Annotated in this window: 109 protein-coding genes, 1 tRNA gene and 1 pseudogene (1 of these 111 running past the window's edge); 64 read left to right on the top strand and 47 right to left on the bottom strand. The window is 64.4% G+C overall.

The window, feature by feature from the left end; all coding sequences use genetic code 11:
• The 3 genes in view from ACSFDB_RS06880 to ACSFDB_RS06870 are tightly spaced (each overlapping or abutting the next) and all read left to right on the top strand, a layout consistent with a single transcriptional unit that may run on beyond the window.
• A protein-coding gene (locus ACSFDB_RS06880; protein ID WP_440770283.1) for an ABC transporter permease crosses the window boundary here: on the top strand, positions 1–661 show its 3' portion. Its footprint begins 1301 nt before the window's first position; only the last 661 of its 1962 coding nucleotides appear in the window; its start codon lies beyond the left edge, outside the window; it ends in the stop codon at positions 659–661.
• A complete protein-coding gene (locus ACSFDB_RS06875) occupies positions 661–1461 on the top strand; it encodes an ABC transporter ATP-binding protein (protein WP_440770282.1) in 801 nt (266 codons plus the stop codon). The genes ACSFDB_RS06880 and ACSFDB_RS06875 overlap by 1 nt, the downstream gene beginning before the upstream one ends.
• Positions 1458–2180, top strand: a complete 723-nt coding sequence (locus ACSFDB_RS06870) for an ABC transporter ATP-binding protein (RefSeq protein ID WP_440770281.1) — start codon at positions 1458–1460, stop codon at positions 2178–2180. Before ACSFDB_RS06875 ends, ACSFDB_RS06870 begins: the two co-directional genes overlap by 4 nt.
• A 48-nt stretch (positions 2181–2228) precedes the next feature.
• Here the strand turns inward: ACSFDB_RS06870 and ACSFDB_RS06865 are convergent, their stop codons facing one another.
• Positions 2229–2621, bottom strand: a complete 393-nt coding sequence (locus tag ACSFDB_RS06865) for a PaaI family thioesterase (protein ID WP_440770280.1) — start codon at positions 2619–2621, stop codon at positions 2229–2231.
• Positions 2622–2669: 48 nt separating this feature from the next.
• Entirely contained in the window at positions 2670–3308 is a 639-nt protein-coding gene (locus ACSFDB_RS06860) for a helix-turn-helix domain-containing protein (RefSeq protein ID WP_440770279.1), read from the bottom strand.
• Between the two features lie 100 nt (positions 3309–3408).
• Between ACSFDB_RS06860 and paaA the strand changes: the two genes are divergently transcribed.
• The 9 genes from paaA to ACSFDB_RS06815 all read left to right on the top strand — a co-directional run bounded on the left by paaA (position 3409) and on the right by ACSFDB_RS06815 (position 10750).
• Positions 3409–4350, top strand: coding sequence for a 1,2-phenylacetyl-CoA epoxidase subunit PaaA (gene paaA / locus ACSFDB_RS06855; protein ID WP_440770278.1), 942 nt, complete (start codon positions 3409–3411; stop codon positions 4348–4350).
• A gap of 2 nt (positions 4351–4352) precedes the next feature.
• Complete coding sequence (paaB, locus tag ACSFDB_RS06850; RefSeq protein WP_440770277.1) at positions 4353–4670, top strand: 1,2-phenylacetyl-CoA epoxidase subunit PaaB; 318 nt, start codon at positions 4353–4355, stop codon at positions 4668–4670.
• The gene (gene paaC, locus ACSFDB_RS06845; protein ID WP_440770276.1) at positions 4670–5536 is read left to right on the top strand and encodes a 1,2-phenylacetyl-CoA epoxidase subunit PaaC; all 867 of its coding nucleotides are present in this window, start codon (positions 4670–4672) and stop codon (positions 5534–5536) included. The genes paaB and paaC overlap by 1 nt, the downstream gene beginning before the upstream one ends.
• A gap of 5 nt (positions 5537–5541) precedes the next feature.
• Positions 5542–5958 carry a 1,2-phenylacetyl-CoA epoxidase subunit PaaD gene (paaD, locus tag ACSFDB_RS06840; RefSeq protein ID WP_440770275.1) on the top strand — a complete coding sequence of 139 codons (417 nt, stop codon included), beginning with the start codon at positions 5542–5544 and terminating at the stop codon, positions 5956–5958.
• Positions 5955–6125, top strand: a complete 171-nt coding sequence (gene paaE, locus ACSFDB_RS06835; protein WP_006090349.1) for a 1,2-phenylacetyl-CoA epoxidase subunit PaaE — start codon at positions 5955–5957, stop codon at positions 6123–6125. Before paaD ends, paaE begins: the two co-directional genes overlap by 4 nt.
• Before the next feature lie 224 nt (positions 6126–6349).
• Positions 6350–7630 carry a phenylacetate--CoA ligase PaaK gene (gene paaK, locus ACSFDB_RS06830; protein ID WP_440770274.1) on the top strand — a complete coding sequence of 427 codons (1281 nt, stop codon included), beginning with the start codon at positions 6350–6352 and terminating at the stop codon, positions 7628–7630.
• A 76-nt stretch (positions 7631–7706) separates the two neighbouring features.
• Positions 7707–8093 (top strand): PaaI family thioesterase, encoded by a 387-nt coding sequence (locus ACSFDB_RS06825; RefSeq protein WP_440770273.1) that lies wholly within the window; start codon positions 7707–7709, stop codon positions 8091–8093.
• 453 nt (positions 8094–8546) lie between these two features.
• Entirely contained in the window at positions 8547–9695 is a 1149-nt protein-coding gene (pdhA, locus tag ACSFDB_RS06820; RefSeq protein WP_440770272.1) for a pyruvate dehydrogenase (acetyl-transferring) E1 component subunit alpha, read from the top strand.
• Entirely contained in the window at positions 9692–10750 is a 1059-nt protein-coding gene (locus ACSFDB_RS06815) for an alpha-ketoacid dehydrogenase subunit beta (RefSeq protein ID WP_440770271.1), read from the top strand. Before pdhA ends, ACSFDB_RS06815 begins: the two co-directional genes overlap by 4 nt.
• 68 nt (positions 10751–10818) lie before the next feature.
• On the opposite strand, the gene ACSFDB_RS06810 is transcribed toward ACSFDB_RS06815, so the two are convergent.
• Entirely contained in the window at positions 10819–11835 is a 1017-nt protein-coding gene (locus tag ACSFDB_RS06810; protein ID WP_440770270.1) for an LLM class flavin-dependent oxidoreductase, read from the bottom strand.
• Between the two features lie 352 nt (positions 11836–12187).
• Entirely contained in the window at positions 12188–13462 is a 1275-nt protein-coding gene (locus ACSFDB_RS06805; RefSeq protein WP_440770269.1) for a M24 family metallopeptidase, read from the bottom strand.
• 105 nt (positions 13463–13567) lie between these two features.
• Between ACSFDB_RS06805 and ACSFDB_RS06800 the strand changes: the two genes are divergently transcribed.
• The gene (locus ACSFDB_RS06800) at positions 13568–13771 is read left to right on the top strand and encodes a DUF8027 family protein (RefSeq protein ID WP_440770268.1); all 204 of its coding nucleotides are present in this window, start codon (positions 13568–13570) and stop codon (positions 13769–13771) included.
• Positions 13772–13831: 60 nt separating this feature from the next.
• Here the strand turns inward: ACSFDB_RS06800 and ACSFDB_RS06795 are convergent, their stop codons facing one another.
• From ACSFDB_RS06795 to ACSFDB_RS06780, 4 genes are all read right to left on the bottom strand, one after another.
• Entirely contained in the window at positions 13832–15874 is a 2043-nt protein-coding gene (locus ACSFDB_RS06795) for a primary-amine oxidase (RefSeq protein WP_440770267.1), read from the bottom strand.
• A 130-nt stretch (positions 15875–16004) separates the two neighbouring features.
• A complete protein-coding gene (locus ACSFDB_RS06790) occupies positions 16005–16970 on the bottom strand; it encodes an NAD-dependent epimerase/dehydratase family protein (RefSeq protein ID WP_440770266.1) in 966 nt (321 codons plus the stop codon).
• A gap of 96 nt (positions 16971–17066) precedes the next feature.
• Positions 17067–18764 (bottom strand): thiamine pyrophosphate-binding protein, encoded by a 1698-nt coding sequence (locus tag ACSFDB_RS06785; protein ID WP_440770265.1) that lies wholly within the window; start codon positions 18762–18764, stop codon positions 17067–17069.
• Positions 18761–19081, bottom strand: coding sequence for an EthD family reductase (locus ACSFDB_RS06780; RefSeq protein WP_440770264.1), 321 nt, complete (start codon positions 19079–19081; stop codon positions 18761–18763). The genes ACSFDB_RS06785 and ACSFDB_RS06780 overlap by 4 nt, the downstream gene beginning before the upstream one ends.
• Before the next feature lie 118 nt (positions 19082–19199).
• Between ACSFDB_RS06780 and ACSFDB_RS06775 the strand changes: the two genes are divergently transcribed.
• From ACSFDB_RS06775 to ACSFDB_RS06760, 4 genes are all read left to right on the top strand, one after another.
• Positions 19200–19679 carry a VOC family protein gene (locus tag ACSFDB_RS06775; protein ID WP_440770263.1) on the top strand — a complete coding sequence of 160 codons (480 nt, stop codon included), beginning with the start codon at positions 19200–19202 and terminating at the stop codon, positions 19677–19679.
• A gap of 114 nt (positions 19680–19793) precedes the next feature.
• Entirely contained in the window at positions 19794–20510 is a 717-nt protein-coding gene (locus tag ACSFDB_RS06770) for an EthD domain-containing protein (RefSeq protein WP_440770262.1), read from the top strand.
• Between the two features lie 5 nt (positions 20511–20515).
• Positions 20516–21115, top strand: a complete 600-nt coding sequence (locus ACSFDB_RS06765) for an HD domain-containing protein (RefSeq protein WP_440770261.1) — start codon at positions 20516–20518, stop codon at positions 21113–21115.
• Between the two features lie 119 nt (positions 21116–21234).
• Entirely contained in the window at positions 21235–22002 is a 768-nt protein-coding gene (locus ACSFDB_RS06760) for an IclR family transcriptional regulator (RefSeq protein WP_440770260.1), read from the top strand.
• A gap of 352 nt (positions 22003–22354) precedes the next feature.
• On the opposite strand, the gene ACSFDB_RS06755 is transcribed toward ACSFDB_RS06760, so the two are convergent.
• A complete protein-coding gene (locus tag ACSFDB_RS06755; RefSeq protein WP_440770259.1) occupies positions 22355–23224 on the bottom strand; it encodes an amidohydrolase family protein in 870 nt (289 codons plus the stop codon).
• Positions 23225–23832: 608 nt separating this feature from the next.
• Positions 23833–26646 carry an ATP-dependent helicase gene (locus ACSFDB_RS06750; RefSeq protein ID WP_440770258.1) on the bottom strand — a complete coding sequence of 938 codons (2814 nt, stop codon included), beginning with the start codon at positions 26644–26646 and terminating at the stop codon, positions 23833–23835.
• A 228-nt stretch (positions 26647–26874) separates the two neighbouring features.
• On the opposite strand from ACSFDB_RS06750, the gene ACSFDB_RS06745 reads away from it, so the two are divergent.
• Positions 26875–27798, top strand: a complete 924-nt coding sequence (locus tag ACSFDB_RS06745) for a hypothetical protein (protein WP_440770257.1) — start codon at positions 26875–26877, stop codon at positions 27796–27798.
• A 6-nt stretch (positions 27799–27804) separates the two neighbouring features.
• On the opposite strand, the gene ACSFDB_RS06740 is transcribed toward ACSFDB_RS06745, so the two are convergent.
• A complete protein-coding gene (locus ACSFDB_RS06740; RefSeq protein ID WP_440770256.1) occupies positions 27805–28881 on the bottom strand; it encodes a zinc-dependent alcohol dehydrogenase family protein in 1077 nt (358 codons plus the stop codon).
• Between the two features lie 113 nt (positions 28882–28994).
• Between ACSFDB_RS06740 and ACSFDB_RS06735 the strand changes: the two genes are divergently transcribed.
• From ACSFDB_RS06735 to ACSFDB_RS06725, 3 genes are all read left to right on the top strand, one after another.
• Positions 28995–29729, top strand: coding sequence for an MBL fold metallo-hydrolase (locus ACSFDB_RS06735; protein WP_090303292.1), 735 nt, complete (start codon positions 28995–28997; stop codon positions 29727–29729).
• A gap of 222 nt (positions 29730–29951) precedes the next feature.
• Positions 29952–32873: an efflux RND transporter permease subunit gene (locus tag ACSFDB_RS06730; protein ID WP_440770255.1), complete on the top strand. Its 2922-nt coding sequence runs from the start codon at positions 29952–29954 to the stop codon at positions 32871–32873.
• A 6-nt stretch (positions 32874–32879) separates the two neighbouring features.
• A complete protein-coding gene (locus ACSFDB_RS06725) occupies positions 32880–33641 on the top strand; it encodes a TrmB family transcriptional regulator (protein WP_440770254.1) in 762 nt (253 codons plus the stop codon).
• Positions 33642–33662: 21 nt separating this feature from the next.
• Here the strand turns inward: ACSFDB_RS06725 and ACSFDB_RS06720 are convergent, their stop codons facing one another.
• A complete protein-coding gene (locus ACSFDB_RS06720; RefSeq protein ID WP_440770253.1) occupies positions 33663–34730 on the bottom strand; it encodes an mRNA surveillance protein pelota in 1068 nt (355 codons plus the stop codon).
• A 103-nt stretch (positions 34731–34833) separates the two neighbouring features.
• On the bottom strand, positions 34834–35808 hold the full coding sequence (locus ACSFDB_RS06715; RefSeq protein ID WP_440770252.1) for an N-acetylmuramoyl-L-alanine amidase: 975 nt from the start codon (positions 35806–35808) through the stop codon (positions 34834–34836).
• Between the two features lie 252 nt (positions 35809–36060).
• Between ACSFDB_RS06715 and ACSFDB_RS06710 the strand changes: the two genes are divergently transcribed.
• Positions 36061–36600, top strand: coding sequence for a hypothetical protein (locus ACSFDB_RS06710; RefSeq protein WP_440770251.1), 540 nt, complete (start codon positions 36061–36063; stop codon positions 36598–36600).
• Between the two features lie 93 nt (positions 36601–36693).
• On the opposite strand, the gene ACSFDB_RS06705 is transcribed toward ACSFDB_RS06710, so the two are convergent.
• Positions 36694–36987: a hypothetical protein gene (locus ACSFDB_RS06705; protein WP_090303297.1), complete on the bottom strand. Its 294-nt coding sequence runs from the start codon at positions 36985–36987 to the stop codon at positions 36694–36696.
• 325 nt (positions 36988–37312) lie between these two features.
• Here ACSFDB_RS06705 and ACSFDB_RS06700 point away from each other — a divergent pair, with 325 nt between their 5' ends.
• The 4 genes from ACSFDB_RS06700 (at position 37313) to ACSFDB_RS06685 (ending at position 40895) form a co-directional block, all read left to right on the top strand.
• Positions 37313–37627: a DUF8134 family protein gene (locus tag ACSFDB_RS06700; protein WP_440770250.1), complete on the top strand. Its 315-nt coding sequence runs from the start codon at positions 37313–37315 to the stop codon at positions 37625–37627.
• A 105-nt stretch (positions 37628–37732) separates the two neighbouring features.
• Positions 37733–39511 (top strand): nitrite/sulfite reductase, encoded by a 1779-nt coding sequence (locus ACSFDB_RS06695; RefSeq protein WP_440770249.1) that lies wholly within the window; start codon positions 37733–37735, stop codon positions 39509–39511.
• Between the two features lie 162 nt (positions 39512–39673).
• Positions 39674–40447 carry a 2-oxo acid dehydrogenase subunit E2 gene (locus tag ACSFDB_RS06690; RefSeq protein WP_440770248.1) on the top strand — a complete coding sequence of 258 codons (774 nt, stop codon included), beginning with the start codon at positions 39674–39676 and terminating at the stop codon, positions 40445–40447.
• Positions 40448–40601: 154 nt separating this feature from the next.
• Positions 40602–40895, top strand: coding sequence for a DUF6360 family protein (locus ACSFDB_RS06685; protein WP_440764122.1), 294 nt, complete (start codon positions 40602–40604; stop codon positions 40893–40895).
• A 353-nt stretch (positions 40896–41248) separates the two neighbouring features.
• On the opposite strand, the gene ACSFDB_RS06680 is transcribed toward ACSFDB_RS06685, so the two are convergent.
• From ACSFDB_RS06680 to rqcH, 5 genes are all read right to left on the bottom strand, one after another.
• Entirely contained in the window at positions 41249–42319 is a 1071-nt protein-coding gene (locus ACSFDB_RS06680) for a CehA/McbA family metallohydrolase domain-containing protein (protein WP_440770247.1), read from the bottom strand.
• Between the two features lie 480 nt (positions 42320–42799).
• Positions 42800–43579 carry a PHP domain-containing protein gene (locus tag ACSFDB_RS06675; RefSeq protein WP_440770246.1) on the bottom strand — a complete coding sequence of 260 codons (780 nt, stop codon included), beginning with the start codon at positions 43577–43579 and terminating at the stop codon, positions 42800–42802.
• 176 nt (positions 43580–43755) lie between these two features.
• A complete protein-coding gene (locus ACSFDB_RS06670; RefSeq protein ID WP_440770245.1) occupies positions 43756–44637 on the bottom strand; it encodes an AAA family ATPase in 882 nt (293 codons plus the stop codon).
• Complete coding sequence (locus tag ACSFDB_RS06665) at positions 44634–46079, bottom strand: cyclic 2,3-diphosphoglycerate synthetase (RefSeq protein ID WP_440770244.1); 1446 nt, start codon at positions 46077–46079, stop codon at positions 44634–44636. Before ACSFDB_RS06665 ends, ACSFDB_RS06670 begins: the two co-directional genes overlap by 4 nt.
• A 219-nt stretch (positions 46080–46298) precedes the next feature.
• A complete protein-coding gene (rqcH, locus tag ACSFDB_RS06660) occupies positions 46299–48476 on the bottom strand; it encodes a ribosome rescue protein RqcH (RefSeq protein WP_440770243.1) in 2178 nt (725 codons plus the stop codon).
• A gap of 198 nt (positions 48477–48674) precedes the next feature.
• Between rqcH and ACSFDB_RS06655 the strand changes: the two genes are divergently transcribed.
• Complete coding sequence (locus tag ACSFDB_RS06655; RefSeq protein ID WP_440770242.1) at positions 48675–49313, top strand: hypothetical protein; 639 nt, start codon at positions 48675–48677, stop codon at positions 49311–49313.
• 270 nt (positions 49314–49583) lie between these two features.
• Here ACSFDB_RS06655 and ACSFDB_RS06650 read toward each other — a convergent pair whose 3' ends face one another.
• The 4 genes from ACSFDB_RS06650 to ACSFDB_RS06635 form a co-directional block, all read right to left on the bottom strand.
• Positions 49584–49754, bottom strand: coding sequence for a hypothetical protein (locus tag ACSFDB_RS06650; protein ID WP_440770241.1), 171 nt, complete (start codon positions 49752–49754; stop codon positions 49584–49586).
• 14 nt (positions 49755–49768) lie between these two features.
• Positions 49769–50518, bottom strand: coding sequence for a TenA family protein (locus ACSFDB_RS06645; RefSeq protein WP_440770240.1), 750 nt, complete (start codon positions 50516–50518; stop codon positions 49769–49771).
• The gene (gene tenA / locus ACSFDB_RS06640) at positions 50515–51174 is read right to left on the bottom strand and encodes a thiaminase II (protein WP_440770239.1); all 660 of its coding nucleotides are present in this window, start codon (positions 51172–51174) and stop codon (positions 50515–50517) included. Before tenA ends, ACSFDB_RS06645 begins: the two co-directional genes overlap by 4 nt.
• A gap of 464 nt (positions 51175–51638) precedes the next feature.
• Positions 51639–53306 carry a tRNA uridine(34) 5-carboxymethylaminomethyl modification radical SAM/GNAT enzyme Elp3 gene (locus ACSFDB_RS06635; protein ID WP_440770238.1) on the bottom strand — a complete coding sequence of 556 codons (1668 nt, stop codon included), beginning with the start codon at positions 53304–53306 and terminating at the stop codon, positions 51639–51641.
• A 253-nt stretch (positions 53307–53559) separates the two neighbouring features.
• Here ACSFDB_RS06635 and ACSFDB_RS06630 point away from each other — a divergent pair, with 253 nt between their 5' ends.
• Positions 53560–53994, top strand: coding sequence for a hypothetical protein (locus ACSFDB_RS06630; RefSeq protein ID WP_440770237.1), 435 nt, complete (start codon positions 53560–53562; stop codon positions 53992–53994).
• A 69-nt stretch (positions 53995–54063) separates the two neighbouring features.
• Here the strand turns inward: ACSFDB_RS06630 and ACSFDB_RS06625 are convergent, their stop codons facing one another.
• Positions 54064–54558 (bottom strand): DUF411 domain-containing protein, encoded by a 495-nt coding sequence (locus tag ACSFDB_RS06625; protein ID WP_440770236.1) that lies wholly within the window; start codon positions 54556–54558, stop codon positions 54064–54066.
• Between the two features lie 174 nt (positions 54559–54732).
• On the opposite strand from ACSFDB_RS06625, the gene mbhE reads away from it, so the two are divergent.
• Genes mbhE through mnhG form a run of 7 tightly spaced genes read left to right on the top strand, consistent with a single transcriptional unit; the run spans position 54733 to position 60889 of the window.
• Positions 54733–57093: a hydrogen gas-evolving membrane-bound hydrogenase subunit E gene (mbhE, locus tag ACSFDB_RS06620; RefSeq protein WP_440770235.1), complete on the top strand. Its 2361-nt coding sequence runs from the start codon at positions 54733–54735 to the stop codon at positions 57091–57093.
• Positions 57094–57127: 34 nt separating this feature from the next.
• On the top strand, positions 57128–57592 hold the full coding sequence (locus tag ACSFDB_RS06615; protein ID WP_440770234.1) for an MnhB domain-containing protein: 465 nt from the start codon (positions 57128–57130) through the stop codon (positions 57590–57592).
• Positions 57589–57942: a sodium:proton antiporter gene (locus tag ACSFDB_RS06610; protein ID WP_440770233.1), complete on the top strand. Its 354-nt coding sequence runs from the start codon at positions 57589–57591 to the stop codon at positions 57940–57942. The genes ACSFDB_RS06615 and ACSFDB_RS06610 overlap by 4 nt, the downstream gene beginning before the upstream one ends.
• Positions 57942–59627 carry a complex I subunit 5 family protein gene (locus tag ACSFDB_RS06605; protein WP_440770232.1) on the top strand — a complete coding sequence of 562 codons (1686 nt, stop codon included), beginning with the start codon at positions 57942–57944 and terminating at the stop codon, positions 59625–59627. Before ACSFDB_RS06610 ends, ACSFDB_RS06605 begins: the two co-directional genes overlap by 1 nt.
• Positions 59624–60229: a Na+/H+ antiporter subunit E gene (locus ACSFDB_RS06600; RefSeq protein ID WP_440770231.1), complete on the top strand. Its 606-nt coding sequence runs from the start codon at positions 59624–59626 to the stop codon at positions 60227–60229. The genes ACSFDB_RS06605 and ACSFDB_RS06600 overlap by 4 nt, the downstream gene beginning before the upstream one ends.
• Positions 60222–60515, top strand: a complete 294-nt coding sequence (locus ACSFDB_RS06595) for a monovalent cation/H+ antiporter complex subunit F (RefSeq protein WP_440770230.1) — start codon at positions 60222–60224, stop codon at positions 60513–60515. Before ACSFDB_RS06600 ends, ACSFDB_RS06595 begins: the two co-directional genes overlap by 8 nt.
• Positions 60512–60889: a monovalent cation/H(+) antiporter subunit G gene (gene mnhG / locus ACSFDB_RS06590; protein ID WP_440770229.1), complete on the top strand. Its 378-nt coding sequence runs from the start codon at positions 60512–60514 to the stop codon at positions 60887–60889. The genes ACSFDB_RS06595 and mnhG overlap by 4 nt, the downstream gene beginning before the upstream one ends.
• Position 60890: 1 nt before the next feature.
• On the opposite strand, the gene ACSFDB_RS06585 is transcribed toward mnhG, so the two are convergent.
• From ACSFDB_RS06585 to ACSFDB_RS06575, 3 genes are all read right to left on the bottom strand, one after another.
• Positions 60891–61418 (bottom strand): SHOCT domain-containing protein, encoded by a 528-nt coding sequence (locus ACSFDB_RS06585; RefSeq protein WP_440770228.1) that lies wholly within the window; start codon positions 61416–61418, stop codon positions 60891–60893.
• Positions 61419–61529: 111 nt separating this feature from the next.
• Complete coding sequence (locus ACSFDB_RS06580; RefSeq protein ID WP_440770227.1) at positions 61530–63740, bottom strand: DHH family phosphoesterase; 2211 nt, start codon at positions 63738–63740, stop codon at positions 61530–61532.
• An 80-nt stretch (positions 63741–63820) separates the two neighbouring features.
• Positions 63821–64084 (bottom strand): hypothetical protein, encoded by a 264-nt coding sequence (locus ACSFDB_RS06575; protein ID WP_440770226.1) that lies wholly within the window; start codon positions 64082–64084, stop codon positions 63821–63823.
• A 172-nt stretch (positions 64085–64256) separates the two neighbouring features.
• Here ACSFDB_RS06575 and ACSFDB_RS06570 point away from each other — a divergent pair, with 172 nt between their 5' ends.
• Positions 64257–64985, top strand: coding sequence for a metal-dependent hydrolase (locus ACSFDB_RS06570; RefSeq protein ID WP_440770225.1), 729 nt, complete (start codon positions 64257–64259; stop codon positions 64983–64985).
• A gap of 216 nt (positions 64986–65201) precedes the next feature.
• On the opposite strand, the gene ACSFDB_RS06565 is transcribed toward ACSFDB_RS06570, so the two are convergent.
• A complete protein-coding gene (locus ACSFDB_RS06565) occupies positions 65202–65636 on the bottom strand; it encodes a universal stress protein (RefSeq protein WP_440770224.1) in 435 nt (144 codons plus the stop codon).
• A gap of 245 nt (positions 65637–65881) precedes the next feature.
• On the opposite strand from ACSFDB_RS06565, the gene ACSFDB_RS06560 reads away from it, so the two are divergent.
• From ACSFDB_RS06560 to ACSFDB_RS06540, 5 genes are all read left to right on the top strand, one after another.
• A complete protein-coding gene (locus tag ACSFDB_RS06560) occupies positions 65882–66277 on the top strand; it encodes an OsmC family protein (RefSeq protein ID WP_440770223.1) in 396 nt (131 codons plus the stop codon).
• A gap of 129 nt (positions 66278–66406) precedes the next feature.
• Positions 66407–67459, top strand: coding sequence for a ComEC/Rec2 family competence protein (locus ACSFDB_RS06555; RefSeq protein ID WP_440770222.1), 1053 nt, complete (start codon positions 66407–66409; stop codon positions 67457–67459).
• Positions 67456–67728 carry a DUF3006 family protein gene (locus tag ACSFDB_RS06550; protein ID WP_440770221.1) on the top strand — a complete coding sequence of 91 codons (273 nt, stop codon included), beginning with the start codon at positions 67456–67458 and terminating at the stop codon, positions 67726–67728. The genes ACSFDB_RS06555 and ACSFDB_RS06550 overlap by 4 nt, the downstream gene beginning before the upstream one ends.
• Before the next feature lie 354 nt (positions 67729–68082).
• Positions 68083–68583 carry a gamma carbonic anhydrase family protein gene (locus ACSFDB_RS06545; RefSeq protein WP_440770220.1) on the top strand — a complete coding sequence of 167 codons (501 nt, stop codon included), beginning with the start codon at positions 68083–68085 and terminating at the stop codon, positions 68581–68583.
• 72 nt (positions 68584–68655) lie between these two features.
• A complete protein-coding gene (locus tag ACSFDB_RS06540) occupies positions 68656–69120 on the top strand; it encodes a DUF5799 family protein (protein ID WP_440770219.1) in 465 nt (154 codons plus the stop codon).
• Positions 69121–69164: 44 nt separating this feature from the next.
• On the opposite strand, the gene ACSFDB_RS06535 is transcribed toward ACSFDB_RS06540, so the two are convergent.
• Positions 69165–69308, bottom strand: coding sequence for a DUF7557 family protein (locus ACSFDB_RS06535; RefSeq protein ID WP_440770218.1), 144 nt, complete (start codon positions 69306–69308; stop codon positions 69165–69167).
• Between the two features lie 110 nt (positions 69309–69418).
• On the opposite strand from ACSFDB_RS06535, the gene ACSFDB_RS06530 reads away from it, so the two are divergent.
• Complete coding sequence (locus ACSFDB_RS06530; RefSeq protein ID WP_006090295.1) at positions 69419–69709, top strand: DUF7545 family protein; 291 nt, start codon at positions 69419–69421, stop codon at positions 69707–69709.
• Positions 69710–69851: 142 nt separating this feature from the next.
• Here ACSFDB_RS06530 and ACSFDB_RS06525 read toward each other — a convergent pair whose 3' ends face one another.
• Entirely contained in the window at positions 69852–73913 is a 4062-nt protein-coding gene (locus ACSFDB_RS06525) for a DUF7282 domain-containing protein (RefSeq protein WP_440770217.1), read from the bottom strand.
• A gap of 515 nt (positions 73914–74428) precedes the next feature.
• Here ACSFDB_RS06525 and ACSFDB_RS06520 point away from each other — a divergent pair.
• From ACSFDB_RS06520 to ACSFDB_RS06510, 3 genes are read left to right on the top strand one after another with little or no spacing between them, the layout of a single operon-like run.
• Entirely contained in the window at positions 74429–75016 is a 588-nt protein-coding gene (locus ACSFDB_RS06520; protein WP_440770216.1) for a biotin transporter BioY, read from the top strand.
• Between the two features lie 13 nt (positions 75017–75029).
• On the top strand, positions 75030–75734 hold the full coding sequence (locus ACSFDB_RS06515; protein ID WP_440770215.1) for an energy-coupling factor ABC transporter ATP-binding protein: 705 nt from the start codon (positions 75030–75032) through the stop codon (positions 75732–75734).
• A gap of 36 nt (positions 75735–75770) precedes the next feature.
• Positions 75771–76475, top strand: a complete 705-nt coding sequence (locus tag ACSFDB_RS06510; RefSeq protein WP_440770214.1) for an energy-coupling factor transporter transmembrane component T family protein — start codon at positions 75771–75773, stop codon at positions 76473–76475.
• Between the two features lie 124 nt (positions 76476–76599).
• Here ACSFDB_RS06510 and ACSFDB_RS06505 read toward each other — a convergent pair whose 3' ends face one another.
• Positions 76600–78462 (bottom strand): glycoside hydrolase family 15 protein, encoded by a 1863-nt coding sequence (locus ACSFDB_RS06505; RefSeq protein WP_440770213.1) that lies wholly within the window; start codon positions 78460–78462, stop codon positions 76600–76602.
• A gap of 199 nt (positions 78463–78661) precedes the next feature.
• Between ACSFDB_RS06505 and ACSFDB_RS06500 the strand changes: the two genes are divergently transcribed.
• Positions 78662–79498: an alpha/beta fold hydrolase gene (locus ACSFDB_RS06500; RefSeq protein ID WP_440770212.1), complete on the top strand. Its 837-nt coding sequence runs from the start codon at positions 78662–78664 to the stop codon at positions 79496–79498.
• 31 nt (positions 79499–79529) lie between these two features.
• Here ACSFDB_RS06500 and ACSFDB_RS06495 read toward each other — a convergent pair whose 3' ends face one another.
• A complete protein-coding gene (locus ACSFDB_RS06495; RefSeq protein ID WP_440770211.1) occupies positions 79530–80978 on the bottom strand; it encodes an FAD-dependent oxidoreductase in 1449 nt (482 codons plus the stop codon).
• A gap of 19 nt (positions 80979–80997) precedes the next feature.
• Entirely contained in the window at positions 80998–81255 is a 258-nt protein-coding gene (locus ACSFDB_RS06490) for a winged helix DNA-binding protein (RefSeq protein WP_440770210.1), read from the bottom strand.
• A 75-nt stretch (positions 81256–81330) separates the two neighbouring features.
• Between ACSFDB_RS06490 and ACSFDB_RS06485 the strand changes: the two are divergent.
• A pseudogene (locus ACSFDB_RS06485) lies at positions 81331–81585 on the top strand (ATP-binding protein); the annotation flags it as partial.
• 64 nt (positions 81586–81649) lie between these two features.
• Here ACSFDB_RS06485 and ACSFDB_RS06480 read toward each other — a convergent pair.
• Entirely contained in the window at positions 81650–82348 is a 699-nt protein-coding gene (locus tag ACSFDB_RS06480) for a class I SAM-dependent methyltransferase (RefSeq protein ID WP_440770209.1), read from the bottom strand.
• A 187-nt stretch (positions 82349–82535) separates the two neighbouring features.
• Between ACSFDB_RS06480 and ACSFDB_RS06475 the strand changes: the two genes are divergently transcribed.
• Positions 82536–83312 carry a 4-phosphopantoate--beta-alanine ligase gene (locus ACSFDB_RS06475; RefSeq protein WP_440770208.1) on the top strand — a complete coding sequence of 259 codons (777 nt, stop codon included), beginning with the start codon at positions 82536–82538 and terminating at the stop codon, positions 83310–83312.
• Positions 83313–83351: 39 nt separating this feature from the next.
• On the opposite strand, the gene ACSFDB_RS06470 is transcribed toward ACSFDB_RS06475, so the two are convergent.
• From ACSFDB_RS06470 to ACSFDB_RS06460, 3 genes are all read right to left on the bottom strand, one after another.
• Positions 83352–84227 carry a DUF4870 domain-containing protein gene (locus ACSFDB_RS06470; RefSeq protein WP_440770207.1) on the bottom strand — a complete coding sequence of 292 codons (876 nt, stop codon included), beginning with the start codon at positions 84225–84227 and terminating at the stop codon, positions 83352–83354.
• 48 nt (positions 84228–84275) lie between these two features.
• Entirely contained in the window at positions 84276–84878 is a 603-nt protein-coding gene (locus ACSFDB_RS06465; RefSeq protein WP_440770206.1) for a hypothetical protein, read from the bottom strand.
• A gap of 131 nt (positions 84879–85009) precedes the next feature.
• Positions 85010–85663, bottom strand: a complete 654-nt coding sequence (locus ACSFDB_RS06460; RefSeq protein ID WP_440770205.1) for a hypothetical protein — start codon at positions 85661–85663, stop codon at positions 85010–85012.
• A gap of 130 nt (positions 85664–85793) precedes the next feature.
• On the opposite strand from ACSFDB_RS06460, the gene ACSFDB_RS06455 reads away from it, so the two are divergent.
• The 5 genes from ACSFDB_RS06455 to ACSFDB_RS06435 all read left to right on the top strand — a co-directional run bounded on the left by ACSFDB_RS06455 (position 85794) and on the right by ACSFDB_RS06435 (position 90084).
• On the top strand, positions 85794–86081 hold the full coding sequence (locus tag ACSFDB_RS06455) for a HalOD1 output domain-containing protein (RefSeq protein WP_440770204.1): 288 nt from the start codon (positions 85794–85796) through the stop codon (positions 86079–86081).
• Between the two features lie 89 nt (positions 86082–86170).
• Positions 86171–87151: a tyrosine--tRNA ligase gene (locus ACSFDB_RS06450; protein WP_440770203.1), complete on the top strand. Its 981-nt coding sequence runs from the start codon at positions 86171–86173 to the stop codon at positions 87149–87151.
• Between the two features lie 107 nt (positions 87152–87258).
• Positions 87259–88398: an acyl-CoA dehydrogenase family protein gene (locus ACSFDB_RS06445; RefSeq protein WP_440770202.1), complete on the top strand. Its 1140-nt coding sequence runs from the start codon at positions 87259–87261 to the stop codon at positions 88396–88398.
• Between the two features lie 167 nt (positions 88399–88565).
• Complete coding sequence (locus ACSFDB_RS06440; RefSeq protein ID WP_440770201.1) at positions 88566–88826, top strand: AN1-type zinc finger domain-containing protein; 261 nt, start codon at positions 88566–88568, stop codon at positions 88824–88826.
• 313 nt (positions 88827–89139) lie between these two features.
• Complete coding sequence (locus ACSFDB_RS06435; protein ID WP_440770200.1) at positions 89140–90084, top strand: biotin--[acetyl-CoA-carboxylase] ligase; 945 nt, start codon at positions 89140–89142, stop codon at positions 90082–90084.
• A gap of 31 nt (positions 90085–90115) precedes the next feature.
• Here the strand turns inward: ACSFDB_RS06435 and ACSFDB_RS06430 are convergent, their stop codons facing one another.
• Together ACSFDB_RS06430 and ACSFDB_RS06425 are read right to left on the bottom strand one after the other, a co-directional pair.
• Positions 90116–90592, bottom strand: coding sequence for a universal stress protein (locus tag ACSFDB_RS06430; protein WP_440770199.1), 477 nt, complete (start codon positions 90590–90592; stop codon positions 90116–90118).
• Positions 90593–90699: 107 nt separating this feature from the next.
• Positions 90700–91722, bottom strand: coding sequence for an amidohydrolase family protein (locus ACSFDB_RS06425; protein WP_440770198.1), 1023 nt, complete (start codon positions 91720–91722; stop codon positions 90700–90702).
• 143 nt (positions 91723–91865) lie between these two features.
• On the opposite strand from ACSFDB_RS06425, the gene ACSFDB_RS06420 reads away from it, so the two are divergent.
• Positions 91866–92378, top strand: coding sequence for an SRPBCC family protein (locus ACSFDB_RS06420; protein WP_440770197.1), 513 nt, complete (start codon positions 91866–91868; stop codon positions 92376–92378).
• A 3-nt stretch (positions 92379–92381) separates the two neighbouring features.
• Here the strand turns inward: ACSFDB_RS06420 and ACSFDB_RS06415 are convergent, their stop codons facing one another.
• A complete protein-coding gene (locus tag ACSFDB_RS06415) occupies positions 92382–93035 on the bottom strand; it encodes an HAD family hydrolase (protein ID WP_440770196.1) in 654 nt (217 codons plus the stop codon).
• A 155-nt stretch (positions 93036–93190) separates the two neighbouring features.
• Here ACSFDB_RS06415 and ACSFDB_RS06410 point away from each other — a divergent pair, with 155 nt between their 5' ends.
• On the top strand, positions 93191–93358 hold the full coding sequence (locus ACSFDB_RS06410) for a hypothetical protein (RefSeq protein WP_440770195.1): 168 nt from the start codon (positions 93191–93193) through the stop codon (positions 93356–93358).
• A gap of 175 nt (positions 93359–93533) precedes the next feature.
• Positions 93534–94145 (top strand): DUF6735 family protein, encoded by a 612-nt coding sequence (locus ACSFDB_RS06405; RefSeq protein ID WP_440770194.1) that lies wholly within the window; start codon positions 93534–93536, stop codon positions 94143–94145.
• Here ACSFDB_RS06405 and ACSFDB_RS06400 read toward each other — a convergent pair whose 3' ends face one another.
• On the bottom strand, positions 94146–95927 hold the full coding sequence (locus ACSFDB_RS06400; RefSeq protein ID WP_440771085.1) for a MutS-related protein: 1782 nt from the start codon (positions 95925–95927) through the stop codon (positions 94146–94148).
• 382 nt (positions 95928–96309) lie between these two features.
• On the opposite strand from ACSFDB_RS06400, the gene purF reads away from it, so the two are divergent.
• On the top strand, positions 96310–97782 hold the full coding sequence (gene purF, locus ACSFDB_RS06395; protein WP_440771084.1) for an amidophosphoribosyltransferase: 1473 nt from the start codon (positions 96310–96312) through the stop codon (positions 97780–97782).
• 144 nt (positions 97783–97926) lie between these two features.
• On the opposite strand, the gene ACSFDB_RS06390 is transcribed toward purF, so the two are convergent.
• Together ACSFDB_RS06390 and ACSFDB_RS06385 are read right to left on the bottom strand one after the other, a co-directional pair.
• Complete coding sequence (locus ACSFDB_RS06390) at positions 97927–98490, bottom strand: DUF420 domain-containing protein (protein ID WP_440770193.1); 564 nt, start codon at positions 98488–98490, stop codon at positions 97927–97929.
• A gap of 146 nt (positions 98491–98636) precedes the next feature.
• Positions 98637–99821, bottom strand: coding sequence for an outer membrane protein assembly factor BamB family protein (locus ACSFDB_RS06385; protein WP_440770192.1), 1185 nt, complete (start codon positions 99819–99821; stop codon positions 98637–98639).
• Positions 99822–100042: 221 nt separating this feature from the next.
• On the opposite strand from ACSFDB_RS06385, the gene ACSFDB_RS06380 reads away from it, so the two are divergent.
• Entirely contained in the window at positions 100043–100930 is an 888-nt protein-coding gene (locus tag ACSFDB_RS06380; protein WP_440770191.1) for a hypothetical protein, read from the top strand.
• A 565-nt stretch (positions 100931–101495) separates the two neighbouring features.
• On the opposite strand, the gene ACSFDB_RS06375 is transcribed toward ACSFDB_RS06380, so the two are convergent.
• Positions 101496–101580 (bottom strand) — tRNA-Leu (locus ACSFDB_RS06375).
• 147 nt (positions 101581–101727) lie between these two features.
• On the opposite strand from ACSFDB_RS06375, the gene ACSFDB_RS06370 reads away from it, so the two are divergent.
• The 4 genes from ACSFDB_RS06370 (at position 101728) to ACSFDB_RS06355 (ending at position 107245) form a co-directional block, all read left to right on the top strand.
• Positions 101728–102261 carry a helix-turn-helix domain-containing protein gene (locus ACSFDB_RS06370; RefSeq protein WP_440770190.1) on the top strand — a complete coding sequence of 178 codons (534 nt, stop codon included), beginning with the start codon at positions 101728–101730 and terminating at the stop codon, positions 102259–102261.
• A gap of 112 nt (positions 102262–102373) precedes the next feature.
• Positions 102374–103621 (top strand): alanyl-tRNA editing protein, encoded by a 1248-nt coding sequence (locus tag ACSFDB_RS06365; protein WP_440770189.1) that lies wholly within the window; start codon positions 102374–102376, stop codon positions 103619–103621.
• An 81-nt stretch (positions 103622–103702) separates the two neighbouring features.
• Positions 103703–104941 (top strand): mandelate racemase/muconate lactonizing enzyme family protein, encoded by a 1239-nt coding sequence (locus ACSFDB_RS06360; RefSeq protein ID WP_440770188.1) that lies wholly within the window; start codon positions 103703–103705, stop codon positions 104939–104941.
• Positions 104942–105157: 216 nt separating this feature from the next.
• Positions 105158–107245 (top strand): alpha-amylase family glycosyl hydrolase, encoded by a 2088-nt coding sequence (locus ACSFDB_RS06355; protein WP_440770187.1) that lies wholly within the window; start codon positions 105158–105160, stop codon positions 107243–107245.
• A gap of 114 nt (positions 107246–107359) precedes the next feature.
• Here the strand turns inward: ACSFDB_RS06355 and ACSFDB_RS06350 are convergent, their stop codons facing one another.
• From ACSFDB_RS06350 to ACSFDB_RS06340, 3 genes are read right to left on the bottom strand one after another with little or no spacing between them, the layout of a single operon-like run.
• Complete coding sequence (locus ACSFDB_RS06350; protein WP_440770186.1) at positions 107360–108253, bottom strand: sugar ABC transporter permease; 894 nt, start codon at positions 108251–108253, stop codon at positions 107360–107362.
• 2 nt (positions 108254–108255) lie between these two features.
• Positions 108256–109278, bottom strand: coding sequence for a carbohydrate ABC transporter permease (locus tag ACSFDB_RS06345; protein WP_440770185.1), 1023 nt, complete (start codon positions 109276–109278; stop codon positions 108256–108258).
• Between the two features lie 9 nt (positions 109279–109287).
• A complete protein-coding gene (locus ACSFDB_RS06340; RefSeq protein WP_440770184.1) occupies positions 109288–110490 on the bottom strand; it encodes a substrate-binding domain-containing protein in 1203 nt (400 codons plus the stop codon).
• A 318-nt stretch (positions 110491–110808) separates the two neighbouring features.
• On the opposite strand from ACSFDB_RS06340, the gene ACSFDB_RS06335 reads away from it, so the two are divergent.
• Both ACSFDB_RS06335 and ACSFDB_RS06330 read left to right on the top strand, forming a co-directional pair.
• Positions 110809–111948, top strand: a complete 1140-nt coding sequence (locus tag ACSFDB_RS06335; RefSeq protein WP_440770183.1) for an ABC transporter ATP-binding protein — start codon at positions 110809–110811, stop codon at positions 111946–111948.
• Between the two features lie 150 nt (positions 111949–112098).
• Positions 112099–112319: bacterio-opsin activator domain-containing protein (locus ACSFDB_RS06330; protein ID WP_440770182.1), on the top strand; the 221-nt coding region annotated here is incomplete at its 3' end.

Genomic DNA, 112319 nt, shown 5'->3' with positions numbered 1-112319 from the left:
GTACCGGCTCGACATCACCGGCGGTTCCGAGGGGCTGTTCGGCATCTCGACGTACTACGGCCTCGCCGGGATGGGGATCGAACTCCACGACATCGGGTTGTTCATCGGCCCAGTGGCGCTGACCGGCCAGTCGCTGTTCTACTACATCGCGCTGGGAGCGCTCGTCGCCTCGTTCCTGCTCACTCGACGGATGCTCAACTCACCGTTCGGTTCCGTGCTCAAATCCATCCGCGAGAACGAACAGCGAGCCACGTTCATCGGCTACGAGACGACCATCTACAAGCGACGCGCGTTCGTGATCAGCGGCGCGCTGGCCGGTCTGGCCGGCGGGCTCTTCACACTCAACTCGGGCTACGCGACGCCCTCCTTCGCCTACTGGCTTCACTCGGGTGAGGTGATCGTGATGGTCATCCTCGGCGGCATGGGAACGCTGTACGGACCGATCATCGGCGCGGGCGTCTTCTTCGGCTTAGAGGAGATCCTCACCGGCTTTACGGGCCGCTGGCGGCTGGTCCTCGGGACGATCTTCGTCTTGTTCGTGATCTTCCTCCCGCGCGGGCTGGTCTCGCTGCCGGCCCAACTCGCCCCGTACGTAACGGGTGGCTCCGGTCCCGGTCCGGAGCCAACAGTGGACGAATCGAGCGTCAGAGGTGACGACTAATGGCTATGGAAACCACCGAAACGAATCCGCGAACCGCCGGAGAGACGATCCTCGAGACGGACGACCTGGTCAAGAGATTCGGGCAGTTCACGGCGACGGACCGAATCAACCTGACGGTCGAACGCGGCGAGTTCCGGAGCATCATCGGCCCCAACGGTGCCGGGAAGACGACGCTGTTCAACCTCATCACCGGCGCGCTCCCCGCCACCGAGGGCGCGGTGTACTTCGAGGGCGAGGACATTACGACCCTCTCGCCGTCCGAACGCGTTCGCCGCGGCATCGGACGGTCGTTCCAGATCTCCAATATCTTCGGCGGGCTCACCGTCCGCGAGAACGTCAGGCTGGCCTCTCAGTCGCTCGACCGCGACCGGTACAACTTCGTCGAATCGCTGTTCAAACCGACCGATCGGTACGACAGCATGAACGACCGGACCGATCGTATTCTCGAGCGAATCGAACTCGAGGACGTCGCCGACGAGACGGCGGATGCACTCCCGTACGGCGACAAGCGACGCCTCGAGATCGGCGTCGTTCTCGCGACCGAACCCGAACTCGTCCTGTTCGACGAACCGACGGCGGGCATGAGCGTCGAGGAAACGCAGGCGACGATCGATCTGATCGAAGAGGTGCTGGTTGATCAGACGCTGTTGCTCATCGAACACGACATCGAACTCGTCATGGAGCTCTCGGACCGCATCACCGTGCTGAACCGAGGTGAAATCCTCGCGGAAGGAACACCAGACGAAATCGCCGCTGACGGGGACGTCCAGGACGCCTACCTCGGGGGGATGATGGAATGAGCGTACCGCCACTGCTCGAGATCGAAGGGATCTACTCGGGATACGGCGAGACGCAGGTCCTGCGAGATCTGTCGTTGTCGGTCGGCGAGGGCGAAATCGTCTCTCTCGTCGGCCGCAACGGGGCGGGCAAGACGACGACGCTCCGGACCATCATGGGCATTCTCACGCCGACGGGCGGCCGCGTCACCTACCGCGACGAGGATATTTCGACCCTCGAGGCCACGGAAACGGCGAAGAAGGGACTCGCACTGGTTCCGGAGGAACGCCAGATATTCCCGGAGTTGACCGTCCGCGAGAACCTCGAACTCGCCGCCTACGGCGGCGCGCCGGACGTCGACTCGCTGTCGGTTGGCGAGGCGCTCGAGATGTTCGAGAACCTGCAAGCGCGGGCGAGTAACGCCGGGTCGTCGCTGTCCGGCGGCGAACAGCAGATGCTCGCGATCGCTCGCGCCCTCGTCGGCGGCGCCGATCTCATCCTGCTCGACGAACCGACCGAAGGGCTCGCTCCCTACATCGTCCAGGACGTGATGGATATCATCACCGAGCTCAACGACCGGGGAATCACCGTCTTACTGGTCGAACAGAACGTCCACGTCTGTCTCGAGCTCGCCGATCGCAACTACGTCATCAATCAGGGCGAGGTCGTCTACGAAGGCACCTCCGAGGAGCTGCGAGCGGACGAGGAAATCCTCGACAAGTACCTCGGCGTCACCGCGTAGGGAGCGGTTCGACGAGATCGCCTGTTTTTCCGTTGTCCGTCGGAAACGCTACGGCTTGTACACCCGTCCGCGGAAGGTCGCGATCCGGTCGTCGCCCTCGTCGGTGACGACGACTTCGTACTCGGCGGTTCGCGTGCCCCCGTGGGTCTCCTCGGCGGTGGCGGTCAGCACGGTCCCCACCTCGACGGCCTCGAGATAGGAGACGTTCGTCTCGAGCGCGACCGCCGTCTTTCCATAGGAGTTCGAAGCGGCGGCGAAGGCCGCGTCGGCGAGCGAGTAGATCGCCCCGCCGTGGGGCGTCCCGTGGAAGTTCGTCAGGGCCTCGGTCACCTCGAAGCTGGTCTTCGCGGCCCCGCGCTCGAGGGAAACGAGGTCGATTCCGAGCGTCTCGCAGTAGGCGTCGCTCTCGATGCGCCGGCGAACCGTCTCGATGTCTGCCATACGATATCACACCGCGTCAGGAACCAAGTATCTAGTGACGTCGGACTCTCAGCTGAAGAGTTGCTGGAACAGCGCCGCCTCACCGCGCCGGAGCCGCTCGAGAAACGCCGATTTGCTGATCCCGAGTTCGTCGGCGACCGCCTTCGAGGTGGTCTCCCGCGGAATCGAGAAGTAGCCCAGTTCGAGGGCCGCGCGGATGCACTCCTCCTGGGCCGGCGTGAGGTCCCACCGATGGCTGGGGGATTCCTTCGCTTCGGACTGGAGGGGATAGACGCGCTCGAGTTTGACGCCGACGGTTTCGCCGGCCGCCTCCATGACGCCCTTGAGGACGTCGCGACCGACGACCGCGCCGAAGATCATCGCGGCGCCGTCGCGGTACCGCAGCGTCTCGACGATGAGGCCGCCGTCGATCAGCCGGTGGACGACGCAGGGCTCTTTAGAGAGACAGCGATACCGGTAGCGACCGTCGGTCCTCGAGACGTGCAGGTACGAGATCCGGTCGTCGTCGTCGAGGACGCGAGTGAGTTCCTCGCTCTTCGGCGACCCGAACTGGAGCAGATCGTAGCCGTCGCTTCGGTGCTGGGGTGGCTGGGCACCGACCTCCACATCGACCGCTCGAGTCGCGTCCGAAAGCGGGCAATCGTCGTTCTGAACGCGGAATTCGACCGCGAGACACTCGTCGATCATGTGGGGTGTATGGGCTCCGTTACCAGCCACCAATATATAAAACCTCGTTATATGGCGGTCAATTTCTAAGGGCGTATACAGCGTTCATTCGAATGAAACGATGGACCTGGACACAGTCAAAAACCGAGCGGGGCCGCGGGAGTTTAGCCCCGCCGACGACCTCCCCGAGGAGTACCGGAAGGCGGCGACCCGGATGATCGAATTCCACGCGAACAGCGAGATCATGGGCGCGTATCTGGAGCGTCCGTTCATCCGGCAGGCGCCGAGTATCGATCGAAAGCTGGCGTGTTCCGCGAAGGTTCAAGACGAGATCGGCCACGGGCAGTTGCTCTACCGCGCCGCGGAGTCCCTCGGCGTCAAGACCCGAGAGGAGATGCTGGACGACCTCGCGAACGGCGACGGCAAGTTCCTGAACTGCTTTCATTACGAGATGACCGACTGGGTCGAGACGCCGATGATCGCCTTCTTCGTCGACGGCGCGGCGATGCGCCGACAGGCGACGCTTCGCCGGACGAGCTGGGAGCCCTACGCCCACGCGATGGACAAGGTGTGTTTCGAGGAAGGGTTCCACGTCAAACACGGCGAGGACATCCTCCGCGAGCTCATGTCGGGCTCGAAAAAAGAGCAGGAGCTGACCCAAGCGGCCTTCGAGGAGTGGTGGCCCCGCATCATCCAGTTCTTCGGCCCGACCGACGACAAGAGCACCCACCACGACTTCGCGGCCTCGGTTGGGCTCAAACAGCAGTCCAACGACCAACTGCGCAACGCCTTCCTCGATCAGTACATCCCGAAGGCGCGGAGTTACGGCCTCGAGATCCCGGACGAACCGCGCATCCGCGAACTGGACGACGGCACCTACGAGGTCGAAGAGGGCGACCTCGACTGGGACGAGTTTTTCACGATCGCGAAGAACGATTACGAGCCCGGCGTGGGTCAGATCAACGGCCGCAAGGCCGCCCAGGAGGCCGTCCAGTGGGTCCGCGACACGATCGAGAGCGACGCCACCGCCGCCGGCGGCCACGCGCCGCAGGCGGCCGACTGATCATGATCTGGGAAGTGTTCCGCCAGGAGAAGACCGGCCAGTATCACACCCACTGCGGTAACGTCCACGCGCCGGACCGCGAGATGGCAAAGCAGTTCGCCGCCATCCAGCACGGCCGACGCAAGCCGACTAACAGCCTCTGGGTCGTGCCCAGAGACGAGGTCGGCGAGATCGACACCGAAGACGTCGCGTTCGGCGGGACGACCGACAAGGCCTACCGCTGGGCGACGACGTACAAGACGACCGGCGAGGACGCCCGCGAGGTCGTCGAATCCGAAGACGAGCAGGCGACCGCCGAGCGACAGCGAGGTGACGACTGATGGCGACGAATCTCGAGAACCCCGACGAACTCGACGAGCGCGAGCGGACGGCCCTCGAGACGCTGCTGAAGCGACTGGCCGACGACGAGTTCGTGCTGGCCGAGCGCTACACCGAGTGGCAGGTCCGCGCGCCGACGCTCGAGTCCGACCTCGCGCTGGCGAACAACGCCCAGGACGAACTCGGCCACGCCCGTCTGTGGTATGACGTCCTCGGCGACGTCGGCTTCGAGGAGCGCGAACTGGTGTACGAGCGCGATCCGGCTGACTTCCGGCACAGCACGCTCGTCGAACGCCCCTTCGAAGATGGCGACTGGGCCGACGCCATCCTCCGGTCGTACCTGTACGACGCCGCCGAGGAGATCCGGCTCGAGGCGCTCGTCGACTCCACCCACCCGAAGATCGCTGACCGCGTCGGCAAGATTCGCAGCGAGGAGGAGTACCACTTAGAGCACGCCCAGAACTGGCTCGAACGGCTCGCGGATGGCGACGAGGGCCACGAGCGCCTGCAGGACGCGCTCGACCGGCTGTTCCCGTACGCCCTTACGCTCTTCGAGCCAGTCGATCCAGCCGTCGAAGAGGATATCGTCGATCTCGGCCTTCGCGACGCGACCCTCGAGGAGATGGGCGAGGAGTGGCTCTCGATCGTCGTACCGTACCTCGAGTCGCTCGATCTCGAGCTACCGGCTGACGGCCGCGTGGGCGACGATACCGACGAGTTCGAAGTAACCGAGGAGATGCTCCCCGACGAACGCGGCCGAGACGGCTCCCACACCGACGCGTGGTTCGACCTCTACGACGAGTTCACCCACACCTACCGCGAACTCGGGCGCACCGAGACGACCAGAATCATGGACAAACCAGAGTAACTGTAATGAGTAGCAATATTCCGGACGACACCGATGCCACGCCCTGTGCGTACACCGACTACCGCGAGGGCGAGACGAGCGACGACCTTCCCGCAACCGGCGACGACGCGACCGGCCTCGCGGCCGACGTGTGGGACGCCCTCTACGGGATCGAAGACCCCGAGATGCCGATCAGTATCGTCGATCTCGGCCTGATCTACGGCGTCGACGTCGACGACGGCGTCGTAACCGTCGACATGACGCTTACCTACTCGGGCTGTCCCGCTCGAGACATGCTCACGGGAGACGTCGAAGACGCGGTCGCCGCCGTCGACGGCGTCGACGAGGCCGAGTTGCGACTCGTCTGGAGTCCGGAGTGGACCGTCGAGATGGTGACCGAACAGGGCAAAGACGACCTGCGAGCGTTCGGGCTCAGCATATGAGACGGAATCTCGATCCGAGCGTCACGACCAGCGGGGAGACGACGGGTGCCGAGTGCCCCTACTGCGAGTCGACCGACACCGTCCGCGAGCACCCGAAGGGACCGTCGCTCTGTCGGTCGATGCATTACTGCAATAGCTGCGAGCAACCGTTCGAAAAGTTCGAGTGAACCGCTCGCCGTCTCGGTCCGTTCGCTCGTCACGTTCGCGCTCCAGTTCGCTCGGCGAGCGGTCCCCCAGGTCCGTCGCCCGCTCGAGCGATAGAGAGTGTCGTCCGCACCGTTTTTCCCGAGCCACTCGACTCCGTAATGCGCCTCGACTACCGATGATGACGGCCGAACCGTCGAAAAACCAAATTCTTTGGTACTCGATACCGTGACTCGAGTACGGGCACATGGCAGACACTACCCAGTGCAGGTCTCGCGACGAACTGCGGGAGTTGCAGTCGGACCGGCTTCGTGACACCGTCGAGTACGTCTTCGAGAACGTGCCGTTCTACCGGCAGGCCCTCGACGACGCCGAGATCTCTCCCGCGGATATCGACTCGATCGAAGACGTCCAGTCCCTGCCGTTTACGACGAAAGCCGACTTCCGCGAGACGTATCCCGACGGCCTCTTCGCCGTTGAAAACGACGAACTCCGGCGGATCCACGCCTCCTCGGGGACGACCGGGAAACCGAAAATCGTCTCCTACACAGAGGGCGACCTCGAACTGTGGAACGAGGTGATGGCCCGCTCGCTGGCCGCGACGGGGCTCGACTCGAGCGACACGGTCCAGAACGCCTACGGCTACGGCCTGTTCACGGGCGGTCTCGGTTTTCACGGCGGCGCCGAGGAACTCGGCGCGACGGTGATTCCGACCGGGAGCGGCGACACGCAACGGCAGGTCGAACTCGCACGCGACCTCGAGAGCGATGCGCTCGCGTGTACGCCGTCGTACGCGCTCTACTTCGCCGAGACGGCCGCGGAGATGGGAATCGACCCGCGCGAACTGCCGCTCTCGACGGTGCTCTACGGCGCCGAACCCTGCACCGAACCGATGCGCGAGGCGATCGAGGACCGACTCGGCGTCAGGGGGTACGAGAACTACGGCCTCTCCGAACTGATCGGCCCCGGCGTCGCCGTCGAGTGCGAGGCCCAGGCCGGCATGCACATCTGGGAGGACCATTTCTACCCCGAGGTGATCGATCCGCAGACCGGCGAGCCGGTTCCCGAGGGCGAGGAGGGCGAACTTGTCTTGACGTCGCTGTCGAAGGAAGCGCTCCCCGTACTCCGGTATCGGACCGGCGATCTCACGACGCTCACGCGGGAGCCGTGCGACTGCGGCCGATTGATGGCCCGCATGGACGGCGTCACCGGCCGCGCCGACGACTTGCTGATCGTCCGCGGCGTCAATCTCTACCCGAGTCAGATCGAGGCCGTGATCCTCGAGTTCGATGCGATCGCCCCCTACTACCGCATCGACCTCGACCGCGAGGACAACTTAGACACCCTCGAGTTGACCGTGGAACTCGTCGACGATTTCGACGGCGACATCGACCGACTTCGCGACGAGGTTCTCGAACGATTACAGAGCGTCCTGTCGATTACGCCAGACGAACTCGAACTGGTCGAGCACGGGACGATCGAACGCACGGAAGTCGGGAAGGTCAAGCGAGTCTACGATCACCGCTGATCGCTCGATCGAGCCGGATTGTGGGTCGTTTGCTCCCCTGGTACTTTTATTACGATTCGTGGGAAACGAGTCACGCATGGACACCGAAGCGTTCTTCGAAGGCATGCCCTTTGCATCCCTGCTCGGAATCGACGTCACCGACTGCGCCGACGGCCACGCCGAGGGCCGCCTCGAGATGACCGAGGACCTCTCTTGGAACGAAGACCGGCTGATGGCCCACGGCGGCGTCACGTTCACGCTGGCGGACACCGTCGGGGGCGCGGCACTAGTTTCGGAGGTCGATCAGCCCGTGCCGACGATCGACATGCGGATCGACTATCTCAACGCCGGTACCGGCGACCTCTACGCGGAGGCGGACGTCGTTCGCTGCGGCAGCGACGTCGGCGTGGTCGACGTGGACGTCTACGCCGAGGACGACGAGACGCACATTGCGGACGCTCGCGGCGTGTACAAGACGGGATAGCGAACACCGACGTGTTTTCGCGGTCGCTCGACCGGAAGCGACGCGTCGAACCATCGTCGAATTTCGCTCCAGATTCCCGATTCCCGATCCCCGAAGCGGTCCGCGAACCGATTTTTCGTCGGTCGGTTTCCTCCAGTCCCTATCCGACAGCCGCCATGTCTCGCACAACTATTAAGTGTCATCTCCACGATTGTATACGGTATGGCAACCGCCAGTAGGCAGGAAGGACGCGCCGTGACCGAGCGACTCCGACATCTCGTCACCGATTTCAGCGCGACATTCCCAATTACATTTACCCTGGCGGCCGACTCGCCGATGCGAGGCGACACACGCGCTCGCGTCGGTTACACGCTCTGGTCCTGACTCGCAGGCGTCGTTCGCACCGATCCCCGGGTCAGCCAGACCGACCGTGGTACCGCATTACGAGCAGCCGCCGGACCACTACCACCATCAATGAGCGCACAAGAAGACGTAGAGGCGAATGAGGCGAACGAACTCGCGCGAACCGACGACGAACCGATTCGGATTCTCGACGCGGACGGGAACGTCCTGCCGAACGCGACGGTGCCCGACCTCCCGGCCGAGGAACTGCTATCGATGTACGAAGACATCGCGCTCGCGCGCCGGTTCGACGAGCGGGCGATCAGTCTCCAGCGGCAGGGACGGATCGCGACCTACGCGCCGATGACGGGACAGGAAGGCGCACAGGTCGCGACGAGTTACGCCCTCGAGGAGCGAGACTGGCTGTTCCCGACCTACCGGGAACACGCGGCCAAGTACGTCCACGGCATGTCCCTCGAGTCGCTGTTGAAACCGCTTCGCGGCCACCGCGACGGCTACGCGATTCCGGAGGACGTCAACGTCCTCCCGGAGTACATCCCGATCGCGACGCAGTTGCCACAGGCCGTGGGGATGGCCTGGGGCCACCAGCTACAGGGCCGGGTCGAGGAGGCCGTACTGTGTCACTTCGGCGACGGGGCAACCTCCGAAGGCGACTTTCACGAGGGGCTGAACTTCGCGGGCGTCTTCGACGTGCCCGCGGTGTTCGTCTGCAACAACAACCAGTGGGCGATTTCGGTCCCTCGAGAGCGCCAGACGGCGAGCGCGACGTTAGCGCAGAAGGCACAGGCCTACGGAATCGAGGGCGTTCGCGTCGACGGACTCGACCCGCTGGCCACGTACGAAGTCACGCGGGCGGCCCTCCGGAAGGCGAAAGAGCCGACCGACGACGAGCGACGGCCGACGCTCATCGAGGCGGTGCAGTACCGGTACGGCGCGCACACGACCGCCGACGATCCGTCGGTCTATCGCGAGGACGACGAGGCAGAGGCGTGGCGCGAGAGGGATCCGCTCGAGCGCCTGCGAAACTACCTGTACTCGGAGGGAATCCTCGACGACGAGCGCAAGGCCGATATCGCCGAGCGTGTGGAGGCGACAATCGACGACGCGATCGCCGCGGCCGAGTCGGCGGCGACCGACCCGGATCGGCTCTTCGATCACGTCTACGACGAGCCGTCGGATCGACTCCGCGAGCAGCAAGCGGAACTGAACAGGCTCCGCGAGAAGTACGGTGACGACGCGTTCTCCGGGGTGCTGGAATGAGTTCGGCTGCGTCCGGGTCCGACGAGCCCGATGGGGACGAGCCTGTCGGGCCCGGCCAGTCTACCGAGTCCGACACGAATCGCCTCAACCTCGTCGAAGCGGTTCGCGACGGACTCTACACGGAGCTGTCGGCGGACGACCGCGTCGTCGTCCTGGGCGAGGACGTCGGCAAGAACGGCGGCGTCTTCCGCGCTACGGAGGGGCTCTACGAGGCGTTCGGCGACGGTCGGGTCGTCGACACGCCGCTAGCGGAGTCCGGGATCGTCGGAACGGGGATCGGACTGGCGCTGTCCGGACTGCGGCCGGTCGCGGAGATACAGTTCATGGGCTTTTCCTATCCCGCGTTCGATCAACTCGTCAGTCACGCCGCCCGATTCCGGAGCCGGAGCCACGGCGCGTACACGGTGCCGATGGTAGTTCGGATGCCCTACGGCGGCGGGATTCGAGCGCCGGAACACCACTCCGAGTCCAAGGAAGCCTTCTTCGTCCACGAACCCGGCCTGAAAGTCGTCGCCCCGAGCACGCCGTCCGACGCGAAAGGGCTGCTCACCGCGGGGATCCGGGACCCGGATCCGGTCGTCTTCCTCGAGCCCAAGCTACTCTATCGCGCGTTTCGGCAGGCCGTCCCGACGGGATCCTACGAGGTTCCGCTTGGCGACGCCGCGATCAGGCGGGAGGGCAGCGACGTCACGGTGTACGCGTGGGGCGCGATGACCCGGCCGACGCTCATCGCCGCGGACAACGTCGCCGAAGAGTACGGCGTCGACGTCGAGGTCGTCGACCTGCGGACGCTGTCGCCGCTGGACGTCGAAACCATCGTCGACTCCTTCGAGAAGACCGGGAGGGCCGTGATCGTCCACGAGGGGCCGAAGACCGGCGGCCTCGGCGCCGAAGTGGCGGCGACGATCCAGGAGCGGGCGGTTCTCTATCAGGAGGCCCCGATCAAGCGCGTGACCGGCTTCGACGCGCCGGTCCCGCTGCACGCGCTCGAGGACTTCTATCTGCCACAGGCGGTCCGTATTCAGGACGGCATCCTCGAGACCCTCGAGTTCTGACGCCGACGCGAATTCGGACGGGGACGATCAGCGGACGACGAATCGTCGAACAACGCTCGAGAGCGGCGTTACCGGAGCCGCGGGGCGACCTCGTCACCAAGTCGATGGATGCAGTCGATCATCTCGTCGGTGCCGACGCCCGGATGGTACGTCCGGAAGATAAAGTGAATATCGTCGCCCAGTGCGTCGCGATATCGCTCGAGTTCCTCGCGGACCTGCTCGGAGGTGCCGAAGATGGCCTGCTCTTTCAATTCCTCCTTGCGGTCGGCCTCGAGTTCGTCGACGGACTCGCCCGAGAAGATCTCCGCGTAGCGTCGCTGAATGTAGAAGTAGCCGTCCCGCATCGTCTCCCAGGCGTCCTCGCGGGAGTCGCCCACCCAGCCGTGCTGGAGGACGTAAATCGTGAAGTCGTCGTTCCCGTCCGCGAGGCCCTCCTCCTCGCGGACCCGACGGATGTCCTCGACGCGCTTGCGGACGCCCTCGATCGAGAGCGACGACGGGGCACACCAGCCGTCCGCCGTTCGCGCGGCGCGTCGGACGGCGGGTTTCGCGCCGCCGCCGAGCATGATCGGCACCGACTCGTCGGTCGGTTTCGGCGTGATCGAGACGTTCGTCGGCACGTCGTGAAACGACGATTCGTACTCGAGGTCGCCTGCGCTCCAACCGGCCCGGAGGAAGGGGACGAGATCCTCGAGGCGATCGGCTCGTTCGTCCCGCGGAACGCCGAAGACGTCGAATTCCCGCGGGTTCGAGCCGATGGCGAGTCCCAGCGTCAGTCGACCGTCGGCAAGCAGGTCGACGGTGGCGGCGTCCTCCGCGAGCCGAATTGGCTCGTACAGCGGCCCGAGGGCGACGCAGCTGCCGATCTCGAGGTCGGTCGTCTCGGCGGCCATCGCCCCCAGGGTCGGCATCGTCGCGGAGAGGTAGCCGTCCTCGGCGAAGTGGTGTTCGGATACCCACGCACTGTCGAGCCCCGCGGTCTCGATCTCGCGGGTCAGCGTCAGTATCTCGTCGTACAGTTCGCTCGGCTCGCGATCGTCGTCGGGCCGCTGCTGAGCGGTGAACAGGCCCGTCCCGAGTTTCATACTCCTATCATCCAGTGTGACCGGCTTAATTGTTGGTGCCCCGGCTGTTCGTCGTGTGCTGATGTGGATCCGATCGTTGCTTCGTCGTTGTGACCACCACGAAAGCCCCTGGCGCGCTCGACCCTCCGGGGCTTGCTGCGGTCCTCGCTTCGCTGCGGTCCTTACTGCGCCCGGGAGGGATCGACCGCACCAGCCCCTTTCATTCCCACCCGTTCCGGCTGATCAGGCTGGCCACTGCGGGTGGGAATGAAAGGGTCCAGGGGCTTTCGTAGTGTTCTCGAGCGATTCGTTCTCGAAACGAGCGACTCACGCTCACTCTCAGGAGCGCATCGAAACGAGCGTTCCAGCGGTGTTAGTAGTCGATAGTGGTGATCTCCTCGACGGGCCACTGGCTGAGGATTTCGACGCCGTTCTCCCGGACGACGACCATCTCCTCGACGCGGACGCCCTGCCGGCCGGCCGGCTCCTGAGTCTCGACGGCCATCGTCATCCCCTCCTCGATCTCGATGGGGTGGTCTGGCGAGAGACCGCGCCAGATCAGCGGGACCTCGTACAGCTGGAGCCCGAGGCCGTGGGCCCAGTGGTTCGTCGTCATTTGCCAGTGGTCGTCGGCGTCGTAGTAGTCGGCGTGTTCGCCTTCCATATCCGGGAACGCCTGTGCGATTTCGTCGGTCGTCGCGCCGGGTTCGATGCGCTCGAGGACACCGTAGAGATTGTCTCGAGCCGTCTCGTAGGCCTCCCGCTGCTCGTCGGTCGGCTCGCCCACCGAGAAGGTGCGGTAATAACACGATCGGTAGCCGAGGTAGCCGATGTTGTAGAAGTCGGCGTAGACCAGATCCCCCGGTCGGATCGCCCGATCGGTGGTGTTGGCCTGGTGTTTGGGCCACGTGTTCGGCCCGGACGTGAGGTAGCCGCCGCCGACGAACGCGCCGTGGCGCCACAGTTCGCGGACCGCCTCGCCCCAGACCTCCGTCTCGCGCATCCCCGGCTTCGCAGCGTCTTTGATCGTCTGAAAGCCCGCCTCGCAGATCGACGCGACCATTCGCAGACACTCGATCTCGTCTTCGGTTTTGATCTTGCGGGCGTCCTCCATGATTGCGTTGCACGTCTCGACGTCGGTCTCGAGGCCCAGATCCTCGAGCGCGGCGAGCAGCCCCCGATTGCCGACGTCGACGCCGAGTGTCTCGTCGCCAACGCCGTACTCCTCGGCCGCCTCGGCGACGCCCTCGGCCATCGTCGAGAGCAGGAAGTCGCGGGCCGAGTTGCGGCCGGACGCTCGCGGAACGTTTCCGAGACCGGGACAGGCGTAGCGGATGTCGTGCAGCCAGGGGCAGTTGAACCGCTGATTGCTCGCGTGGTCCGCGGTGTCCCAGTGGACGATATCGCCGTTCTCGGTGAGGAGGGTGTAGTGGTCCGCGCCGCTCCCGCCGGTCATCGCCAGCCCCGTCACGTAGCGAATGTTGGGATCCGAAACGAGGAGCATCGCGCCAAGTTCGGTTTCCTGGAGGCGCTCGAGGGCTTTCTCTTTTCGTTCCTTTCGAAGCCGCTGCGTGTCGATCCGCTGCTCCCAGTCGACGGCCTGCGTGCCGCGCGTGCCTTCCATGAACTCCCGCTCGTAGAACGTCATGCCCTCTCGTACCATGGGCGTCCACTAAATCGTACCGTTCTCGGTGACCGTCGGCACCCGTGATCGACAGTACGCTATAAGGGTCCTAACGTGGTATTCAAACACATGGTAATACCGGGATACGATCCGGACGACCTCGACGACGCACTGGAATCGCACCTCTCAGCCGGCGAACTCGAGGACCGCCTGACTGAATCGGAACTCGAGCGCTACCGCGCCGGCGACGAGAGTTTAGTCGATCTTCTCGGCGAGGACGAAATCGAACGAATGCTCGACCGGGGGGACGACGCCACCGGTCCTCCGAACTGAACTGCTGTCGAGCGGTGAGAGCGAGCGGAGGGTGGAAGACCGGGGGGCCGAGATCGGAGATCAGTCGTCGTCCGCGTCGGCCTCGGACCCGGTCTCACAACCCTCGTGACCGTGTCCCGGCACGTCCTGGCCCTCGATCGCGTGTTGGGGCGGGACGTCGATTGCCGGGCTCTCGTCGAAGAAGTTCGCTGGCTGGAGTTTGAAGCTGTAGACCTGGACAGGCAGGATCGGCCAGTCCTCGGGCCGAGTGACGTGATTGACGCCGAGCGTGTACCAACAGACCAGATCCTCTTCCTCGAGGTCGCGATCCTGCTCGGTCCAGGCCGGCAGCCCCGCGCCGCCGGGGTGCTGGTTCGGATACCGCCCCGACGGGTACCGCTCGTCCTCGCGGAACGGCGTCGCCCACAGGTGGTACTTGATAAATCCGGAGCGTTTCATCACGCTCGAGTCGGATTGCATCGCCGCCTCGACGTTGTCGCCGGGTACGAGCCGATAGCCGGTCGGTTTTCCGAGGCCGTTCGCCGCGGTCGGGTTCTCGATCTGCCAGTACCGGCCCTTGAGCGAGTCGATCAGGCCCTTGGCCTCCTCCTCGCTCGTCAGTTTCTCGCGCTTCGCGTAGAAGGCGTTGCCGCCGGGATTGTGCGTTCGATGGTCGGCCTCGCCCATCGGATCGAGTCCGTCCGGTCCCGACGGAACCGGCTGATTTTCGACGCGGTACAGCGTGTTCGGGCCGCCGTCGACGTTCAGGTCGAGCCGGAAGTTGAAGAAGTGCTGGTGGATCGGCCCCGTAAGCTGCGGGGCGACGAGTTCCCCGTAGCCCGACGGATCCTCGTCCGGGCCGACTGCGGAGACGCTGTCGATCCCCGTCAGGCGAACCTCGACCTCGATCGAGGCGTCCTGGTAGAAGTACCAGTTGAAGATGTAGTCGTAGTTGCCCACGGCGGCGACGAACGAAACGACGAGTCGGCGCCGACGCCGAACCTCGTCGCTCCCCGTCCGCCAGTCGCTGCGCTCCCAAAGTGTGCCGTTGTCCTCCTCGTGGAGGCAGATGGCGTTCTCGAGCACGTTCGGATCGCCCGCCGCGGTGTTCATCACGGCGTCCCAGTAGTGCATGTGTCCGAGACAGTCACAGCCGTTCGTCAGCGATTTCGCGAGCCGGCCGATGTTGTACTCGCCGACGTCCATCGCGTTCTTGAACCGATCGTTGATATCGGTCGTGCCGTACGGAACCGACATCTCGGCGCAGGAGGCGCGATCGACGATCGAGCGGACCTCCCCGTCGTCCTCGTAGCCGATATCGTAGAGGACGAGCCCCTCGCGTTGGGTCCAGCCCACGCGCATGTGCCAGCCCTGCCACTCGAGTTTCCGGCCGTCGACGCTCCAGCTCGGCCCGTCGGGCTGATCCACGTTGTACGGCGTCAGGTCGTCCCGGAGGTCGACGTCGTCCTCGCGATAGGCCATCCCCGTCGGCGGAAGCGGCTCGTCCTCGTCCGGCGGCCCGTAGTCGACGACCGTCACCACTTCCATCCGATCGAGGTCGACGAACGTGTGGATGCCCGTCAACGGCTTTGCGTACCCCTCGTCGCCGGCCTCCTCGCTCGGTCGGAGGAAGGACAGGCCGTGAGCCAGCCGTTTCGACCGATCCACGTCCTCGGGGACGAACTCGTGGCCGACCGACCACGGGTCGACCATCGCCCGATCGGTGTTCTCGACGCCGCGTCGCTCGACCGCTTCCTGCCACTCCGCGTTGGCCTTCACCGCCTCCTCGCAGGCGATGAACTCCTCGATCGCGATCGACGGCTGTGCTCCCTCGACGTGTTCCCAGGAGACGACGGACTCCTCCTCGAGCGAGACGACCGCCTCGATCGTCTTCCGATCCGTCCCGTTCCGGACGACGATTCGCGCCTGTCGGTCGGGTGCGTCGCCGGTATCGTCGTACGCCGAAAGCGCCTCTTTCGTTGGTTCAGCCAGTTCGATTTTGATACAGAGACTCTCCGAGCCGACATCGCGCTCGTCGGTCAGAATCTCGTACGCCGACTCGATCTCCGCAGGTGCGAGCGGGTCGAGCGGGTGGTCGGCCTCCGGTATGGTTTCTGTTGCCATGGTACAATTCTGCACAGTCTGGTATAAGAAACTTCCCGGCGATGACAGGTGCTCGAGCCCTCCGGTCGGCTCAATCAGCCCGGTTGACTCAGTCGACCCGGTCGGTCGCGTAACCGATCGAAACTCGACGCTACACGGGCTCGAGTCCCGCCTCCTCGCGCAACACGTTGATGTACTTCCGGAAGCCGGACTCGAGGTCGTACTGGACCTCGTAGCCCAGATCTTCCTGAGCCTTCGTCATGTCGAGGTTCTGGGTCCAGGGGAGTTCCCCCTCGTCGGAGACCTCGATGTCGGCGTCGGGCAGCACGCTCTCGACGGCCTCGGCGGCCTCTCGGACGGTCGCGAGCACGCCCCGGACGTTGTAGACGCGCTGGCTCAGGTCCGATTCGGGCGTAAATGCCGCCTTGCGGAACGCCTGCGCGATGTCCTCGACGTGTTGCCAGTCGATCGCCTGATCGCCGTACTCGACGCTGTAGGGCTCGCCGAGGGCGGGCTTCTCGATGATGTTCGCCAGAAACGCCGAGCCGCCGGTCTCGCGGTAGGGGCCGTAGGCGACCGTGGGCCGCAGTGCGACGTGGTCGAGACCGTAATCCTCGTGGTAGACCCGCGCTTGATGCTCGTTGTACTCCTTCGTCGCGCCGTAGAGCGTGTCAGGGTAGACGAGCTCCGTCTCGTCGACCCACTCCGCGTCGTAGTTGTGCGGCGGCGCGTAGGCCGCCGCCGAGGACGCCCACGCGACGCGCTCGACCTGATCGTCGAGCGTGCGTGCGGCCTCGAAGACGTTGTTCGTCCCCAAAATGTTCACGTCGGCTGCCGCACGCGGGTTCTCGCGTGCGGTCGTCGTCAGCAGCGCCGCGAGGTGGATGATGTGCGTCGCGCCCGTCTCCTTGACCGCGCGGATTACGTCGGTCGGTTCGGAGACGTCGCCGCGTCGCACCTCGGTCTCGTCGGCGACGCCGAGTTTCTCGAGGATCTCCGTGTCCGTCGAGAGGTCGTACGCCACGACATCGTGGCCGTGTTCGAGCAGGTCCTGTACGACGTAGGAGCCGATGAAGCCGGTTCCGCCGGTTACTAGCACCGTCGTTTCGTCGGTCATGTGATCCTCGTATTCGGTTCGGTCATGTATAGATTGGTGATCGTCTGATTCGTTCCGATTCGATTCGTTTCCGTCCGATCCCTCCGCCGGGGCTCGCTACTCATGCAGTCCCCCGATCGATTCGTAGAACGAGGAGGCCAACGTGTCGGCCATATCCTCCTCGCGGTCGATCCGGACATCGATCACGTGAGGCACGTCCGCGGCCTTGCCCTCTTCGAGCGCCCCGACGAACTCGTCGGGTCTGGTCACGCGCGTGCCGACGGCGCCGAAGGCCTCGGCGATTTTGACGAAGTTCGTGTCGTGAAACTCGACGCCGGCGATGTCGCCGTCCTCGTGTTGCATCTGTCGGACCATCCCGAGGCTGGTGTCGTTTAAGACGACGAACGTCGGCGCGACGCCGTACTCGACGGCGGTCTCGACGCTGTTCATCGTCATCGAGAACCCGCCGTCGCCGGCGACCGCGATCACGTCCTTGTCCGTCGTCAGCGCCGCCGACACCGCGGCCGGATTCGCCCAGCCCATCCCGCCGACGCCGCCGCTTCCGAAGTAGGTCCGTACCGCGGGCGTCTGCAGGTAGTACAGCAGCCAGAACCGGTTGTTTCCGGAGTCGGCGGTAACGATCGTCTCTTCGTCGACGACCGACTCGATCACCTTCGCCGCGCGCTGGGGTTTGATCGGGGCCGAGTCCTCCGCGCTTTCGGGGGCGTTGAACCACTCCCGGGCGTTCGCCGCCCGCTCTGTCGCCCAGTCGTTCGCCCCCTCGCCGGCGTCGGCGAGCGCGGCCAGGCTCTCCGTCGCGTCGCCGATAAGGCCCACGTCGGCGGGATAGACCCAGCCGGCGTTGCGGGTGTCGACATCCGCGTGGATAATCGTCTGCTCCTCGGGCCGAATGAACTCGGGCGCTTGCCAGTTGGTATCCATCGGGTTCAACCGGCAGCCGACGACGAGCAGCGTATCGGCCTCGCTGACGACCTGGTTCGCCCCCTCGTGCCCGAACGAGCCGATGACCCCGGCTGCGCGCTCGTCCGTCTCGGGGTAGGTCGACTTCCCGAGATAGGAGGTGACGACGGCGCAATCGTAGGCGTCGGCGACCGCCGCGAGTTCGTCGTAGGCCTGTGCGGCGTGGACGCCGTTCCCCGAGACGACGACCGGGCGTTCGGCGGCCTCGAGCGCCTCCGCAGCCGTCGCGACGTCCGACGCGGTCGGCGCGGCATCCCACGTTCGCGTCTGTTCGCGTGCGTCCCACGCGGGTGGTGTCGGATCGTCGGGGACGTCGTCGGTGATCGCGCCCCCGTCGAGGATGATCGCTGTCGGGCCGGGTCGGCCGGCGACGGCGTGTTTGAACGCCAGTTGCGTCGATCGAAGGGTTTCGACCGGCGTTCGCGGAAACCACCACTCCTTGGAGACGCCGTCGAGGATCGAGGGGAGGCTGAACCCGCCGTAATCGCCTCTGGCCTGCTGGTACGGGGCCAGCGTCGAGTACTCGCCGCGCTCGGAGGCCTCGGTGAGAACGACCATCGGCGAGGAAGAGAGCCGCGCCTCCATCTGGCCGATCATCCCGAGGCTGCCGATCCACGGTCCCTGGCCGGTGAGGACGCCCGGTTCCCCCGTCAGCCGACCGTGCATCTCGGCCATGACGCTCGCCTCGCGTTCGTCGCGCGGCCGGACGAGAGTCACTGCCGAATCGGGGAGGTCCTCGAGTAGTTCGATCACTCGACCGCCCGGGTAGCCGAAGACGTACTCGACGCCGAGTTCCTCGAGCGCCTCGACGAGTGCGGACGCGGTGGTCGTCATGTCTCGTCTACGTGGACCGTCGCCTCGACGACCATCCGTGGCCCGGCGCCGGGGTCGGTGAACTCGGCTGCGTCGTCCATGACCTCCTGACCCACGTCGGACTCGAACGCGTCGTTCAGCGCCCGTCCGTCCTCGAACGTGAGCTCGAGCACGCCGTCGTACTCGGCGTCGTCGGGGTTCACCGGTACTGACGTGCTGTACCGTTTCAAATCGGGCAGGTCGCGGGCGATGTCGGCGTGATCGCCCTGCCACCGCTCGGCGAACTCCTCGTGGCTGTACTCGTCGTCCCGGACGAGAAACTCGACCAGCGTTATCATACATCGTCACTGTTGCCATCCGCCGACTTTGTTCTATCGGTGCGGTGTGTCCACAGCAGTCACGGTGATTGTGTACGCGTACCAAATAGCTATCTGTGCGGATCGAGGTATCTGCGGTATGTCCGTGTCCGAGTCCGAGATGCCTGCGATGCGCGTCGATCACGTCGGCATCGCCGTCGAATCGATCGAGGACGCCGAGGCGCTGCTGTTCGTCCTCGGCTGCGAGAAGATCCACGAGGAGGCCAGCGAGTACGGCCAGCTTACCTGGGCGACGTACGTCCTCGGGGACGCCTCGAGACTCGAACTCATCGCCCCCGAGGACGGCTCGGAGTCGTTCCTGACGGAGTTCCTCGAGCGACAGGGTCCCGGGCTCCACCACGTCACGCTCGAGGTTCGCGACCTCGAGCGAGCGGTCGACGTCCTCGAGGCGCACGACGTTCCCGTCGCCGACTACGCCGAGTTCGAGCACTGGGGAGAGGCGTTCGTTCCGCCGTCGAACCCGACGGGCGCGTTGTTCCAGTTGATGGAGTACGACGACGGCTACGCGGACCACCGCGAGGCCGGAAAACGGCTGTTCGTCCGCGAGGAGCCACTCTAACGACGTTGTGACGGTCCCGTCGTATCCAGCACCGAGACCCGGGAGCGCAGTAGCGGCCTGCCGCGTGATCACAGCCCTCATCATTTATTGTAGTGTGCGAAAAACACGCTCGTGATGTACAAACACGTGGCCCTACTGGTCCGTCAGGACGGCCTGTCTCACGAGGAGTTCGTCGAGCACTGGCAGACCGAACACACGCCGATCGCCCGCGAGATCGAGGGCGTCGTTCGCTATCAACAGGTGCTGCCGACCGAACCGGACCACGCCGAGTTCGACGGGATCGCCGAACTCTACTTCGAGGACCTTGAGGCCCTCCACGACGCGCTCGGCAGCGATGGTTCGCGGGACTACGACCCCGAGAAGGGGAAAGCCAAGGAAGCCCGCGAGGACGTGGACAACTTCCTCGCGATCGACGAACGACCCCGGTTCATCGGCGAAGAGATCGTCCAGAAGGACGAGGTCGACGGCGATACGGACGGCCTCTACAAACATTCGGCGTTTCTCGTCCGAAAGGAGGGGATGAGTCACGAGGAGTTCGTCGACTACTGGCAGACCAATCACACGCCGATCGCCCGCGAAATCGAGGGCGTCGTCAAGTACAACACGGTCCTGCCGACCGATCCCGAACACGCGGAGTTCGACGGCGTCGCCGAACTCTACTTCGAGGACAGAGAGAAGCTGTACGACGCGCTCGGCGGCGAAGGCTCCCGGGATTACGACCCCGAGAGAGGCACGGCGAAGGAGGCCCGCGAGGACGTGGACAACTTCCTCGCGATCGACGAACGGCCGCGGCTCATCGGCCGGGAACGGGTCGTCACGGACGAGCGCTGATCGCCATGTCGGAGCCAGATTTCGATTTCGACGAGCAGGTCCGCGAGGCGTTTCCGGAACTCGAGTCGATCACGGACGATGACCTTCGTGACCGCGTCGTCGAGGCGTGGACGCTCGGCTTAGCGCGCGGCGGCTGGCGGGACGTCGAGGACATCCCCTACGCCTGGAACATCCACGAGGTCACGAACGTCGAACACGTTCGCGGGGTCACCCGGATCGCACTCGAGTCAGCCCGCGAGCAACGGGAGTTTCACGGCGCCGACCCGGATATCGACACGATCGCCGCCGCGTGTCTCCTCCACGACGTGGGCAAGTGCTACGAGTACCCCGCCTTCGTGGACGACGAATTGCTCGCCGACCCCGACCCGACCTACGTCAGCGAGGAGATTCCCCATTCCATCTCCGGCTACGCGTTGTCCCACGAGGTCGGCTGTCCGCTGTCCGTCCAGCGGGCGATCCCCCACTTCCTCGGTGAGGTACCGAAACGGACGCTCGAGGCCGAACTCGTCAAGAGCGCGAACTCCGCCTCGTCAAACGCCATCACGGAGGCGACGATGGGAATCACGCTCCAGGAGTGGGTTGAGGAGTACTCCCAGACCTCGTAGCGGGGTCGGCCGAGAGATGGAACCGGAATTCGGTATTGGGTTCGAACGATACGAACGAAACCACGAACCGTTCGAATAGCGGGAACAGGCTTTTGACAGTTCTTCCCGAATGTGCACACATGGCAAGCGACTCGCGACACAGGCCGGTCGAAACCGTCGAAACTGCCTTCGACATCGTCGACGCGGTCAAAGCGGCCGACGGCGCGGGGATCACCGAGATCGCCGCCGAACTCGAACTGGCGAAGAGTACGGTCCACCGCCACGCGAAGACCCTCGAGTCGCGGGGACTGCTCGTCCAGGAGGGTGACACCTACCGTATCAGCACGTGGTTCCTCGATTACGGGATCCACGTGCGCAACCGTCATCGACTGTACGACGTCGCCAGGCCGAAAGTCGACGAACTCGCGGCCGAAACCGACGAGAAGGTCTGGTGCGTGATCGAAGAACACGGCGTGGGCGTCCATATTTACGGCGCCCAAGGGCGACACTCCGTGAAAACCCACGCGCGGATCGGCCAGCGGACGCACCTCCACCAGTTCGCTGCGGGAAAAGCGATTCTCGCACACCTCCCCGACGAACGAATCGAGGGGATTCTCGACGACTACGGACTCTCCGCACAGACGGATCGGACGATCACCGACCGCGACGAACTCCGCGAGCACCTCGAGACGATCCGCGAGCGAGGATACGCGTTCAACCGCGAGGAGTCGGTGATCGGCGTCCACGCCGTCGGCGCGCCAGTCAGAAACGAGTCGGGCACCGCGATCGGAGCGATCAGCGTCGCCGGTCCCGCGAACCGACTGCGCGGCGACCTGATGACCGAGGAACTCCCCGATCTGCTGCTCGGCGCGACGAACGAAGTCGAAGTCAATCTCGCTCACTCGTAAACCGGCTCGAGACACTGACGATGTCTCCGCTTCGTTCGAACTATTCGAACACCGACGATACCGCCTTTCCGCTGCAGCTCTTTATCGATTCGAATAGCGGACCGTAAGCGTTCGAGGATCCGGAAATCGGTCGAATAACCGCTATCGGAAAACGCGAGCGATGTAGTACTGATTCGGAACTACTCGCCGAACCTATTACAAATGTACATCTGTAATTGGCTTGCGTCCGCTGAGAGAAGGCAGAACAATCATGATCGATAGTGTCGGAAACTGCGGCGTCTATCGGTTCGTTCCGTTCCCATAGCTCGAACGGAGTGTACAGAGCGTCGGGTCCGAACGACCGCTCGATGGCTTACAACTCGAGGAACTCCTCGGCGGTCTCCCAGAGAATCTTCCGCTGGATCGACTCGTCGAAGTCGAGTTCGGCGAACTGCTCGAGCCACGGCTCGGGCTCGAGCATCGGGTAGTCGGTTCCGAACATGACCTTGTCAGAGAGGAGCGTCTGGGCGTACTGGAGCACCTGGTCGTCGATATACCTCGGCATCCAGCCGGAGAGATCCATGTAGACGTTGCCCTTCTGTTGGCAAATCGCGAGCTGTTCTTTCTCCCAGGGGTAGGCGGGGTGGGCGATGAGTATCTTGAGGTCCGGGTGGTCGGCCGCCACGTCGTCGATCAGCATCGGATTCCCGTACTTGATCTTCAATCCGCGACCGCCCGGCGAACACGCCCCGAGCGTCGAGTTGCCACCGTGGAAGACGACGGGAACCCCGAGATCTTCGATCGTCGCCCAAAGCTCCTCGTGTTCGGGATCGGACGGGTCGAACCCCTGAGCGATCTGCTGGAACTTGAACCCGGAGAGATCCAGGTCTTCCACGCAGCGGATCGCCTCCTCGACGCAGTCGTCTTTGAGCGGATCGACGGAGCCGAAGCCGATGAAGAAGTCGGCGTACTCGTCGCGAACCTCGGCGACGTAATCGTTCGGAACGGGCGGATTTCCGGTGTTCGTTTCCGCGTCCCAGCCGAGCAAGACGGCGCGGCCGACGCCGGCGTCCCGATACTCCTCGAGCATGTGTTCGTACGTGTCCGGCTCGAGGTCGGCACCGAACCGGTCGGCAGCGTCTTGCATCATCTGCCCGCCCGCATCGTGGAGGAACTCGCTCGTCGGCTGGTGGGCGTGCATGTCGATTGCGCGCGGCTCGTCGAGTACCGTGGGTGTGCCCATAGTACGAGCGATGGGATGACACTATATGTATTTTCGTCCGCCGATCGCCCACCATCACTCGCGTCGGTTCGTAGCGGCCAACCTCGAGTTCGGAAACAATTAGGCGCCAGTAGTGAACAATCATATTTCGGATGATTAGTGAAACATATCAGAATGAATATGGCTACGGGAGTGTTTTGCTACTATTTTCGTGACCAGGGCGTATGAGCCTCAGAAATGGGTGTGAAGGGTGGCTTGGGAAATATTCGGGTTACTCTTCTGGATTTTTGGGCGACCAGTGAGATAAGTCAAGTCGGATGTTTCACACGCATCTGGGGGCTCTATCCAGAGAATTGGGTTTTACGACCTATTAGACACCAGTTCAATGTGTCTACTACATATCATTCACTTACGTATATCAGGTCATTCTATTGAAATACGGGTCCGACTACTCCTCGTGATATGCCAACCCGGGAGGTCAGACCAGTCGACGGGATGAATCGGACTGCGGTAGCCGACCGTCGACGGACGAACGATCGCCGTTGAACGACTGCGCATAGAATCGATGAAGTCGTCGCTTGCAGCGTCGATACCAGTCGGCGCGAACGGCGACCGACTCGAGCCGATTCTCACTCCGACGAGAGTCCGCGCAGTGACTCCTCGCCGATTTCGTCGAGGACGTGCTCGTGGAACGCCTGCAAGGCGGCGCTCTCGTCTTCGGCGAGAACGACGTCGCTGGCCGAGAGGGTGGCCAAGCCGAACGCCCGCGGCGTCGGCGAGTCCAGCAGCTGGCGTTCGAGCGCGATGTCGTCGGCATCGAGCGCAGCGACGAAGTTCTCGATCTCAGCGACGTCGAGTTTGTCCTCGAGGATCTCGCGATAGGTCTCTTCGATGACCGCAAAGTTCTCGAGGTCCTCGGCGAAGCCGAGCAGCATCTCGCTCGAGACCTGCTGCTGGCTCGCGGACTTCTCGTAGCCCTTGTAGCGTTTGAGGATCATCAGCGACCGCGTCGCGTTGATCCGGAAGTACCGCTGGAGGAGGTCGGTGCCCGAGAGCGCGGCCCGGAGGTCCTCGCGGACCTGGTCGGGGTCCAGATCGTCGACGATGCCTTCAATGTCGACCTTGCGGTTGAGCGGCATCGAGAGGACGAAGCCGTTGTCGGCGACGGCGACGCGAACGTTGGCGGTCGCCTCCTGGGCGCAGCGGTAGGCCAGCAGCCGCGAGAGGCCGTCGTTGAACTGCCGGCCGTACAGCGAGTGGACGTAGTAGTGGCGTTCGTACTCGTCGCGGTCGCGGACGACCTCGATGGCGAGTCGCTCGTCGGTGCTGATGCTCTCCGAACCGGCGTAGCGGAACTGGTGTTCGAACAACCGCGCGATCGCCCGCACGCTGTCGTCGTCGAGCGGAAACTCCCGGAGCCATGCCCGGACCCGCGGCGGCCCACCCTCCTCGAAGTGAGCGAGGAGTTCGCCCTGAAATTCGAGGATCTCGCGACCCAGATCGTACGACAACGGCAGCCGTTCGGAGTACCACGAGGGGACGGTCGGCCGCGCGCTCGTCCGGTCGACGTACACCTTCGATCCGCGACGGTAGCGATACTCGAAGTGGTCGCCGCCGAGGACGAAGACGTCGCCCTTCTCGAGCGTGTCGAGGTAGCTCTCGTCCAGTTGGCCGACCCACTCGTTGCTCCCGCGCGTGGAGACGTCGCAGGTAAAGGAGTCCGGAATCGTTCCGATGTTGGTCATGTAGATGACCCGCGCCAGTCGGCCCCGTTTGCCGATCAGCGTCTCGCCGACGGGGAACTCCTCGTAGTGGTGCTTGCCGTCGGGCGGATCGTTCCCGTCGCGCCAGATCTTCGCGTAGACGTTGCGATCCTCGAGCCCTGCGTACTCGGCCGTGAGGTACCGCATCAGCGACTCGTACTCCTCGTCGGTGTAGTTCCGGTAGGGGTAGGCGCGCCGCAGAATCGCTTTCAGGTCCGACTCGGGGCGAATGTCCGCGATAGCCATCCCGTAGACGTGCTGGGCGGCGACGTCCTGTGCGTTCTCGGGGATCGAGACGGAGTCGACGAACCCCTCCTCGGCCTTTGTGAGCATGACCGCACACTCGAGCAGTTCGTCCCGATCCAGCGCGATGACGCGGCCCGTCACGGTCTGGCCGACGCGGTGGCCCGCCCGCCCGACGCGCTGAAGGAGGGAGGCGACCGATTTGGGCGAACCCACCTGGACCACGAGATCGACGTGGGGCATGTCGATTCCTAACTCGAGGCTCGTCGAGGTCGTCACCACGTCGAGATCGCCGTCTTTCAATCGGCCCTCGATATCCTGTCGAACCTCCTTCGAGAGGCTGCCGTGGTGACAGCCGGAGTTCCCCTCGTCGTAGGCGTCGAACCCCTCGCGGAGGTTGTGCAGGACTCGCTCCGCGCCGGAGCGCGTGTTCGTGAAGACGATGGTGTTCGTATGCGCTTGGATGTGCTCGTGGAGCATCCGGTAGAACCGCTGCTGGACGACCTCGCGGGACGTGTTGATCAGGTCGTCGATCGGACACTCGAGTCGCATGTCGAACTCGCGAGCGAAGCGGGCGTCGACGATCTCGTACGGGCGGTGGTCGCCGCCCGGTTCCGTCTGTCCGACGAGGAACTCCGCGACCTGCGAGAGCGGTTCGATCGTCGCCGAGCAGCCGATTCTGGTAATCTCGCCTTCGGCCATCGCCTCGAGTCGCTCCAGACTCACCGACAGGTGGGTGCCCCGCTTGCCCGCCGCCAACGAGTGAATCTCGTCGACGATGACGTACTCCACCGTTCGTAGCTTCTCGCGGAATTTGGGAGAATTGAGCAGTATTGCGAGTGTCTCGGGCGTCGTGTTGAGGATGTGCGGCGTCTCCTCGAGCATCTGCTGGCGGTCGTACGAGGAGGTGTCGCCGTGGCGAATGGCATGGCGGATCTCGCCCATTGCCGCGCCGTCGCCTCGTTTGCCGACGATTTCCTCGATCCCCTCGAGCGGCACCTCGAGATTGCGGTGGATGTCGTTGGCGAGCGACTTGAGGGGGGAGACGTAGAGGCAGTAGACGGAGTTCTCGAGACCATCGGAAGCGTCTTGCTCCCGGGCAGACGGCTCTCGTTCGTCGACATCGGGAGACTCGCGGGTCCGTCTGTAGAGTTCGTTGATGATCGCACAGAAGGAACTGAGCGTTTTCCCCGACCCGGTCGGCGCACAGACTAACGTGTTCGTCCCGTCGTGGATCTTCGGGATTGCGCCCCGCTGTGGCGGCGTAAAGAAGCCCTCGTTCTCGGGAACGAACTCGCCGAATTCCTCGAGCCACCACTCCTGGACCGCGGGCTCTAAGAGGTCGAAAACGTCTCGGTCCTCGATGGTGGCAGACGCCGGATCGAAGGGGAGATCGTCGTCGGCGACGGGCAACTCGAGGCCGTCGTTCCCGCTCATTGTGGTCGACTCGGAGGGCGGGAGGGAAGAGGGTTTGCCCACCGGAGTGAAAGTGAACGGGGCGATTCGATCGGTCGAATTCCGTCGACGATGGAAGCCACCCTGCACTCGCAAGCCGGTCGTACTTACTGCCGACTATCAACCAAGCGAAGCGGAGGATGACGTGAGACTGCGGGACACAATTCAGCGGAAGCGATCGAGCCATCGAACCGCGTCGTCGAATACGACATGAGCCGACCGACACGTCGGACGCTACTCTGTGGAATCTCGCTTTCGGCCGGTATCGGAGCCCTCTCCGTCGCCGCACGAGAGAGCCGGCTCTTCGCTTCGGATTCGGGGTCCGACTCGGACACCGACAGGGACGCGTTCGATCCGGCGGTCGACGGGTTCGGATTCGACAACTACTCGACGCCGCCCGTGGCTCCGGACCCGACGGCGTTCGTTTCCGAGAGCGATCTTCAGGAGTCCCTGTCGGCGTCCTGGGAGACGGCGCTCGGCGACCGACTGTCGCTCCCCGCGAGTGCCACCCCCGAGAGCCAGATTCGAACGGTCGCCGAACGGCTCTACGCGAACGCCAACCGCCTGTTCGGAACGAAGGGCTACTGCTACGGCATGGCGGCGGCGGCACAGTGGTACTTCGAGGAGCCGACCGCTCGTCCCGTCGACCGCGATTCGACCAGCGAGATCGAACACGTCGACGATCCGCTCGAGGATCGAGACACGTCGCCCGTGCGCGACGATATCGAGCGATTCCATCGAAGCCAGTTCACCGACCTCGAGTCGTGGCTCCGACGGCGAGTGCTGCTTCGGCCCGAGTGGATCGACTACCGATCGCAGGCCGACGACATTCGCGAGGCGATCGACGAGTTCGGCTCGGCGGGCCTGACGATCTCCGGCGAGAACGTACTCGAGGCACACTACGTGCTTCTCTACGATTACGACGTGAGCGGGACTGAGATCACGTTCGCCGTCTACGATCCGAACGACGACGCCGCCGAGTACGCGAAGCGAAACGACTCGCGAACCGTCGGCATCGATACGACCAGCGACGAACCGCTGCTGGGATCGTACGAGGGAACGTACGATCGGTTCCTGTTCGATCGAACGGACCGGGCCGTCAGCACCCGGATCAGAGCGGATCAGGACCGCTAGCTCGCGTCACAGCTCCGTCACGACCTCGACGCCGCGAGTGTCGTACTCGGTCATCGCCGCGAGTCGGTCGGAAACGTCCTCGAGCGAGACGCGATTCGTAACCAGCCGTTCGGGCTCGAGCGCGCCGGAGTCGATCATCCGGAGCAGTTCGTCGTAGCGCGACGGCGGCATGCCTCGAGAGCCGACGACGGTGACGTCCCAGCGGGTCAGCTCGTCGATCGGCAGCGACACCTCGCCCTTTTCGGCCGCCGTCGTCAGCCCGATCTGGACGTGGGTGCCGCGGATGCGGAGACAGTCGACGCTGTTGCGGCAGGTTTCGGCGCGCCCGAGTGCGTCGACGGAAACGTGCGCTCCCCCGTCGGTGATCGACTCGATTACGACGGGGACGTCAGACTCGCCCGCTTCTTCGCGTGCCGCTGCGTTCACCGTCTCCTCGGCCCCGAGATCGGTCGCCATCGCGAGCGGCTCGTCGCGAACGTCGACCGCGATCACGCGAGCCCCGAGTGCGGTCGCGATCTGTACGGCCGCCAATCCCAAGCCGCCACAGCCGTGGACGGCGATCCAGTCGCCGGCTTCGACGTCGGCCCGATGCGCGAGCGCGTGGAACGCGGTCACGTACCGACAGCCCAGCGCGGCGACCGCCTCCGCGGAGACGTCCTCGGGAAGCGTCGCGGTATTGAAATCGGCGTGGGGAACGTGAACCTGCTCGGCGAACGCGCCGGGAACGCTCGACTCGAACCCCAGCGCGTAGCCGTCCTCGCAGACGTTCCCGTGACCGTTCCGGCACTGGTAGCACGACCCCTCGCCCAGATTGAACGGCACCGCGACGCGGTCGCCCTCCTCGAGCGTGTCGACTCGCTCGCCGACTCGAGCGACCCGTCCCGCCGGCTCGTGGCCGAGGATCTGCCCCAGCGGCACCTGATCGTCGGCCCACTCGCCGTGGCCCTGCCAAGCGTGCCAGTCGCTCCGGCAGATGCCGCAGGCTTCGACGTCGACGACGACCCCGTGGGGGGCCAGGTCGGGCGGGTCGACGGACTCGATCGACAGCGGTTCGCCGTAGGCCTCGAGTACTGCAGCGCGCATATCGTGGCTGTCGAGCGGTGACGAGTTAAGATATCCGGCACGCGAACCGTCGACTGACCGTCCCAACGCTCCAAGAGGGTACGCTTATCGGCCAGGCCGTGTGAGTGTCCCGTATGCGTGTCACCTTTCTCGGAAGCGGCAGCGCGATGCCGACGGGGGAACGATTCCAGACGGGAATTCTCGTCCAGGAGGGCGGCCGAACGCTGCTCGTCGACTGCGGGTCGGGCGTCCTCCACCGGCTCCAGCAGTCCGGCGTCGGCTACGAGAACGTCTCGACCGTGCTCCTCACGCACCACCACCTAGATCACGTCGCCGACCTGCTCCCGCTGATGAAAGCCCGCTGGCTCGCCGGCGAGGAACACCTCGAGATCGTCGGCCCGCAGGGAACGAAATCCCTGCTCGACGACTTACTCGAGGTCCACGAGTACATGCAGGGGAAACTCGACCTGCAGGTTCGCGAGGTCGTTCCCGGCGAGTTCTCCGTGGCGGGATTCGACGTCTCGGCCTACGAAACCCGCCACTCGCTGCCGTGTCTGGCCTACCGTTTCGGCGACCTGTTCACCTTCAGCGGCGACAGCGAGGCCTTTGCGGGACTGGCGAACTTCGCCGAAGGGTCGGCGATTCTGGTCCACGACTGCTCGTTCCCCGACGATGTCGACGTCTCGAACCACCCCACACCGGAGACTCTCGGCAAGGCGTTGGCCGGCCGAGAGATCGGCCGCGTCTACCTGACCCACCTCTATCCCCACACCGACGGTCGTCACGACGAGATGCTCGAGTCGATCGCGACGCAGTACGACGGTGACGTGCGATTTGCCGAGGATCTCACGACGATCTCGGTCGAGTAGCTAGCTGACAATTAGCATACGGCTACGAATTCGGGCGCGTTCGGTACTATCCTCTCCGATTGCGGATAAAGGTTGACGATCGGTCACTCATAGATGTTCTTTCGTGAGAATAATACACATGCTGACACTCGTATCCGAACAGGTATATAGCGGGAGTTTGTAGGATCGTAACAACAGAATGGTCCCCTGTACTCAGGCGGCGAATTTCGACGAGGTGAGCGGATGAGTATTCCGAATCGAATCGCGGATATCGTAACGACCCACTCGAAAATCGTTATCATCGCGTTATTGCTGACGACGGCGCTCGTCGGTTACGGGATGGGGGATCTCGATGATGATTCTTCGCTCGATCAGTTCGAGAGCGAGTCGGACGAAGCGCAGGCGCTCGAGGATATCGACGAGCGGTTCGAGTCCGAAGGTGACGAGAATACGACATCGGTCCAAGTGATAACCAGGGGTGATAACGTCCTCACCCAGGAGTCAGTGATCGACTCACTGGAGTTCCAACAGGAGATCCACGCGAACGAGTCGATCAACGCGACGCTCGTCGAGAACGACTCGATCACCGGCGTCGAGAACATTCTCGCGATTACGGCGATCAGTCAGGAGCAGGCCGCTGAGCTCGAAGCGCAGGGCGCCGAACTCGAGGAACGAAGTGAAGCACTCGAACAGCGAAGCGCGGCGCTCGAAGAAGACTACGCGGAACTCGAAGCGGATCAAGCCGCGCTCGAGGCCGGCGACCCCGAAGCGCCGTCACCCGAAGAACTCGAACAGCGAAGCGAAGAGCTCGAAGAACGCGAGCAGCAACTCGAGGAAGACTCCCAACAACTCGAAGAAGATTCCGAGGCGTTTGAAGAAGAGCAAGCGGCACTCCAGGAGGGTGACGGCGAACAGCCGTCGCTCGACGAACAGATCGAAGCCCTCGAAGAACTCGACGATGACGAGTTCGAGGAGCTGCTGACCGACACGCTGTCGGACGACGGGAACAACGACGCCGCGGCGCTCGGCTTTATGGCGTCGTCGTACGATCCCGGATCGACCCAGGCCGACGCCCGCATGACGATGGTCGTCCAGCAGATGGATGGCGATGCGATGGAGATGGGCGGTAACACCGGCGGGGTCCTCGAGAGCCAACTCGACTTGCGCGAGCTCGCCAACCAGCAAGACCAGGACTACATGGTCTTCGGAATCGGCATCATCACCGACGAGATCGACCGTTCGATGGGCGACAGTCTCGCCATCGTCGGCCCACTCGCGCTGTTGTTCGTCGTCGTCGCGCTGGTCGTTGCCTACCGGGACCCGCTCGACATCGCGTTAGGGGTCGCCGGAATCGGTGCCGTGTTAGTCTGGACGTTCGGCTTCATGGGATGGGCAGGCATCGCGTTCAACCAGATGATGATCGCGGTTCCGGTGTTGCTGATCGGGCTCTCTATCGACTACGCGATACACGTCTTCATGCGCCACCGGGAACAGCGTGAGGCCGACGGTGTCTCGAGCACCGTCCGCGGTTCGATGACGATCGCGCTGGCCGGCGTCGGCGTCGCCCTCGTCTGGGTGACCGCGACGACCGCGATCGGGTTCCTCGCGAATCTGGTCAGTCCCATCGGTCCCATCCGAGAGTTCGGGATCATCAGCTCGTTCGGAATCCTCGCCGCGCTGATCATCTTCGGCGCGTTGATCCCGGCCCTCAAAGTCGAGATCGACTCGTTCCTCGAGTCGCGCGGAATGGACCGTCGAAAGCGGGCGTTCGGGACCGGCGAGGGACGGTTCACCAACGTCCTCACGCTGGGGTCGACCGCGGCGCGAAAGATCCCAGTGATCGTCCTAATCGCCGCGTTATTGCTCACCGCCGGCGGCGTCTACGGCGCGACGCAGGTCGACACGAGCTTCGACGAGGAGGACTTCCTCGCGGAGAGTCCCCCGGCCTGGACCGAACACCTGCCAGGCGGGATGGCCCCCGGTGAGTACCAGGCTGCAGACGACCTCGAGTTCGTCAACCAGAACTTCCAGCGCGAGGACACGCAGGCCCAGATACTCGTCGAGGGAGATATAACCGACGACGACGCCTTGCAACGGTTATCGGACGCCCAGGACGAAGCCGCAGAGAGCAGCACCGTCTACACGCTTCCGAACGGAGAGGCGGACGTGCAGGGGCCGATCTCGGTGATGGAGGAGACGGCCGCACAGAACGAGTCGTTCAACGAGTCGTATCAGGCTGCGACCGACGGCGACGGCGTCCCCAACGAGAACCTCGACGAGCTGTACGACGAACTGTTCGAAGCCAACGAGGACGCTGCGAGTACCGTCCTCCACCGAACCGACGGCGGCGACTACGAGTCGGCCCGGCTAATCATCTCGACGCAGGGTGACGCCAGCTTCGCCGACACGACCGACGAGATGCGGATGATCGCGGGCACCATCGACGTCGACGGGACCGGCGATCAGCGCAACTTGAACGCCGGCGACGGCGAACTCAACGCCATCGCGACCGGCGATCCGATCGTCAGCTACATCGTCGAACAGGACCTGCTCGAGACGGTCCTTCAGAGTCTGATGATCACGCTCGTGGCCGTCTTCGGCTTCCTGACGGCGGCCTACTGGCTGACCGGAAACAGCGCGACGCTCGGGACGGTAACCCTGCTGCCGGTCGCGTTCGCCGTCAGCTGGATTCTGGGCACGATGCACCTCCTCGACATGCCGTTCAACGTGTTGACGGGGATGATCACGAGCCTCACCATCGGGCTCGGCGTCGCCTACAGCATCCACGTCAGTGCTCGCTACACGCTCGAACTCGAGCGACAGGGCAACGTCTGGTCGGCGATGCATACGACCGTCACGGGGACTGGCGGTGCGCTGCTCGGCAGTGCGGCGACGACCATCGGCGGCTTCGGGACGCTCGCCTTCGCCATCCTGCCGGTGCTCCGGCAGTTCGGGATCATCACCGGGCTGACGATCGCGTACTCGTTCCTTGCGAGCGTGATCGTCCTGCCGACGCTGCTGGTGCTCTGGACGCGGTACTTCGGTCCGGATGTCTCCTTCGAGACGTCGGGATCGATTACCGGAACGCCGACCGCGAGCGATGGCGGCACCGAAAGACAGACCGAAACCGAAATAGCGGACGACGCGAGAGACGAGGAAGAGTGACCATCCGTGACTGACGACGAGAGTGAGGCCGTCGACGCCTTCGAACGACTCGGGCTCACCAGCTACGAGGCGAAGGTGTTCATCGCCTTACACCGACTGGGGTCCGGAACCGCACGGGACGTCGCCAGCGTCACCGACGTGCCTCGCTCGCAGGTGTACAGCGTCGCCGAGAGCCTCGAAGACCGAAGCTTGCTCGAGGTCCAGCAGTCGAGCCCGATCCGCTACCGACCGGTCAGCATCGAGGAGGCCCGGAACACGCTCGAAAAGCGGTTCGAACGCGAGCAGGAACGGGCGTTCGATTACGTCGAGGGGGTCAAAGAGGAGTCGGCGACGGAGGAGACCCAGGAGGACCTCTGGACCGTCCGCAGTCGTGATCGGGTCGACAGCCGGGTCGTCGATCTCCTCTCGCAGGCCGACGACCGGATCATCTTCGGCACGCGGCTGCCGACGTTCGTCACGGAGTCGATCGAACGGACCATTCGGGAGCGGGCAGCCGCCGGCGTCTCGGTCATCGTCATCAGTCGAACCGACGAGATTCGGGACCGCTTTGGCGCTATCGACGGTGTCGAGACCGAGACCCCACCCGACTTTCGCGAGAGCGACGAGCGATCCGGACGGATCGTCGTCGTCGACGGGGAGAGCATTCTGCTGAGCGTGGTCGACGACGACGGGAGCGAGACCGCGATCTGGAGCTCCGACTCGCTGTTCGCGTCCGTGCTAATCCAGTTGATCGAAGCGAGCGACCAGTTGCGACCCGACTCGGACTGACGGATCGTCCGTCTGTCGCCGTCACTCGAGTCGGTACCGTAACAGCGCCGCGATACCGCCGAGATTCGAGAGCTGTTGGCCGGGGGGGAACTCGCTCGAGAAGACCGTCACGTCGCCGCCTTTCTGTTCGGTCGTACGGACGATGTCGTCGACGCTGATAGCCCACTCGCCGTCGGGGCCGCGTTCTTTCTGCAACCGGTCGTCGAGGACGAGCAGGCGTTCGATCGCGCCGAACTCGGCGGCCTGCTCGACCTGGTCGGGACCGTAGGCGGCTTTCGCCCCCTCGGCCATGCGTCGGGTGAGCTCGTCGATGTACTCGGCCTCGCTCTCGATGCGAGTCTCCTGTTGGACGTCCGCGACGGCGCCGCGTTTGAGCACCTCGTGGACGCCGCGGTCGCCGACGCTGGCCGTATCGACCATCGTGATCTTTTCGGCGACCTCGGGGACGTTGTTCTCGATGTACTTTTTCGCGTCCTGTTTCGTAAAGCCGGGGCCGGCGAGGATGATCGCGTCCACGTCCTGACGTTTGAGGACGTCCGCGAGCTCCGAGAACAGCTCCGAGCGGCCACGGGAGTACTCGCCTTTCCCGGTCGTGCCGGTGATCGTCGCGCGCTCCTCGGTGCCGTACTGGGCGACCGTGTGAACGTGGGCCTGTCCCTCCTCGACGGTGGCGATGGCGACGTCCGGGTTCTCGGTGGCCTCCTCGGCTTCCTCGAGGCGAGCCTTCTGATCCGGCTTGAACCACTTCTCGATCGAGAGCTCCTCGCGCTCCTCGACGTTCAGCGTGTGGTGAAAGCCCAACTGGTCTTCGCGCGAGCAAGCGACGATCTCGCCGCCGACGCGAAGCCGATTGGCGAACTTGTGGAACTCGATGTCGTCGACGGCGATGGCGACCCACATTGGTTCGCGCTCGCCGCCCGTATCGCGCATCTGGTCGTCGTTGCGCTGGATCCGCCGGGTCGTATCGCCCGCGACGCGGTCGCCGGGCTCGAGGACGTACTGCAGGTGCCAGAGGTCGTCGACGCTCTCGGGGACGACGGTGACCCGTTCGCGCCCGCCTTCGACCTGCTCCCGGTCTTTGATCTGCATACCCGGCCCTTCTCGAGGGGTCGGTAAGTGCGTGACGAATCCGACGGTTACGCGGGCGTCTTCGAATCGGAATTCGAAGAGGAATCAGCGAACTGAGGTCCCTTTAGGCGTGTGCGAGATAGTTCTCGGAGCACCAGACCCACTCGTTGGCCGACGGCACGTACAGTCCCCACCAGGTGATGTCGTCACACTGTTCGGGACCGTTCATGACCTCGGCCTGGGTCCCCTCCGAGAGCGTCAGCACGACGTCGTCGTTGAGACACGGCTGCTCGCGACCGTTGAGGTCGGTCGTCGTGACGACGTTGTCGCCCATCTCGAAGGTGTCGCCACCACCGCCACCGCCGCCACCGTCGCTGTCGCGGACGAGGTCCGCGAAGTGATCCATATCCCAGTCGGGGTACGGACAGGTTCGGCCGCCGTGATCGAAGGTGTTGCAGTCACCGTCCGGCACGTGCGTGTGGCCGATGATCCCGCCGGGTTCGTTCTGAATGCAGGTGTTGCTCGTGTAGAACTCGAGGGGGATGTCGTGCATGTCGGCGATACAGCGGACGAGGTCCGCCGAGGACTCGTAGCACGCGTCGGTGATGCCGTTGTCGTCGAACCACTCGTGTTCGATTCCGATCGATCGGTGGTTGGCGATGTATCGGGCGTGCCAGGCTGCGCGATCGTGGTGGACGAGTTGGTCGACGTGGCCCGCCGACGGTCCTTCAGTCCAGTCGTAGTTCTTCACGAGGTAGTGAGAGCTCACACCCGAGTTCGAACTGGTCAGCGTATTCAACGCGCCCTGATAGGCGCCCGCGGTCACGTGGATAACGATCCAGTCGATGCCGTGGTCTCGCGAACTGTGATTCGCCGCCTCGACCCATCGATCCGCGGCGTCACATTCGGTGTGTGATGCCGTTACTCGGCCGGACTGGGTGCCGAGAAGCGTTCCGGTTCCCGCGGCAACACCGGTCGCCTGCAGGAACCGCCGTCGTTTCCACCGTCCGTCGTCGCCGTCAGTCCGTGCCGTGTCGGAGCGGTCGTTTCGGTTCTCGTCCGATGCTGCTGTGTCACGTCCAGCGCAATTGAGACACATGACAGCGTGTGACACGACCCGTGTAATAACAGCAGTGTCTAGTATCGTAACTAGCATGCTAGGTATATTGTATTAATTTATATCGGATGGAAATAATTATCGGGCAGTCTCGTACGCTATCTGGACGGTACCGACCCGTCCCTCGAGGAAAGATTCGTCTGCAGTTCGTATCGGGCTTCGCTACAGTCACGATTGGTACTGAATGGCATAGTTAGGGACGCACGGTATCCCCCTGGGGAGCCAATGGTGTGTATGAAACTCGCACACGTCCAGCTTTTCGAAGACTTCGGCACGCGCTCGCTCGCGGTTCACGCGGTCATGGTCCTCGCGTTCGTCAACGCAGTCCTCGCGGGACTGTTTATTCAGGGAGAGATCGGCCTCATCTCGTTCGTCGCCCTGCTCAACTTCACTGCGGGGCTGTGGGTCGCTCACTCGATTCACTCGCTGGGTAACGTCTCGAGCGACGACGAGTACGACGGCATCCTCAACGAGTTGCTGGACCGCGACACGAGCACCGACACCGACGTCTCCGGGTCCGGACTCGATACGGGTCGCTTCGGCCGCCTGCTCGCCCTCATCGCGGCCGTAACGGCGGTCTCGCTGCTGACCTCCGCACAGGTCCTCGAGGGATCGGTCCTTCCCATCGCGATCGTCGCCGTCGGCGCCATCGCCGTCGTAACGGCGATTATCGGCTTCCTGATCGCGGTCGGTGCGTCCTACGACGAGAGCCAGCAACGGTGGACCGACCGGATCGACGCGAACGCAGAGACCGACGGCGGCGAGGACAACTGATCGCGACCTCGTCCCCCGCCAGTGCGAGACTCGGTGAACAGCCGTTGAAACGAAGCGATCCAAAAGAGAACGACCCGAAGCCGCACGATTCGCTCAGTCGACGAGATCCTCGAGTTTTCCCTTCGTCTTGTCCACGGCCGTTTCGAACGCTTCCTCGATCTCCTCGACGGAGCGTTCGACGAGGCGAACGCGCTCTTTCGGTACGCGCCGCACCACGTCGTTGCCGTCCTCGTCGGTGCCGTAGGCGAACAGCCAGTGGCCCTGGAAGTAGGCGATGTGGTCGTTGTCGACGGTCGCTCGCTCGAGGTCGCCGGTTGCGGTTTCGTAGACGATCGTGGCTTTCCCCAGTTCGAGATCGGTTTCCGTGTCGGTGTCCAGTTCGACCATGGTCGACGCGTCTACCGTCGGCGGTGTAGGCCTGGGCCCGGCACATGCAGCCCGGTTCGGCCGAGACAGATGGAGTTGCCTTCGAATCGTTCCCGAATCGTCCGCTGACTCGGCGACCTCGCTCGGTCCAGCGTCGGCTGTGTTAGTCGGGAACTGTGCCAGCCGGCGATCGACGCCCGTTCCAGAAAATACTGCCGCTATCTCGGACTGACCGATCGGGAAAATCTCGGCCTAGTCGGTCGGTTTCAGCCTCGCCCGGAACAGCCACATCGGTAAGCATTGCCCTGTCCGACGGATGGAGACCCGTCGCGGCCCAACGGATCGTATGACGATCGCACTGCGAACGCTCGACGACGGCGCGTGGATCAGCGTCAACGACAGCCGCCAGGTGAGCGTGAGCGACGTCTGGACGCTCTCTCGAGGTGTATTCTGTGACTGCGAACCCGCGTACGTCCTGCTCGAAGGCTTCGTCGATGTCGGTGTCGACGGCTCGATCGTGACCGCAGACGCCGTCGGGCAGTGTCTCGACTGCGGCACCCGCGACTCGATCGATCGATTACCCATCGGGCAAATTGTCGACAGCGAGTTCGAACCGTACGGCCCCGAAGGCGTCCAGTCGCTCGTAGAGCCCGAGCGCTGAGACGGTGCTGACCGATACTGGCAAAGGCGACCGGAACCGGTGAGAACCGGGGCAAACTGACGACAGACGGAGGGGCTTATACGTCCCCACCATATAACGGATCCAATGCCTACTGACGTCGAGCAGTGGAAGGACGAACTCTACGGCACCGATATCCGGGCCGAAATCGAGCACTTCGCCGAGAACGGCTGGGAGTCGATCCCGGACGACGAACAGGACGCCTGGTTCGAGCGGTTCAAGTGGTACGGCCTGTACCACCAGCGAGCCGGTCAGGAGTCGTACTTCATGATGCGGATCGGTCCGCCGGGGGGCGTCCTCGAGCCCGGACAGTTCCGACGCATCGTCGAAATCGCGGACGAGTTCTCCCGCGGGCCCGCCGCAAACCCCGAGTTCGGCAACGGCTGGCTCGACGTGACGACCCGACAGGCGATCCAACTCCACTGGATCCGCCTCGAGGACGTCCCCGAAATCTTCGAGCAACTCGAGGACGTCGGGCTCTCGACGGTGCAGGCCTGCGGTGACTCCTGGCGGAACATCGTCGGCTGTCCGGTCGCCGGCAAGGACAAACACGAGCACGTCGACGCCGACGCGCTTGCGACCGAGCTTCACGACACGTTCAAGGAGAACGAGGCGCACTCGAACCTACCCCGGAAGTGGAAGGTCTCGGTGACCGGCTGCGACGAGGGCTGCGGACAGGGCGACATCAACGACCTCGCGTTCGAGCCCGCCGAGAAGGAGGTAGACGGCGAGTCGGTAACCGGCTACAACGTCCGCGTCGGCGGCGGTCTCTCGCGCAACGAACCGCGGTTCGCCCGGAACATCGACGTCTTCACCACGCCGGAGCAGGCCGTCGAGGTCGCGGGCGGCATCTCGGCGCTGTTTCGCGATCACGGCGACCGCGAGAACCGATACAACGCGCGCATCAAGTTCCTCGTCGACGAGTGGGGGCCGGAGAAGCTTCGCGAGACCCTCCAGGAGGAGTACGTCGACTTCGAACTCGAGACCGCGGGCGAGGACCTTCGAGACTCCTACTCCTACAACGCGGGCGAGGCCGACGGCAAACACGACCACGTCGGCGTCCACGAGCAGGTCGACGGCAACTACTACGTCGGACTGAACGTGCTGGTCGGCCGGATCGGCGTCGACGACGGCTACGCACTCGCGGACGCGGCGGAAGAACACGGCTCGGGCGAGGTTCGACTCACCCAGCGCCAGAACATCATCCTCACCGACGTGGCCGAGGCAAGCGTCGACGATCTGCGCGCGGAATCGGTGCTCGAGGACTACAGCCCCGACCCGCATCCGTTCCAGCGCGGCTCCATCGCCTGTACGGGTACCGAGTTCTGCTCGCTCTCGATCGTCGAGACGAAGAACCGCCAGGTTCGCTATGGCCGCTGGCTAACCGAGAACGTCACCCTCCCCGAGGGCGTCGAGAACTTCCACATCCACCTCTCGGGCTGTACGGCCTCCTGCGCCCAGCCCCAGATCGCCGACGTCTCATTGCGCGGCATGAAGACGCGCAAGAACGGCGAACCGGTCGAGGCGCTCGATATCGGCCTCGGCGGCGGCCTCGGCGAAGAGCCGCAGTTCGCTTCGTGGGTCACCGAGCGAGTCCCGGCGGACGAAGTTCCCGGCGCGATCGCGAACCTACTCGAGAACTTCGCGGAAGCGCGCGACAGCGACGAACAGAGCTTCCGGGAGTTCGTCGCCGACCGCGACGACGAGGAACTCGCCGAACTGATCGAACCCGAGGAGACGGACTACGAGGATCCGTTCATGCACAACACGAAGCGCACGTGGTACCCCTACGCCGACGAGGACGGCTTAGACGAGAGTCCCGCGCCCGCTCGCGCTGATGGGACTCCGATCCCGTCGGACGACTGACGCGCACGATTACGAGCGCCGACGACTGGCGCGCGACGACGCGCTTCGAACGGCGCTTTCGGCCCTTTTACACCGAACCGATTCGATTATCGGCACTCCTCCTTGCCCGTAGCACGTCGGTGGGGGACGAAGACGTATGCGTCCGATCGACCTACTGGGCTCATGACTGAGCGAGGGGAGACGATCGAACCGTTTCCGTTACAGCGTCGAGGAACCGTCGACTACATGCGAATGGCTGGCCGGCGCAGCGTCGTGCACGGACTCGTCGAGTTCGACGTCACCGAGGCTAGACGACGTATTCGCGACCGAGCGGAGCGAACGGGAGACCGACGCTCGTTCACCGCGTTTCTCGTGTTCTGTCTCGCTCGAGCTATCGAGGAGCATCCACAGGTCCACGGCTATCGCGACTGGCGGGGTCGGGTCGTCCGGTTCGACGACGTCGACGTGAACGTGCTCGTAGAACGGCAGGGTGACGGGGAACGGATCGGCGTCCCGCACGTGATCAGAGCGGCCAACCGGCGCTCGCTCGAGTCGATTCACGACGAAATTCGGACGGCCCAGGAGAGGCCAGTGGAGCGCGGACGAATCGGGATAGCTTCTCTGGGGCTCCGGCTTCCCGGACCCGTTCGGCGGCTGTTGTGGCGGCTGCCACAGGTGTCGCCTCGGCGCTGGAAACGCGTGGCGGGCACCGTCGCCGTAACCTCTGTGGGAATGTTCGCCGCCGGCAGCGGCTGGGGGATCAGTCCGACGAACTATACGCTCCAGCTCACGGTCGGCGGGATCGATCTGAAACCGGGCATCGTCGACGGGGAGATAACGCCGCGGGAGTTCCTCAGCCTCACGGTGACGGTCGACCACGACGTCGTCGACGGCGCGCCCGCCGCTCGGTTCGTTCGGCGGTTGCAGGAACTGGTCGAAGCGGCACACGGGTTATAGGGGACTATAGACGCGGAGGTCGAACGTAGCGTTCGACCGTTGCGGGGGGTGACAGCGCGCAACCTGCACCGGCTCGTTCCGACTGACCCGAAACGACCGACTCACGGCACCGACTGTCGAGTCGCCTAAGTGCGTTCGACGGCTCTTCGGCAACATGACCGACCGACTGATGAAAGTCAACGCTTACACGACGCTCGACCTCGTCGACGCCGTCGCGAAGGGCCAGGAGTTCGAAACCGAGGCGTTCGCCGTCGCGAACGCGACCTCCGATAAGAAGGTCCCCGACTGCGTCCGACTGCAGTTCGAGCTCGACAACATGACCGAAGAACACCTTCCCGCGCACATGGAGGAACTCGAGTTGACCCCCGAGCAGGCCCGAGCGCTCGCGGCCGACCTCGAGAAACACGCAGACCGTGTTGAGGCAGCCGACGACGGGCAGTCGGACTGAGTCGAACACGTTCGTCAACGCCGTTCTTTCGGGCTGTTCGTCGGGGGGCAGCTCGGACACGTCTCGTTCGTCGCCCTGCTCAACTCGCTGCAGGGCTGTGAGTCGCCCACTCGAGTCACTCCCTCGGACACGGTGTCAACGGCGATAGCAAATACGCCGGCGTTCTGAACGAACTGTTCGACACCGACAGCGAGGCCGCCGACGGCAGACTTGACACCGAGCGGTTCGGCTGGCTGCTCACACTGATCGCAGCCGTAACCGCAGTCGCGTTGCTGGCCCCGTGGCGCAAATCGTTTCCAGCGAAACCGCGACCCGTCTGTCGTTTCAGCAGCAAACCGCTACAGTAGACCGTTTCAGGAGAGAAACAGCGGTTGTGTGCAGCTCACCGCGCCACCCGGACCGGACGCCTCAGCGCGAACGTACGTGCTCGACACGTCTCTCAGCGGGAGGGTGGTTCCGGTGGCAATCGGTTCGCCGTCACCGATCCACTGCACCGACGTCGCCTCCGACGACGCGATGCGAGCGCGAACGTCGTTGACGGTGATCGAGTCGATTGCCGGGGCGATACTGTCTCCGTTGTACTGAACGTAACTTCGGCCGGCCCGCAACGCGTCGATGACGCCCGCCGGCGATCGCTCCTCGAGCAACAGTACGGTTCGAGAGCGATCGAATCGCTCGTTTTCCGGCGACCGCGGTCTGGCGTGGTAATCGTCGTTTGCGAACGCCCAAATCGGTCGTTGGGATCCGAACTCGACGAGTAGCTCGTCCCAGATGTCCCGGCAGCCGGGATACCGGTCCCGCGCGTTGAACGCCTCGACGCCGAGCACGGTGTCGACCCGTTCGAACAGTTCCACGTAGGCTTCGAGGCCTTCGGGCTGGGGGTATCGCCCCGGGTGTGGGAGAAACGAGACGCCACCACGCTCGTCGATTTCGGCGGCGACTTGCAGAAGGGATTGTCCACGACCGTGTCCGAGATCGTTGTCGAGACTCACGATGTCGTGGCGCTCGTCGATACCCTCGACGGTTCCGCGAAGCTCGGCACCCTGTATCGGAATCACGTCGCCTGCCCCTCCGTGTCGCTCCCACTGCGACCACGGCCAGCTGGTCACGTCGAGCTCCTCGAAGAAGGGCTCGCCTTTGTGCTTGGTTCCGTCGACGTAGTACTCGTGTTCGGTCACGGCGAGGGCACTGTAGCCGGCGAACTGGTATTTGTCGATGAGATGGCCGGGAGAGGGTCGCTCTCGGTCCCCGCCGTCGGCTATCTCGCCGGCTGGGTCGTGAGTGGCAGACTCCGGATCGATGCAGTTTCGCGGCTCGTGGAGGTGAAACTGAGAGAGACACTGGTCGGTGGTCTCCCAGTCGACAGCAGCGTAGGGGTTCAGTGTGACGGGCGATGAGCCGGCTCGTGAGCGGGTATCTTTCATTTTCTGTGTGGGTTGTGGGGGACGATATGGGGTGTCGAGGCCGGCCGCGCATCGACCCGGCGGTTGCAGTATGGATGTTCACCGGGTACGGATGACTCTCGGCGTTCGATCGTTCACGCTTTTTATGGTGGTGCGACATCGACAGCCAACGTTGACGGTCGGATCCGGCCGGGCTAACCGTGTCAGTTCGAACGTCTCTCGAGTGTTGTGGTCCACTCCAACCGGCGACGGGTCACCCGAGCGATCGACTACGGCCTTCGCCACACGTCTCACGAAACAACGGAGGCAGATAACGCTGTATATGAGGCACACAGAGGGATATATAGCGCTCTACTGCACTCCGGTAGCATCCGCTAGCGCGATAGTTCAACGGGCGGCGTGACTGTTGTGAGGAAACAATGGCTGACTTCTGTGTATCACGATCCGGGCGACCGCGATCCGTTTTGGGGTTGCTCCGGTCAGCTGTTACACCAGACCGTCTCAGTCCCGTATTCTCGATCGGATGCGATCGTAGGTTGCTCGGTCCACCCCGGCGAGTCCGAGTCGGTCGTCGTGGGCGTCACTCCCGCCCGTCGCCACCAGGTCGTGGTCGTTGATCGCCGCCACGACAGACGCGACGTCGACGGCCCGGTCGTAGGGATAGGCGAGTTCGACGGCGTCGAGGTCCGCGGATAGCGCCAATGCACGCTCCGGGTCGGGGTACCGAAGCGGGTGTGCAAGTCCGACCAGCGCACAGGCCTCCGAGAGCACGCGCCGTCCGCGGTCGAATTCAGGAACCATCCGCTGGACGTGGCACGGACAGCCGTCTCCGATGAGTTCGTCTCTGGCCCGTCGGTAATCGTACGGCGCGTCGCTGCGGTCGATCGCGTGGGCGATGTGCGTCCGATGGATTCCAGGTTCGACGTCGACGGCTAATTCGACGCCGAGTCTGTCCTCGACGCGGGCCACAATCTGTCGCGCGCGCTCGACCCGGTTCGCTTGCACCGTCTCGAGGAGTTCCTGCAGACGATCCGATCGCCGAACGCCGTAGCCGAGCAGATCGACGCGCAGCTCTCCGGTCGTCACGCCCAGTTCGATGCCGTGAACGATCTCGATCCTGCCGCTTCTGGTCAGCGGGCGCTCCAGATCGGGATGGACCCGGTCGTGATCAGTGACTGCAACCGCCTCGATGCCGGCCCGCTCGGCGGCTTCGCGGAGCGTTGCAAGCGTTAGCGTTCCATCCGAGTTCGTCGTGTGTACGTGGAGATCTGCAACTACCATTCTTGCTGTCAATTGTCGGTATGCGATCGGCCGAGCCGACGTGCATCGTCCGCGGGTGACGTCCGTCTCCTGGTTGCCGTCGGCAGGCTTCGGAACTCGTCTCGAGTCAATTCGTCGCTCCCCACTCGGCGACTGCGGGCCGAATCAACCGCCACGGCTGGAGTCGACTCACCATGTCAGGCTGAAGGTGTCACGAGCGGCCCCAGTTCGGTCGTTACGTCGTCTATGATCTCCTCGATCGTCTGTTCCATATTTTCGTTGGTGATAATCGTCGCTCCGTTCCGCTTTCCTTGCTCGACGATGTACTCCTGAAGCGTTCGGATGTCCTCGATGTTCTTGAGGTAGCGTTCGGCGTTCCTGTTGCTCGTATTCGCTCTGGTCTGGAACCGCCTGGCGTGTTCCGCTTTGTCCGGCACCTCCAGAACGTACCGAAACGTATGACAATCGTCCCGATCCCTCATCCCCAGATAGCCTGGCACGACGTGGACGCCGTCGACGATCGAGTTCACGCCCTCTTCGACGCCTCTGTCGATGACCGGCTTGACCCCTGTACTGACGACGTTGACCTGCTGATTGAACCCGTAGATGAGGGAGTCGTCCACCAGGTCGGCTTTCACCGTTTGGTCGGCATTGAAACTGGACTGGTGTAGGGACGGAACCAGTTCCGTCGACACCATACTTCGCATGATCTCGCGGACAGTGTCGGTTTCGATGATCCTGTTGATGTCGAGTCGGTGAGCGAGTTCGACGGAGAGCGTCGACTTGCCGATCCCTGCGGTGCCGCCCAGCAGGATAAACAGCGGCTTCTCCAGCCTCGACAGCTGTCTGGTTACCCTGTGAATTTTCTCCTCTCTTTGCAATCCTCTCTCTCGCAGCTTCCGTTGCACTCGCTGTTGGAGCTCCCTCGAGTGGACGACCTCGACCCGGTCGAGTTCACGATCGATCTCCCTGACGATCTCGTATCGTTCCTCCAGCGGTAATCCGGTGATCGCCAGCGAGGTGGCAAGCAGCCCCTTCGAGAACGGATGCGTGTTCCCGTCTTTGAGTACGTCAGTCATTCGTTCGAGCTATGGCCGGCAAGCGTTCGTTCACAGAGCGATATCACCCCCGCATCCAGGCTGTCGACGCTCCCACGGATCGGCGTCGCCTCGTTGTGCATGAACACGATCTCCAGCCCGTTTTCCTTCGCGTATCGTCCGGCGACGTCGATCGAGGCAGCTTTGATCTCCGTGAGCAACACGTCGGCGTCACCCATCCCGTCGTCCAGGTCACTCCGGAGTTTGGGCCGGTTCGAGAGGTTGGTACTGAGGCCGACGACGTCGCAGCCGTGTTCCTCCTCGAGAGCCGTTTCGATAGTAGATGCGACCGACTCCGGCGCGGTCGTGGCGACGAAGACCGATCGCCCAGCGATATCTTCGCCAGGGACCGGTCGGAACGTCGTCAGTAGATACTCGAGATCCGGAGCGAGACTAGTGATCCCCTCCTCGATTCGTCGTACCTTCTCCTCGCTTGCAAGCGGTTCTTCACACATCGTCACCACCGCCATATCTGACGTTTGCACGCGATACTGTCCGAAGTACTGTAGAATGTGTTCGAGCGGCTGGGCCGCTCCGATGAGGGCGATCCTCGCGTCCGTCTCGACCGGGGGGATCGTCGCACCCGATCCTTCCATGATGACGAAGCCGTCGGCGAGGTCGACCGTCCGCTCGGCTCCGGCAACCACGTTCGAGGCGACGGGATTTCCCGCCATTCCGCCACCACATCGCCTGCAGCCGACGGTGGGCACGTCGGCGAGCAGCGCGTCCTCCAGGTAGTCCGACGCGGCGTGTTCCCCGCGTTCTGCCAGTTCGATGAGCGCATCCGCGTCGATCGTTCGCTCGCTCGTGTCGACGACGACCGGGTCGGGCGGCCCACCACGGCCCATGCAAACGATCGTCGGATCGTATCCCTCCTCGTCCATCGTCCGGGCAATCGAAACGCTCACGGCGGTCTTCCCGATCCGTTTTCCCGTCCCGATAATCGAGATACTTGGTTGTTCTAGCACGTCGTTCGCCTCGGGGCTCTCGAAAACGAAATCCGCACCGATGTAGTCGACCCCGTGAGTCAGGATCGTCGATGCGATCTCGAATCGATCCTCGTAGGTTACGACCGGTTCGTCCGACAGGTCGACGACGAGCGACGGGTTCTGTTCGACAATCGCCCGTTCGATCGCGTCGAGAACGTCACCGTCCGGAGTATAGATTTCGGCGGCAGTTCCGGTCGCTGCTAACGCCTCCGTCGGGTCTTCGATCTTTTCGGTCCCACCCAGAAAGACGAGTCCGGAGACAACCGCGTCGTTCGCTTCGAGCGCCTCGAGTGTTGCCGTCGTTACCGGCGGATAGTGCTCCCCGTCGACCAGGCAGACGACGTCGTCCCCATCGAATCGATCGAGAGCCGCGTCGGACAGGTGAAGGGGCATCTTCGTGTTAGTTGATGTCTCGCTCATGAACTTCGGTACCATTCCACCCCACCCTTGTCGAGAAAAAACACTAGCCATGCTATAACACCGCCTAGAGGTGTAGCGGTGACATTCCCGCAGCGAAGATCGTACCCTCGAGACGCGATTCGTTCGCGCGAACCGACCGCGTCTCGGACCGGTACGATCGACAGCCCCTCAAGATAACGACGCTAAGCCCGGTTCGATAGCTGCTTCCGCGCCGGGCTGTGGCTCACCGGCCAGTCACTCCTCGGCGATCCGACTCCCACCCGGCGGCATGAAGTGTTGAATGCGGTCCGGGCTGGCGATTTTCCGGACGAACGACTCGTCCTCGAACTGCTCGCGGAACCGTCGATAGAGCCGTTTGGCCGCGTCGGCCTGCGCGTAGCGACCGGGCTCGAGTTCGATCGTCGTCGCCGCCTGATCGACAACGGCCGAGGGCGGCCCGCCGATGACGCGGGTGTACGGTTCACACTGGATGCCGACCGCGACGCCGACCGGCGTATCGTCGTAGTAGGTTCGATCGCCGCGAATCGCGAAGCCGCCTTTCTCGAGGTACTCGCCGCTCTCGGGCGTCTTGGTGACCTGGTCGGAGTCCACGGCGTAGACGTCGCCCGCGTAGCGGCCGTCCTTCCAGACCGACGCGTAGGAGACGGCGAACTGGGCGGCCTCCTCGATGCTCGTCTCGGGCAGTTCGATATCCGAGGAGGACGCCTCGCTCGGATCGGTGGCTTTCAGGACGGTGACGGGGCCGCCGTGGGCCTGCGTGTGGAGGACTTTGTCTCCCGGCTCGAGGTACTTCTTGACGAGTTCCTCGTTCTGGTCGGCGTTGCGCCCGCCGATCACGAGGTAGCCGTCGCTGGTGTGGAACCAGCGGAACCGGTCGTACCAGGGCTCGTTCTCGCGGATCGGGACGGAGGGCATCGAGAGCCAGTCTCGATCCTCGCGCTCTGTCTCGTCCGCGTCGTCTCCTTCGTCCTCGCCGTCGTCGGCTTCCCACTGGTCGCGGCGGCGCTTGGCTTCCTCGAGGTCCTTCCGAGTGTTCTCGATGGCCGCGAGCGCCCCCTCCTTTTTTTCCTCGACGGCTTTGGCCTCGGTGTAGAGTCGGTCGGCGTTCTGCTCGACGCCCTGGGTGGTCTCGAGATCGATGTACTCGCCGTCGACCTCGACCGTCACGATTCCTTCACTGCCGTCGACGTCGATGACCGCCTCCGCGGCCTCGATCCCCTGCTCCGCGCCGGCCTCGAAGCGCTCCTCGATCTCGTCCCAGGGTCGATCCTGGGCGCGCGCCTCCTGAATCGTCGAGAGGATGTCGTCGACAAGGCCGTACTCGGCGTACAGCGACTCGGCCTGCTCGCGCAGCATGTCGGCCTCCTGCTCGAAGCCCTCGATCGCGCCCTGCTGTTGCTCGATGATGCGCTCCTGTTTGGCGATCTCCTCCTCGAAGTCGGGACGCTGGTCGGTCGGATCCGGCTCGCCTTCCTCCTCGAGTTCGAGTCGGAAGAAGTAGTCGTCGAGCGCGCTCAGGTAGGAGTCGTACGGCTCCGAGGGCAGTTCGACGTGTTCCTCGAGCGGGAACGGCGTCGCGTCGACGACGCGCTCCGGACTCGAGTCGCCGCCGTCCCCGTCGTTCTCCTCGCCGTCCTCGCTGCCGTCGTCGTCCTCGCTCTCGTCCGCGAAGTAGAGTCGCGGATCGAAGTTACTGTTTCGCAGATCGAGCGCCAGCCGTTCGATCGCCTCGTAGAGTCGATCGTAGACGTCCTCGCCGGCGTCGCTGATGTCCATCGCCTTCTCGACGCCGGCGCGGGTACAGATCTCCTCGGCGTAGAGGCCGCCGAAGTTGAGCTGGGTCGCAAGCGTACGGACGACGTCGGTGTCCGACTCTTCCATCTCGTAGTCGAAGGCCTCACGGGAGACCGTCAGCGGGTTCGTTCGGCTGTCGGGGAACTCGTAACGCGAGCCCGGGACGACCGTCCTCGACTTCAGACGAACGGTCTCGAGGCAGTCGATCACCTCGTACTCGCCGTCGGTGACGGCGACGTTCCCCTGTCCGAACAGCTCGACGATGATTCGGGTGGTGCCGTCCTCGCGCTCGAACGTGAACTCGAGGATGCGGTCGAACTCGAACTGCTCGACGCCGGCGAAGTCGGCACCCGACAGGCGATTCCGGAGCATCATCGCGAACTGCGGCGGTCGGCCCGGGGCGTCCGGCACGCGCTCGGGGGCGACCGTGTGGGCGCGTTTGACCTCGCCCACCTCGATGATGAGTTCGAGCCGGCCGCGATCGAAGTCCCGCATCTTGAGTCGGACGAGATCGTCGCCGTAAAGATAGGCCTTGTCGAGCTTCGCTCCCTCGTAGGCCCCGAGTTCCCCGACGAGGGCAGCGAGGTCGACGCTCGTAAGCTCCCGCTTTGGATCCATATCGTAACTGCCCGGCGCTGTCAAAAAGGCGTGTCGCTCCGTCGCGGCGACGGCAAGGGTGAGACGGGAACGACAGTCGGAAAGGCTAATCCGGACCGACCCCCTTCGTGACCGTATGAGCGACACTGTCGACGCCCGACGGAAGCGGGCCGGGTGGCGCATCCAGCAGCGCGAACAGGACAGCGGAGGTCGCCACCCATGAGCCAGCCAGACGACCGCCCGTGGAAGAGCGTCTCCCGGTTCCCCACGTTCGTCGACCACCTCGAGGACGAGGGCGCGTTCTCCGTCAGAGAGATCGTCGCGAACCTCGACGTCGACATCCCCGTCGACGGCATCGTCTACCACGACCGGGGCATCCGCGCACCGGGCTACGACGCGACGTTCATCCACGAGCCGTCCCGAAGTCGACCCGCGTTCAGCGTCGAAGTCGATACGGTCGGCCCGCGAAACACCTGGGCGGTGTTCGACGCCCAGCTCGGCTGGGATCTCTACCTCCTGCAGGCCGACGGCGTGGCGGCGCTCGCCTGGGTGAGCGACGAGGAGTACAAGACCGAGGAGGCGACGATGTTCGAGACGAAACACGACGCGCTCGCCGCCGGCCGGTTCTCATTCGGCGTCTTCCTCTACTCGGGCAGCGACTGGGAGGAGCGCGTCGACCGCATCGAGCGAACCGACGCGCCGGCGTATCTCAAGCGCGACGACGGCACGCCGGTGATCCCGCAGAACCCCTCGGAGTTCTACGACTACATCGGCTCGAGCGCGACCGAGTTGCGCCAGAGTGGCGGTAACGCACCGCCGTATCTCGGAATCCTCGAGGTCGAGGTCACGATCGACTAGAACCGAACTTTTTCCGCCTCGGGTTCGCTCGCGATGCTCGCTCGCCACTCGTCTGCTCACGGGCGCGAAGCGCCCGTTCGCATGGCCCGCGGGACCAAAGGTCCCGCGCTGGCGCAAGAACTTCGATGAAAAACGGCCGACGGCTCGGCCTCCGGCCTCGCGTCGGTGAACCGCGCTCACTTCGTTCGCACGGATGCTTGGCAGTTGAATCACTACTTCTCTACTGAACGGCTCCCGACACGGGCGATTCGGAAGCGACGCTTGCGGTCGTCACCAACGTTTCATGCGACACGGACCGTCCACCGTCTCGAAGCGATCGACGCCAAGTACGCGATCCAGTTCGCGGAGGTCTTCGCAGGCGGCCGTCACGCTCTCGGTCGCGTCACCGACGTGGAGCGTCAGCCGAGAGTCGGTCGTGACCGCCAGTTCATCGTCGCCCACGTCGACCTCGCCGCTCAGTCGTCGTACGCCGCGTCGAAGAACGCGACCTCGAGGTCGACCGTTCGCCGGAACAGCGACTCGACTCGAGTCTGTCGCCGCGGCGATAGCTCGGGGCCGACGGCGTCGAGTTGGCCGCGGAGCCAGTCGACGAACTCGCGAAAGCCCGCGATCGCGTGGAGGTCGATCCACTCGGCGTAGTAGAACGGCAGGTCGGCGCCCGCGGTCGGCGGGCCGTCGGCGTCGGGGTCCGCGTACGTCCCGACGGCGGCGACGGCCCAGCGCTCGTAGATCCACTCGGCGGGAACCAGTACAGCGAGCGTCTCCGCGTAGCCGCCCTCGCGGGACGCCCGGCCGAGCAGATCGATAAACGCCGCAGTGGGTTCGGCCAGTTCCGGATCGGTTCGGCGCGAGTCGGGCACCTCGAGCGCGTCGAACGAGCGCACGAAGTAGTCGTCCTCGTCGTCGGTGATCGTGTCGAGGAACTCGACGAGCGGTCGTTTCGCAGCCATATCAGGGGCCTGCCCGACCGCGCGGCCGAAGACGCTGACGAGGTCGTTGACGAACGCGTAGTCCTGGACGAGGTAGTCGGCGAAGGCGTCCGTCGACAGCGTCCCGGCACCGAGTTCGTCCGTGAACGGGTGTTCGACCGCATCGGTCCAAGCAGGTTCCGAACGCTCGCGGAGCCAGTCGGTGAACCTGGGCTCGTCGTCGGTTCCGTCGGCGCTGGCTGCGTACTCCGCGTACGTCTCGAACGATACAGTCATAGCTCCCACCCCTCGAGCGTGTACGCCATCTCCCAGAACCGGTACTCGAGTTTGGCGCTCGTCAGAAACGCCTCGCGCATGGCGTCGTGCTCGCCGGGGTAGGCCTCGCCGCAGTGATCGACGAACTCCCGACACCATGCGGTGGCCTCGCGGAACTCCTCGCCCGTGTACAGCTCGATGAACGGCGTGTACTGGTGCTCTTCGTCGGCCAGATCCGCCATGTGCTCGGCGACGTCGAGGTAGCCCTGCATGCAGGGGAAAAGCGCCGCCGCGATTTCGGCGATCGACCCCTCGTAGGCCGTTCGCACGAGAAAACTCGTGTAGGCGACGCAGGTCGGCGCTTTCTGGACGGACTCGAGTTCTGCCTGTTCGATCCCGTAGTCTGCCGCAAACTCCCGGTGGAGGTCCATCTCGTGGTCGAGTACGTCGTGGGCGACTCCCAGCAGATGGGTCATCGTTTCTTCGTCGCGAGCTTTCGAGCCCGCGATCGAGAACAGCCGCGCGTAGTCGAGCAGGTAGCGATAGTCCTGTTTCACCCAGTGGCGAAAGGCCGCCTCATCTAACGTTCCCGCCGCGAGTTCGCGAACGAACGGGTGGTCTTTCTGTGCCGCCCAGATGTGGGCACCGTCTTCTAGCAATTGGTCGCTGAATCCCATTTCGACTCGAGACTGAAGACCGCCAGCGTATTATAACGAACTAGTATAACCTGATGATCTCCCGGAAGGGCTCGACGCTGTCGGTCGCGACGGATGAAGGTTCGAGACCTCTACTCGTGCGAAACGTACCCGTATCTGGCTAGAAACTGCGTCAAGCGAGGACAAAAGCGCACGCCGTGATCGGTCGTTCGGTGGGGGCGAACGATTTGGGGAGCGATATCGGCGTGCTGAGAGGCAACTCGGTGTGCCGTTGTCGGTCTGGGGAGTCAGACAACGGTGCCGACGAACGTCGGCGTTCGATAAACGGTCGTCGAAGGCCATAAATTTTCCCATTCCGATCAGAAATTAACCGGCGAGAACAGAACGATTTAGTGCTTTCACCCCGGTGAACGACGCCGTCCGCCGAGAATTCCGGTGCGGAATGAGCACGATCCCGAAACGCGTTTGCGAAGCGTGAGAGCCGGTCAGAGCCGTTTGCTGACGTACGGTCCGTCCTGGTGGTAGCCGAGTTTGTTCCGGTAGTACTCCCGCGCGCCGATGCCGGAGATGACGCTGACCTTGTCGTAACCGGCGTCTGCGGCGAGCTCCTCGGCGTGGGCCATCAGTCGGCGGCCGTAGCCTTTGTGCTGGTGCTGGTCCGTCTCCCCCTCCTCGCCCATGGCGACCTCGGTACCGTAGACGTGGAGTTCGCGGACGAGCGCGGTGTTCTCGAGTTCCGGCCGCACCGGATCGTTCGGGAACCGCAGCCGGCAGAAGCCGATCAGCAGGTCCTGCTCGAAGTCCTCGAACGAGATGAAGTGCTCCGTGCCGCCGCAGGCGTCGTAGGTCAGCACGTCGAGTTCGATCTCGTCGGGTTCTTCGTCGTTCATTCCGGCCTCGCGACAGCGGATGCACTCGCACGACCAGCCGTGTTCGTCCATGCGCTGTCGGGCGAGCTGTCGAAGGTTGGACTTCCAGACGCCGGCGTCGATGTAGTCCGCCGGAATGTCCCGCTGGACGCGCTGGAGGCGCGTGTACCGCGGGATCATGTCCTTGATCTCGGCGACGAGGTCGGCGGCCTCCTCGTTGTCGAGGGGGTCGTACTCGCCTTTGTGCCACCAGTCGTAGGTCGCCGTCCCGCGGACGATGAGCGTCGGATAGATCTTCAGGAAGTCGGGCTTCCACTGTTCCTGCTCGAAGATCCGCCGGAAGTCCTCGAGACACATCTCCTTGCTCATTCCGGGCTGGCCGGGCATCATGTGGAAACCGACCTTGAACGCCGAATCTCGGAGTCGCTGGTTGGCCTCGATCGACGCCTGCGCGCCGTGGCCGCGGTGCATCTCCCGGTTGATGCGCTCGTAGGTGGTCTGGACGCCGACCTCGACTTTCGTCCCGCCGAGGTCGAGCATGCGGTCGATCTGCTCCGGGTCGCACCAGTCGGGTTTGGTCTCGAACGTCGTCCCGATGTTGCGGATATCGTTCGTCTCGTTTTCGGCGATGACATCCTCGAGGTACTGCCACTCGTACTCCTCGGGGTCCTGTGCGAAGCTGACGCCTTCGGCGGGTTCGGGCTCCTTGTCGACGTCGAAGTCGTTCATCGCCTCGAGCGCGCGCTTGACGAACCACTCCTGGTAGTCGTGGCTCCGGGCGGTCATCGTTCCGCCCATCAGAATCAACTCCACTTTGTCGACGGGGTGGCCGATTTCGCGCAGTTGCTCGAGTCGCAGCGTGACCTGTCCGTAGGGATCATAGTCGTTCTGCACCCCGCGTGCGGCCGCCGGCTCGTCGCCCGTATAGCTCTGGGAACTCGAGAACTCCGAGTCCGGGCCGCCGGGACAGTAGAGACACTTCCCGTGGGGACAACGCTCGGGCGAAGTCATGATCGCGACGGGCGAGACGCCGGAGGCCGTCCGGACCGGCTTGCGCTGGAGGACGGCCTCGAGCTCCTCGCGGCGCTCCTGAGGCGCGTAGTCGAGAATCTCGGAGTTCTTGGGCACCTTCGGTGCCGAGAACTCGGAGCAGGTCTCGAGTTTGGCTGTTTCGACCTCGTCGCGTTCGATCTCGCCCGCGAGGATCCGGTCGACGAGCGTCGCACAGACCTGCTCGAAGGCGTCGGTCTCGGTCGGATCGGAGTCGGGCGTCTCGGTACTCACTACACGGATTTGGACGGTCGCGGCGAATAAGCGTGTCGGAGTCGGGACCCCCATTCGACGGTCTCGGCGGTTCGAACGGGACCCGTTGCGACTCCGGCGGAATCGGACGGACAGCAATCGGGACTGCACGCCTGGCGGGATCAGACGAATCAGCGACCGTGACTGCGTGCCCGATATGAGACCGGTGGTGACCCAGTTCAGCCTGAACGACAATGCGTACGGTTTTTTCGCCCCGCTTCCCTACGTCCGCACGATGCACGAGGTCGAGGTTTCGTCCGTCGTTCTCCCCGCCGCGCGGGAGTTGCTGGAACAGCTGTCGCCGCGGGCGATTCTCGAGTCCGCCGAAATCTACGAGATCCACGAGACGAACGCCGACGGGACGGAATTTACGGTCTCAGTGGAAGGAAACGAGATGACAATCGCGTTCACCGAACTCGAGGACGGCTACGAGTACACGTTCGTCGACGGCGGGGGAACGTTCGAAGAGCGATACTCGCGGCTCACCGTCGAGGGCGGAGCGGAAACGCGCGTCACGGCGGTGACGCGCTACTCCTTCGATTCGCGGTGGTCGTTCGTCCTGAACCGCCTCGGCGCCGGCACGGTCACCACCGAACTCGAGACGACCATCTACAATCTCGTCCAGCGGACGTACGCGGACGAATCGGATGCGGAACCGCACGACGCATAGCTGGGCGATCGGCAGCGCCCGGGATCAACCAGGATCGACCAAGACCAACTAGACCGACCGGAACCGACCTCAAACCGTCGTAAACTCGGACAGCGCTCCCGAGTCGTCGAACGCGTAGATCTGCAACGGCTCGTCGCCCGGCGCCCCCATTCCCGGCGAGTGCTGGGGCATCCCCGGTGCAGCGATTCCGTCGACGTCGGGTTCGTCCTCGAACAGTTCCTCGACCGCCTCGAGCGGGACGTGTCCCTCCACGAGGTAGTCGCCGACCTCGAGGGTGTGACAGCTCTCCGCGTCGGCCGGCACGCCGAGATCGCGTTTCACCGCCTCGAGATCGTCCGTTGCCTCGACCCGGACGTCGATGCCGTTCGTCTCGAGGTAGTCGACGTACTCCGAGCAGCAGCCACACGAGGGGTCGTGGTGCTGGACGACGCGCTCGACGGGGAGCGAGCCGGACCAGTTCCAGTCGTCGACGTCGCTCGAGCCGCCGAGATCGAAGCAGCCGCTCAGTCCGACGACCGCGAGTGATGCGCCTGCGGTACAGAGTCCCCGCCGCGTGATCGGCATGGATGGACCTACTGACTCGAGCGTAATAGCGTCCGCGGGAACACTTCCGCCCGGCCCGACGTTCTCGAGCCGTCGTAACGCGTCGGTTCGAGCGAACGGGGTGGGTCTCGGCGGAGTGGCGAGCATTCCGGCCGAATCGTTAAGCCGCCCCTGCTGGTACGCACATCGGATCGAATGTCTCCGGAGCTGTCGATCGTCCTCCTGGCGGTGGCGTTGCCGTTCGCAGTCGCAGGTGTGACGCCATTGCTGTTCCGGGTCCTCGGCGAGAAGACGGGATACGCCGGATCGGTGACGGCACTGGCCTGTTTCGGACTGCTCGCCAGTCAGTACGGCGCCGAGGGGACGGTCGCCCTCGAGTGGATCCCATCGCTCGAGATCGCGCTGCGGTTCACCGTCGATAGCTGGGCGCTGCTGTTCGCCCTGCTCGCGAGCGGCATCGGCGCGCTCGTCTTTCTGTACTCGACGGCGTACATGCACGGCGAGTCCGGACTCGTCAGGTACTACGCCGCCCTGCTCGCCTTCATGGGATCGATCATCGGCGTCGCGCTGGCCGCCGACTTGCTCTCGATCTTCCTCTTCTGGGAGCTCACCAGCCTCTGTTCGTTCGTCCTGATCGGCCACTACACGGCCGACGACTCCTCGCAGTACGCGGCCCGGATGGCCATGTTCGTGACCGTCGGCGGCGGGCTCTTCTTGCTCGTCGGCTTTCTCCTCCTGGCGCTGGTCGCGGGCGACGCCCTCGGCCCCGCGGCGGCGTTCGACCTCGCCGCGATGCTCGAGAACCCCGACGAGATGCAGTCCGCACTCCGCGAAGAGGGTCTGTTCCTACCGGTACTCGGGCTGATCGCGATCGGCGCGGGGGCCAAATCCGCGCAGGTCCCGCTGCACTTCTGGCTCCCCAATGCGATGGCCGCGCCGACGCCGGTCTCGGCATTCCTTCACTCCGCGACGATGGTCAAAGTCGGCGTCTACTTCATCGGTCGGGTTCGCCCGCTGCTCTCGAGCCTCGAGTGGCTCCTCCTCTTTGCCACCCTCGGGCTGACGACGATGACCGTCTGTGCGATCCTCGCGGTCGCCTCGACGGATATCAAGGAACTGCTGGCGTACTCGACGGCCAGCCACCTCGGGCTCATCACGGCCGGCTTCGGCTTCACGTCGGTGCTCGGCGCAGAGACCGGCGTCTTCCACCTGCTCAATCACGCGCTGTTCAAGGCGGCCCTGTTCCTCGTCGCCGGTATCGTCGCCCACGAGGCGGGGACGCGACGACTCGAGGACCTGGGCGGTCTCCGTCACGACCTGCCGATCACGGCCGGTATCACGGTTATTGTCGCGCTCAGCATGGCTGGCATTCCGCCGTTCAGCGGCTTCTATTCGAAGGAGCTACTCTTCGAGGCGGCCGTCGAGGCGAGCCACGTCCACGACATCGGTCTGCTGGGCTGGCTCTACCCTGCCGTCGCCGTCTTCGGGAGCGTCTTCACCGTCCTCTACTCCCTGCGTTTCCTCTCGCTGTTCTTCGGCGGGCGTCCCGACGCGCTCGGGGACGTCCACCGACCCTCGATCGCGCTGCTTGTCCCCCCGGCACTGTTGGCCGCGCTCACGGCCGTCGTCAGCGTCGATCCCGAACTCGCGGTCCACGCGATCGTCCAGGGTGGCGTCGACGCGACCGCCGTCGAGACCCACGCGATGCACGTCGGGATTCCGACCTCTTACTCCCCCGCAGTGGGGATGAGCGTCGTCGCTATCGGGCTGGGGTTTCTCGCGTACCCGTTCTACGGTCGCATCCACGGCGGAATCCGTGCGATTCCGCGTTCAGTTCCGCCGACCAGCGCAAACTGGTGGTACGACGCATTCGTCGACACCCTCACGGACGGCGGCGCGCGGCTCGCAGCCCGGGTTCACAACGGACTGCTCAGGACGTACGCGAGCTGGACGCTCGCCGGGACCTGCGCCCTCGCGCTCGCGGGCTTCGCCGCGACGGGAACGATCGTTCCCGTGGAACTCGTCGACGTCGACGCCCCGCCCGTGATCGCGCTCGTCCTGCTCGTCGCGGTGATGGCCGGTATCGCCGTCGTCCTCTCGACCTCCCACATCGCCGGCATCCTCACGCTCTCGATCCTGGGATTCATGATCGCCATCTTCTACATCCTCGCGAGCGCCCCCGACCTCGCGTTGACCCAACTGGTCGTCGAGACGCTCATCCTCGTGATCTTCCTGCTCGTGATCGAAGAGATTCCCGAGTACTACGAGGTCGGCCTCGGCCGGGTCGCCCGCGACGCGGCGCTCTCCCTGGCCGTCGGCGCGACCGCCTTCGTCACTGTCCTCGTCACGACCGACGCGCGCCCGGAGGGGAGTACCGCCATCGCCCGCTACTACGCCGAGCGCGCCGTTCCAGAGGGTGGCGGCACCAACATCGTCAACGTAACACTCGTCGACTTCCGCGGCTTCGACACGCTCGGCGAACTCGTCGTGGTCGCGCTGGCGGCCATCTCGATTCTGACGCTGATCGTGATGCGCGAGGGGGGTGAGGAGGAGTGACGCGAACCGACACCCACGTTCGAGGTGAGCGCCGATGACGACCGTCATCATGCGCACGACCGCTCGAGCGGTCGTCCCGATCATCTTCGTCGTCGCGGCCTCCCTGTTCGTCGAGGGCCACAACCTCCCCGGCGGCGGCTTCATCGCCGGCGTGCTCACGACGACCGCGTTCGCGATCATCTACCTCGCCTTCGGGCTGGATTTCCTGGAGCGCGGGGTGCTCGGACGGGACGTCGAACCCGGAACGGAGCGTTCGCGGGATCGCGTCGTCGCCGCCTACCGGCGGCTGTTCGAGTACGGGCTAGCGATCGCCGTCCTCAGCGGGCTCGTCCCGATGCTGTTCGGGTACCCGTTCCTTTCGCAGTCGTACGTCGTTCTCGAGGGAGTCCCGATCTACGATCACGTCGAGATCGCAAGCGCGCTCGCGTTCGACTTCGGCGTCTTCTGCGTCGTCGTCGGCGGACTCTTGACGATCCTCTCGGTGGTGGGTGCCGAATGACCGCGTTCGTCGTCGCGCTCGTGGTCGGCGCGCTGTTCGCGCTCGGAACGTTCTTGCTTCTCAGGCGGGACCTGATCCGGGTCGTCTGGGGGCTGGCAATCATCAGCCAGGCGGCGAACGTCTACCTGCTGGCGATGGGCGGAATCGCGGAGGGAACCGCCGACACGGTTCCCGTGTTGGCCGGCCACGGCGAGCACGTCCCGGAGACGGCCGATCCGCTGGTACAGGCGCTCGTCCTGACGGCGATCGTCATCGGCTTCGGCATGACCGCGTTCGCGCTCGTGCTGTCGTATCGGGTCTACGAGGAACACGACACGCTGGATGTCTCCGCACTGGGTGATCGCGACTGATGACGGTTCCACTGGCCGCACCGCCGATCGGCACCGAATCGCAACTCGTGATCGCTCCGATGCTCGTCGTCCTCGTCACGGGCGTCGTCAGCCTGTTGGTCGGTCGGTGGCCGCGGGCGCAAATCGGCGTCAGTCTCGCGGGGGGCATCGCCTACGTGGTCGCCGTCGCGGCGATCGACTGGTACGTCGTCCTCGCACCGGACGCGCCGGGCATCGCGACCTACCAGGTCGGCGACTGGCCAGCACCGTTCGGCATCACGCTCGTCGCCGACGGCCTGTCGGCGTTCATGCTCACTATGGTGGCCGTCATCGGGATCGCTTCGCTGACCTTCTCGACCCGCGTCCTGCCCGAGATCGACCGCCGGAGCTACTACTTCCCGCTGTTTCACTTCCTCACGCTCGGCGTCACCGGCGCCTTCCTCACGGGCGACCTGTTCAACCTCTTCGTCTGGTTCGAAGTCATGTTGATGGCCAGCTACGTCTTCGTCGCCTACTACGGCGGCCCCCAGCACACCCGCGCCGCCTTCTGGTACGTCGCGCTCAACCTGCTCGCAAGCGCCGTCTTCCTGCTGGGCGTCGGCGGCATCTACGCGACGACGGGCACGCTCAACATGGCAGATCTGGCCCAGCGGCTCGCCGATCCCGCAGCGTACGGAATCGATCCCGGCCCGGTCGTCGGCCTGCTGGCCCTTCTCCTCTCGGTGTTCGCCATCAAAGCCGGCCTCGTCCCCTTCCAATTTTGGATTCCGACAGCCTACCGGGCCGCACCGCCACAGATCACCGCGCTGCTGGCCGGCGCGACCAAGAAGGTCGGCATCTACGCGATCATCCGGCTCTCCTTTACAGTCTTCGCCGGCGCGGAGGTCGGCGTCTCGCTCGAGGCGCCGATCGTCGGAACGCTCGTCGCCGGGGACTCCCCCGTTGCGTTCGTCGGGGCCGCGCTGTTCGTCATGGCCGCCGCCAGCATCCTCGTGGGCGGCATCGGCGCCGTCGGCCGCGACTCGATCGAGGGCGTACTGGCGTACTCGAGCATCGGGCAGGTCGGCTTCATCGCGCTGCCGGTCGCCATCGCGGCGACGACACAGAGCGCCGAGTTGCGCCACCTCGCCATCGTCGCGGCGCTGGTGTACGCGCTCAACCACACGCTGGCGAAGGGGCTGCTCTTTCTGGCGGTCGGCGCGGTCAGATCGTCGACGGGAACGAGCAAGTTAACCGACCTCGGCGGCCTCGCGGGGCGGTCGCCGCCGATGGGCGTCGCCTTCTTCGTCGGCTCGCTCGCGCTCGTCGGCATCCCGCCGCTGTCCGGCTTCTTCGGGAAGCTGTTCGTCTTCGACGCCGCGGCTCGAGCGGAGCTGCTCTCCGTCCTCGGCCTCCTGCTGGTCGGCTCGCTGCTGACCATCGCCTACGCGACACGAATGTGGAACCGAAGCTTCTGGGGCGCGCGAACGACCGCCGTCGAGAGCGCGACCGTCGACTCCGTCCAGGTCGGCGTCCTGCTCGCGCTCGCGGCGCTCATCGTCGCGGTCGGCGTCGGCTTCGAACTGGTCTACGAGTTCGCGGACGCCGCCGCGACGTCCGCGCTGGACGTAGAGGGGTACGTCGAGGCCGTCGATCCGGCCGACGCCGACGACCTGAGCGAACTGGACGACGCCGGCGAGGGTGCCAGCGGAGGTGACCACGAATGAAGGTTCGTACCTGGCCGGTTGCCGGCGTCACCTTCGCCGTACTGTGGCTTTTCGTTCGCGGCGTTTCCCTCACGCCGACGGCCCTGCTCGGCCAGTTCCTCTTCGGTCTGGTCGTCGGTCTCCCGACCGCGTACCTCTTCCGTCGACTGTACGCTGGGCGGATCGATCTCGGCCGCGGCATCCTCGCACTTCCCTACGCGGGCTGGTACGTCGCAACGTTCGTCTGGGAACTCGTCCGCGCGAATCTGGACGTGGTCTATCGGGTGCTCTCGCCGGGGATGCCGATCGAACCGGAGGTAATCTTGGTGCCGCTGCGCGTCGAGTCCGACATCGCGGTCACGCTCATCGCGAACAGCATTACGATCACCCCAGGCACGGTCACGCTGGACCACGATGCGGAGACGAACGCGCTCTACATTCACGCGATCGACGGCCGCGACCCGGAGGCGATCGTCGCCCCCATCTGGCGGTGGGAGGACGCCGCCCTCGAACTATTCGACGAGCGGATGTCGGCCGACGATCCGCCGCGGGGGATCGTGGTCTCCGGCGGGAAACGGAGTCAGCGCTACGGCGGGGACCCGCCGGGTGAGAACGATGAGTGAACTGGTCGGCCCGGACGTCCTCGACCTGACGGTTCGTGCAGCGCTGATTCTCGTCGGTCTGCTCTGCGTGTGCTGTAGTTACCGCGTCATCGCCGGACCGACGAATCCGGACCGCGTGGTCGCACTGGACGCCATCGCCACGAACGTCGTCGCCATCGCCGTCCTCTTCGCCATCCAGACCGGCCGCGGCCTGTTCGTCACGGTGAGCCTCGTGCTCGCGATCATCGGCTTCATCGCGACGGTCGCGGTCGCGAAGTTCGTCATCGAGGGGGAGGTCATATCATGATCCGAACCGCCGTCGTCGTCGCGCTGATCGTCGTCGGCTGTTTCTTCCTGACGGTCGGCACGATCGGCCTGCTGCGCCTGCCAAACGTCTACAACCGGATGCACGCGACGAGCAAGCCCACGACGCTCGGCACCGCCGCGATCTTCCTCGCTGGCTTCGTCCACTTTGGACCGGGAAACGAGGGTCTCACCTCGCTCATCGGGATCGTCTTCCTCTTTCTGACGGTTCCGACGGGCGCCCACATGATCGCCCGCTCGGCCGAACAAATCGGTATCCCGTTCCTCGGAAGCGTAACCTGGCCGGACGCGTCGCGGGTCGGAAGCGACCGGCACGACCGAGACGAGAACCGATCCGCAGAAGAGGGCGACGAGTAGGCTACCGGTCCGAACTCGCGTCCGAATCGTACTCGAGATCGCGGTTTCGAGTCCGACGCCGCTGCTCAGGTGGACGTTCCGCTTGGTGACGCTCGACTCGTTCCTGAACGTCCTCGAGGGTCTCCGTCTCGAGGAGTCTATCGAGTTTCTGCTCGAACTGGTCGTCGGTGAGGTCGCCTGCTGCGTAACGTTCGCGGAGGGTCTCGAGGGCGTCGCCGGGCGTGGACTCGGCACGGTTCGGCTTCGCGTCGGCGGCCGTCGACTCGTCGCTCGAGGCCTCGTCCTCGCTCGTCCCCCACCAGTCGTCCCAGGCGTCATCGCCCCACAACTCGTCCCACCACGTTTCGCGATCCGATTCGTCGCCGTACAGGAGTGCAACGAGGGGAACGACAACGATGTAGCCGACGAGCAAGACCGCCAGCCACCACGACTGTCCGGTGAACATCGCGGCGAGCCAGAGTCCGGTGACGATCATCGCCGTGATCTCCGTCGCGTTCTCACGGAATCGAGTCGCTGGATCGTCGCTCATGGCGGTAGATACGACGGTAGTGCCGAAAGCTGTTTCCACACGACGGCGTCGCCACTGTGTGAGTAGAGCGGCGTGGAGGAGCGGGACTGACGCGTGTCCGGCGTGTGTCGGTTACGCGAGGGACTCGCCGAGCGCCTCGAGTGCGGCGTCGCGAACGGCGTCGCGTTCGCCCGGCAGGAACTCTACATGGCCGTCCTGCCCGCCGACGACGCTGACGCCGGCGTTCGGCGCTGCGTCGGCGATTGCGTTGCCGAGATCGCGGACGTTCAGCGACTCGGTCGCGCGAACGTGCAGCTCGTCGTCGCCGACGCCGAGGGTGACGAACGGCTCGTCGTGGCCCTCGCGCTGCCGTCGGTGGAGCGCGTCGAGCAACAGCGTCGTCGTCGGGAAGTTGTAGCGGTGGGTGAACGCGTCGGTGTCGAGGACCGCGACGGTGATGCCGTCGACGGTCTCGGTGCTCAGGTTCTCCCGGGCCGTCTCGAGTTCGGTCTCGAGTTTCGCGCGGAACTGTTCGGAGACGTGGGCCGCGAGGTCGCCGTCTCGCGGCGTCGAATCGCCGTCGGCGAACAGCAGGTCGATCACGAGTTCGCGCTTGTCCTTGTACGACTGGTAGTAGGCCTCGAGCGCGACGGCTTCGCGGCGCTCGGAGATGCCGGTCTCGTCGTAGCCGGCCTCACTCGCGAGGTCGACGTACGCCTCGGGGGCGTTCTCCCAGTAGCTGACGGCGGGGAGGTGGACGAGGTCGTCGCGGACGTCGTCGTTGACGTGTGCGGCGACGTTCGCTGCGAGAGCGGTCGACGTGAGATCGGCGACGTCGACGCCGGCGAGCGACGGCGCGACGGCGATCGAGACCGCGTCGGTGATCTCGTCGTCGGCGCGACTATCGTCGATGACGATCGTTTCCGCGTCGTACAGCGAGAGCAGATCGTAGCCGTCGACGGACTCCTCGGTCGAGCCGGCGTCGACGAGGAGCACGAGCGGCAGTTGCTCGCCGTGGCGGTCGCGGGCCTCGAGCATCGAGGTGACGTCGTTGGTGGCGGCGTCCATGTCGTAGACGCGGCCGTCGAGCGGGCGGCGCTCGAAGTAGTGGTACTCCGCGTCCTCGCGGGTGTGTTTCTCGCGGATCAACGGGAGGACGGCGCGCTCGATGGCGGCGCCGGCGACGTAGCCGTCTGCGGTCGCGCCGTGGCGCACGACGATCGGTCGGGCCTCCATGACGGCGCGGCGGATCGCGGTCGCGGCGTCGACGAGGTCGTCCTCGACGGCCGAGACGGCGTCGTGGTCGGCCAGCAGGGAGACGTCGGCCGGGCGGGCCTCGGATTCGATGGCGTTCTCAAGTCGCTCGCGAATGGTCTCGCCGTCCTCGCCGTCGAGGATCTCGAGCGTCTCGGTTTCGACCTGAAGGTCGCCGTGGTGGCGTTCGACCTCGCCCTCTAAGGCGACGACGTCGTCGATCTCGACGTCGGGGTAGGCGCGGACGCCGGCCTCCTCGAACGCCGCACACTCGACCGTCGCGGTCTCGTCGCGCAGTTCGAAGACGGTCGGGCCGCTGGTCTGGCGGACGCCGGTGATCTCGCCCTCGAGTCGGACGACGGTGCCGACCTGATCGTCGATGGCGTCGATGGTCGTTCGGTTGAGCGCCGGTTCGGCTTCAGGTTCGGCGTCGGCCGCGTCGTCCGTTGCCGGCGCCGACGCGGCGGCGCTCTCGGTCGCGACGGAGCCGCTGGCGCTGCCGGCGGCGACGGCCTCGGTCGCGTTCGGTGCGCCGGAGTCGTCGCTCGGTCCGGAGTCGTCGACGGCCGTCTGCAGGTCGCCGGCCTCGACGTCGGCTTCGTCGGGTGACTCGCTAGCCGCAGGAGCGTCCTCGTCGGACGCGGCTGTGGAACCACCGTCGTCGGTCGATTGGTGATCGTCGGCCGATTCGCTTCCGTCGTCCTCGAGGTCCTCGGGGAGCACCTCGTCGTCGCCGGTGTCGATCAGTTTGCCGCGGAACTCGCGTTCGCGCTGACGGATCGACCAGCCGAGGTCGACGTTTCCGTTGTCTCGGACGCTGAGGACCTGGACGTAGACGTCGTCGCCGGGTTCCCAGTCGAGACTCTCGAGTCGTTGATCTAGTTCGCTTCTATGCAACAGGCCGGTGACGTGGTCTCCGATGTCGACGAAGACACCGAAGTCGGCGTAGCCGTCGACGGTGCCCCGGTAGTAGCGTCCGGGGGAGAGTGCTGAGGCCGAACTGCCTCGAAATTCGAAGACAGCATCCTCCTCGTGACTCTTGCAGATCTCGCCGTCAACGGGTGTGCCACAGATGATACAGTTACCCATCTACTCGAACCAAGCAGTTTCGCCCTAAAACGGTTGTCGAAATGCGCTCGGCGCGAGAATCACTACGCGCGGCCCGTTCGTTACTCGAAAACCGGTGAATCGTCCTCGAGCGCCTCGATATCGCTCGCGATCTTCCGAACATCTTCGGGGAAGAGTGACACCTGCACTTCGTTTCCGTCCGCGTCCTCGAAGACGAGTTTGACGCGCTTGTCGCCGAACTCTCGAGCCTCGGCCTCCTCGACTTCGAACAGCTTGACCGTCGCCGACTTGTTCGTCGGGCCGACGTTCTTGATCGACCCCTCTTGCAACTCAACCATGAACTCGTCGAGATTCAGCGTGAGCATACGCGTCGTACGGACCGGGGGTAGAAAACGACACGGCATTGCAGCCGTTCCGCGTCGGCGCGTCTCGTGTCGCGGGGACCATCGCGGCGGTCGCGATTCGACGACCGTCGCCGACGTTCGGGACGACCGCTCGGCCAGCTTTAAGGTCGATTCTCCCCAACGATCGCACGCTATGCAGGTCACCTGGCACGGCCACTCGACGTGGCACGTCACCGTAGGGGAGACGGAGCTACTGATCGACCCGTTCTTCGACAATCCGAAGACGGACCTCGAGCCGTCGGATATCGACACACCGGACTACGTGTTGCTCACGCACGGTCACGCCGACCACATCGCCCACGCCGGCGAGTTTGCCGAGGCGACGCTGGTCGCGACGCCGGAACTCGTCTCCTACTGCGAGGAGGAGTTCGGCTTCGAGGACGCCGTCGGCGGCATGGGAATGAACCTCGGCGGCACCGTCGAGTGTGGCGACGCGTACGTCACCATGGTTCGTGCCGACCACACGAACGGCATCATGACCGAGAACGACACCAGCGGCGGGATGCCTGCCGGCTTCGTCATTTCGGATACGAAGCCGACGCAGGTGAGCGACGAGGAGTCGACTACCATCTACAACGCCGGCGACACCTCGTTGATGTCCGAGATGCGCGACGTCATCGGCGCCTATCTCGAGCCCGACGCGGCCATCGTCCCGATCGGCGATCACTTCACGATGGGGCCACAGCAGGCCGCCATCGCCGTCGACTGGCTCGACGTCGATTACGCGTTCCCACAGCACTACGACACCTTCCCGCCGATCGAACAGGATCCCGAGGCGTTCGAGAGCGAGGTCGCGGCGACGGGCAGCGACGCTGAGGTCGTGGCGCTCGAGGCCGACGAACCGTTCGAGATCGACGCCTGACGTATCGGGTCTGAACGGTCGCTCGAGCGGGGATTTCCAACGTTTTTCTGAGTTCCTGAACGTCGATCCGAGATCGCTGAGGCGGGTCGGTTTTCCGTTCCAGTGACACTGGGGGAGAAGCAGTTACCGGAGCGGCTATCGGTCTCTCCGAAATCTGTCAAACGCTGTCTCCTGAATAGGGAGTGTTCGTTCGGCAACCCGGAACACGCAGCCGATTCACTTCTTTCCTTTCGACCCTGTATAGATCGTGAGAACAGGGATCTCCGAGAGTCGGACCACTTTTTCGGTGACGCTTCCGATGAGAAACCTGCTCACTCCGGTTCGGCCGTGTGTCCCCATCACTACCAGATCGATATCGTTGGTCTCGATATACTCGAGTATTTTTCTCACAGGGACCCCGACCGTAACGTCGGTGGTCGTGACGAGTCCCTCCGCTTCGGCCAGTTCGGCAAGCTCCGCGACCGTGCGTTCCCTCGCGGTCCGCATCGATTCTATTGCCTGTTCGACTCCGCCCTCGTCGCTGTGGATCGGTTTGACTACGGACAGTACGTGAACAGTCGCGCCCTGATCGACCGCCAACTCGATTCCAGTTTCCGTGGCGCTTCGGGCCGCATCGCTCCCGTCCGTCGGAATAAGGATGTGCTCAAACATGCTTGGTAATATTCAACAAGGAAGCATATAGTTCACAAGGTCTGCTCCAGTGAGAAGGTGGACACGTCGCGCCTACTTCCTCCACGAATCGGCGGGGTTTCGCGCTCTGTACTCAGCACGACTCGACGAACAGCAACGGTACCAAAGACGACCGATCCCGAACGTCCCGATTCGTCTCAGTCGACCGGACGGTATCGCTTCGGAGAGCAACGTTTACACCGCAGGCTGTGGACGTCTCGAGTGCTATGGCGAAACAGGTCACCACCGTCTCCGAGGAGGGGTTCAGTGCGACGAACGAGATCCGCGACTTCGAGACGACCATCGACGCGACTGGCGAGGAAGCACCCGACACGCTCGAGGCGCTGCTGGCCGCCTACGCCTCCTGTTACGTTCCCGCACTGCGGGTCGGCGGCGAACAGCGCGGCGCGGGCGATCTCGGGCGGGTCGAAATCGAGACGAGCGGCGACCTCAACGACGACGACAAACTCGAGTCGGTATCCTTCGACATTCGCGTCGAGGCGGAAGTCGACGACGAGACGGCCGAGAAGGTCATCGATCGCGCGAACGAACTCTGTAAGGTTCACGACGCGCTGAAGACCGATCTGTACGCGGAAACGTCGCTCGAGTCCGACGCCTTCTGAGCGTCGACCGTCCGTCGAGCGGTACGTCGCGAGACGACGGCCACCGACAGCGAACGTGTTTATTTTCGTGACTGTTGTCGGCTCTAGACGGTCCAAACCCACATATCCGGTGGCGTCTTCGAGACGTGTATGCGACGGCGACGCGGGTTGGCGGTCGTGATGGTTGCTGGACTGCTCGTCCTCTCCGGCTGTATCGGTGGATTCGGTCTGAGTGACAACTCCGAAGACGACACCAGCGGCGACGACACCGATCTCGACGGCGAACTCGAGATCCACCATATCGACGTCGGACAGGCCGACACAACGCTGCTGGTCACGCCAGCGGGCGAGACGATTCTCATCGATACCGGCGACTGGCGACAGGACGGCCAGGGCGTCATCGACTATCTCGAGAGCGAAGATATCGATCGGATCGATCACCTGGTCGCGACCCACGCCCATGCGGACCACATCGGCGGCCACGCGGCCGTCATCGAGCACTTCGAGGAGCACGGTGGGGGCATCGGTGCGGCCTACGACTCGGGCGTCGCCCACACGAGCCAGACGTACGAGCGCTATCTCGACGCCGTCGAGGCGTACGAGATCAGGCTCTTCGAGGTCAGCGAAGGTTCGACGCTGCCCCTCGAGGACGACGCCGTCGAGGCGACCGTGCGGAACCCGCCCGACGATGGTGGGGACGGACTTCACTTCAACAGCGTCGCGCTCAGCGTCGAGTTCGGCGAGTTCACGTACCTGACGACCGGCGACGCCGAGCGAAACGCCGAACAACGGATGGTCGACGCACACGGCGACGACCTCGCGGCCGACGTCTATCAGGCCGGCCACCACGGCTCCTCTACCTCCTCGACCGATCCGTTCCTCGACCGCGTCGATCCGGACGTCGCCGTCATCTCGAGCGCACTCGAGTCCCAGTACGGACACCCACACGATGAGGTGCTCGAGTCGTTCGCCGACCGCGATATCGCGACGTACTGGACGGGCGTTCACGGCGACGTCGTGCTCACGACCGACGGGACCGACGTCTCGGTGACCTCCGAGTACGACGAACCGGCGGATCCGGAGACGCTGCTCGAACGAAAACACGAACCGGAGTCCGACTCCGTATCGGCATCATTGCACCCGCCACAGCCATCGACGGAGGCGGGAGTTGATACGCCGTCCGCACCTACTGTCGACCTATGACCGAGACCGACACTGCGGTCGTCGACCGAATCGTCGACGGGAAGACGGCCGTGCTCCTGCTCGAGGCGGGCGACGCCGTCGTCGACGAGCGGACGATGGCAGTCGAGTCGCTGCCCGAAGACGGCCGGCACGAAGGGGCTGTCTTCGACATCGAATTCGAGGACGACGAACTCCGGGAGCTAACGTATCGGCCGTCGGTGGAGCGGGAACGACGAGAGAGCGCACAGGAGCGATTCGACCGGCTCTCGGAGCGGCTTCCCGACGAATGAGGTGAGCGACCGCTCGCTGTGCTAAGGGTCGCGTTCGGAGAGAGGTGGAAGGAAGGTGGTGGGGTGAAAACCCCAACTGGTGGTTCGGGGTGCGTGGGATGACACGACGACGGATCGCCGTCAGTCGGAGGGACGGATGTCCGTCGTCGACTGGTACTTTCACGGACGATGCATTAGCCGTACTGCCAAATTATGTTGGAACTCCAGTGTGGAGGAGTGTCACGACACACGCACTGGCTCGCGGAGGGCGGCGAACCTGCTGAGTTGCCAGGTCCTCCGACGAGTGAGAGATCGAGAACGAACCGCACGATGCCGATGGGCAGGTTCAAGACGGTGCTCGCAGCAGACACAGGCATGCTACGATCGTTCGACGGGATGGAGCCACAAATCGCCGACTCGGCGTACGTCGACGAGGCCGCAGTCGTCATCGGGAACGTCGTCGTCGAAGCCGACGCGAGCGTCTGGCCGAACACGACGTTGCGGGGCGATCACGGCCGAATTGTCGTCGGCGAGGGCGCGAACGTCCAGGACAACGCCGTCCTCCACGAGGACGCCGAACTCGAACCCTACTCGACGGTCGGTCACAGCGGGATCGTCCACGACGCGACCGTCGGCGAGCGCGCACTGGTCGGCATGAACGCGGTCGTCCTCGACGGCTCTCGCGTCGGCGAGGGGGCGGTCGTCGCCGCCGGCAGCGTCGTCACCGAAGACACCGAGATCCCGCCGTCGACGCTCGTCGCCGGCGCGCCAGCCGAACCGAAGACCGAGATCGACGATCCGCGACTCGAGCGGACGGCCGATCGGTACGTGGAACTCTCGAGAAAGTACGCGGAGACGTCCGAACGACTCGATTGACTCCCGACTCGCGGTCGATTCGATCCGCGAGCGATGAAAACCCTGATAGCACCGCCGTCCCAACCAGTGTGTATGAGTGACAGCCCGTGGACGGACCGGATCGTCGGCGCGCGAATGACCGTCGATCAGGAGTTCACCTCGCGGATCGTGGAGTCGCAGTTTTCCAGCCAGCAGTGGAGTCTGATCATGACCGCGACCGAGTTCGAGATCGAATATCCCGACGACCCCGACCGGGCACGGATCGTCGCCAACACCGAGAAGGTCGAGCAGATCATCCCCGAACTCGAGAACGTCGGCGCCGGGATGGGGATGGCGGGACAGCAACAGGGACGACAGGGCGGCTCCTCGAGCGGCGGCGTTCTCGGCTCGATCAAGGGCGCGCTCGGACTGGGTGGCGGCGACGGCGGCGACTCCCACGCCGAACAGGAGCGTGCAGCCGAACAACTCACGCAGGAGTACGCCGACGAGTTGCAGTCACACCTCGAGTCGAACGGCCGCTGGGACTCCGTTCGACAGGCTGCAGCGACGGAAGAATAGTACCGATCGGCGTCCGAACCGCGTTCGCACTCGACTCCCGTCGGTTAGTCGCCGGCGCGAAAGAGCGTGTACTCGCTTGCTTCGTAGATGTTGATGAGTTCGTTTACGAGTTCGTCGTCGGACTCGTCGTCGACGCGCAGCGTATCCAATCGCTCGATCGTCTCCTCCTCGAGGTCAACGGATGGCATACGTCACCGTCGACGTCAACGAGCAAAAAACGCCACGTGGCGAGTTCGGTCCGACGTCGGGCCCGTCGCAAGCCACAGCACCTTTACGGACGCCTCGCTTCGGTAGCGGTATGACAGACGACATCGAGACGACGACGTTCGAGATCACCGCCGACGACGACAGCACCGACGACGTGACCATCCCGTCCGGACTCGTCGATCTCGTCGCCGAGGGCGACCAGTCCGACGCCGAGACGATTGCCGACATCACCCTCCTCTCCTTCGCCAGCCGCGCCCACCACATCGTCCACCACGGAGAAGGCGCGGACGAGGAACTCGAGGCCCAGGAAGACCGGATCATGGATCTGTTCGAAGAGCGATTCGGCGTGACCTACGGCGAGGCGACCGGCCACCAGCACTGATCGCGGTTCGAACTACGACCGGTGACCGACACGAATACTTTTTCCGCGAAAATCGATCGAAACGGTAGCATGTCGTCTATCGTTCGGTTCGGTACCGGTCGGTCGGTCGCTGCTCGAGTCGAAATCGCCGCCGCTAGCTCGGCTACTCCGCAGCCTCCGCCGGTTCCGCACCCGAATCGGGAGCCGGTCCTTCGGCCCCCTCGGTCGTCTCAGGCTCCTCGGTAGTCCCGGAGCCGTCGCCTCCATCGTCGTCCGTCTCCGTGGCCTCGTCTTCTTCGGGTTCGTCGACCGGACCGTCCGTTTCGTCCGCTTCTGCGGGCGGTTCGTCAACGGGCGGTTCGTCAACGGGCGTCTCGTCCTCGAGTGGCTCCTCGGTCGCCGGCTCGTCTTCTATCGGCTCGTCGTCGAGGGTGTCGTCAGCGGGCGCTTCGTCGGTGGGATCGCCCGCTGGTTCCTCTTCCGCTGGTTCGTCGGTCTCCTCGGCTGCTTCGTCCTCGAGTTCGGGTTCGTCAACCTCTTCGATCGTCACCGTCGTCTCCGCGGTCTCGTTCTCGCTCGAGACCGCAGCGGTGTACTCGCCGGGCTCGAGGTCGTCGGTCTCGGCCGTCAGCGTCGTCTCTTCGACGGCGCCGGGCTCGAGTGAGACCTCCGCCGTATCGACGGTCTCGCCGTCGAGCGCCAGTTCGATCTGCTGGGTGTCTTCCGCCTCGCCGACGTTCTCGAGTTCGGCACCGACCTCGAGCGTCTCGCCCTGCTCGACCGGCTCGTTCGTCCCCGTGATCGCGACCGAGAACTCGGCGTCCGCCGTTGGATCGATCTCGCCTGCGGCCTCCGTCGCGGCGGGCTCGACGGCGTCGTCCTCGTAGTCGTAGTTGCTCATGTCGACCGCCCAGACGAGTCGCTCGTCGTCGGTCTCGGGCGTCCACTGGACGGTGAACTCGTTCGTTCCGGGCTCGAGTTCGTCGACCGGCTCGTCCTCGGTCGTCCCCTCGAGGAACTCGCTGCCGACGAGCAGTTCGGCGTCGTTCGGGTTCTCGTAGCCGAAGGTGACGTCGATCCCGTCGTCAGTCAACTCCGTCTCCTCGACGGTGAGGTCGGGCAGGTCGGGTCGAACCTCCTCGATGCACTCGCTTGCGTCGGGGTTCGGGTGATCGATCGATCCCGGCACCGCGTCGGGCGAGGCGAAGCCGGTGATCGCGGTTCCGAAGTCGCCCTCGGGAACCGTCACGGCCGCGCCGTCGGCCGTCTCCTCGACGGCGAACTCCTCGCCGGTCTCGTAGGTGATCGTCCCCTCGAGCGGTGCTTCGACGTCGTCGCCGATCGTGATCGCGTACTCGCCCATCGTGTTCCCGAAGCCGCCCGATTCGTAGAACCCGGTGGCGACAATGATCGTGTCACCGTCCTCGAATGAGCCCGTCACTTCGGCTTGGAAGCAGTCGACGAACGTCACCTCGAACGTCTCTCCGTCGTCGACCGTGTACTCGACCGTCTCGCTCGCGAGGACGCCGTCCGCGTCGGTGTCAGCATCGTCGTCGGCAGTTTCGACCGCTTCCTCGGCGTCCGTCGCGTCTTCGACCGATTCGACCGCAACCTCGAGCGTCGCGTTCTCAGAGAGCGGCGGCTCGAGGTCGAGCGACTCGAGTTCGACGGTCTCGTCTGCCTCGACGGTCTCGCTCGCCGCGCGCTGTTCGCCCTCCACGTCGGTCACGGTGAGTTGGTAGTCGACGTCGGCGCTCGCCTCCTCGACGGTCAGCGTCTCGCCGTCACCCGTCTGATCGCTCACGTTGAGCGTCGCCTCCGGCTCCGGGGCCGGTGGCTCGTCCGCGAGGGTGTACTCGATTGATTCGGTCGCGAGTTCCGCGTCGTCCTCGCCGACGACGCTCACGTCGACGGTCGTGGACTCCTCGAGCGGCGGCTCGAGAGCCAGTTCGAGATCCGTCTGCGTGTCGTTCGCCGCGAACTGCTCGCTCTCGACCCGCTCGTCGTCGTAGGCCGCAGCGACGGTGAAGTCGGTGTCTGCGCCGGCTTCGTCCACGACGAGCGTCTCGCCGTCACCCTCCTGATCGCTGACCGCGAGGGTCGCTTCCGGATCGGCCGGCTCGTCCGGATCGTCGACCGTCACGATTGCCGTATCGAGTACCGGTGCGCCGCCCTCGGTGGCGTAGGGTTCGTCCTCCTCGCCGTCCGAGGCCGCGTACTGGAACGACTCGTCGTCGGTCGTGTCGTGGTGGGCCACTGCGACGAGCGGCTGCTCGCCCTCGATCGGCTCCTCGAGATCGATCTCGACGTCTGCGTGCTCGCCGCTCTCGAGGTAGCTCGAGACGCCGATCACGCCGTTCGGATCGGCGGCGTCGCCGGTGTAGATCGCCACGAACCCGCCCTCGGAGAGCTCGACGCTGTCGACGGTGACGCTCTCGCCGTCGCTGTCCTGGTCGGTGAACGCGATCGACGCCTCGCCCTCGAGTTCGTCGACCGCCTCGATTCGCTGTTCGATCTCGATTTCGACGTACTGACTGATCTCGGCCGGGTCGTCGATCCCCTCGGCGACCGCGTACGCCGTCGCGTCACTTGCGGTCTCCTGGATCAGGATCTGCAGCTGCGTGATGCTGATCTGCTGGTACTGGACCACCTGCGCCGTCTGCTGGCAGGCGGCGCTGGCCGCGGACTGGATCTGCTGGACGGTCGCCTCCTGGTGTTGCATCAGGACGCCGCTCGCGCTCCCGCTCGCGAGGACCTGGACCTGCGTGACGTCGACGATCTGCGTCTGGATTACGGCACCCTCGCCGGCACCGAACGCGGCGGCCTGAATCTGTTCGACCTCGACGACCTGCTGTTGGATCGCGCCCTCGATCGCGCCTTCCGCCGCGCCGACCGCGGCGTACTGAATCTGCGTGATCGAAATCTCCTGTTGCTGGACGAGCACGCCGCCCGCGGCACCCTCAGCAGCGGCCTGAATCTGCTCGACGGACGCCTCCTGACTCTGGGCAATCGACCCCGTCGCCGCACCGACGGAGGCCTCCTGAATCTGCGTGATCGAGATGCGCTGGACCTGTTCGACGGTGACCGTCTGGACCTGCTTCAGCGCTCCCGCGCTCGCCCCGCGCGCCGCGGACTGTGTCTGCTCGACCGTCACCTCCTGTTGCTGGACGAGTGCGCCCTTCGCGCCGCCCGTCGCGGCCTTCTGGATCTGCTTGATGTCGACGCGCTGGTACTGTTCGATCTCGACGTCTTGGGTCTGCTCGAGTGCCTCCTGCGTGGACCCCTCGAGCGCGCCGGCCGACGCGCCCGCCGCGGCGTGCTGGACGTGCTCGAGCGTGACCTGCTGGCGTTGCTCGACAGTTATCTGCTGGTACTGCTCGAGGGCGCCGTAGGCCGCACCCTGTGCCGCCTCCTGGATCTTCGGCGTCTCGTCGATCTCCTGTGCGCCGGCTTCGAACGCGGCGCCGGCCGCAGCGCCCTGTGCCGCAACCTGGATCTGCTCGACGTCGACGCGCTGTTCCTGTGCGAGCGCGCCGTGTGTCGCACCCCACGTCGCGCTCTGCATCTGGCTCGCCTCGACCGTCTGGTACTGAGAAAGCGCTCCGTCGGTCGCGCCGCCGACGGCGTACTGGATCTGCTCGGCCTCCACCTGCTGTGATTGCATCAGCGAGCCGTGGACCGCCCCCTTCGTGGCCTCCTGAATCTGCTCGACCTCGGCTTCCTGGTGCTGCGTGACCGACTCGCTAGCCCCCTCGATCGCCGCCGCTCGCTGCTCCTGGGTCACGTTGACGCCCTGGGACTGTGCCAGTTCGATCCCCTCGTCGACGCCGGCTTCGACGCCGTCCGCTTGGGCTTGGGCGAGCATCGCCTGCGCATCCGCCTCGCCGACGCCTCCGTCAGCAGCGTCGCCACCGGCAGCGTCCGACTCGCCGTCCGGGGTATCCCCGTCCGCGCTGGCGGTGTCCGCGGTCGCCGTCGTCGGTTCCATCGAGACCAACTCGAGTGACTCGCTCGAGTCGGCGTCGTCGACGTCCAAGTCGCCGTTCGCCTCGGTCTCGTCGCCGGTATCGATCTCGGCCGTGTCGCCGGTCGAATCGCCAGGTCCGTCCTGACCGCCGGCAAACGGAGCAACGGTGCCGCCGAGCAACGGCAACGCCATCACGCTGGTTACCATCAGAAACGCGACGAGCAGCGTCGCAGCGACCGCAGCACGTCCCTTGTTCATGTCTCGACTCCCCGATCGGTAGCCGTCGCGGACCGGCGCCACGCTGTTCGGTCACCGTGCCGAAGACTGTTTCGGTCGGCTCCGCGGCCGATTCCGCTGACGGTGACGGCCGATCGACGACTGTCTCCCCACCCACAGGTCGGCTGCCGGTCGCGGCTCTTCCCCTGACGCCCACTATCGAATTGTACACTCACAGATCGCATCAGTTCTCGATTATCGGGCCGAACGAGTGCTTAAGCTACGCCGGTCGTTTCAGTTAGTACCGAGAGACAATCCTCCATTACGGTGTCCGAGACCGACGAATTCGCGGAGACGATCGAGCAATCGGACTGCGATGGTTCGTTCGCAATTGCTATCGGCTGGCGCGCTCGAGAGTACGGGTTCGTGACAGGAACGCTCCGTTTTGTACCGTTCTCACGTCACCGGCATCGCTACCAGACGTGCGATATGACGGCGAACTGTCGAACACCTCGGAAACCGAAGTGTTGAACTGGGTTTACGAGAGAGTCGGTGCCATGGAAACGGAAGGGAGCTCGGTGGAACTCGTGGATGGGGACGTCGTCCGGCAGTTCGCCCGGGCAGCGGTGCTCGCGGCGCTACTCGGGGCAGTAGCGCCCGTCGCGATACCGCTCCCGCTGTCGCCGGCACCGCTCACGTTGCAGGTACTGTTCGTCTTTCTCGCTGGTCTCGTGTTGGGGCCCGTCTGGGGATCGGTATCGATGCTGCTCTATCTCACCGCCGGGGCGATCGGCATTCCGGTCTTCGCGGGATGGGAAGCCGGTCTCGGAACGCTGTTCGGCCCGACGGGCGGCTACCTCTGGTCGTATCCCATCGCCGCGGCGCTGATCGGGTCCGTCGTTCACCGCGGAACTGATCTCCGCGATCCAGCCGCTATCCCCTTTCCGATCGTCGTCACAGCCCTCGTAATGGGGACGATCGTCATCTACGGCATGGGAACGGCCTATGCCGCCTGGCTGCTCGAACTCGAGGCCTGGGAGGCGATCACCGGCTTCGCGCTCCCGTTTATTCCCGGCGAACTGCTCAAGATGGCCGCCGCGATCGCCATCGTCCAGAGCGGCCGAATCGAACCGATCCAGTCGTGATCGAGGGGACGAAATGATCGACTTTCGCTCCGTCTCGTACGCCTTCGACGACGTCTCCGTCCTCAGGGACGTCTCGCTCTCGATCGCGGACGGCGAGTTCGTCGTCCTCGCAGGCGCCAACGGCAGCGGGAAGACGACACTGTTGCGCCACTGCAACGGCCTCCTGACCCCGGACTCCGGCACCGTTCTCGTGAACGAGACGCCCGTTTCGGACGACCTCATCGCCGCGCGCTCGAGCGTCGGCATGGTGTTCCAGCACCCGCGCGACCAGTTCGTCGCCGCGACGGTCGGCGCCGACGTCGCCTTCGGTCCCGAAAACCTCGGCCTCGCGCGCGAGGAGATCGATCGACGGGTCGGCGCGTCCCTCGAGGCGGTCAACCTGGCCGGCCGCGAGGACGAACGCATCGACCAGCTCTCGGGCGGCGAACAGTCACGCGTGGCCATCGCGGGCGCGCTCGCGATGGAGCCGACGCACCTCGTCCTCGACGAACCCTTCACCGGACTCGACGATCCGGCGCGACGGTCCGTCCTCTCGCGCCTCGAGGCCCTCGTCGCCGACGGCACCGGCATCCTGCTCGCGACCCACGACCTGCGGGACGTCGTCGGCCTGGCCGACCGCATCGTCGCCATGCGGGACGGCCGCGTCGTCGTCGACGATTCACCCGAGGACGCGCTCGAGGACCTCGCCGGACTCGAGGTTCGCGTGCCGGACACCTGATCGAACGCGTCCCCGACAGCGCTTACGCACCCACCGATGCTCACCTACGACCCCGACGACACGCTCGCCCACCGGCTCGATCCCCGCTCGAAGCTGGGCGTCCAGATCGGGTTCGCCGCGACCGCGCTGGCTCACACCGGTTCGCGCGCGCTACTGGTCCTCACCGTCGTCGCCGCGCTGATTCTGCTCGCGGCTCGCGTCTCGGTGCTCAGGGCGCTCTACGCCTACCGGTTCGCGCTGGTCTTTCTCGGGCTCGCGCCGCTGCTCGCGGGGCTCACCCTCGGCTCGCCGTGGTTCGACCTCGGGGACGCCGAAAACTCCGCCCGCGCGAGCTACCGTGTCCTGCTCATCCTGCTCGTCAGCGCGGCGTACATCCGCTCGACGCCGATTCGCGCGTCTCGAGCCGCGATCCAGCGCACGATTCCCGGCAAGCCCGGTCAGCTACTCGGCGTAGGCGTCTCGCTCGTCTTCCGGTTTCTCCCCGTTCTTCAGGCCGATCTCCGGACGATACGGGACGCGATGGCCGCCCGACTCGGCGACGAACGCGGCGTCATCGACCGCGCCAGCACGATCGGACTGCTCGGTCTCACGCGGGCGTTCGACCGGGCGGATCGACTCGCACTCGCCATGCAGGCTCGGTGTTTCGCCTGGAACCCGACGCTTCCCCACCTCTCGTTTTCCCGGGTCGATTACCCGGCACTCGGGCTGGCTGTCATCCTCGCGCTCTCGGCCCTGCTTTAATCCGCCCACTGTTCGGTCCTCGCAGCCGAGAGCGACCGAAGAGCGGAGTGCGGTCGCTCTCGGTTCGGCGGGTCGACGACAGCTCGAGTCGGCCGAATACTACTCGCGTTCCGGGACAGGGGAACTACGTTCGGTCCGCGTCCGCGTCGACCATCGGCTCGCCGAGCCGAATTCCCATCGGCGACGGTCCGGACGTCTCGTGGCCACGAGCGTAGCCGAGATAGAGGGCGCTGTTGACGATCCCGATGTGGCTGAACGCCTGCGGGAAGTTCCCGAGGTGTGCGCCGGTTTCGGTATCGATCTCCTCCGCGACGAGTCCGAGCGGATTCAGGTACTCGAGCAGCGTCTCGAACTGGGACTCGGCTTCCTCGACGCGCCCGGAGAGCGCGAGCGCGTCGATCAGCCAGCACGAGCAGAGGACGAACGCGCCTTCGTCCCCCGGAAGCCCGTCGTCGCCGTCGTACCGCTTGACGAACACCTCGTCCTCGAGTAGCTCCCGCTCGGTCGCGTCGATCGTCCCCTGTACGCGGTCGTCGTCGAACGGGAGAAAGCCGACGACGGGAAGTAACAGCCCCGTCGCGTCGAGCGCGTCCGACCCGTAGGACTGGACGAACGCACCGATATCCTCGTCGTAGCCGTTCTCGAGGACGTCTTCTCTGATCCGCTCGCGGCTCTCCCGCCAGTCCTCGAGCGGCGCGTCGTGGTCGCCGTCAGTCGCGATGGCGATCCCCCGGTCGAGGGCGACCCAGCACAGCACCTTCGAGTAGACGAAGTGTTCGTCCCCGCCGCGGACCTCCCAGATACCCGCGTCCGGTTCGTCCCAGACGTCGCGAACGTACTCGACGATACCGCGGATCGTCGCCCACTCGTCGTCGTCCAGCGTCCGCCCGTGCTGGCACATCTCGTCGACGGCGAGCAGTAGTTCGCCGTAGATGTCGAGCTGTCGCTGATCGGCGGCGCCGTTCCCGATTCGGACTGGGGAGGAGCCGCGATAGCCCTCGAGCTCCTCGAGTTCTCGCTCCGCGAGGTCTGATTCGCCGTGGAGGCCGTACAGCGGTTGAATCGCTTCGGGGTCGTCCGCCTGGCAGAGGCCCATGAACCAGTCGACGTAGTCGTTCGCCTCCTCGGCGGAGCCGAGGTTCATCAGGGCCTGGACGGTGAAACCAGCATCCCGGAGCCAGTTGAACCGATAATCCCAGTTTCGAACGCCGCCGATATCCTCCGGCAGCGAGGTGGTCGGTGCGGCGGCGATCGCCCCCGATTCGGCGTGCGTGAGGAGTTTGAGGACGAGTTCGGAACGGACGACGTGATCGTGCCACGGCCCCTCGAACGCGCAGTCGTCCCCGGGATCGCAGGTGTGGGCCCAGTCGGTCCAGTACTCGAGCGTCTCCGCCAGCGCAGCCTCCGGATCCGTATTCGCGTCCTCGGCACCCGTACACCGGAGCAGGAACCAGTCCGTCTCGCCGGCCTCGAGCGAGAACTCGCCGGTGATCCGGCCGTCTTCGATCGCGAGATCGACCGGACTCTCGAGCAGCGTCCGTTCCTCTCCGCCCTCGGCGAGAATCCCGTCCTCGATCGACTCGATCGATGTCTCCGCGCGTCCGTAGTCGAACCGTGGTTCGAGGTCGACCGCGAGGTCGACGACGCCGTCCGTACAGGAGACCTTGCGGTAGAGAACCTTCTTCGGGTGGTCGACCTGACCGGCCGGGGGCAGGAAGTCCGTCAGCGTCGCCGTGCCGGCCGTCGCGTCGAAGGTCGTCTCGAGGACGTTCGTGTCGTCGACGTAGCGCCGGCTCGTCTCGAAGGAATCGGTCGGCGCGATCCGAAACCGACCGCCCCGGTCCGTATCGAGGATCGCGGCGAAGATGCTCGGCGACTCGAGGTGAGGGAACGGGAACCAGTCGATCGAGCCGTTCGGCGCGACGAGCGCGCAGGTCTCGAGGTTGCCGACGACGCCGTAGAATTCGATCGGTGGGTACTCGTGCACGGACGCTCGTACGAGGACCAGAACAAAAAAAGCCGGACCACGAACCGGAGGCGATCAGACGCGACTGATGTCGAATCCAACTCCTGAGCGTACTGCTGACGCGGTCAAGTACAGTCACACTTCCGCTGATCGCCCTCCGCGCCTCGAGCACGCAGTCGCCGCGCAAACCCCTTTCCAGCCGGAGACTGCGATTCGCGATATGGACTACGAGACCTGGGCCGACCGACAGGAATCGACGACGGTTACGGTCGACGAACACGACCTCGAGGTCGCCTACTACGACGAAGGAGATGGGGAGCCAGTCGTGTTCTGTCACGGGATCCCGACCTCGTCGTACCTCTGGCACCGCATCGCGCCCGAGTTGACCGACGAGTATCGCGTTATCGTCCCGGATATGGTCGGCTACGGACAGTCGGCCATGCACGACGGCTTCGACCGCTCGATCAGGGCTCAGGAGGAGATGATCGACGGCCTCCTCGAGGAACTGGACCTCGAGTCCGTCTCGTTCGTCGGCCACGACCTCGGCGGCGGCGTGGGCCTCCGGTACGCGGCACACCAGCCCGATTCGGTCTCGAAACTGGTTCTTTCGAACGCCGTCTGCTACGATTCGTGGCCCGTCGACACGATCCTCGATCTCGGACTGCCGGACACCGTCGAAGAGAGGGGCGTCGATGGACTCCGGGAGATGCTCCGCAAAATGTACCGAAACACGCTCTACGGCGACGATCCGAGCGACGAATTCGTCGACGGCATGGTCGCCCAGTGGGATTCGGAAGAGGCGATGGTCTCGCTCTCGCGAAACGCCATCGGGACGAACACGAGCCACACCACCGAGATCGATCCGAGCGAGATCACGGCCGAGACGCTCATGCTCTGGGGTGCAAAGGACGAGTTCCAGCCCATCGAGTACGCCGAACGACTCGAGGACGACATCTCGGACGCCGACGTCGTCGGACTCGAGGAGGCCACCCACTGGGTGCCGGAGGACCGTCCCGAGGCGTACCTCGAGCGCCTCGAGGCGTTTCTGAGCGAGTGATCGGCCGTCGATCAGACCTTTCCAGATCCGACTACCGCAGTTTCCCGGCGAGCACCTTCGCCGCGACGAGCACCGGATCCCACGTCGTGTTGAACGGCGGGGCGTACGCGAGATCGTAGTTCTCCAGTTCGAAGACGGTCGCCTCGGCCTCGAGCGCGCCGACGATCGCGTGGCTCCGGTGGACCGCGCCCTCGCCGTACTCGCTGACGAGGCTCGCGCCGAGCACGCGTCCGGAGTCGCGGTCCGCGGTCAGCGTGACGGTGACGGTCCCGCCCTCGGGATAGTAGCCGGCGCGCGATTTCGCGTCGACCGTCTCGGTGACCGGCTCGAACCCGGCCTCGAGCGCGTCGTCGTGATCCAAAATGCCGGTTCGGGCCGCCTCGACGTCGAACGCCTTGACGGCCGCCGTCCCGGCGACGTCGCCCCCTTCGGTGGGCTGTCCGGCGACCGTTTGCCCGACCGCACGGCCGTGACGGTTTGCGGTCAGCGCCAGCGGAACGTAGACCGGGTCGCCCGTGACGGTGTGGGTTGCCTCGGCGCAGTCCCCCGCCGCGTAAACGTCGGAAACGCTCGTTTCTCGATAGTCGTCCGTCGCAACCGCACCCGTCGGACCGAGTTCGACCCCGGCGGCTTCAGCGAGGTCGGTCCGCGGTCGAACGCCGGTGCCGACCAGCACCATTTCGACGTCTACCCGTTCGTCGGCGGTGATGACGGTCTCGACGGCGCCGTCCTCGGCTGCGTCCCCGCCCTGGACGGCGTCTCCGCCCTCGAGCGCCACCACCTCGCTCTCGAGATACACGACGACGTCCTGCTCCCGAAGGTGGTCGGCGACCGCTTCGCTCGTCGCCTCGCTGAAGCCCGTCAGTACTCGGTCGCCGCGCTGGAACAGGTGCACTTCGAAGCCGTTCGCGGCCAGCGCCTCGGCCATCTCGAGGCCGATGTAGCCGCCGCCGACGATGCCGACGGGGCCGGTGCAGTCCTCCAGATACTGGCAGGCCGGGCCGCGGTCCGGCTGCTGGAGCGACTCGCCATCGCGCGCTCGAGCGACGTACTCGCGGAGTTCCTTCCCGTCGCTCATCGAGCCGAGGGTGTAGACGCCCTCGCGGTCGATGCCGTCGATCGGCGGAACGACTGCCTCGGCGCCGGTGGCGAGCAGCAGGTGATCGTACGACTGGACGACGCTCCCCGACTCGCTCTCGGCCGTAACCGTCCGCTCGTCGGGATCGATCGCGACGACCTCGTGGCCCGTCCGAAGGTCGATGTCGCGTTCCTCGCGAAACTCCTCGGGGGTGACCGAGACGAGCGCCTCGAGCGACTGAATCTCCCCTTTGACGTAGTAGGGCAGGCCGCAGGCGCCGTAGGAGACCCACTCCCCCTTCTCGAAGACGACGACCTCGAGGTCGGGATCGTCGCGCTTCGCTTTGCTTGCCGCGGACATGCCCGCTGCGTCACCGCCGACGACGACGAATGTGTCCGTCATTGGCTGAGGTACACCGCCATCAGTTGGACGGTGTTCCGACTTGCTCGCCCGTTTCCGTCAGCGAGTACACCGATTGGCGTGCGTCCCTGAACGAGACCTGGTCTTCGACTAACCCGCCCTCTTTCAGTCGAGAGAGGCCGAACCGGGCGGTCCGGCGCGGCAACATCGTCTCGTCAGCGATCTCACCCTGGGTTAGCGAGCCGTTGTACTCGAGCACTTTGAACACCAGTTTGGCGCTCGGCGGGAGGTCGGATAACGTCTCTGAAGCTGGCTCCATTGCTGGCTCTTTCAACTCGAGTCGGTGTAAACCATTGCCTGCTCGTGCACGTCTCGCACACATTCGGACCAGGACGTGTCACCGAAATCGTCGCGACGAATACCGAATCACCGGTGGACCTCGACCGCGGAGAGTGGCCTCGAGCGACGCGACGAGTTCGAACGGGGCGGACCCAACTGGGGTATCTCGGTCTCCAACGAGAGGGCCGGGATCGATCCGGCCGACAGCCAGCGGGTGTTCGAACGCTTCGATCGACTGCACAGTCACGAGGAGTACGCCGGCAACGGCATCGGACTCGCGCTCTGCCAGCGAATCGCCGAACGCCACGGCGGCCGGGCGAACAATGTGAGGCCGGGCTCGACAGACGAACGAAGTTTCGACAGCGCCGGTTCCGTCAATCGGCGTCGTGTTTCTCGCACACGACGGTGTACGTGGTCCCGTGCATGTAGGTGTCGACGATCTCACTCCGCTCGAAGACGGCGTCGAGCGCTGCCGCGACGTCACCGTCGGGGTTCCAGTTCGCGTACCAGCGCAAGAACCGCCGGAGGAGCGGGTTCAGGACTCGAGCGGGGCCATCGGGGATCGGTCTGATATCGACGACGACGAACGTCCCGTCGGGGACCAACGATCGGTGGATGGTCTCGACCGTTCGCGGAATGTCCGGCATGACGGCGAGCGAGAGCGTCGCGAGCGCCGCGTCGAACGGCTCCTCGAACTCGGCCGTCGTCGCGTCGGCGCGACGAACGTCGACGTTCTCCCAGCCGTGGGCGTCGATCCGCTCGCGCGCCTTTTCGATCATCGCCGGGCTGTAGTCGACGGCGACGAGTTCGCCGGAGTCGCCGATGTCGTCGCGGAGCCGCTCGAAGTTGACGCCTGGCCCGCAGCCGATCTCCAGGACGCGGTCGCCCGGCCGAAGGTCCAGCCGATCGATCGCAGCCTCGCGCATCGGTTCGAAGTCCCGTTCGCTCATTCTATACCAGTCGCTCCAGCGATCCCAGACGGTTCGACTGCGCTCGAGGTGGGCCGCGTACGCTTCGTCGGCTGAACCTGAGCTGTCGGTCGCTGGGTCTCGTTCCCGGGAGTCCGTGGCCATAGTAGCAGTTGCGTCGGTAGATGCGAGTAACTGTACACGAAACCTATCGTGTATTTATACGATGTACTCTCGGCGAGCCGAGTCGACCGTCGTCAGGACTCCGCTCTTCTACACCTCGATTCCTGTTCGACTCGCGAGTATTCGACGGATCGGTCTGTTTTTTATCGGCCGAATCCAGTGATCGATCGTGACCGATTACGACACCGTCTCCGCCGACGTCGAGCACGAAGACGAGATACCGGAGGACCATCCCAGATATCAGGACCTGCTAACGCGCCACCGGATCGAGAAGGGTGTCGAGAAGGGGATCACGCACCTACAGGGGATGCACGCTGAAGGCCGCGGGAGCGCGTTCGACTACCTGCTGGGCGAGGAGACGATTCCCAGCGCGGACGCAGCCGAGCGGGCGGCCGCGGCTCACCTCCTGTTGGCCGACCATCCCGTGCTCTCGATCAACGGCAACGTCGCCGCGCTGGTTCCCGGCGAGATGGCCGATCTGGCCGACGCGACGGGTGCCGACCTCGAGGTTAACCTCTTCAACCGCACGCCCGAACGGATCGGCGCGATCGCGGCCCACCTGCGCGAGCACGGCGCCGAGGACGTCAAGGGCCTCGAGGCCGACGCGCGGATCCCGAACCTCGACCACCAGCGCGCGAAGGTCGACGAGGACGGGATCTACGCCGCCGACGTCGTGCTCGTCCCGCTCGAGGACGGCGACCGCGCCGAGGCGTTGAACGAGATGGGGAAGACCGAGATCGTGATCGACCTGAACCCCCTCTCGCGGTCGCCGCGGGTCGCCGAGGTGCCGGTCGTGGACAACATCATCCGCGCCGTGCCGAACATGACCGCCCACGCGCGCGAACTGGCCGACGCCGACGAGGCGGAACTGCAGCGGGTTGTCGACGAGTTCGATCGGGAAGCGGCGCTCGAGGATGCGGAAGACCGGATTCGAAGCGGACTGTAACGTCAGTGGGGGCTGGGAAACCGTGGCTCCCGTCACCTGTTACGGTGAGTCGACCTGTCGATACCGTCTGATCAGGTAGATCATTACAGCGAGCCAGAGCGCGCCCGCGAAGCCGTAGATCGCATCGCCGGCCGGGTTTGCCGAGTTGAACTGCAGCGCCGCCACGACGTACGTGAGCGCGGCGAGTGCCGCCGGACCGCCGACGTACGTGAGCCAACTCGGTCGCCACGACGCGCCGGTTTTCGCGACGGCTCGCATATCCCGAACGAGTACGCCCGGCGTGAGCACCGACGTGAGAAGAAGTGTAAGTACGAGGCCGAACCCGGCGAAGAACATCGCGTCGCTTTCTGCCCCCGGCTCGAGAACCAACCAGCCGAGATACGCCCCCGCAGCCGGCGCGACGAGGGCGTGGGGAACGAGCAGTTTCCACCAGCCGACGTCACTGCCGACCCTCGAGGCGAGCCAGCCGACGAAATCAGGCGCGAGCGGGTACGACCACGCGCTCCCGAAGATCGCCTTCCCCATCGCTGCCAGTCCGAAGACGAAGTTTATCAGAAAGACGAACGTGGATCCGAAGAGTCCTATCGCGGCGACGAGCAAAAACGCCATCCCGAGGTACTGGAGGGGCGAACTCTCGGAAGCCACCGAATCGATGGCGAACCCGGCTGCGAGAAGGCCGAAGAGCGTGGCGAAGACGCCGGTCACGATCACCTGCCAGTTGAACGCGTTTCGGGCGTTCTCCCGCGTGAACTCGTGCTCGGCGACCAGATAGACGAGCGCCGGGAGGACGAACCCGGTTCCGAGCCCGAGAACGTGGACGAAGATGCCCGCGAGCGTCCGCTCCTCGAGGAGCGTCGGTCCTGGTTGCGTCGTCGATGTCGATGCCGTCGTCGTGTGATCGTGTTCGTTAGACATGTGTGCGTCGTGTTCTGTCGTCAGTGAGTGGCGTCAGCACGGGTGCGTTCAGTTCGAGTCTGTTCGCCCGGAGCGGACGCCTCCGGCGAGCACACCGCCGGTCCGAAGCTTGCGGGCGATCCGCTCGAGGATCAAGAGGACGAAACAGACGACGAAGAGATTCCCCGCCACTTCCCAGTACGCGTTCGAACTCTGGACGATCGGATCGCTCGCGAGCAGCGGGACGACGATCCCGACCGCAAAGAGGACCAGGCTCAGCTGGAAGCCAGCGAGGACCAGTGTCCTGATCCCGGCCGGATTCCGGAGGCGGACGAAATCGCTGACCGAGAGGGTATCCAGCGGCGTCTCGTAGGTGAGAGCGGCTTTCCCTTCGGGACTCAGCGGCCACTGCGATTCCGGGTGGTTGATGTAGTACAGCGTGATCGATTCCGGGTACGTCTCCGCGGCGATGACGTCGATCTCGAGGAGTTCGTTCAACCGGAGCCGGACGGTCTCCTTGCTCACGTCCGGGCGCACCCGGGCGCGGATCTGTTCGGCCGAAAAGTACGGTCGGTCAGCTGCGAGCATCGTGTCGACGACGTGTCGCTGGGTGAGCTTCTTATTCAGGTCATCGTCGATCCGAGCGTCGATCCAGGGCGGGAGGGAAGCCATCTGTCTCTGTGCTACCAAATTCCGCGTGGGGAATATAAACCCACATTCGGATTTGGCGGCCGCCAAACGGGAATACACAGTTCACTGCGGCCTCCCGGCGGTCGATACAGTACTCACGTAGCCCCTTCCGCTCAACGGTCGGCGGCCCGCGGCGATACGCCGTCCCGTTCACCGTCCCGATCGATATCGAGCGAGCCATCGCCGGTGACGTACGGCAGTCGAGATCTGGCGCTTGCGACGGCTTCTTCGACCTGATAGTACGAGATCGAGAGATACTCGCTCGCCTGGCGCGTGAACGAGTCGTCGACCTCGTAGTCGATGCCGTCGGAGCCGTTGAGACACTCCTCGTCATAGTTGATCAGCCAGCGGCGAGCCAGTTCGACGCCCTTCTCGGCGTCGTAGCCGCGGGCGACGTAGTGTTTGTAGGGGTGGCGAATCCACGAGCACTCCCAGTGGGCGTAGACGTCGACCTTCTCGGCGTTCTCGACCTCGTGGAGGACGATGTGCAGTTGCATGTCGGCCAGCGGCGACGCTCGCCAGACCCACGAGCCCTCGGAGGTGTTTCCGTCGGTGCGGACCTTCAGCGAGGCGATCGGGTTGCGCGAGAAGCCGAGTTCGGAAAGAATCTCCTCGAGGCGGTCCTCCGAACAGTGGGTCGTCAGCGCGTACTCGTCGGCCGTGGTGTGGCTGACGGCGTAGCCGTCGAAGCTTCCGGATATCAGATAGTGGATCTGCGGCCACGTACTTCGGCGGATGGCGTTGACGAAGTCCTCTCTATAGCCCATCGGAGAAGGTACGAGGCTCGTCCAAAAGGGTGTTCGGCAGGCATATGCGAAATCCCCGAACGGGGGAGGGACGGCCATGCTACCGCCGGTAGTACTGTTACACGGCTCGCTGCATTCGCTTACGGTACTGATGACTGAGTGGATCGATCCGCCGGACGACGATGTCGTCGCCCGTCTGGAGCTCAATACGACACAGGAAGCACCGGAGATTCGGCTCGTCGAGATCGTCGCCGACCTCGAGAGCGTCCCCGAGACCGAACTCGACCCGATATACAACTGCATCGACGACGTGGTCGACTCGCTTCTCTCGTCACCGCCGTCTTCGACCGCGAACGCGGAGCTCGAGTTCACTTACGAGGGGTACCGAATTCACGTCAAACAGGGCGGGACCGCCGTCTTTCGGGATGCGACCATCTGACGGCTCCGACTGAAATCGAATCTTCAGGATCCGAGGACCGCCCGGACGATTCATCGGGTATAAATTCCTCCTCCCGCTTCAGTCCACACATGGATACCTACGACCTGATTATGCGAAACGCCGAGGAGGTCGTCACCGACGAGGAGGTGCGCGAACTCGCCGACGACCCCGCCGGCAAGCGCGCCTACGTCGGCTACGAGCCCTCCGGCGTGCTCCATCTCGGACATCTGCTGACGGCGAACAAACTCATCGACCTCCAGGAGGCCGGAATGGAGGTCGTCGTCCTGCTCGCGGACGTCCACGCCTACCTCAACGGGAAAGGTAGCTTCGAGGAGATCCGCGACACCGCCGAACAGATGAAAGCCCAGTTTGTGGCCTACGGGCTCGACGAGGACAACACCGAGTTCGTCTACGGTTCCGAGTTCCAACTCGACGAGGAGTACACCCTCGATCTGCACGAACTCGAGCTTTCGACGACGCTCAACCGCGCCCAGCGCGCGATGGCCGAAATTCAGGGCGGCGAGACCGCGAAGGTCAGCCACGTCGTCTACCCGCTGATGCAGTGTCTGGACATCGAGTACCTCGATCTCGACCTCGCCGTCGGCGGGCTCGACCAGCGCAAGGTCCACATGCTCGCCCGCGAGGAACTGCCCGAACTCGGCTACGACGTTCGTCCCGCGCTCCACACGCCCATCGTCGCCGACCTCACCAGCGGCGAGGGGAAGATGTCCTCGAGCGAGGGGGTCACCATCTCGATGGAGGACTCGACGGAGGAGTTAGCGGAGAAGGTCAACTCGGCCTTTTGCCCGCCGACGCGCGATCCCGAGGGCGACCTCGAGAACCCCGTCCTCGAACTCTTCGAGTACCACGTCTTCCCGCGCTTCGAGGAAGTGGTGGTCGAACGTCCCGAGAAGTACGGCGGCAACCTGACCTACGAATCCTACGAGGATCTGGCCGTGGACCTCGAGTCGGGCGAACTTCACCCCGCCGACGCGAAGGGGACGCTCGCGACCTACCTCGACGAACTGATCGCGCCGGGGCGGGAGAAGCTGCTCGAGATTCGGGACTGATCGGTCGGCCTGCTGACCGATCGACCGGCTGTCCCACGTTTTGTTGCACCATCGGCGTGTCAGAATTTCGGCGATGCGTTGACGCTCGTTCGACGTAATGGTAGGGTATGTCGTTTCATCTCACACCGGAGCAGGAGGCCATCCGCGACGCGGTTCGGGAGTTCGGATCCGAGGAGATCCGGCCCGTTGCGGCGGCGTACGAAGCCGACCAGCAGTATCCCGCGGATCTGCTGTCGGACGCGGCCGACCTCGACCTCGTCGCGCCTCACGTCCCTGAGTCGTACGGCGGGGCCGGGATGGACGCGATTTCGACGGCCATCGTCACCGAGCAGCTGTGGCGCGCCGATCCCGGCGTCGGCGGCTCGATCGCCGCGGCCGACTTCGGGACCGGGATGCTCCTCGAGTACGGCGACGAGTGGATGTGCGAGGAGTGGCTACCCCAAATTACGGCCGGAGAGACGCCCATTGCGACCGGAATTTCGGAACCCGCACACGGCTCGAACGTCGCCGGGATGGAGACTCGAGCCGAAAAGGATGGGGACGAGTGGGTGATCGACGGCCAGAAGATGTGGATCACGAACGGCACCGTGGCGGACGTGACGATCATCATGGCCAAAACCTCGCCGGAGCAGGGCCACGGCGGGATTACCGCGTTTCTCACCCCGACCGACGTCGACGGCTACGACGCGACGCGGATCGACAACAAGCTGGGGATCAAAGCCCAAGACACCGCCGAGATCGTGCTGGACGATCTTCGCGTTCCGGGGGAAAACGTCGTCGGTGAGGTCGATAGGGGGTTCTACCAGCTGATGGAGTTCTTCGCGCCCGCTCGAGTCGACGTCGCCGCGCAGGCGACCGGGGTGGCACAGGCGGCGCTCGAGGAGGCGATCTCGTACGCCAACGAACGCGAGCAGTTCGATCGGAAGATTTCGGAGTTCCAGGCCATTCAGCACAAACTCGCCGAGATGGCGACGAGCGTGGAGGCCGGCCGATCGTTGGCGTATCGGGCAGCGTCGAGCCTCGAGTCGGGCGACACCGACCGGGCGACGAAACTCGCCTCCATGGCGAAGCTGTTCGCGAGCGAGCGCGCCGTCGAGGTCACCGACGACGCGCTGCAGGTTCACGGCGGTGCGGGCTACGTCACGGATCATCCGGTCGAGCGGTTCTACCGGGACGCCCGGGTTACGAAGATCTACGATGGCACGAGCGAGATTCAGAAGGGAATTATCGCCGATCAGTTGCTTTGAGATCGGTTTCTACCTGTTCTGTGAACGAGGAGCGCCAGCCCAACGTCGTGCCTTGACGGGCACAGCTGAAACCGATCCCACTCTCGTGCTCACATCGCTCGAGACGATTCTCGGTATCAGTCAACATGAACCTACGATTTATAATACATTTCAGCGAATAGTTTCTAATGTCCGAATGCAGCGTTTGCGGGGAGGGGACGAATATGCCGTACACCTGCAACTACTGCGGTCGAACTCATTGTAAGAAACACAAGCTACCCGAAAAACACGAGTGTCCAAACGTCGCCGAGGCGAATTCGCTCGGACCGGAATTGCGTCGAGAATACCAACAGATCCCGGGTGACTCTCCACGTAATCGTGTGAAAACAATCGTTGTGGTAGCTCTCGTGATTCTGCTCGCCATAGGGACGGCTCTGTTTTTGCTTTAGAATCGGTTGTGGCTCAAATCCGGCTAAATCGATATGGAGCGTCTCCGGTTCTCGAACGATCACCGTGTTGGTGATCAGTTCTACTCTTCTATCGACGAACGATGCCTCGAGTACGTCGCACACGCTGGCAGCGATGATTTCCACGTCCTCCCCAGCCGATTCGTTCGCTCGCTTTGCTCGCTCACTCATCCCTCGCGCAAATTGTCACCCGCCCTCGCTATCGCTCGGTCGGCCGACGGCGCGCGCCACCGCACGTGGTTCGATTGGCTTCGGATCCCGCCGATTCAAGTACGAGCGCGCCCCTCTCGAGTGTATGACCACGAACGAGACGCGACGGTCGATTCTCGAGGCGCTCGCGGAGGGGCCGGTGTCGGGGCCGCAACTGGCCGAGTCGCTCGACGTCTCGCGGGCCGCGGTCTGGAAACAGATCGACGCGCTCCGGGACGCCGGCTTCGAGATCGAGAGCGGGCCGACGGGCTACGAACTGGCCGCGGTGACGGCGTACAACGGTCCCGCGGTCGAGTACGAACTCGAGGCCCCGTTCTCGATCGAGTACCACGACTCGATCGGGAGCACGAACGATCGCGCACGCGAGTTAGCGTCGGAGGGGGCGACCGACGTAGTCGTGCTCGCGGACGAACAGGTCGGCGGACGGGGCCGCTTAGAGCGCGAGTGGTCGGCTCCCTCGGGGGGCGTCTGGCTGAGTCTCGTCACGCGGCCCGACATCGCCCCCGCGCAGGCCCCGCTGTACACGCTTGCCGCGTCGGTCGCGACGGCGCGGGCGGCCCGCGAAGCCGGCGTCGACGCGCGGATCAAATGGCCTAACGACGTGGTCGTCCCGATCGGCGACGAGGGCGACTACCGAAAGCTGGCGGGCATTCTCACGGAGATGGAGGGCCAGATGGACCGGGTGGACTGGATTGCCGTCGGGATCGGCGTCAACGCGAACATCGACGCCGAGACGCTACCCGAAGGGGCGACGAGCGTCCGCGAGGAGGCTGGCGACGTCGATCGCCGACGGTTCGTCCAGCGGCTGCTCGAGGAGTTCGATCGCTACCGGACCGATCTCGAGGCCGTCGTCCCGGCCTGGCGCGAACTGGCGCTGACGCTTGGCCAACGAGTGCGAGTCGAACGGGCAACGGGCGAGATCGTCGGGGAAGCCGTCGACGTCACCGAATCGGGCGCGCTCGTGATCGAGACCGGGGACGGACGGGAGACGGTCGCGGCTGGCGACTGCGAACACTTGCGGCCGGTCTGATCAGTTTCCGCCAAAACTGAGAGTCGGTCGGTCACTCGGCGGCGAGCCGTTTTTCGTTCGTCCGCTCCTCCGGTTCCGCCGTATTGACCCGGACGGTCAACACCGGAACCGGCGCGTGACGGACGACGCGTTCCGTGACGCTGCCGAGTAAGAGTCGATCGATGCCGCCGCGGCCGTGGGTTCCCATGACGACGAGGTCGCACTCGTCGGGCTGGGCGTGCTCGACGATGACGCGACTCGGCGACCCCTCGAGCACCCTCGTTTCGACCTCGACGTCGGCCGGCGCGAGTTCCTCGACCCGCTTGACGGCTGCCTCGCCCTCCTCGCGAAGCGCGCTGGTAATGCCGTCTAGAGGCGTTTCCATCGGCAGGCCGCCGTAGCCGGCCACGCTGACGACGTAGATCGCCTGAACCGTCGCGTCGTGGGCCTGCGCCAGATCGAACGCGTACTCGAGGGCGCGTTCGACCTCCGGCGACCCGTCGGTCGGGACGAGGATACAGTCGTACATGCTATATGTGAACGTTTAGCACCCAATGGTATAATAACGTTGTTGTCGTGTTCTGGAACTGTCACTCGTGCGAGGGAGACCGTCGACCGTATCACGGGCTGACGCGTTTACCCCTCGAAAACGACCTCGCGCACGTCGTCGACGCCGGCTCGACGAACCACGGCCCGGACCGGATCGCGGGCACCCGAGAGGTTATCCGAGTCGCCGTCGAGAACTAACAGCCGTGCTTTCCGACCGGGCTCGACCAGTCCGTACTCGAGTCCGGCGATCTCCGCGCCGTTGATCGTCGCCATCCGAAGAATTTCGTCGGCCGAGAGCTCGGAGAGTTTGGCGAGAAACTCCATCTCCCGGAACATCGACGGCGAGTTGAGCATCACGTTGTCCGTGCCGAGCGCGAGCGTCGTCCGCTCGTTCAGTTCCGAATACGGCGAGAGCCCGACGTTCGTCACGAGGTTCGAACGGGGACAGACCGCGATCGGCACCTCCTGATCCGCGATTCGCTCGAGGTGATCCGACTCGGGGTGGACGACGTGGACCAGAAAGTCGGGCTCGAGATCCAGCGCGGGGTGGATATCGCTCGCGTCCACCTCGCCCGCGTGGATTCCGAAGGGTTTGCCAGCCTCCCGCGTTGCCGCCCGTTCCTCGCCGAATTCGGCGTCGTTGGCTCCGCTGGCGCCGTAGCCGTCGCCCGCGTGCATCGCGTCGATCGAGCCTCGTCCGAAGGTGACGGTGTCGATCTCGAGGCCCTCCACTGCGGCCTCGAGCTGTCGGACGCCCTCGACGTCGCCCTCGCGGAACTCGAGACAGGCCGCGGTGCCGGCTCGCTGCATGAACCGGAGGGATCGACGCATGGCGTCGACGAGTTCGTCGCTCGATGCCTGCCGAAGTAAGCGGTGTTTCAGCCCGTCCGGCGGGGCGACGAGTTCCTCGAGCGAGAGTCCGCGGCCCGCTTCCTTGGCGATCGAGTCGCCGATGTGCGTGTGGGCGTTGACGAACGCCGGGCAGATGATATTCGATCCGTCGACTGAGGCTTCCTCGACCGCCTCGATCCGACCGTCGTCGCCGATCACGACTCGCCCCTCCACCGGCTCAAAGTCGCGGCCCCGGAGGATCGTCCCCGTTCGTTCCATACCACTGTGTTCGCCCTACGTGCCTTCAACGGTTCGGGGTCGAACGATCGACCGGTCAGCGACGGCTGGCTGACCACCACACCCCTCACGTACCGGACAGAGACGGCAACACAGGCATATCTCTCGAGCACATCCGTGCTAGCATGAACCAGATCGAGGTGTTCGAAGAGATCGACGCCCCGCCGGAGGTCGTCTGGGACGTCCTCCTCGAGTTCGAGAGCTACCCCGAGTGGAACCCGTTCGTTCGCGCGATTGAAGGCGAACCAGCCGAAGGCGAACGGCTCCGGGTGCGGATCGATCCGCCGAACTCCCGCGGGATGACGTTCAAGCCGGAGGTCGTCGCCGTCGAGGAGAACCGCCGACTCGTCTGGCTCGGCCGACTGGTGGTTCCGTTCGCTTTCGACGGCTACCACGAGTTCCACTTGGAGCCGATCGATACTGGTGAGCGATTCGACGGATCGCGATCCACGTCGGAGTCGACCTCCGACGGTGGTGAGTCGAGCGGAGCGAGGCGAACGCGGCTGCTCCACCGCGAGACGTTCCGCGGCGCGCTCGTCCCGGTATTGCTCGATCAGGAGTCCCTCGAGGCCGGCTTCGCGGCGATGAACGCCGCGGTCAAGAAGCGCGCCGAAGCGCGGGTCGAAGCGACGGAGTGAGGCTTACACCAGGTCCGGAATCGCGTCGAGTCCCGCGATCTCGTACGTCGGTGCTCGCTCGAGGTCGTACCCCTCGCGGTGCGATCGTCGGATGAACGCCACGTCGATGCCCGCGGCTTCGGCCGCCTGAATATCCACCCAGCTGTCACCCACGTACAGCGCGTTCTCGGTACCGAGTTCCTCGAGCGCGAGCTCGAGGTAGTACGGCGTCGGCTTCTTGCGATCGATCCCCTGGACGGTCGGCTCGCGGCCGTACCACTCGTCGAACCAGTTGAGGTCGTAGTGGTCGACGATGTTGCCGATCGTCTCGTGTTGGTTGTTGCTGACGATGGCGGTGGCCGCCTCGAGATCCGTGAGCGCGTCGATATCGTCGTAGAGATGCTTTCGGCCGGCCTCGATCTCCTCGAGTTGGGCTTCGATCGCCGCGTACTCGCGGGCCGTCCAGAGCTCGTGGGGGTCGATGTCGTGTGCGTCCGCGATATCGTGCAGCGAGTCGACGCTCGGCCCCATCAGGGTGCGAACGTGGTCGTCGGATGGGGTGGTCACCCCGACGTCCCCGAATGCGTCGACCATCGCGTCGACCAGTACCGCTCGATCCGTCGGTGTCGTCAGTACGCCGTCGTTGTCGAAGACGACCGCGTCGTATTCCGTGGCCATCGATTTCGTCTGTACGTAGGAACCGGGAGGATTTCGGCGTTGCGCTCGCCACCCGTCCTTCGTGAGCGTTCCGTCGAGGCGGGGAACTCGCTCACCGATCACGGTGCATATGCAACCTCGCCGCTCACTTGCCGCGGTTCGCTACTACCGTCACTATGAGTATTCTCGAGCGACTCAGCGAAACGCTGCCGATCGGTACTGAAGGCGTCGACTATCAGTGTCCGTCGTGTGGACACGTCTTCGACGCGGCGGGCGAGCGGTGCCCGGAGTGCGGCGAACTCGACGTTCGCGAACGGAGTAGTCCGGAGTTCAGAACGCAGTAGCGATCGTCGCTCGAATCGTCGTTCGGGAGCGACACTGCTTTTGCGAGCGTCGTCGGCGTCCGGTCCGCAGGTTCAAGTACTGAGGGGCGGCCAGCACCGGCGATGGACTCCCCGATTACGGCCTCCCACTCGAGGAACGCACACGCCCAGCCACGCCGCTCGCTCCGGGTGAACGATGGGCCATAGAGCGCTCGTCGCCTATCGGCGACCCGACAGGCGGTACGACGTCCGCTACAGCCACTGGGGCGGCGACGGCGTCTCCTTCGGCGAACGGATCACCGCCGAAACGCCGCTCGCCGACGGCGCGGTCAACCCAGATCTGCTCGCGAACGCAATCGACCGCGAACGGGTTCTTACAGCCCATCTCGACCCCTGTATTTACGAGGTGCTGTACCTCGTTTCCCCGGGGGCTGACTACCGAGTCTCGGCCTATCGCGTCTGCTGGCTCGAGTGGGGCGACGGCCGCGAAGACGGCCGCGGCGCGATCGTCGCCGTCGCGGACGACGCCGCCGACCGGCGGGTCCGAACGTGGTTTCGCGCGACCAAAACGGCGCTCGCCGACATGATCGAGATGGGGGCGCTCTCGCGTCGCGCGGCCCAGGCCTATCTCGAGGCGCGCGTCTGCGAGGACGAGGACGGCACGGTCTACACGTACGGGGCTTCGGAGGGAGACGAGCCGTCGTACACGCCGACGCCGGACCGCTGGCTCGCGGACGAGCGGATTCGAGACGACCGAGGTAACCGAGAGCACCGCGAAAACGACGACGAGGCGGGCGACCACCCCTGATCAGTCGATCTCGCTCCAGCGGGCGTCGGCCAGCGTCCGCTGGACGACGTCGTTACCGACGGCCTCCGCCAGCGTCTCGAAGCCGGCTCGCTCGCCTCGACTGTCCGCGTTGGCGACGAGCCGCGAGACGATAAACTCCGGCGTCGACCGGCCGACGGTGTCGAACCGCGGCTGGTAGTCGACCAGCAACTCGAGGTCCGGGTTCAGCCCCTCCGCGAAGATACCGTCCACGCGGGCTTCCGGCGGGAGTGGTTCCAGATCGTCCGCGAGGTGGGTAACGAACACGCCGAGAGCGTCGCGTTCGACGGAGAGGGTGACAAGCCCGTGAAGCAGGTCCGCTGCGCTGCCCGGTTCGGTGATCGCCTCGAACTCGTCGACCAGCATCAGCGTGCGCCCGCCAGACGACAGCGGCGGCACGATCGAGCGCAGTGTCGACTCGAGGACGCCGGCGTTGAAACTCGCGTGCCGCCGGTGGAAGACCAGCGAGTCGACGGGCGTCACCTCGGCCCGGTCGGCGGGGACGGGTAGCCCCATCGTCGCTAGCAACACGACCTGACAGAGCGTCTCGAGCAGGGTCGTCTTCCCGCCGCTGTTCGCCCCGGTAAGGACGGAGACGCGCTGCTGGCCGGGAACCGCGTTCACGCTCGCCGGTACCTCAGTCACGCCGTGCTCGCCGAGGGCGTAGGTGACGGGTTGGACACCCTCCTCGTCGGCCACGGCGAGCGTGAGGTTGCGCGCGTTGACGACGGAGACGGCTGCGTCCTGCCCGTGGACAAAGGACGGTCGCGTACAGTCGTACGCCAGCGCGAACCGCGCCAGCGAGAGGTGGAGCGCGATATCGTCGACTGCCGAGACGGCTTGGTCGGTCGCGTCGCGGGTCTCCTCGAGCGTCTCCTCCAGATCGCTCGCGACCGTCTCCTCGCGCTCGTCGATCGCCGCGGTGAGATCGGTTCGAAGGGTTCGGAGCGTGGCTCCGACGAAGTCAGTCGCGTCCGTCGCGTCGGTCGGCATCGCTTCGCGAACCTGATCGATCGTCACCTCGGTCTCGGACAAGAGGTGATCTTCAAAGGACTCGCGGAACTGGCTGACATCTCGGACGCCGTCGGCGCGCAGTTCGTCGATCAACTCGAGGGCGTTCGCGTCCATATCCTCGACCGTGCCGAGCGCCCCGCGCAGTCGATCGAGTTCGTCGTCGGCACCCACCCGCACCCGTCCGCGATCCCCGTCGAGCGCCGCGAGAGCGTCGGCCGCCCTTGCAAGTCGATCGGGCTCGAGGTCGGCGATCGTTTCGAACGGGCCGGAGTCGACGCCGGCCTCGAGCAGGGCCAGCGCGGCCTCGACGGCCGCGTGTTCGCTCTCGTCGCGCTCGTCGTAGTTGGCGTAGGCCTCGAGGACGGTCTCCCGATCGCTTTCCGACAGGGCGGCCCAGGCGTCGCGGGCCGCGAGGACGTCGTCCAGTCGATCCTCCATCGCGTCGCGGGACGAAAGCGGCGTCAACACGCGGATTCGGTCGGCCGCGCGCCGGGTGACCGCGTGGTCGACCGCCAGATCGAGCAGTTCCTTGTACGCCGAGCGCGCGTCGCTCGTCGCCAGCACCTCCATCCCGTCGCCGCCCGTCGCACGTCGCAGGATCCGCGTCGCTCGGCCGCGGGCCAGTCCGGCGTCCGAGAGCGCCCGCACGTCGCCGCTCTCGATCGCCCGAATCGCGCGTTCGTTCCCTAACTCCTCGACTAACGTCGCCCGCGTCTTCGGCCCGACGCCCCAGTACTCCTCGAGTCGCATGTGTTCTGGACTCGAGCCAACCGTCTTGAACACTGTGTCATCGCCTCGCGAGGAGTCGTCGGTCATCGCCGTCTTGGCTCGACCGTCGACCGCTGGTTCGGGCGGATGATTCGTGTTCGTCCACCCGGTGTGTTCACGTTCATGCTGACTATTCCCGACGAGCGACGGTTCGCCGGGCGAGTCAGCCCGCTCGGCCGAGCCAGTCGGCCCACGTCGGGCTACGGACGCTCTCGGTCGCCCTTCAGAAAAAGTATGCACGATACTGTATATTAGGATACATCGACCGCCGCGGGTGGGGCACAAACACGGGGATTTTTATCTACTCGGGCGCCTACTCACTTCCATGACTGATGGGCGGGGCGAGACTCCCCGGCGAACAGGAATGACCGAGAAGTGTGGCGTCGTCGGCGTCTCACTGAGCGGTCGAGACGCGGCACGACCGTTGTACTACGCGCTCTACGCACTCCAGCATCGCGGCCAGGAGTCCGCGGGGATCGTTACGCACGACGGCTTTCAACAGCACAGCCACGTCGAGATGGGACTCGTGGGCGACGTCTTCGACGAGGACGACCTCGACGTGCTCAACGGCGCAGCAGGGATCGGTCACGTTCGGTACCCCACCGCGGGATCCGTCGACTCCTGCTGTGCCCAGCCCTTTTCCGTCTCGTTCAAAAGCGGCTCGCTCGGCCTGAGCCACAACGGAAACCTCGTCAACGCCGACGAGATCCGGGACGAACTCGCCGCCACGGGCCACGCCTTCACCAGCGACGGCGACACCGAGGTCATCGCCCACGACCTCGCGCGCAACCTGCTCGAGGAGGACCTCGTGCGCGCCGTCAAACACACGATGCAGCGCATCCACGGCTCCTACTCGCTGACGATCAGCCACGACGATACGATTCTCGGCGTGCGCGACCCGCAGGGCAATCGGCCGCTCTGCATCGGGGAGCTCGAGGACGGCTACATCCTTGCCTCCGAATCGGCGGCGATCGACACGCTCGACGGCGAACTCGTCCGGGACGTTCGCCCGGGCGAACTCGTCGTCCTGCAGAAAGACGGCCAGGGATTCGACTCCTACCAGCTGATCGAGAAGGAGAACACGGCTCACTGCTTCTTCGAACACGTCTACTTCGCGCGGCCCGACAGCGTCATCGACGAGACGCTGGTCTACGAGGCGCGTCGAAACCTCGGCCGCAAACTCTGGGAGGAAAGCGGCGTCGAGAGCGACGTCGTGATGCCGGTACCCGACTCCGGGCGCGCGTTCGCGGCCGGGTACGCCGACGCGGCGACCGAAACCACCGCCGACGGCGAGCCCCGCGACGAGGACGACGACGGCGTCGAGTTCGCCGAGGGACTGATGAAGAACCGCTACGTCGGCCGGACGTTCATCATGCCGACCCAGGACGAGCGCGAGCGGGCGGTGCGGCTCAAACTCAACCCGATCAAATCGACCATCGAGGGCAAAACCGTCACGGTCATCGACGACAGTATCGTCCGCGGGACCACATCGACGCAGCTTGTCCAATTGCTCAAGGACTGCGGGGCCGAGAAGGTCCACGTCCGAATCGGTGCGCCGGAGATCGTCGCGCCGTGTTACATGGGGATCAACATGGCCACCCGCGAGGAACTGATCGCCTCGGACAAGACGACCGAGGAGATCCGCGACACGATCAACGCCGACAGCCTCGCGTACCTCTCGACCGACGCGGTCGCGGAGGTGCTCGAGAAGGACCGTCTCGATCTCTGTCTCGGCTGCGTGACGGGGGAGTATCCCTACGATATCGACGGCGAGGAGACCGACCGCGACGTCACCCGGCCGGAGCTCGGCGGGCGGGCGCTGCACGCCGACGACTGAACCATTCGGACCAGGCATAACGATCCGTTTCTATCGCCACGAGACTGCCGGGGGACGACCGGTCGCAGTAGACAGTTGAACGATGACGGGCAGCTCTCGGTCGGTCCGTCTCGTCGCTCATCTCGAAAGCGCTTCTCGAGCGAGTCAGTACGTCACGTGCAACAGGACGTAAACGACGATTCCCAGCGAGAACGAGATCAGCCACAGGCTCGCCGCGACTCGACCAAAACGGGCGTGATTGGTCTGGTACAGTTCCTCGATGGGATAGGCGAACGCGAGCAGCAGGGCGTAGTAGACCAGCGGCACGCAGACGACCGCGAGGACGATGTGGATCGCGAGGACCGGCAGGTAGACGAACTGGTAGACCGCGTCGGGACCCGGAAAGGGCTGCGGGCCGCCGGTCGCGACCAGCCGGTAGAGATAGAGCGTGAGGAAGGCCGCGAACAGGCCGAACGACGCCAGCATCGCGATGCGGTGTCTGTCGACGTCGCCCCGACGAATCGCCCGCCAGCCGAGCGTGATCGTCCCGATGGCCATCAGGCTGATCAGCACGTTCACCGTAGGAATAGCCGTCAGCACAGAGTCAGGCATCGCCGGAACGACAGACTGGGGAATCCTTCCTCCGGCAGCGGCGAAGACGATGCCTACAGAGAAGACGCTCAGAAGCCCTGTCAACAGCGGCACACGATCTTGTGTGACGACAGACATGGTTGGATGGTTCGTGGGTACGGGCAAAGCGGTTTGGTTCTCGGTGCGACGGATCGTCACGTTCGCAAACGGTGAGACGGTGCTCGACCGAGCAGGAGTGAAAAATCGGCCGTTCAGCTACCGAACGGAACCGGGTCGACGCCGAACTAGGTCATGATCTGTAAGCTGTTTTCTCGCGCCAGAAGCAACGCAGAGTCGGTACCGGCGAGTGACGCCGGTGAGACCGGTTCGAAGTCGACCGTCCACAGGTGATCGCCGGTGTCAGCGTTGACAGCGTGGATGTCGAGGTCGGGACCGACGTAAACGACGGTATCGCCGATGACGATCGGACTCCGTTCGGCCCAAGCATCTGGACGGAACTCGCGGTCTGGGGTGTACTTCCACTGCAAATGTAGGTCGTCGTCGAGACAGTGCAAGACGCCGATTGCGTCAACGACGTAGATGCAGCTGTCGCCGTACGCGAGAGCGGATTCAATCGGTTCGTCGAAGTACGCAACTTCGGTTCGGTTCCCGTTCTCGAGACCGATACGTTCTACGACCCCGCGGTCATCGTGCATTCCGCAGATCAGAACGTCACTGCCGATCACCGGTGGACCTGCCGGTACGAGGCTGGTTTGCGTCGACCACTGCTCGTCGCCATCGGCAGTGTTGAACGACATGACGTGCCCCGCTGCATCGACAGTGACGACTGACCCGCCCGCGCAACTCGGCTGATAAGGTGTGACCTGTGAAGTATTGGTGTGCCATACCACATCTCCTGTTTCAGCATCGATCGCGGCCAACTTCCCGTTTCCAGATTCCTGCGCGACAAATAGCAAACCAGTATGATAGACCGGCGGAGTCTGTCTCGCGTGTACCGACGCCTCCCATTTGCGCCCACCCTCGTCGAACGGTAGACGGTACACGGTATTACCAGCAGTCACGAATACAGCATCGTCAGAAGCCGTGATATATTCCAACCTGTGATTCGGCGTATCGATCGAGTGTACCCACGCCTCTTCGAACGTCTCGAGATTGAATCCGACGACCTCCTCTGATCGGTAGTCGACGGCGATGACAACACCGTCTACGACGAGACCCGGTGTGACAAATCCAGGACCATCCAGTGATCGTTCGGCTTCCCAGCGAACCTCCGGTTTGTCTTCGATCCCTCCATTATCAAGAAACCCCCTGTTCTGGGCATCGAAACGGGGCTGTGACCAGTCCGAGAGCGCGTCGCTCTCGAACGGTTCGCCCCGCTCGGTGCCGTGATATCCACTACTGCTTAGGGTATCCACACAACCGCCCAGTAGTGCGGTTCCGACTGCTGCGAGGATCGATCGTCGTTTCATAGTTCTATATGACACACGCGTATATTAATATCTTATCTGGCAGCATACCGTCATCTCTCAAATAGACAGAAAGAAATACATAATCTTCATACTGAATGTATGTCTGTATGTCACGTAAAAATTCCAGACGGAACGTTCTGAAAGGGGTCGCCGGAGCGTCGTTGATCGGCAGCATTAGCGGTGTGAGTACTGCAAGTAGTTCCATACGGTCGACTGCAGAAGTGATTTCGATCAAGGGTACGTATAGCAGTCCGATCGACGATAGTGAAATAAACAAACCGGTGATTGAAGCGGCATCAAACCGCGCAAATGGCGCACATACGGACCTTGCTGTGGAGACTTCGTCTGAGTCGGGGCGTCTCGTATCGTACGTTGGCCACGTCAACGAAGCAGGAAAAATCACCGAGGTGATCAGTTTCGCCGGCAGCAAAGACGATGTGTCTGCACTTCACCGGCGAAATGACCGACTGAAAACTGAATTCGAAACGGAGGATTTCACGCTACAGGAAGGATCTACAAAATCCGCTGACAGGGAAGATTGGGCATCGAGGCGGAGCAGTATCGCCGAAACTGAAGAGTGTCCCTACGGGTCGTTTTACAATACGTACGACATTCTCCAACACGAAGAAGAATTAGAGGCCTGGATAACCGAGGACCGGTTCACGACCCGTCCCGGAATAATGAACGACGAATGTGGTTCTGATTGGGAAACCTATGCAGGTGAAGTTGAACACACGTGGGATACTGGACACGAAGTCGAAATGGACAGTTGGGAACCGGCGAACGGAATCTCTCCAGATGACGACTATGAACCATCTATCGAAATTTCAGGAGACGGTATCGCCGTAACTTTTGGTGGATCGTGGGATGTACACGGGGTTTATGCTGAGGAGCACTCTGATCCTGGCAGATTCGCTAAGTTCGAAACAGACTATCGTGGTGATTATACGGAAACGACTGCCAGCCTTGATGTGATAAGCGGAGGTGTACGTCAAGAATGGAACGACGACCCTGCCGGTGCGACGATCGTTCAGATCGACACAGAGGCTCAGTTTGTATGGGGGAGCGCAGTAGCAACAGGAGATCACACAGTTAACTACACTATCTAGCGTCGCATAAGGGTCAATTCTTTCTGACTTTTATTTTCCTGTTAGCGGGATAAGACCCTAGATAGACCTCGTCTAGAGATATCGTCCGGGTTAGACCAGTTCGTATCGGATAACACTTGTGTCTGTGAAAACCATCGCTTCGCGGCGCATCGCGCCGCGTTTCTTATAGTAGTCACTGCAAGTCAGTGCACACCTGATCGCCAGACGATTCGGCGATCAGTGTGTAAATCGTTGCAGTTGTTACTATAGGCGGACTTCGTCCACCCTTGCGATGCGTGGGACCGGATTTGAACGTCCGTCGTTCCGCTTCGCTCACGGCTATACCGTTCGCTTTCCCGTGGCGCGAAGCGCCACGGGTCGCTCCACGACGACATTCGCGATTGGCAAGCCAATCGCTCATCGGCGGACCCCTACGAGATAACATCCGGTTACAGGCTCACCGCTGTTCAGTGTGGTTTCCTGTAGAATTATGCGTGGGTGATGTCCTCGGAGGAGATCACCTGCATCGATGCGCTCGGCGGCGGAGCCGCCTCGCGTTTCGCGGCGCGTAGCGCCGCGCATGCGATGCGTGGGACCGGATTTGAACCGGCGGACCCCTACGGGACAGCGCCCTCAACGCTGCGCCGTTGGCCTGGCTTGGCTACCCACGCTCGCGGTCTCTTTGTCTTTCTGCACTCAATCGTATCCAGTGTGATTATAAAAGCCCTTTCCTTTGTAGGCGCGCCTGCGGCGAGGTCACACGGGACTGACCCGTACTGAGGCGGTGATTTAAAATGCGACAGTTGCCAAAGGATACCATGGCTAAGTATTCGACCGGGTCCTCGTCCGGAGGCGGTGGGACGAACTGCGAACTCTGCGGGGCCGAGAGCAACAGGCTCCAGCTCGCGACCGTCGCCGGGGCCGAACTCGAGGTCTGTCCCGACTGCGCACCGCACGACGACAACCAACAGAAGTCGAGTTCGCGGAACCAGCAACGCAGTTCCCAGGACAGCGGTGGAAGCGCCTCGAGCGACGGTCCCAGCCGCAAGCAGAAGGCGGCCCAGAACGTCGCCAAGGCGAACCCGGTCTGGGACGGCGACTCCGAACACTGGGAGAAAGAGGGGACGAACTACGACGACGACCCGCTCCCCTATCTCGTCGCGAACTACGGCGAAGAGCTGGTCGAAGCGCGCCAGGAGGCCGGGCTCCAGCGCGACGAACTCGCAGACGAACTCGGTGCCCCCGAAAAGGATCTGCTCGCCGTCGAACAGGGACGGGCGACGCAGGCCGGCGTCGGCGGCGGATTGATCGAGGCACTCGAGGAGCGTCTGGACGTGACGCTCGCGGAGTGACGAAATCGACCGCGGGTACCGACACGACCGCCGGCGCGTCCCGACCGAACGCGACGCAGGCGGGCGATCCTCGGCAAGCAGACTTTTCATGGCGGACGACGGAGTTCACCCAATGACCGGGCAACGGGCGGCTCGAGAGCCGTACACGACGCGGTTCGAAACCGAGGTGACGTCCGTCGACGGCCGTGACGTCTGGCTCGAGACGAGCTACTTTTACGGCGAGAGCGGCGGGCAGCCGGCCGACCGCGGGACGATCGGCGGCATCGAGGTCGCGGACGTTCGGTACGAGGACGGAGAACACGTCCACGTCCTCGCCGAGGAGCCGTCGTTCCGGGTCGGCAAGCGCGTGCTGTGTTCGATCGACTGGTCGTTTCGCATGTACTGCATGCGCGCCCACACCGCCAGTCACGTGCTCTACGGCGCCGGCAGACGGCTCCTCGAGGACCTCGGCTACGGCGGCTTCGACATCAGTGAGGAGAAGGTCCGGGTCGACCTCGAGACGAGCACGGAGATCGACGACGAGACGCTACTCGAACTGGATACGCTCGTCAATCGAGTGGTCTGGGAATCTCGGCCGGTAACGTGGGACGATATCCCGGTTACGGACGCGCGGGAGCGCGACGACATTGCGTTCAACGAGGCGACCGAGGAGGGAGCCTTCCAGAAGGGGCGTCTCCGGATCGTTACGATCGGAAGCGAGGACGACAACGGAACCGCCAACGGACTCGTTCGCAGGGACGGCGGCTCGAGCGACCCGTGGGACGTCGCAGCCTGTGGGGGAACCCACGTCCGTAACACGCGGGAGGTCGGCCCCGTGACCGTACTCGGCCGGTCGAACCCCGGTAAGGGGCTGACGCGAGTCGAGCTCGCGGTCGGCCCGCGTGCGATCGATCGCCGCGAAACGGAAAAGCGCGTGGCGCTCTCCTCGCGACGGGCGCTCGGCGTCTCCCTCGAGGACGTCGGGGACGAACTCGCCCGATTGGACGATGAGCGCGACGAACTCGCCGCCGAGGTTCGGTCGCTGCGCCGAGAACTCGTCGAAACGGACCTCGAGCGGGCGGAGTCGTTCGAACGGGACGGACTCGAGTGGGTCGCGACGACGGTCTCGGAGGTCGATGTGAACGAGGCAGGTGAGATCGCAAGCGCCGTTGCGGGTGACGTCGCCGATGTCATCGTGATGGCCGGAGGTGCTGAGTCGCCGTACGCCGTCGTGGCCGCGGACGGATCGTGCTCCGCCGAGGCCGTGATCGACGACCTGACCGACGAGTTCGGCGGCGGTGGCGGCGGCTCTGTGGCGCTGGCGAAGGCCGGTGGGTTCGACGCGACGCCGGCGGAGATCGTCGCGAGTTTGACTGAGTAGCGAGCCACCCGATTTTGTGCGGCCTCTCGAGGCAGACAACGCCGACCCGAGTTATTACTGGCCCGCGAACGACCACCTCGTATGGGAGTCGACTACTCACAGCTTCGCGATCCGAACGCCGAGTATACGATGCGAGACCTCTCGGCGGAGACGATGCAGGTCACTCGCGAGCGCGGCGGCGGCCGCGACGTCGAGATCACGGACGTCCAGACGACGATGGTCGACGGCAACTTCCCGTGGACGCTCGTCCGAATCTACACCGATGCGGGCGTCGTCGGCACCGGCGAAGCCTACTGGGGCGCGGGAGCGCCCGAACTGATCGAACGGATGGCGCCCTTCCTGCAGGGCGAGAACCCGCTCGATATCGACCGACTCACAGAACATCTCGTCCAGAAGATGTCCGGCGAGGGCTCGATCGGCGGCGTCACGATAACAGCCATCTCGGGCATCGAGGTCGCCCTGCACGATCTGGCGGGCAAAATCCTCGAGCTCCCCGCCTACCAGTTGATGGGTGGCAAGTACCGGGACGAGGTGCGGGTCTACTGCGACTGCCACACCGAGGAGGAAGCCGACCCCGTCGCCTGTGCCGAGGAGGCCGAGCGGGTCGTCGAAGAGCTCGGGTACGACGCGCTGAAGTTCGATCTGGACGTCCCGTCGGGCCACGAGAAAGATCGCGCGAATCGCCATCTCCGGGAGCCGGAGATCGACCACAAGGTGAGCATCGTCGAGGCCGTCACCGAGGCCGTCGGCCACCGGGCAGACGTGGCCTTCGACTGCCACTGGACGTTCTCCGGCGGCAGTGCGAAGCGACTCGCGAAGGCGCTCGAACCCTACGACGTCTGGTGGCTCGAGGACCCCGTGCCGCCGGAGAACCACGATGTCCAGCGCGAAATCACGCAGTCGACGAGCACGCCGATCGCCGCCGGCGAGAACGTCTACCGCAAGCACGGCCAGCGTCGCCTCATCGAGAATCAGGCGGTGGACATCATCGCGCCGGACATGCCGAAAGTCGGCGGGATGCGCGAGACGGCGAAGATCGCGGACAAGGCGGACATGTACTACATGCCGGTCGCGATGCACAACGTCTCCTCGCCGGTCGCTACGGTTGCGAGCGCTCACGTCGGAGCCGCCATTCCGAACTCGCTGGCGGTCGAGTACCACTCCTACGAACTCGGCTGGTGGGAGGATCTGGTCGAAGAGAACGTGATCGAAGACGGTTACATCGAGGTGCCCGAGGAGCCGGGGCTCGGCGTCACGCTCGATATGGATGCCGTCGCGGAGCATATGGTCGACGGTGAGGAGTTGTTTGATGAATCATAAGATTCATCAAACTCGCTGAGCTCTGCTCAGCGCTATTCGATTGAGCGAAGCGAAATCGAGCTCGTGAATTGCTGATTCACGTCGTTCGACGAAGCCCGAACTGCCTCGAGACGACCGGCTGAGACCTGTCTCTGTAATCGTCTCTCCACTGCGATTCAGAAGAATGAGGTAGTAGTACACCACATATTTACTTCGCTGGCCGTCGATAGCTGACTCGTGAACTGGAACCACGACCACGAGGCACCCGACCGACGAACGGTCACCGACGGCGGAACTCCCGATCGCGAGACCGCGTTCGAGAGCGGAGACGGCTCACACCACCCCGGTCCGCCGCGGTTCGTCACCGTCGGGGACGGCATCGTGAATCCGAACGGTCGGGAGATGGAGACGCGCGACGACCTCGCGCCGTGGAACCCCGACGGCGACAGGACCTACGAGTGGCACCTCGTCGATGCGCCGGAGGGGTCGACCGCCGAGCCGACCGACGAACCGGTCGCCGAGTTCGAACCGGACGTGCCGGGCGTCTACACGCTCGCCCTCGAGGCTCCCGACGGAACCCACCGATTGACGGTTCGGGCCTTCCCCGAGGCGGACGACGACGCCCCTCGGCCGCGGATCGACCTCGAGGCGACGGTCGAGGACGATCGAATCGTCCTGTCGCCGACGGCGACCTGCGCCGAGTGCGAGCCGTCCGTCGAGTACTACGTCGACGACCGGGACCCCGACATTCTCGAGTCGGACGGAACGATTCCGATCGATGCCGTGGACGAACCGGTCCGGATCTACGCCGTCGCCGTGGCCGAGCGCCACTCCGTCCCGGACGCGATCGAACTGGTCCCCGACGAGGAGACCGGATCGGTCCGCGTCGAGCACCCCTTCGAACCGCCGGCGTGGATCGCGGACTCGATCGTTTACGAGATCTTCACCCGCCGGTTTCCCGATCAGGACGAGCCGACGTTCGCGACCATCGCGGACCGACTCGACCACCTCGAGCGCCTCGGCGTCGACGTCCTCTGGCTGACGCCGTTTCTCGAGGCCGAGAGCGGGTTCGGAACGCCGATGGCACGCGGCGGTCCCCACGGCTACAATACGCGGGACTACTTCGCGGTGGATTCGGATCTCGGAACGATGGCCGACTTCGAGGCGCTGGTCGACGCCTGCCACGAGCGCGGGATCAGGGTCGTCTTCGACCTCGTCATCAACCACACCGCGGATACGCACCCGTTCTACGAGGCCGCGGTCGACGACTCCCATCCCGAACACGAGCGCTACCGCGACTGGTACCGGTGGGAGGAGTTCGAGGCGCGCGATCCGGACACCTACTTCGGCTGGGACGGGATCCCGAACCTCGACTACGGAAACCCCGAGGTTCGGGAGTACCTGCTCTCCGTCGTCGACTTCTGGGCCGAACGGGTCGACGGCATTCGGGCCGACGTCGCGTGGGGTGTCCCGCTGACGTTCTGGACCGAGGTTCACGACCGCGTGACGAGTGCGGACGGAGAGTTCTTCCTGTTGGACGAGACGCTGCCCTCCGACGTCGAGATGGGCGGCGGCCGCTTCCACATGCACCACGACGACGTCCTTCACGACACGCTCGAGCGGTTGGGTGAACGGTTCGGGTCCGCCGAATCGAGCGCGACCGCTACTACCGAGGAGATGGATGCCGTCGACGCGACACCCGACGACGAAGAAGACGCCGTCGCCGACGAGTTCGTGGATCGGGCCGCACACCTGGACACGTCGACCGCCGACGCCGTTCTCGACGCGCTCGAGGATCGCCGTCGACGCGGACCTCACCCGGACTCGGAGTGGCTGCTGTACGTCGAGAACCACGATACTGACCGGTATCTCTCCGAGTACGGTCGGGAGGCACAGCGCGCCGCGGCCGCGGCGACGTTTACCCTCCCCGGATCGCCGATGTGCTACTACGGCCAGGAGACCGGCGTTCGCGGTCGGCGCGATCCGATGAACTGGGGCGCGTTCGACGAACCCCTGCTCGCGTACTACGAACGGCTGTTCAAGATTCGCCGCGAGGAGCCCGCGTTACAGACCGATGCGAGCCTCGAGCGAATCACCTACGAGGCGGAGACGAACACCGCGGTGGCGTTCGCTCGATCCGCACCCGGGGACGATCGACGGGTCGTCGTCGCGATCAACTTCGGTGAAGGATCAGCGACGGTGAAACTCGAGGAGCCGGTGGACGAGACGGATCTGCTGACCGGCGAGTCGGTCGTCGATTCGTCAACCGGCGATATCGTCGTGGACAGCGTGGTCGTTCTCGAGAGCGAGTCGAAGAAGGACTGATACCGGCGACGGCGAGTCAGTGTCGACGGACGGTCGATACCGCCTCGCCGTCACGCTGACGGTCGGGGACGGTGGGCTGTTGTAAGAGAGAAGAGGAAATCGAGTCGAGAGCGCTCAGCCTTCCATGCCGCCGAAGGAGAGGCCGCTCTCGACGTAGCTCTGGGCGAAGAAGTAGATGAGCGCGACCGGGAGCGCGAACAGGATCGCGAACGCCGCAAACTCCGTCCACGGCGTGGAGTGGCGGCTCCCGGTGGCCAGCCCGTAGAGCTCGATCGAGAGGGTCTCGTTCCCCGGCGAGAGCAGCGTCTGTGCGACGATGAACTCGTTCCAGCCCGCGAGGAACGCGAACACGAGGACGACGGCGAGCCCCGGTTTGGCGAGTGGAAGGATGATCTCGCGCATCACCTGCCACTGGCTCGCGCCGTCGACGATCGCCGCCTCCTCGTAGGAGACCGGAATGTTGTCCATGAACAGCTTCAACAGCCACGTGTTGAACGGGATCGCCCCGCCGGCGTAGAACAACCCGAGCACGAGCAGGTTGTTGTTGACCCCGAACTCGACGAACAGGGCGTAGAGCGCGACGAGAACCGCGATCGAGAGCCCCGCACCGACCTGCGTGAACAGGACGTAGCCGTAGAGGACGTTACTCTTGCCGATGAACTTTCGGCGCGAGAGCGCGTACGCGCCGGGCACAGCGAGCGTGATGGTCACGCTGACCGTGACGAAAACCACCACGAGGCTGTTCTGGAGCGCACTCCAGAACCGATCGCCGCCGAGGACGGTTCGATAGGCCTCGAGGTTGTAGCCCGTCGGATCGGCGAAGACGCCGTCGGACGTGAGCAGCGTGCTCCCACCCGAAAGGGAGGCGGTGACCACCCAGTAGACCGGGAACATCAACACGAGCAGTATCGAGACGGCGAACCCGGTCGCGAGCGCCGTTTTGGCGACGTCTTCAGGTGTTCGACGTCCGGCTCGAAGATCGACGATAGCGTTGTAGAGTCCTCTCATCGTTATGCTGCTCCCTCCGCGATGTTCGTTTTCCTCACTGCGAGTAGCATGAACATCCCGATGATGATGATCGCGATGGTCATGATCGACGAGGCCAGCGCGAACTGGTTCTCGATGATCGCCTCACGGTAGCCGTACACCAGAATGAGTTCGTTCTGGCGGGCCGGACCACCCTGGTTCAACACCCACGGGATGAGGAAGTTTTGGAACGATGTCGCGGCCGTCAGGATCGACGCGAAGATGACGGGACCCTTGATCGACGGGAACGTCACGTTGACGAACCGATGGAAGAAGCCCGCGCCGTCGACTTTCGCCGCGTCCTGGAGCTCTCCGGGGACGTCCTGCAGCGCGCTCACGATGATGATGACCATGAACGGGTACGCGAGCCAGACTTCCGTCGTCACGTACGCCGCGAACGCGGTCCACCGGCTCGAGAGGAACCCGATAGGAACGTCGGCCAGCAGGAACTGCGGCGCGTTAACCGTCGTAAAGAAGACGATCGTATCAACGAGGCCCGTGACCGAGGTGACGGCACCGTTGTACATCGACAGGAACTCGTTCATCGGTCCGAACCGCGCCCCGCTGAACATCGCCCGCCAGATGCTGATCGTAAAGATCGGCGGGAACCCCATCGGAATGATGACGATCGCCCGCATGTAGCGCTTGCCCTTGACCCGCTCGTGGGTCAAGACCATCGCGAGACCGATGGCCAGAATGACCTTGAGCACGAGGCTCAGCGCCAGATAGAGCCAGGTGATGGACATCGAGTTCCAGAACTGCCAGTCAGTGAGCAGTTCGACGTAGTTGTCGAACCCGACGACCGACGTCTCACCGCTGACGACCGAACCGGCCGTCGTCGCGTCGGTCAGCGAGATGTAGATCAGCATCGCGATCGGGTAGATCATGAACATCGAGAACAGCAACAGCCCGGGGAGCACGAGGAGCCACCCGATGAGATCTCTGGTCTCGAGGTTCAGATCGTCGACGAGCTCCGTTGTCGACCGTCCGGAGGGAAAGACACCCATTGTTCGTCGTCAGTCCCAGCTGTCGCGAATCTCGTCGGCTGCCGTTTCGAACGCGTCGGCCGCCGATTCGCTGCCGGAGAAGAGTTGGTCGAGTGCGTCTTCCATCGGGGCCCAGACCGAGTCCATCTTCGCGTCTGCCGGCATCGGGACGCCCATGTCGACGGTCTCACTGAACGCGCCGACGGTCTCGCCAAGTTCGTCACTGCCGACGTGATCGTTGTGGACCGGGATCATGCCGTTGTCCGCGTTGGTGGTGATCACGTCGTCGTTAGTGGTGTACCACTCAGCGAACTCGATGACGGACTCGAGCGTTCCCTCGTCGGCTTCCTCGCCCTCGGTCGTGAAGTACCAGAGCGGAATGCCGGTCAACGGCGTCGGCTCGCCGCCGTCGGGAAGCGGGAGCGGAGCGACGCCGAGATCGAGGTCGGCGTACTCGCCGGTCATCCACGGGCCGTTGATCGTAAACGGCGCGTTGCCGTCGCCGAACGTCGCCTCGTGGGCCTCGTTGTCCGACGCGGCGGGCGTGTACGGATAGAGCGACTGTTCGATGAACTCCCCGCCCTCGATTACGGCGTCCGAATCGACGCCCAGCTCGTCCGCCTCCTCGTCGAACAGCAGGCCGTCGAACGCCTGCAGGTACGCGCTCATGAAGTAGACGTCCGTCGGCGGATAGGCGAGACCGTACGTCCCCTCGCCGTCGGGGTCGTGGTAGTCTTCCATGATCTCCTCCATCTCGTCGATCGTTTCTGGCGGCTCCTCGACCATCTCCCGGTTGTACATCAGCGTCACGGTCTCCGCCGCGTACGGGAGTCCGTAGACGTTGCCCTCCCACTGGACCGCCTCGGCCGCCGCTTCCGAGTAAGTGTCCTCAAGATTCAGGTCGATGTCGTCGGTCGCGTCGTACAGGTAGCCTTCGTCGTGATAGAGCCCGATCCAGTCGTGGGCCCAGGTGAAGCCGACGGGTCCCTCGCCGGCGGGAAGCGCCGTCTCCAGTTGCTCTTCCATCTCGTTGACGGAGTTCGAACCGAGGTCGTGTCCGGTCTCCTCGTTGAACTCGTTCAGGAAGTCGTTGAACTGCTCCGCCTCCGCGTCCTGGAACTCGTGCCAGAGTACTTCCGGATCGTCACCAGTGAACAGTCCCCCAATACAGCCCGCGAGCGTCGTTGCTGCGGCCGTTCCACCGATTCCCTTCAGTATTGATCTGCGGTTCATTGTCATGCCTCAATCAGTGATGTATTATGTATTCACATATTTAATAGTTGTGGGTGTGAAGCGTCTCGGTCATCTCGAATCGACGTTTCTGAATTATTAATCATATCTGCGCCACGTAGCGTCTATATGACCACTCTACAGCCCATATTCGCGTACGATCGTAGTGTATCGGACGGTCAATTCGTCTCCAGTGTCCGTTTCTTGCACGGAGCGGTTATACCGTACCGATATCGACCCCTCGAAAGTAGATGAAATAGTACACCACAAATTACGGTTATTGAGAAAGGGTTTTGTAGACGGTCGCCAAACCGTTTCTGTATGGCACGTGTTAGCGTCGACTCGCTCCGCAAGACGTACGACCGCGGCTCGATCGTCGCCGTCGACGATCTGAACCTCGATATCGAAGACGGCGAGTTCATCACCGTCGTCGGTCCGTCCGGTTGCGGAAAGACGACGACGCTCCGAATGTTGGCCGGCCTCGAGGAGCCTTCCGGGGGGACGATCACGATCGGGGACGAGGACGTCACGGACGTCCACGCGAAGAACCGGGACGTCGCGATGGTGTTCCAGAACTACGCGCTCTATCCCCACAAGACCGTCTTCGAGAACATGGAGTTCGGACTCCGGATGAGCACCGACCTCGAGGAAGCCGAACGCGAACGTCGCGTCGTCGAGGCCGCCGAAATGATGGGGATCGACGACCTGCTCGACGACAAACCCGACGAGCTTTCGGGCGGGCAGAAACAGCGCGTCGCGCTCGGCCGAGCGATCGTCCGCGAACCCGATCTCTTCCTCTTCGACGAGCCGCTTTCCAACCTCGACGCGAGCCTCCGGACGGAGATGCGCGCAGAGATCCAGCGTATCCAGGACGAACTCGGAATCACCGCGGTCTACGTCACGCACGATCAGGAGGAGGCGATGACGATGGGCGATCGGATGGTCATCCTCAATCACGGCATCCTTCAGCAGACTGGACCGCCGACGGAGGTCTACGAGAACCCAGTCAACCGATTCGTCGGCGGCTTCGTCGGCTCGCCGTCGATGAACTTCGTCGACGTCGACGTCGAACGCGACGGCGATCGGGTCCGGCTGCTCGGTCCCGGCGGCGGGTTCCAGTTCGATCTCTCGGCGGCGTACGTCGACCGACACGCCGGGGAGCTCTCGGCCGACCGATACACACTGGGGATCCGACCCGAGAACGTCTCGGTCGCCGATGGAAGGGCCGACAACACGGTCCGAACCACCGTCGAGGTCGTCGAACCGGTCGGCTCGGACAACTATCTTCACGTCGACGTCGCCGATGACTTCATCGTCCGAGTCGAGTCGACGATCACCCCTGAAACCGGGGATCAGGTGACGCTGACGTTCTCGGAGTCCGATCTCCACCTGTTCGATCGAGATAGCGGCATCGATATCTTCGGGACCGAGACCGAACCGCCGGAAGCGCCGGCCCAGTAACCGGCTTCCACGGCTCTGTTGAAATTCCAACTGCCTAACAAGAGAGGCGTGCTGAATACAGGGCGCGAATGTCGCACGACCGCTCATCCAGCTATCAGAGCAACACTATCAAGGTCAACACCTACTTTCCCGGCCGCCCTGAAGAAGTGTATGAGCGTCATCCTCGAATTCACGGTTGAAAACGATCAGTTCTCTCTCGGACAAGTATTTTCAGGGCTACCGGAAATGTCTCTTGAACTCGAGCGAATCGTACCAACAGGAACCGGTATTATGCCGTTCCTGTGGGCAACCGGGGACGATTTCGATACCTTTGAGCAAAAAGTGGCGGATCACCCGTATGTAGACGAGTTCCTTGCAATCGACAAAGTAGA

Source organism: Natronorubrum amylolyticum, assembly GCF_052040145.1.
Taxonomy (GTDB): domain Archaea; phylum Halobacteriota; class Halobacteria; order Halobacteriales; family Natrialbaceae; genus Natronorubrum.
This window is presented reverse-complemented; position numbering and strand designations above follow the sequence as displayed.

Bases quoted from the DNA above. Each gene is read 5' to 3' on its own strand.
- ACSFDB_RS06875 (WP_440770282.1), top strand. From the start codon at position 661: ATGGCTATGGAAACCACCGAAACGAATCCGCGAACCGCCGGAGAGACG.
- ACSFDB_RS06870 (WP_440770281.1), top strand. From the start codon at position 1,458: ATGAGCGTACCGCCACTGCTCGAGATCGAAGGGATCTACTCGGGATAC.
- ACSFDB_RS06865 (WP_440770280.1), bottom strand. From the start codon at position 2,621: ATGGCAGACATCGAGACGGTTCGCCGGCGCATCGAGAGCGACGCCTAC.
- ACSFDB_RS06860 (WP_440770279.1), bottom strand. From the start codon at position 3,308: ATGATCGACGAGTGTCTCGCGGTCGAATTCCGCGTTCAGAACGACGAT.
- paaA (WP_440770278.1), top strand. From the start codon at position 3,409: ATGGACCTGGACACAGTCAAAAACCGAGCGGGGCCGCGGGAGTTTAGC.
- paaB (WP_440770277.1), top strand. From the start codon at position 4,353: ATGATCTGGGAAGTGTTCCGCCAGGAGAAGACCGGCCAGTATCACACC.
- paaC (WP_440770276.1), top strand. From the start codon at position 4,670: ATGGCGACGAATCTCGAGAACCCCGACGAACTCGACGAGCGCGAGCGG.
- paaD (WP_440770275.1), top strand. From the start codon at position 5,542: ATGAGTAGCAATATTCCGGACGACACCGATGCCACGCCCTGTGCGTAC.
- paaE (WP_006090349.1), top strand. From the start codon at position 5,955: ATGAGACGGAATCTCGATCCGAGCGTCACGACCAGCGGGGAGACGACG.
- paaK (WP_440770274.1), top strand. From the start codon at position 6,350: ATGGCAGACACTACCCAGTGCAGGTCTCGCGACGAACTGCGGGAGTTG.
- ACSFDB_RS06825 (WP_440770273.1), top strand. From the start codon at position 7,707: ATGGACACCGAAGCGTTCTTCGAAGGCATGCCCTTTGCATCCCTGCTC.
- pdhA (WP_440770272.1), top strand. From the start codon at position 8,547: ATGAGCGCACAAGAAGACGTAGAGGCGAATGAGGCGAACGAACTCGCG.
- ACSFDB_RS06815 (WP_440770271.1), top strand. From the start codon at position 9,692: ATGAGTTCGGCTGCGTCCGGGTCCGACGAGCCCGATGGGGACGAGCCT.
- ACSFDB_RS06810 (WP_440770270.1), bottom strand. From the start codon at position 11,835: ATGAAACTCGGGACGGGCCTGTTCACCGCTCAGCAGCGGCCCGACGAC.
- ACSFDB_RS06805 (WP_440770269.1), bottom strand. From the start codon at position 13,462: ATGACGTTCTACGAGCGGGAGTTCATGGAAGGCACGCGCGGCACGCAG.
- ACSFDB_RS06800 (WP_440770268.1), top strand. From the start codon at position 13,568: ATGGTAATACCGGGATACGATCCGGACGACCTCGACGACGCACTGGAA.
- ACSFDB_RS06795 (WP_440770267.1), bottom strand. From the start codon at position 15,874: ATGGCAACAGAAACCATACCGGAGGCCGACCACCCGCTCGACCCGCTC.
- ACSFDB_RS06790 (WP_440770266.1), bottom strand. From the start codon at position 16,970: ATGACCGACGAAACGACGGTGCTAGTAACCGGCGGAACCGGCTTCATC.
- ACSFDB_RS06785 (WP_440770265.1), bottom strand. From the start codon at position 18,764: ATGACGACCACCGCGTCCGCACTCGTCGAGGCGCTCGAGGAACTCGGC.
- ACSFDB_RS06780 (WP_440770264.1), bottom strand. From the start codon at position 19,081: ATGATAACGCTGGTCGAGTTTCTCGTCCGGGACGACGAGTACAGCCAC.
- ACSFDB_RS06775 (WP_440770263.1), top strand. From the start codon at position 19,200: ATGTCCGTGTCCGAGTCCGAGATGCCTGCGATGCGCGTCGATCACGTC.
- ACSFDB_RS06770 (WP_440770262.1), top strand. From the start codon at position 19,794: ATGTACAAACACGTGGCCCTACTGGTCCGTCAGGACGGCCTGTCTCAC.
- ACSFDB_RS06765 (WP_440770261.1), top strand. From the start codon at position 20,516: ATGTCGGAGCCAGATTTCGATTTCGACGAGCAGGTCCGCGAGGCGTTT.
- ACSFDB_RS06760 (WP_440770260.1), top strand. From the start codon at position 21,235: ATGGCAAGCGACTCGCGACACAGGCCGGTCGAAACCGTCGAAACTGCC.
- ACSFDB_RS06755 (WP_440770259.1), bottom strand. From the start codon at position 23,224: ATGGGCACACCCACGGTACTCGACGAGCCGCGCGCAATCGACATGCAC.
- ACSFDB_RS06750 (WP_440770258.1), bottom strand. From the start codon at position 26,646: ATGAGCGGGAACGACGGCCTCGAGTTGCCCGTCGCCGACGACGATCTC.
- ACSFDB_RS06745 (WP_440770257.1), top strand. From the start codon at position 26,875: ATGAGCCGACCGACACGTCGGACGCTACTCTGTGGAATCTCGCTTTCG.
- ACSFDB_RS06740 (WP_440770256.1), bottom strand. From the start codon at position 28,881: ATGCGCGCTGCAGTACTCGAGGCCTACGGCGAACCGCTGTCGATCGAG.
- ACSFDB_RS06735 (WP_090303292.1), top strand. From the start codon at position 28,995: ATGCGTGTCACCTTTCTCGGAAGCGGCAGCGCGATGCCGACGGGGGAA.
- ACSFDB_RS06730 (WP_440770255.1), top strand. From the start codon at position 29,952: ATGAGTATTCCGAATCGAATCGCGGATATCGTAACGACCCACTCGAAA.
- ACSFDB_RS06720 (WP_440770253.1), bottom strand. From the start codon at position 34,730: ATGCAGATCAAAGACCGGGAGCAGGTCGAAGGCGGGCGCGAACGGGTC.
- ACSFDB_RS06715 (WP_440770252.1), bottom strand. From the start codon at position 35,808: ATGTGTCTCAATTGCGCTGGACGTGACACAGCAGCATCGGACGAGAAC.
- ACSFDB_RS06710 (WP_440770251.1), top strand. From the start codon at position 36,061: ATGAAACTCGCACACGTCCAGCTTTTCGAAGACTTCGGCACGCGCTCG.
- ACSFDB_RS06705 (WP_090303297.1), bottom strand. From the start codon at position 36,987: ATGGTCGAACTGGACACCGACACGGAAACCGATCTCGAACTGGGGAAA.
- ACSFDB_RS06700 (WP_440770250.1), top strand. From the start codon at position 37,313: ATGACGATCGCACTGCGAACGCTCGACGACGGCGCGTGGATCAGCGTC.
- ACSFDB_RS06695 (WP_440770249.1), top strand. From the start codon at position 37,733: ATGCCTACTGACGTCGAGCAGTGGAAGGACGAACTCTACGGCACCGAT.
- ACSFDB_RS06690 (WP_440770248.1), top strand. From the start codon at position 39,674: ATGACTGAGCGAGGGGAGACGATCGAACCGTTTCCGTTACAGCGTCGA.
- ACSFDB_RS06685 (WP_440764122.1), top strand. From the start codon at position 40,602: ATGACCGACCGACTGATGAAAGTCAACGCTTACACGACGCTCGACCTC.
- ACSFDB_RS06680 (WP_440770247.1), bottom strand. From the start codon at position 42,319: ATGAAAGATACCCGCTCACGAGCCGGCTCATCGCCCGTCACACTGAAC.
- ACSFDB_RS06675 (WP_440770246.1), bottom strand. From the start codon at position 43,579: ATGGTAGTTGCAGATCTCCACGTACACACGACGAACTCGGATGGAACG.
- ACSFDB_RS06670 (WP_440770245.1), bottom strand. From the start codon at position 44,637: ATGACTGACGTACTCAAAGACGGGAACACGCATCCGTTCTCGAAGGGG.
- ACSFDB_RS06665 (WP_440770244.1), bottom strand. From the start codon at position 46,079: ATGGTACCGAAGTTCATGAGCGAGACATCAACTAACACGAAGATGCCC.
- rqcH (WP_440770243.1), bottom strand. From the start codon at position 48,476: ATGGATCCAAAGCGGGAGCTTACGAGCGTCGACCTCGCTGCCCTCGTC.
- ACSFDB_RS06655 (WP_440770242.1), top strand. From the start codon at position 48,675: ATGAGCCAGCCAGACGACCGCCCGTGGAAGAGCGTCTCCCGGTTCCCC.
- ACSFDB_RS06645 (WP_440770240.1), bottom strand. From the start codon at position 50,518: ATGACTGTATCGTTCGAGACGTACGCGGAGTACGCAGCCAGCGCCGAC.
- tenA (WP_440770239.1), bottom strand. From the start codon at position 51,174: ATGGGATTCAGCGACCAATTGCTAGAAGACGGTGCCCACATCTGGGCG.
- ACSFDB_RS06630 (WP_440770237.1), top strand. From the start codon at position 53,560: ATGCACGAGGTCGAGGTTTCGTCCGTCGTTCTCCCCGCCGCGCGGGAG.
- ACSFDB_RS06625 (WP_440770236.1), bottom strand. From the start codon at position 54,558: ATGCCGATCACGCGGCGGGGACTCTGTACCGCAGGCGCATCACTCGCG.
- mbhE (WP_440770235.1), top strand. From the start codon at position 54,733: ATGTCTCCGGAGCTGTCGATCGTCCTCCTGGCGGTGGCGTTGCCGTTC.
- ACSFDB_RS06615 (WP_440770234.1), top strand. From the start codon at position 57,128: ATGACGACCGTCATCATGCGCACGACCGCTCGAGCGGTCGTCCCGATC.
- ACSFDB_RS06610 (WP_440770233.1), top strand. From the start codon at position 57,589: ATGACCGCGTTCGTCGTCGCGCTCGTGGTCGGCGCGCTGTTCGCGCTC.
- ACSFDB_RS06605 (WP_440770232.1), top strand. From the start codon at position 57,942: ATGACGGTTCCACTGGCCGCACCGCCGATCGGCACCGAATCGCAACTC.
- ACSFDB_RS06600 (WP_440770231.1), top strand. From the start codon at position 59,624: ATGAAGGTTCGTACCTGGCCGGTTGCCGGCGTCACCTTCGCCGTACTG.
- ACSFDB_RS06595 (WP_440770230.1), top strand. From the start codon at position 60,222: ATGAGTGAACTGGTCGGCCCGGACGTCCTCGACCTGACGGTTCGTGCA.
- mnhG (WP_440770229.1), top strand. From the start codon at position 60,512: ATGATCCGAACCGCCGTCGTCGTCGCGCTGATCGTCGTCGGCTGTTTC.
- ACSFDB_RS06585 (WP_440770228.1), bottom strand. From the start codon at position 61,418: ATGAGCGACGATCCAGCGACTCGATTCCGTGAGAACGCGACGGAGATC.
- ACSFDB_RS06580 (WP_440770227.1), bottom strand. From the start codon at position 63,740: ATGGGTAACTGTATCATCTGTGGCACACCCGTTGACGGCGAGATCTGC.
- ACSFDB_RS06575 (WP_440770226.1), bottom strand. From the start codon at position 64,084: ATGCTCACGCTGAATCTCGACGAGTTCATGGTTGAGTTGCAAGAGGGG.
- ACSFDB_RS06570 (WP_440770225.1), top strand. From the start codon at position 64,257: ATGCAGGTCACCTGGCACGGCCACTCGACGTGGCACGTCACCGTAGGG.
- ACSFDB_RS06565 (WP_440770224.1), bottom strand. From the start codon at position 65,636: ATGTTTGAGCACATCCTTATTCCGACGGACGGGAGCGATGCGGCCCGA.
- ACSFDB_RS06560 (WP_440770223.1), top strand. From the start codon at position 65,882: ATGGCGAAACAGGTCACCACCGTCTCCGAGGAGGGGTTCAGTGCGACG.
- ACSFDB_RS06555 (WP_440770222.1), top strand. From the start codon at position 66,407: ATGCGACGGCGACGCGGGTTGGCGGTCGTGATGGTTGCTGGACTGCTC.
- ACSFDB_RS06550 (WP_440770221.1), top strand. From the start codon at position 67,456: ATGACCGAGACCGACACTGCGGTCGTCGACCGAATCGTCGACGGGAAG.
- ACSFDB_RS06545 (WP_440770220.1), top strand. From the start codon at position 68,083: ATGCTACGATCGTTCGACGGGATGGAGCCACAAATCGCCGACTCGGCG.
- ACSFDB_RS06540 (WP_440770219.1), top strand. From the start codon at position 68,656: ATGAGTGACAGCCCGTGGACGGACCGGATCGTCGGCGCGCGAATGACC.
- ACSFDB_RS06535 (WP_440770218.1), bottom strand. From the start codon at position 69,308: ATGCCATCCGTTGACCTCGAGGAGGAGACGATCGAGCGATTGGATACG.
- ACSFDB_RS06530 (WP_006090295.1), top strand. From the start codon at position 69,419: ATGACAGACGACATCGAGACGACGACGTTCGAGATCACCGCCGACGAC.
- ACSFDB_RS06525 (WP_440770217.1), bottom strand. From the start codon at position 73,913: ATGAACAAGGGACGTGCTGCGGTCGCTGCGACGCTGCTCGTCGCGTTT.
- ACSFDB_RS06520 (WP_440770216.1), top strand. From the start codon at position 74,429: ATGGAAACGGAAGGGAGCTCGGTGGAACTCGTGGATGGGGACGTCGTC.
- ACSFDB_RS06515 (WP_440770215.1), top strand. From the start codon at position 75,030: ATGATCGACTTTCGCTCCGTCTCGTACGCCTTCGACGACGTCTCCGTC.
- ACSFDB_RS06510 (WP_440770214.1), top strand. From the start codon at position 75,771: ATGCTCACCTACGACCCCGACGACACGCTCGCCCACCGGCTCGATCCC.
- ACSFDB_RS06500 (WP_440770212.1), top strand. From the start codon at position 78,662: ATGGACTACGAGACCTGGGCCGACCGACAGGAATCGACGACGGTTACG.
- ACSFDB_RS06495 (WP_440770211.1), bottom strand. From the start codon at position 80,978: ATGACGGACACATTCGTCGTCGTCGGCGGTGACGCAGCGGGCATGTCC.
- ACSFDB_RS06490 (WP_440770210.1), bottom strand. From the start codon at position 81,255: ATGGAGCCAGCTTCAGAGACGTTATCCGACCTCCCGCCGAGCGCCAAA.
- ACSFDB_RS06480 (WP_440770209.1), bottom strand. From the start codon at position 82,348: ATGGCCACGGACTCCCGGGAACGAGACCCAGCGACCGACAGCTCAGGT.
- ACSFDB_RS06470 (WP_440770207.1), bottom strand. From the start codon at position 84,227: ATGTCTAACGAACACGATCACACGACGACGGCATCGACATCGACGACG.
- ACSFDB_RS06465 (WP_440770206.1), bottom strand. From the start codon at position 84,878: ATGGCTTCCCTCCCGCCCTGGATCGACGCTCGGATCGACGATGACCTG.
- ACSFDB_RS06460 (WP_440770205.1), bottom strand. From the start codon at position 85,663: ATGGGCTATAGAGAGGACTTCGTCAACGCCATCCGCCGAAGTACGTGG.
- ACSFDB_RS06455 (WP_440770204.1), top strand. From the start codon at position 85,794: ATGACTGAGTGGATCGATCCGCCGGACGACGATGTCGTCGCCCGTCTG.
- ACSFDB_RS06450 (WP_440770203.1), top strand. From the start codon at position 86,171: ATGGATACCTACGACCTGATTATGCGAAACGCCGAGGAGGTCGTCACC.
- ACSFDB_RS06445 (WP_440770202.1), top strand. From the start codon at position 87,259: ATGTCGTTTCATCTCACACCGGAGCAGGAGGCCATCCGCGACGCGGTT.
- ACSFDB_RS06440 (WP_440770201.1), top strand. From the start codon at position 88,566: ATGTCCGAATGCAGCGTTTGCGGGGAGGGGACGAATATGCCGTACACC.
- ACSFDB_RS06435 (WP_440770200.1), top strand. From the start codon at position 89,140: ATGACCACGAACGAGACGCGACGGTCGATTCTCGAGGCGCTCGCGGAG.
- ACSFDB_RS06430 (WP_440770199.1), bottom strand. From the start codon at position 90,592: ATGTACGACTGTATCCTCGTCCCGACCGACGGGTCGCCGGAGGTCGAA.
- ACSFDB_RS06425 (WP_440770198.1), bottom strand. From the start codon at position 91,722: ATGGAACGAACGGGGACGATCCTCCGGGGCCGCGACTTTGAGCCGGTG.
- ACSFDB_RS06420 (WP_440770197.1), top strand. From the start codon at position 91,866: ATGAACCAGATCGAGGTGTTCGAAGAGATCGACGCCCCGCCGGAGGTC.
- ACSFDB_RS06415 (WP_440770196.1), bottom strand. From the start codon at position 93,035: ATGGCCACGGAATACGACGCGGTCGTCTTCGACAACGACGGCGTACTG.
- ACSFDB_RS06410 (WP_440770195.1), top strand. From the start codon at position 93,191: ATGAGTATTCTCGAGCGACTCAGCGAAACGCTGCCGATCGGTACTGAA.
- ACSFDB_RS06405 (WP_440770194.1), top strand. From the start codon at position 93,534: ATGGGCCATAGAGCGCTCGTCGCCTATCGGCGACCCGACAGGCGGTAC.
- ACSFDB_RS06400 (WP_440771085.1), bottom strand. From the start codon at position 95,927: ATGCGACTCGAGGAGTACTGGGGCGTCGGGCCGAAGACGCGGGCGACG.
- purF (WP_440771084.1), top strand. From the start codon at position 96,310: ATGACCGAGAAGTGTGGCGTCGTCGGCGTCTCACTGAGCGGTCGAGAC.
- ACSFDB_RS06390 (WP_440770193.1), bottom strand. From the start codon at position 98,490: ATGTCTGTCGTCACACAAGATCGTGTGCCGCTGTTGACAGGGCTTCTG.
- ACSFDB_RS06385 (WP_440770192.1), bottom strand. From the start codon at position 99,821: ATGAAACGACGATCGATCCTCGCAGCAGTCGGAACCGCACTACTGGGC.
- ACSFDB_RS06370 (WP_440770190.1), top strand. From the start codon at position 101,728: ATGGCTAAGTATTCGACCGGGTCCTCGTCCGGAGGCGGTGGGACGAAC.
- ACSFDB_RS06365 (WP_440770189.1), top strand. From the start codon at position 102,374: ATGACCGGGCAACGGGCGGCTCGAGAGCCGTACACGACGCGGTTCGAA.
- ACSFDB_RS06360 (WP_440770188.1), top strand. From the start codon at position 103,703: ATGGGAGTCGACTACTCACAGCTTCGCGATCCGAACGCCGAGTATACG.
- ACSFDB_RS06350 (WP_440770186.1), bottom strand. From the start codon at position 108,253: ATGAGAGGACTCTACAACGCTATCGTCGATCTTCGAGCCGGACGTCGA.
- ACSFDB_RS06345 (WP_440770185.1), bottom strand. From the start codon at position 109,278: ATGGGTGTCTTTCCCTCCGGACGGTCGACAACGGAGCTCGTCGACGAT.
- ACSFDB_RS06340 (WP_440770184.1), bottom strand. From the start codon at position 110,490: ATGAACCGCAGATCAATACTGAAGGGAATCGGTGGAACGGCCGCAGCA.
- ACSFDB_RS06335 (WP_440770183.1), top strand. From the start codon at position 110,809: ATGGCACGTGTTAGCGTCGACTCGCTCCGCAAGACGTACGACCGCGGC.